The sequence below is a fragment of the Brachybacterium netajii (SeqCode) genome (assembly GCF_054114245.1).
Genome location: NZ_JBSYXB010000008.1, coordinates 56,325 through 153,448 on the forward strand (window position 1 = coordinate 56,325; position 97,124 = coordinate 153,448).

The 97,124-nt window shown below is 71.4% G+C and carries 92 protein-coding genes and 1 tRNA gene (1 of these 93 only partly in view); 74 read left to right on the forward strand and 19 right to left on the reverse strand.

The window, feature by feature from the left end:
* Together ACXET9_RS13410 and ACXET9_RS13415 are read right to left on the reverse strand one after the other, a co-directional pair.
* A protein-coding gene (locus tag ACXET9_RS13410) for a polysaccharide deacetylase family protein (protein WP_457887150.1) crosses the window boundary here: on the reverse strand, nt 1-1,417 show its 5' portion. The gene continues 305 nt to the left of window position 1, outside the view; 1,417 of the gene's 1,722 nt are visible here — the first part of the coding sequence; its start codon is at nt 1,415-1,417; its stop codon lies beyond the left edge, outside the window.
* 56 nt (nt 1,418-1,473) lie between these two features.
* The gene (locus tag ACXET9_RS13415; protein ID WP_457887151.1) at nt 1,474-2,994 is read right to left on the reverse strand and encodes an aspartate ammonia-lyase; all 1,521 of its coding nucleotides are present in this window, start codon (nt 2,992-2,994) and stop codon (nt 1,474-1,476) included.
* Nucleotides 2,995-3,083: 89 nt separating this feature from the next.
* On the opposite strand from ACXET9_RS13415, the gene ACXET9_RS13420 reads away from it, so the two are divergent.
* The 4 genes from ACXET9_RS13420 to galK all read left to right on the forward strand — a co-directional run bounded on the left by ACXET9_RS13420 (nt 3,084) and on the right by galK (nt 7,488).
* The gene (locus tag ACXET9_RS13420) at nt 3,084-3,374 is read left to right on the forward strand and encodes a DUF3017 domain-containing protein (RefSeq protein ID WP_457887152.1); all 291 of its coding nucleotides are present in this window, start codon (nt 3,084-3,086) and stop codon (nt 3,372-3,374) included.
* Between the two features lie 48 nt (nt 3,375-3,422).
* Complete coding sequence (locus tag ACXET9_RS13425; protein WP_457887153.1) at nt 3,423-4,880, forward strand: threonine/serine exporter family protein; 1,458 nt, start codon at nt 3,423-3,425, stop codon at nt 4,878-4,880.
* On the forward strand, nt 4,877-5,998 hold the full coding sequence (locus ACXET9_RS13430) for a lactonase family protein (RefSeq protein WP_457887154.1): 1,122 nt from the start codon (nt 4,877-4,879) through the stop codon (nt 5,996-5,998). Before ACXET9_RS13425 ends, ACXET9_RS13430 begins: the two co-directional genes overlap by 4 nt.
* Before the next feature lie 245 nt (nt 5,999-6,243).
* Nucleotides 6,244-7,488, forward strand: a complete 1,245-nt coding sequence (galK, locus tag ACXET9_RS13435) for a galactokinase (RefSeq protein WP_457887155.1) — start codon at nt 6,244-6,246, stop codon at nt 7,486-7,488.
* A gap of 135 nt (nt 7,489-7,623) precedes the next feature.
* Here galK and ACXET9_RS13440 read toward each other — a convergent pair whose 3' ends face one another.
* Together ACXET9_RS13440 and ACXET9_RS13445 are read right to left on the reverse strand one after the other, a co-directional pair.
* Entirely contained in the window at nt 7,624-8,628 is a 1,005-nt protein-coding gene (locus ACXET9_RS13440) for an adenosine deaminase (protein WP_457887263.1), read from the reverse strand.
* A gap of 112 nt (nt 8,629-8,740) precedes the next feature.
* Nucleotides 8,741-9,982 (reverse strand): pyridoxal phosphate-dependent aminotransferase, encoded by a 1,242-nt coding sequence (locus ACXET9_RS13445; protein ID WP_457887156.1) that lies wholly within the window; start codon nt 9,980-9,982, stop codon nt 8,741-8,743.
* Between the two features lie 214 nt (nt 9,983-10,196).
* Between ACXET9_RS13445 and ACXET9_RS13450 the strand changes: the two genes are divergently transcribed.
* The 6 genes from ACXET9_RS13450 (at nt 10,197) to ACXET9_RS13475 (ending at nt 13,427) form a co-directional block, all read left to right on the forward strand.
* Nucleotides 10,197-10,269 (forward strand) — tRNA-Trp (locus ACXET9_RS13450).
* 61 nt (nt 10,270-10,330) lie between these two features.
* On the forward strand, nt 10,331-10,594 hold the full coding sequence (secE, locus tag ACXET9_RS13455) for a preprotein translocase subunit SecE (protein ID WP_457887157.1): 264 nt from the start codon (nt 10,331-10,333) through the stop codon (nt 10,592-10,594).
* A gap of 127 nt (nt 10,595-10,721) precedes the next feature.
* Nucleotides 10,722-11,699, forward strand: a complete 978-nt coding sequence (gene nusG, locus ACXET9_RS13460) for a transcription termination/antitermination protein NusG (RefSeq protein ID WP_457887158.1) — start codon at nt 10,722-10,724, stop codon at nt 11,697-11,699.
* 322 nt (nt 11,700-12,021) lie between these two features.
* Entirely contained in the window at nt 12,022-12,453 is a 432-nt protein-coding gene (gene rplK, locus ACXET9_RS13465; protein WP_457887159.1) for a 50S ribosomal protein L11, read from the forward strand.
* A gap of 5 nt (nt 12,454-12,458) precedes the next feature.
* Nucleotides 12,459-13,178, forward strand: a complete 720-nt coding sequence (gene rplA, locus ACXET9_RS13470; protein ID WP_457887160.1) for a 50S ribosomal protein L1 — start codon at nt 12,459-12,461, stop codon at nt 13,176-13,178.
* 84 nt (nt 13,179-13,262) lie between these two features.
* Nucleotides 13,263-13,427, forward strand: a complete 165-nt coding sequence (locus tag ACXET9_RS13475) for a hypothetical protein (protein WP_457887161.1) — start codon at nt 13,263-13,265, stop codon at nt 13,425-13,427.
* A gap of 446 nt (nt 13,428-13,873) precedes the next feature.
* Here ACXET9_RS13475 and adhE read toward each other — a convergent pair whose 3' ends face one another.
* Entirely contained in the window at nt 13,874-16,597 is a 2,724-nt protein-coding gene (gene adhE, locus ACXET9_RS13480; protein WP_457887163.1) for a bifunctional acetaldehyde-CoA/alcohol dehydrogenase, read from the reverse strand.
* A gap of 842 nt (nt 16,598-17,439) precedes the next feature.
* Between adhE and rplJ the strand changes: the two genes are divergently transcribed.
* The 11 genes from rplJ to tuf all read left to right on the forward strand — a co-directional run bounded on the left by rplJ (nt 17,440) and on the right by tuf (nt 35,087).
* On the forward strand, nt 17,440-17,955 hold the full coding sequence (rplJ, locus tag ACXET9_RS13485; protein WP_457887164.1) for a 50S ribosomal protein L10: 516 nt from the start codon (nt 17,440-17,442) through the stop codon (nt 17,953-17,955).
* Between the two features lie 160 nt (nt 17,956-18,115).
* Nucleotides 18,116-18,502 carry a 50S ribosomal protein L7/L12 gene (gene rplL / locus ACXET9_RS13490; protein ID WP_457887165.1) on the forward strand — a complete coding sequence of 129 codons (387 nt, stop codon included), beginning with the start codon at nt 18,116-18,118 and terminating at the stop codon, nt 18,500-18,502.
* 569 nt (nt 18,503-19,071) lie between these two features.
* Nucleotides 19,072-22,560 (forward strand): DNA-directed RNA polymerase subunit beta, encoded by a 3,489-nt coding sequence (gene rpoB / locus ACXET9_RS13495; protein ID WP_457887166.1) that lies wholly within the window; start codon nt 19,072-19,074, stop codon nt 22,558-22,560.
* Between the two features lie 94 nt (nt 22,561-22,654).
* Nucleotides 22,655-26,539 carry a DNA-directed RNA polymerase subunit beta' gene (locus tag ACXET9_RS13500; protein ID WP_457887168.1) on the forward strand — a complete coding sequence of 1,295 codons (3,885 nt, stop codon included), beginning with the start codon at nt 22,655-22,657 and terminating at the stop codon, nt 26,537-26,539.
* Between the two features lie 231 nt (nt 26,540-26,770).
* On the forward strand, nt 26,771-28,108 hold the full coding sequence (locus ACXET9_RS13505; protein ID WP_457887169.1) for a hypothetical protein: 1,338 nt from the start codon (nt 26,771-26,773) through the stop codon (nt 28,106-28,108).
* A 17-nt stretch (nt 28,109-28,125) separates the two neighbouring features.
* Complete coding sequence (locus tag ACXET9_RS13510; RefSeq protein WP_457887170.1) at nt 28,126-28,380, forward strand: hypothetical protein; 255 nt, start codon at nt 28,126-28,128, stop codon at nt 28,378-28,380.
* Between the two features lie 473 nt (nt 28,381-28,853).
* Complete coding sequence (locus ACXET9_RS13515) at nt 28,854-30,086, forward strand: transglycosylase family protein (protein ID WP_457887264.1); 1,233 nt, start codon at nt 28,854-28,856, stop codon at nt 30,084-30,086.
* A 605-nt stretch (nt 30,087-30,691) separates the two neighbouring features.
* Nucleotides 30,692-31,066: a 30S ribosomal protein S12 gene (gene rpsL / locus ACXET9_RS13520; RefSeq protein ID WP_457887172.1), complete on the forward strand. Its 375-nt coding sequence runs from the start codon at nt 30,692-30,694 to the stop codon at nt 31,064-31,066.
* Nucleotides 31,066-31,536, forward strand: a complete 471-nt coding sequence (gene rpsG / locus ACXET9_RS13525; RefSeq protein WP_457887173.1) for a 30S ribosomal protein S7 — start codon at nt 31,066-31,068, stop codon at nt 31,534-31,536. The genes rpsL and rpsG overlap by 1 nt, the downstream gene beginning before the upstream one ends.
* Nucleotides 31,537-31,623: 87 nt before the next feature.
* Nucleotides 31,624-33,771, forward strand: a complete 2,148-nt coding sequence (fusA, locus tag ACXET9_RS13530; protein ID WP_457887175.1) for an elongation factor G — start codon at nt 31,624-31,626, stop codon at nt 33,769-33,771.
* A 128-nt stretch (nt 33,772-33,899) separates the two neighbouring features.
* Nucleotides 33,900-35,087: an elongation factor Tu gene (gene tuf / locus ACXET9_RS13535; protein WP_457887176.1), complete on the forward strand. Its 1,188-nt coding sequence runs from the start codon at nt 33,900-33,902 to the stop codon at nt 35,085-35,087.
* A gap of 370 nt (nt 35,088-35,457) precedes the next feature.
* Here tuf and ACXET9_RS13540 read toward each other — a convergent pair whose 3' ends face one another.
* A complete protein-coding gene (locus tag ACXET9_RS13540; protein ID WP_457887177.1) occupies nt 35,458-36,450 on the reverse strand; it encodes a general stress protein in 993 nt (330 codons plus the stop codon).
* A gap of 277 nt (nt 36,451-36,727) precedes the next feature.
* On the opposite strand from ACXET9_RS13540, the gene ngcE reads away from it, so the two are divergent.
* The 15 genes from ngcE (at nt 36,728) to ACXET9_RS13615 (ending at nt 48,490) form a co-directional block, all read left to right on the forward strand.
* On the forward strand, nt 36,728-38,239 hold the full coding sequence (gene ngcE / locus ACXET9_RS13545; protein ID WP_457887178.1) for an N-acetylglucosamine/diacetylchitobiose ABC transporter substrate-binding protein: 1,512 nt from the start codon (nt 36,728-36,730) through the stop codon (nt 38,237-38,239).
* The gene (locus ACXET9_RS13550; RefSeq protein WP_457887179.1) at nt 38,236-39,267 is read left to right on the forward strand and encodes a carbohydrate ABC transporter permease; all 1,032 of its coding nucleotides are present in this window, start codon (nt 38,236-38,238) and stop codon (nt 39,265-39,267) included. The genes ngcE and ACXET9_RS13550 overlap by 4 nt, the downstream gene beginning before the upstream one ends.
* Nucleotides 39,264-40,187 (forward strand): carbohydrate ABC transporter permease, encoded by a 924-nt coding sequence (locus ACXET9_RS13555; RefSeq protein ID WP_457887181.1) that lies wholly within the window; start codon nt 39,264-39,266, stop codon nt 40,185-40,187. The genes ACXET9_RS13550 and ACXET9_RS13555 overlap by 4 nt, the downstream gene beginning before the upstream one ends.
* Nucleotides 40,188-40,721: 534 nt before the next feature.
* The gene (gene rpsJ, locus ACXET9_RS13560) at nt 40,722-41,030 is read left to right on the forward strand and encodes a 30S ribosomal protein S10 (protein WP_015776378.1); all 309 of its coding nucleotides are present in this window, start codon (nt 40,722-40,724) and stop codon (nt 41,028-41,030) included.
* Nucleotides 41,031-41,041: 11 nt separating this feature from the next.
* On the forward strand, nt 41,042-41,722 hold the full coding sequence (rplC, locus tag ACXET9_RS13565; RefSeq protein ID WP_457887182.1) for a 50S ribosomal protein L3: 681 nt from the start codon (nt 41,042-41,044) through the stop codon (nt 41,720-41,722).
* A gap of 5 nt (nt 41,723-41,727) precedes the next feature.
* Nucleotides 41,728-42,666, forward strand: a complete 939-nt coding sequence (rplD, locus tag ACXET9_RS13570) for a 50S ribosomal protein L4, sunset domain variant (protein WP_457887183.1) — start codon at nt 41,728-41,730, stop codon at nt 42,664-42,666.
* Nucleotides 42,663-42,965, forward strand: a complete 303-nt coding sequence (rplW, locus tag ACXET9_RS13575; RefSeq protein ID WP_457887184.1) for a 50S ribosomal protein L23 — start codon at nt 42,663-42,665, stop codon at nt 42,963-42,965. Before rplD ends, rplW begins: the two co-directional genes overlap by 4 nt.
* 48 nt (nt 42,966-43,013) lie before the next feature.
* Nucleotides 43,014-43,850, forward strand: a complete 837-nt coding sequence (rplB, locus tag ACXET9_RS13580) for a 50S ribosomal protein L2 (protein WP_457887185.1) — start codon at nt 43,014-43,016, stop codon at nt 43,848-43,850.
* Nucleotides 43,851-43,865: 15 nt separating this feature from the next.
* Nucleotides 43,866-44,147 carry a 30S ribosomal protein S19 gene (gene rpsS / locus ACXET9_RS13585; RefSeq protein ID WP_010532528.1) on the forward strand — a complete coding sequence of 94 codons (282 nt, stop codon included), beginning with the start codon at nt 43,866-43,868 and terminating at the stop codon, nt 44,145-44,147.
* 52 nt (nt 44,148-44,199) lie between these two features.
* Entirely contained in the window at nt 44,200-44,553 is a 354-nt protein-coding gene (gene rplV / locus ACXET9_RS13590) for a 50S ribosomal protein L22 (RefSeq protein WP_457887186.1), read from the forward strand.
* A 10-nt stretch (nt 44,554-44,563) separates the two neighbouring features.
* A complete protein-coding gene (gene rpsC / locus ACXET9_RS13595; protein WP_457887187.1) occupies nt 44,564-45,400 on the forward strand; it encodes a 30S ribosomal protein S3 in 837 nt (278 codons plus the stop codon).
* Nucleotides 45,401-45,405: 5 nt separating this feature from the next.
* The gene (gene rplP / locus ACXET9_RS13600; RefSeq protein WP_457887188.1) at nt 45,406-45,825 is read left to right on the forward strand and encodes a 50S ribosomal protein L16; all 420 of its coding nucleotides are present in this window, start codon (nt 45,406-45,408) and stop codon (nt 45,823-45,825) included.
* Entirely contained in the window at nt 45,825-46,058 is a 234-nt protein-coding gene (gene rpmC, locus ACXET9_RS13605) for a 50S ribosomal protein L29 (RefSeq protein WP_114853752.1), read from the forward strand. Before rplP ends, rpmC begins: the two co-directional genes overlap by 1 nt.
* Before the next feature lie 22 nt (nt 46,059-46,080).
* Nucleotides 46,081-46,371 carry a 30S ribosomal protein S17 gene (gene rpsQ / locus ACXET9_RS13610; protein ID WP_457887189.1) on the forward strand — a complete coding sequence of 97 codons (291 nt, stop codon included), beginning with the start codon at nt 46,081-46,083 and terminating at the stop codon, nt 46,369-46,371.
* A 400-nt stretch (nt 46,372-46,771) separates the two neighbouring features.
* Nucleotides 46,772-48,490 carry an MFS transporter gene (locus tag ACXET9_RS13615; RefSeq protein WP_457887190.1) on the forward strand — a complete coding sequence of 573 codons (1,719 nt, stop codon included), beginning with the start codon at nt 46,772-46,774 and terminating at the stop codon, nt 48,488-48,490.
* A 93-nt stretch (nt 48,491-48,583) separates the two neighbouring features.
* Here ACXET9_RS13615 and ACXET9_RS13620 read toward each other — a convergent pair whose 3' ends face one another.
* A complete protein-coding gene (locus ACXET9_RS13620) occupies nt 48,584-49,069 on the reverse strand; it encodes a hypothetical protein (RefSeq protein ID WP_457887191.1) in 486 nt (161 codons plus the stop codon).
* A gap of 418 nt (nt 49,070-49,487) precedes the next feature.
* On the opposite strand from ACXET9_RS13620, the gene rplN reads away from it, so the two are divergent.
* The 19 genes from rplN to rplQ all read left to right on the forward strand — a co-directional run bounded on the left by rplN (nt 49,488) and on the right by rplQ (nt 60,142).
* Nucleotides 49,488-49,856, forward strand: a complete 369-nt coding sequence (gene rplN / locus ACXET9_RS13625) for a 50S ribosomal protein L14 (protein ID WP_457887193.1) — start codon at nt 49,488-49,490, stop codon at nt 49,854-49,856.
* A gap of 2 nt (nt 49,857-49,858) precedes the next feature.
* The gene (rplX, locus tag ACXET9_RS13630; RefSeq protein WP_457887195.1) at nt 49,859-50,245 is read left to right on the forward strand and encodes a 50S ribosomal protein L24; all 387 of its coding nucleotides are present in this window, start codon (nt 49,859-49,861) and stop codon (nt 50,243-50,245) included.
* Nucleotides 50,245-50,817 (forward strand): 50S ribosomal protein L5, encoded by a 573-nt coding sequence (rplE, locus tag ACXET9_RS13635; RefSeq protein ID WP_457887197.1) that lies wholly within the window; start codon nt 50,245-50,247, stop codon nt 50,815-50,817. Before rplX ends, rplE begins: the two co-directional genes overlap by 1 nt.
* 1 nt (nt 50,818) lies before the next feature.
* Nucleotides 50,819-51,004 carry a type Z 30S ribosomal protein S14 gene (locus ACXET9_RS13640; RefSeq protein WP_010550318.1) on the forward strand — a complete coding sequence of 62 codons (186 nt, stop codon included), beginning with the start codon at nt 50,819-50,821 and terminating at the stop codon, nt 51,002-51,004.
* A 71-nt stretch (nt 51,005-51,075) separates the two neighbouring features.
* Nucleotides 51,076-51,474 carry a 30S ribosomal protein S8 gene (rpsH, locus tag ACXET9_RS13645; protein WP_457887200.1) on the forward strand — a complete coding sequence of 133 codons (399 nt, stop codon included), beginning with the start codon at nt 51,076-51,078 and terminating at the stop codon, nt 51,472-51,474.
* A 19-nt stretch (nt 51,475-51,493) separates the two neighbouring features.
* Nucleotides 51,494-52,036: a 50S ribosomal protein L6 gene (gene rplF / locus ACXET9_RS13650; RefSeq protein WP_457887202.1), complete on the forward strand. Its 543-nt coding sequence runs from the start codon at nt 51,494-51,496 to the stop codon at nt 52,034-52,036.
* 2 nt (nt 52,037-52,038) lie between these two features.
* Nucleotides 52,039-52,425, forward strand: a complete 387-nt coding sequence (gene rplR / locus ACXET9_RS13655; protein ID WP_457887204.1) for a 50S ribosomal protein L18 — start codon at nt 52,039-52,041, stop codon at nt 52,423-52,425.
* A gap of 28 nt (nt 52,426-52,453) precedes the next feature.
* Nucleotides 52,454-53,140, forward strand: coding sequence for a 30S ribosomal protein S5 (rpsE, locus tag ACXET9_RS13660; RefSeq protein ID WP_457887206.1), 687 nt, complete (start codon nt 52,454-52,456; stop codon nt 53,138-53,140).
* Nucleotides 53,137-53,319, forward strand: a complete 183-nt coding sequence (gene rpmD / locus ACXET9_RS13665) for a 50S ribosomal protein L30 (protein ID WP_457887265.1) — start codon at nt 53,137-53,139, stop codon at nt 53,317-53,319. Before rpsE ends, rpmD begins: the two co-directional genes overlap by 4 nt.
* A 6-nt stretch (nt 53,320-53,325) precedes the next feature.
* Nucleotides 53,326-53,787 (forward strand): 50S ribosomal protein L15, encoded by a 462-nt coding sequence (rplO, locus tag ACXET9_RS13670; protein WP_457887208.1) that lies wholly within the window; start codon nt 53,326-53,328, stop codon nt 53,785-53,787.
* 155 nt (nt 53,788-53,942) lie between these two features.
* Complete coding sequence (gene secY / locus ACXET9_RS13675) at nt 53,943-55,247, forward strand: preprotein translocase subunit SecY (protein ID WP_457887210.1); 1,305 nt, start codon at nt 53,943-53,945, stop codon at nt 55,245-55,247.
* A complete protein-coding gene (locus ACXET9_RS13680) occupies nt 55,244-55,840 on the forward strand; it encodes an adenylate kinase (protein ID WP_457887212.1) in 597 nt (198 codons plus the stop codon). Before secY ends, ACXET9_RS13680 begins: the two co-directional genes overlap by 4 nt.
* Nucleotides 55,837-56,676 (forward strand): type I methionyl aminopeptidase, encoded by an 840-nt coding sequence (gene map / locus ACXET9_RS13685; protein ID WP_457887214.1) that lies wholly within the window; start codon nt 55,837-55,839, stop codon nt 56,674-56,676. Before ACXET9_RS13680 ends, map begins: the two co-directional genes overlap by 4 nt.
* A 320-nt stretch (nt 56,677-56,996) precedes the next feature.
* Nucleotides 56,997-57,218, forward strand: coding sequence for a translation initiation factor IF-1 (gene infA, locus ACXET9_RS13690; protein WP_457887216.1), 222 nt, complete (start codon nt 56,997-56,999; stop codon nt 57,216-57,218).
* Between the two features lie 21 nt (nt 57,219-57,239).
* On the forward strand, nt 57,240-57,353 hold the full coding sequence (gene rpmJ / locus ACXET9_RS13695) for a 50S ribosomal protein L36 (RefSeq protein WP_010532506.1): 114 nt from the start codon (nt 57,240-57,242) through the stop codon (nt 57,351-57,353).
* A 214-nt stretch (nt 57,354-57,567) separates the two neighbouring features.
* Nucleotides 57,568-57,942 (forward strand): 30S ribosomal protein S13, encoded by a 375-nt coding sequence (gene rpsM / locus ACXET9_RS13700; RefSeq protein ID WP_457887218.1) that lies wholly within the window; start codon nt 57,568-57,570, stop codon nt 57,940-57,942.
* A gap of 109 nt (nt 57,943-58,051) precedes the next feature.
* The gene (rpsK, locus tag ACXET9_RS13705; RefSeq protein ID WP_457887220.1) at nt 58,052-58,456 is read left to right on the forward strand and encodes a 30S ribosomal protein S11; all 405 of its coding nucleotides are present in this window, start codon (nt 58,052-58,054) and stop codon (nt 58,454-58,456) included.
* Between the two features lie 160 nt (nt 58,457-58,616).
* On the forward strand, nt 58,617-59,612 hold the full coding sequence (locus ACXET9_RS13710; RefSeq protein ID WP_457887222.1) for a DNA-directed RNA polymerase subunit alpha: 996 nt from the start codon (nt 58,617-58,619) through the stop codon (nt 59,610-59,612).
* A 26-nt stretch (nt 59,613-59,638) separates the two neighbouring features.
* Nucleotides 59,639-60,142: a 50S ribosomal protein L17 gene (rplQ, locus tag ACXET9_RS13715; RefSeq protein ID WP_457887224.1), complete on the forward strand. Its 504-nt coding sequence runs from the start codon at nt 59,639-59,641 to the stop codon at nt 60,140-60,142.
* 290 nt (nt 60,143-60,432) lie between these two features.
* Here rplQ and purL read toward each other — a convergent pair whose 3' ends face one another.
* The 3 genes from purL to ACXET9_RS13730 all read right to left on the reverse strand — a co-directional run bounded on the left by purL (nt 60,433) and on the right by ACXET9_RS13730 (nt 65,754).
* On the reverse strand, nt 60,433-62,763 hold the full coding sequence (purL, locus tag ACXET9_RS13720) for a phosphoribosylformylglycinamidine synthase subunit PurL (protein ID WP_457887226.1): 2,331 nt from the start codon (nt 62,761-62,763) through the stop codon (nt 60,433-60,435).
* A gap of 139 nt (nt 62,764-62,902) precedes the next feature.
* Nucleotides 62,903-65,074, reverse strand: coding sequence for an acyl-CoA dehydrogenase family protein (locus ACXET9_RS13725; RefSeq protein WP_457887228.1), 2,172 nt, complete (start codon nt 65,072-65,074; stop codon nt 62,903-62,905).
* Nucleotides 65,071-65,754 carry a TetR/AcrR family transcriptional regulator gene (locus ACXET9_RS13730; RefSeq protein WP_457887230.1) on the reverse strand — a complete coding sequence of 228 codons (684 nt, stop codon included), beginning with the start codon at nt 65,752-65,754 and terminating at the stop codon, nt 65,071-65,073. Before ACXET9_RS13730 ends, ACXET9_RS13725 begins: the two co-directional genes overlap by 4 nt.
* A gap of 243 nt (nt 65,755-65,997) precedes the next feature.
* Between ACXET9_RS13730 and ACXET9_RS13735 the strand changes: the two genes are divergently transcribed.
* From ACXET9_RS13735 to ACXET9_RS13745, 3 genes are read left to right on the forward strand one after another with little or no spacing between them, the layout of a single operon-like run.
* Nucleotides 65,998-67,302, forward strand: a complete 1,305-nt coding sequence (locus ACXET9_RS13735) for an acetyl-CoA C-acetyltransferase (protein WP_457887267.1) — start codon at nt 65,998-66,000, stop codon at nt 67,300-67,302.
* 24 nt (nt 67,303-67,326) lie between these two features.
* A complete protein-coding gene (locus tag ACXET9_RS13740) occupies nt 67,327-68,667 on the forward strand; it encodes a 3-oxoacyl-ACP reductase (protein ID WP_457887232.1) in 1,341 nt (446 codons plus the stop codon).
* 17 nt (nt 68,668-68,684) lie between these two features.
* A complete protein-coding gene (locus tag ACXET9_RS13745) occupies nt 68,685-69,695 on the forward strand; it encodes a MaoC family dehydratase (RefSeq protein WP_457887269.1) in 1,011 nt (336 codons plus the stop codon).
* Between the two features lie 60 nt (nt 69,696-69,755).
* Here the strand turns inward: ACXET9_RS13745 and ACXET9_RS13750 are convergent, their stop codons facing one another.
* Entirely contained in the window at nt 69,756-70,718 is a 963-nt protein-coding gene (locus ACXET9_RS13750) for a nucleoside hydrolase (protein WP_457887234.1), read from the reverse strand.
* A 67-nt stretch (nt 70,719-70,785) separates the two neighbouring features.
* Between ACXET9_RS13750 and ACXET9_RS13755 the strand changes: the two genes are divergently transcribed.
* A complete protein-coding gene (locus ACXET9_RS13755) occupies nt 70,786-71,844 on the forward strand; it encodes a pirin family protein (protein ID WP_457887235.1) in 1,059 nt (352 codons plus the stop codon).
* A gap of 4 nt (nt 71,845-71,848) precedes the next feature.
* Nucleotides 71,849-73,201 (forward strand): class I SAM-dependent methyltransferase, encoded by a 1,353-nt coding sequence (locus ACXET9_RS13760; RefSeq protein WP_457887237.1) that lies wholly within the window; start codon nt 71,849-71,851, stop codon nt 73,199-73,201.
* Between the two features lie 119 nt (nt 73,202-73,320).
* On the opposite strand, the gene purQ is transcribed toward ACXET9_RS13760, so the two are convergent.
* Nucleotides 73,321-74,046, reverse strand: a complete 726-nt coding sequence (purQ, locus tag ACXET9_RS13765; RefSeq protein WP_457887238.1) for a phosphoribosylformylglycinamidine synthase subunit PurQ — start codon at nt 74,044-74,046, stop codon at nt 73,321-73,323.
* Nucleotides 74,046-74,312, reverse strand: coding sequence for a phosphoribosylformylglycinamidine synthase subunit PurS (gene purS, locus ACXET9_RS13770; RefSeq protein WP_457887239.1), 267 nt, complete (start codon nt 74,310-74,312; stop codon nt 74,046-74,048). The genes purQ and purS overlap by 1 nt, the downstream gene beginning before the upstream one ends.
* 266 nt (nt 74,313-74,578) lie before the next feature.
* On the opposite strand from purS, the gene ACXET9_RS13775 reads away from it, so the two are divergent.
* Nucleotides 74,579-75,331, forward strand: a complete 753-nt coding sequence (locus tag ACXET9_RS13775; RefSeq protein ID WP_457887240.1) for an MBL fold metallo-hydrolase — start codon at nt 74,579-74,581, stop codon at nt 75,329-75,331.
* An 81-nt stretch (nt 75,332-75,412) separates the two neighbouring features.
* Here the strand turns inward: ACXET9_RS13775 and ACXET9_RS13780 are convergent, their stop codons facing one another.
* Together ACXET9_RS13780 and purD are read right to left on the reverse strand one after the other, a co-directional pair.
* Nucleotides 75,413-76,348, reverse strand: a complete 936-nt coding sequence (locus ACXET9_RS13780; protein WP_457887241.1) for a phosphoribosylaminoimidazolesuccinocarboxamide synthase — start codon at nt 76,346-76,348, stop codon at nt 75,413-75,415.
* Nucleotides 76,345-77,628 carry a phosphoribosylamine--glycine ligase gene (purD, locus tag ACXET9_RS13785; RefSeq protein WP_457887242.1) on the reverse strand — a complete coding sequence of 428 codons (1,284 nt, stop codon included), beginning with the start codon at nt 77,626-77,628 and terminating at the stop codon, nt 76,345-76,347. Before purD ends, ACXET9_RS13780 begins: the two co-directional genes overlap by 4 nt.
* Nucleotides 77,629-77,712: 84 nt before the next feature.
* Between purD and truA the strand changes: the two genes are divergently transcribed.
* The 4 genes from truA to ACXET9_RS13805 all read left to right on the forward strand — a co-directional run bounded on the left by truA (nt 77,713) and on the right by ACXET9_RS13805 (nt 81,412).
* The gene (gene truA, locus ACXET9_RS13790) at nt 77,713-78,636 is read left to right on the forward strand and encodes a tRNA pseudouridine(38-40) synthase TruA (protein WP_457887243.1); all 924 of its coding nucleotides are present in this window, start codon (nt 77,713-77,715) and stop codon (nt 78,634-78,636) included.
* A 355-nt stretch (nt 78,637-78,991) separates the two neighbouring features.
* Nucleotides 78,992-79,435: a 50S ribosomal protein L13 gene (rplM, locus tag ACXET9_RS13795; RefSeq protein ID WP_457887244.1), complete on the forward strand. Its 444-nt coding sequence runs from the start codon at nt 78,992-78,994 to the stop codon at nt 79,433-79,435.
* Between the two features lie 54 nt (nt 79,436-79,489).
* The gene (gene rpsI / locus ACXET9_RS13800) at nt 79,490-79,990 is read left to right on the forward strand and encodes a 30S ribosomal protein S9 (RefSeq protein WP_457887245.1); all 501 of its coding nucleotides are present in this window, start codon (nt 79,490-79,492) and stop codon (nt 79,988-79,990) included.
* A gap of 153 nt (nt 79,991-80,143) precedes the next feature.
* Nucleotides 80,144-81,412, forward strand: coding sequence for a CoA transferase (locus ACXET9_RS13805; protein ID WP_457887246.1), 1,269 nt, complete (start codon nt 80,144-80,146; stop codon nt 81,410-81,412).
* 109 nt (nt 81,413-81,521) lie between these two features.
* On the opposite strand, the gene ACXET9_RS13810 is transcribed toward ACXET9_RS13805, so the two are convergent.
* Nucleotides 81,522-84,896: a DEAD/DEAH box helicase gene (locus ACXET9_RS13810; protein WP_457887247.1), complete on the reverse strand. Its 3,375-nt coding sequence runs from the start codon at nt 84,894-84,896 to the stop codon at nt 81,522-81,524.
* 94 nt (nt 84,897-84,990) lie between these two features.
* On the opposite strand from ACXET9_RS13810, the gene glmM reads away from it, so the two are divergent.
* Complete coding sequence (glmM, locus tag ACXET9_RS13815) at nt 84,991-86,337, forward strand: phosphoglucosamine mutase (RefSeq protein ID WP_457887248.1); 1,347 nt, start codon at nt 84,991-84,993, stop codon at nt 86,335-86,337.
* 324 nt (nt 86,338-86,661) lie between these two features.
* Here the strand turns inward: glmM and coaA are convergent, their stop codons facing one another.
* Entirely contained in the window at nt 86,662-87,618 is a 957-nt protein-coding gene (gene coaA, locus ACXET9_RS13820; RefSeq protein WP_457887249.1) for a type I pantothenate kinase, read from the reverse strand.
* A gap of 279 nt (nt 87,619-87,897) precedes the next feature.
* Here coaA and glmS point away from each other — a divergent pair, with 279 nt between their 5' ends.
* The 7 genes from glmS (at nt 87,898) to ACXET9_RS13855 (ending at nt 95,263) form a co-directional block, all read left to right on the forward strand.
* On the forward strand, nt 87,898-89,769 hold the full coding sequence (gene glmS, locus ACXET9_RS13825; RefSeq protein WP_457887250.1) for a glutamine--fructose-6-phosphate transaminase (isomerizing): 1,872 nt from the start codon (nt 87,898-87,900) through the stop codon (nt 89,767-89,769).
* A gap of 188 nt (nt 89,770-89,957) precedes the next feature.
* Nucleotides 89,958-90,422 carry a holo-ACP synthase gene (locus ACXET9_RS13830; protein ID WP_457887251.1) on the forward strand — a complete coding sequence of 155 codons (465 nt, stop codon included), beginning with the start codon at nt 89,958-89,960 and terminating at the stop codon, nt 90,420-90,422.
* Nucleotides 90,419-92,188, forward strand: a complete 1,770-nt coding sequence (locus tag ACXET9_RS13835) for a bifunctional ADP-dependent NAD(P)H-hydrate dehydratase/NAD(P)H-hydrate epimerase (RefSeq protein WP_457887252.1) — start codon at nt 90,419-90,421, stop codon at nt 92,186-92,188. Before ACXET9_RS13830 ends, ACXET9_RS13835 begins: the two co-directional genes overlap by 4 nt.
* Nucleotides 92,189-92,201: 13 nt before the next feature.
* Nucleotides 92,202-93,377, forward strand: a complete 1,176-nt coding sequence (gene alr, locus ACXET9_RS13840) for an alanine racemase (protein WP_457887253.1) — start codon at nt 92,202-92,204, stop codon at nt 93,375-93,377.
* A complete protein-coding gene (gene tsaE, locus ACXET9_RS13845; RefSeq protein WP_457887254.1) occupies nt 93,374-94,036 on the forward strand; it encodes a tRNA (adenosine(37)-N6)-threonylcarbamoyltransferase complex ATPase subunit type 1 TsaE in 663 nt (220 codons plus the stop codon). The genes alr and tsaE overlap by 4 nt, the downstream gene beginning before the upstream one ends.
* Nucleotides 94,036-94,758: a tRNA (adenosine(37)-N6)-threonylcarbamoyltransferase complex dimerization subunit type 1 TsaB gene (gene tsaB, locus ACXET9_RS13850; RefSeq protein ID WP_457887255.1), complete on the forward strand. Its 723-nt coding sequence runs from the start codon at nt 94,036-94,038 to the stop codon at nt 94,756-94,758. The genes tsaE and tsaB overlap by 1 nt, the downstream gene beginning before the upstream one ends.
* Before the next feature lies 1 nt (nt 94,759).
* Nucleotides 94,760-95,263, forward strand: a complete 504-nt coding sequence (locus tag ACXET9_RS13855) for a GNAT family N-acetyltransferase (protein WP_457887256.1) — start codon at nt 94,760-94,762, stop codon at nt 95,261-95,263.
* Here ACXET9_RS13855 and folE read toward each other — a convergent pair.
* Together folE and ACXET9_RS13865 are read right to left on the reverse strand one after the other, a co-directional pair.
* A complete protein-coding gene (folE, locus tag ACXET9_RS13860) occupies nt 95,247-95,843 on the reverse strand; it encodes a GTP cyclohydrolase I FolE (RefSeq protein WP_457887257.1) in 597 nt (198 codons plus the stop codon). The two genes, ACXET9_RS13855 and folE, sit on opposite strands and share 17 nt — an antisense overlap.
* Complete coding sequence (locus ACXET9_RS13865) at nt 95,840-96,310, reverse strand: hypothetical protein (RefSeq protein WP_457887258.1); 471 nt, start codon at nt 96,308-96,310, stop codon at nt 95,840-95,842. The genes folE and ACXET9_RS13865 overlap by 4 nt, the downstream gene beginning before the upstream one ends.
* 103 nt (nt 96,311-96,413) lie before the next feature.
* Between ACXET9_RS13865 and ACXET9_RS13870 the strand changes: the two genes are divergently transcribed.
* Nucleotides 96,414-97,106, forward strand: coding sequence for a helix-turn-helix domain-containing protein (locus tag ACXET9_RS13870; RefSeq protein ID WP_457887260.1), 693 nt, complete (start codon nt 96,414-96,416; stop codon nt 97,104-97,106).
* The last annotated feature ends 18 nt before the right edge of the window (nt 97,107-97,124 follow it).

The following is a 97,124-nucleotide window of genomic DNA, read 5'->3' on the forward strand; positions in this document are numbered from 1 at the left end:
CCGCATGGTCGCTCGCCCCGTAGGGCGCACGCATCGCGAGCGGCCGACGACCGGTCGCCTCCGCGAGGGCGTCGGCCGTGCGGGAGATCTGCGCGTCCAGAGCATCGCCGGAGAGCGTCGTCAGATCGGCGTGGTCCCAGCTGTGGCCGGCGAGCTCATGCCCCTCGGCGCAGGTCGCCGCCGCGGCCGCAGGGGCGCCCTCGACGTTCTTCCCGATCATGAAGAAGGTGGCGGCGGCGCCCGCCTCCCGCAGATGCGTCCGCAGGGTCCCGTTGAGGTCCTCGCTGGGGCCGTCGTCGAAGGTCAATGCCACGGCGCTGAGACGCCCCAGATCAGGGCCGACCTCGACGTAGGGCCGTCGGCCGGGCTCCGCGGCGGGCGCGAGCTGCGTGCGGGGCCCGCGCGCGCCGTCGGCCGGGGTGCGCGGCGGCCGCGGATCCTCGACCGCGAGCGGCGGCTCGTCGGAGAGCGACGCCGGGATCGTCACGAGCGAGGGGTCGAAGGCGGTCCCGTCACCCTGCGCGATCGCCGCGGCGACGGCATCGCCCTCCGCGGACAGCAGCCCCGCGACGGCTTCAGGCGCGAGCGGCACCAGCAGCGGCGCGCCCTCCCCGCCGACGAGGACCGACGGGAAGATCGCATCGATCCCGCCGTCGGCGCGCGGCAGCAGCGCGGGCCCGTTGCCGTACGGCCGCGGCTGCTGCTGGAGCAGTGCGCGGAGCGACCCGGGAGAGCCGTCGGCGCCATCGTCGTCACGCGGGCTGTCGAGGTCGTCGATCTCGGCCGCGGCGGCGACGACGGCGTCCGCGAACGCGCCCCAGGACTCCTCGGCGATGAGCGCGGGGGAGAGGACGCCCCGGTCCGCCTCGGCGACGTACCAGATCAGCACCGGCGAGGGGCCCTCATCGTCGCTCGCGTCCAGCAGGATCCCGAGCATGCCGGAGCCGACGGCGACGACCCGCGGGACGATCGCGACCGCGGCGGTCCCGGGCGCGGCCGACGTCGGATCCTCGGGCGCGCCGCCGCGGAAGGCCGCCTCGCGCAGGATCTTCGCCGCGCACACGTCCACCGCGCTGTCGACGCCGCGCGCCCCCGGCACCGTCAGCAGGGACACGGCGACACCGGAGACGGCGAGATCCTCGACGGTGAGGTCCGGGACCCGGTCCGACAGGTCCGGGAGTGCGGCCAGGCGGTCGGAGACCGCCGCCGCGGCGCGCTCCGCCGGACTCTCCTGCGGTCCCGGCAGGGGCATGTCCACGACCCCTGCGCGGTCCAGGATCGCGACCCCGCCGACGAGCAGCGCTGCCGCGCCGACGCCGCCGGCGAGCAGGATCCTGCGGCGCGAGGGACGGGGTCCGCGCTCGGTGCGTCCCGGATGCGCTGGTCGTCCCGGCTGCGGACGGTCCTGATCGGGCACGGCGAGCTCCCCGCTGGTTCTCCGCGGCCCGGGCCGTCCGGACCGCGGAGTCGAGGCTACGCCTCGGGAGCGGCCCGATCGTCGGGCACCACGCGGACCGCTTCGCCCGAATCCGTCGCCGGATCGATCACCGGGATCGTGCCGGTCAGCGTCGGCCGATGTGGACGCGTCATCGAGGCGGGGGAGAGCAGCGCCCGCAGCCGGTCCTCGTCCAGGAGGCCGCGCTCGAGCACCAGCTCGGAGACGGGACGGCCGGTGGCCAGGGCCGTGCTGGCGATGTCCGTCGCCGCCGCATAGCCGATCACCGGGACCAGCGCCGTCACGACGCCGATCGACCGGTGCAGATACCCCTCGAGCACCTCCGTGTTGACCTCGATGCCGACGATGCAGCGCTCCGTCAGCGTGCGCATCGCCCGCGTCATGATGCGCGTGGACTCGAGGATGTTGAAGCAGATCACCGGCTCGAAGGCGTTCAGCTGCAGCTGCCCGCCCTCTGCGGCGAAGGTGACGGTCAGGTCGTTGCCGATGACCTCGTAGGCGACCTGGTTGACGACCTCGGGGATCACCGGGTTCACCTTCCCCGGCATGATCGAGCTGCCCGGCTGCACCGCCGGCAGCGAGATCTCCGCGAGACCCGCGCGGGGACCGGAGCTCAGCAGGCGCAGATCGTTGCAGATCTTCGAGATCTTCACGGCGATCCGCTTGAGCACCCCCGAGAAGGTCACGAACGCGCCCGTGTCGCTCGTCGCCTCCACCAGGTCCTCCGCGACCGCGAGCTCCTCGCCCGACAGCTCCGCCAGGGCCTGCGTGGCCAGCTGCGCATAGCGGGGATCGGTCGTGATGCCGGTGCCGATCGCCGTCGCGCCGAGGTTGATCTCCCGGAACAGGCGCGCCGTGCGCGTCAGCCGCTCCACATCCTCGGAGATCGTCGTCGCCCAGGCGTGGAACTCCTGGCCCACCGTCATCGGCACCGCGTCCTGCATCTGCGTGCGCCCCATCTTCAGGACCTCGGAGAACTCCTCGCCCTTCGCGCGCAGCGCCGCGATCAGCGCATCCATCGCCTCGGCGAGCCCCGGGAAGGACAGCAGGATCGCGAGCCGCACCGCCGTCGGATACACGTCGTTGGTGGACTGCGCGAGGTTCACATGGTTGTTGGGATGCAGGACGTCGTAGCGCCCCTTCTCCTCGCCCATCAGCTCGAGCGCCCGGTTCGCGATCACCTCGTTGGCGTTCATGTTCGTGCTCGTGCCCGCGCCGCCCTGGATCATGTCCACCACGAACTGGTCGTGCAGGGCGCCGTCGGCGATCTCCGCGCACGCCCGGTCGATCGCCTCCGCGCGCTCCGCATCGAGCGCCCCGAGCGCCCGGTTCGCCCGCGCCGCCGCACGCTTGACATGCGCGAGCGCCTCGATCAGCCGCGGGAAGTGATGCAGCGGCACCCCCGTGATGTGGAAGTTCTCCTGCGCGCGCAGGGTCTGGATGCCGTAGTAGGCCTCGGCCGGCACCTCGCGATCGCCGAGCAGGTCATGCTCCGTGCGGGTCGCAGGCAGGTTCTCGGTCGCTCCGGGAAGGGTCATGGGTCGTGTCCTCCAGATCGCTGCCGGCCTCGTCGCCGACGCCTCCCAGCGTATCCGTGCCGCCCCCTCCCGCGCCGTACGATGGGCGGATGCCCCGGCCCCTCTCGCCCTTCACCCGCCGCGCCGCCCTGCGCCGCCAGCGGGTCCTCACCCTCGGTCTGATCGCGCTCGGCGCGATCGTCGTGCTCGGTGCGGTCGGGCCCACGCCGCTCGCGGGCGCCGCCCTCGCCGGCCTGCTCGGGGCCCTCGCGCTGCTGCGCCTGGTGCTGCCCACCCGCAGCGTCGGCGCCCTCGCCGTCCGCTCGCGCGGCGTCGACGTCTGCGTCCTCGGACTGCTCGCCGTCGGCATCGCCGTGCTGTCCGGCGCACCGAACCTGTAGGCCGACGAGCGCATCGCGGCGCGCGGCGGCGTATGGCACGATCGGCGGGTGCCCACCGACTCGACCCGCCTGCACGCCGTCTTCGACCTCGCCATGAGCATCGGCGTGGGACTGCTGGGCAACGGCGCGGCGGCCAGCGAGGTCACCGCCACGGTGCTGCGGGTGACCAGCTCCTCGGGCCTGCGCAACGTCTCCGTCCAGGTCACCTTCGACGAGGTCACCATCTCCTACCTCGCCGACGAGACCTCGGCGCCCTTCACCCGCGTCCGCGGCGCCGCCGAGCGCGTCCAGGACTTCGCGCGCCTCGAGGCCTTCGAGGACGTCACCCACGGGTACATCACCGGCGAGATCAGCCTCGAGGAGGCCCGCCGCCGCGCCCACGCGATCCCCCAGGAGAAGCCGTTCTACCGGCTCGGCCTGGTCATCGCCGGGTTCGCCGTCATGGGCGGAGGGGCCGCCATGTCGCTCGGTGCGAAGCCGCTCGTGGTCGTCGCCGCGATGGCGGCCGCGGGCCTGCTCATCCTCACCGACACCCTCCTCGTGCGCCGCCAGATCCCGCGCTTCTACTCGCAGGCCGTCGGCGGCTTCGTCGGCGTGCTCGCCGCGATGCTCGTCAGCCTCATCGACCCCAGCCAGAACTCGTCGATCGTCGTGGTCGCCTGCATCATCGTCCTGCTCGCGGGGCTCACCTCGATCGGCGCCATGCAGGACGCCGTCACCGGCTGGTACGTCACCGCCGCCGGCCGCATCCTCGAGACCCTCATGCTCACCGTCGGCGTCGTCGCCGGGGTGCGCGGCGGACTGCTGATGGCCGACCTCATCGGCGTCGAGGTCTCCGTCAGCGCCTCGATCCCCGTCACCCTGACCACCGTCGTCATGCTCGCCGTCGCGGGCGTCGCCATGGGCCTCGGCTTCGGCGTCGGCACGCAGGTCAGACCCCGGCTGCTGATCTGGAGCGCGCTCATCGCCGCCGCCTCCAGCGTGATCTCCGAGCTGCTCACCGAGTTCGCCCTCGACCGCGTGTACGCGGTCGCCGTCGCCTCCTTCGTCGTCGGCGCCGTCGCCGTCGTCCTCGGCGACACCCTGCGCGCGCCCGCCCTCATCTTCGTGATGTGCGGGATCATCCCGCAGGTCCCCGGCTCCCGCATCTACCGCGGACTGCTGGGCCTCGGGGACGACATGTCCGTCGGCGCCACCGAGCTGTTCGGCGCCGCCGAGATCGCCATCGCGATCGCCGCCGGCGCCATCCTCGGCCAGCTCCTCGCCTCCCGCCTGCTCGGACGCCTGCGCCGCACGACCATCGCCTACACGCCGATGATCTCGATGCCGTTCACGACCCTCCGCCGTCGCCGCTCGAGCCTGGGCCTCGGACGCTCCGGCCGCCGCGACGCGATCGCGCTCGCCGAGCCGTCTACGATGACGGGCGAGATGACGGCGCTGTCTCCCTCCCTGCTCGACGACATCCCCGCGACGGAGGGACAGCCCGACGACCGGGAGGCCCCATGAGCACCACGTCCCTGATCGCCGTCGGCGGCTACAGCGCCGCCGGCACCGGACGGGGGCGCGGCGTCGCTCTGCTCGCCCTGACCGTCGGCGGCCAGGAGGAGGGGATCCGCGCCGAGCCCCGCGCCGTCATCGCGGCGGAGGACCCCTCGTTCGTGCTCTGGAGCCGCGACGGCTCCCTGCTCTACGCGGTGCTCGAGACGGCGCCGACGCGCCTGCTCGCGATCTCCGTCGACGCCGACGGGCACCGCGCCGAGATCGTCGCCGACCTCGCGCTGCACGGCGACGGCGGCTGCCATCTCGCGTTCGGCCTCCGCCCCGGCACCCTGATCGTCGCCGACTACGGCTCCGGCACGGTGGAGACCGTCCGCCTCGACGCCGCCGGCCGGCCCGTCGAGGTCCTCGCCGTCGACGACCACCGCGCGGGGGCCGACGACGACGCCGCGCCCCACCCCCACCAGATCGTCGCGCTCGACGGCACCGACCTGCTGGCCGTCCCGGACCTCGGCCTCGACCGGGTCCTGCTGTACCGCCAGGACGCGCGCGGCGAGCTCGACCTCGCCGACCAGATCTCCTTCCCGCCGGGCAGCGGCCCCCGGCATCTCGCCGCCGACGACGCCTCCGCGCGCCTCTGCATCGCATGCGAGCTCTCCGGCATGGTCGCCGTCGTCTCCCGGCAGGAGACGAGGACCGGCGTCGGGCCCCTCCCCGGTCGCCCGCCGACGCGCGTGTGGAGCCATGTCGCGGCGGTCCCCGCGAGCGGAGCGGGCGCGGTGCGCGGCGCGGCCGGCGCGGAGGCCGCGGCGGCGGAGCCCGCGGCGGCGGAGGTCGCCCTCTCCCACATCGAGCTCGCCGCCGACGGAGACCTCCTGCTGGTCGCGAGCCGCGGGCCCGACACCCTCTCGCTCCTGTCCCTCGCCGAGGCGCGACCGGTGCGGGTCGCCGAGATCGCCGTCGGCGCCCACCCCCGGCACTTCACGCAGCTCGGGGACCTGATCCTCGTCGCCGCGCAGGAGGCCGACCGCATCGACGTGCTGCGCCGCCGCGGCGAGCAGCTGGCCGCCGCGGGCGCTCCGATCCCGCTCCCGTCGCCGAGCTGCCTCGCGGTGCGCCCGGCCTGATCGCCGGCGCCGGAGGTCTCCTGCCGCCTCCTGCCTCCTCCGGCCGCCTCCCGCCCTTTCCGGCCGTCTCCCGCTTTCGCCTGCCTCCTCCGGCCTGCGCCGATGCCCGATCTGTCGCCGCCTGAACGCGTCGGGGCGGACGGCGGCTAGACTTCGAGGCCGTGCCCGGACCTGCCGGGGCGGCCGCGCGCGTGCCCGGTCGGCCCGCCCGCGCCCGGAACCCGGAAATCCATGGAAGGACGATCATGACCACTGCCGCTGCTGCCGGCACCACCGACGAGGCGACGGGAGCCGTCGTGCTCTCGTCCGCTCCCGAGCGATCCGCCGCCGCGGAGCGCGTCGAGGAGCTGTTCGTCGAGTCCTTCGGCTACCACCCCGACGGCGTGTGGTCGGCTCCGGGGCGCGTGAACATCATCGGCGAGCACGTCGACTACCAGGCCGGCTACTGCCTGCCGATGGCGATCTCGCACCGCTGCTTCGCGGCCGCGGCCCGCACGCCCACCGACCGGGTGCGGATCCGCTCGGCGCAGACCGACGCCGTCCTGGACGTCGACGCCAAGACCCTCGAGCCCGGAGCCGTCGAGGGCTGGCCCGCCTACGTCGCCGGCGTGCTGTGGGCGCTGCGCCCCTTCATCTCCGGCGCCGTCACCCAGGGCATGGACATCATGATCGACGGCCAGGTCCCGCTCGGCGCGGGGCTGTCCAGCTCCGCCGCCCTCGAGTGCGCGGCCGCCGAGGCCATCGAGTCGCTCCTGACCCTCGGCACGACGCCCCTGGATCGTGTGCGGGCCGCGATCACCGCCGAGACGGACTTCGCGGGCGCCTCCACCGGCGGCCTCGACCAGTCGGCGTCGGTGCTCTCGCGCGCCGGCCACGCCCTGTTCCTGGACTGCAAGGACTTCTCGACGCGCCCGGTGCCGTGGGACCTCGCCGGCCAGGGCCTCGCGCTGCTGATCACGGACACCCGCGCCGAGCACTCGCACGTCGACGGCGAGTACACCGCCCGCCGCGCCGACAGCGAGAAGGCCGCCGAGCTGCTCGGCGTCGAGACCCTCCGGGACATCGAGCCCGCGGACCTCGACGCCCAGCTCGCGCGCATCGACGACGAGGTGGTGCGCCGCCGCGCCCACCACGTCATCACCGAGATCCAGCGCGTCGTCGCGTTCGACGCCCTCCTCGCCGAGGGCACCGTCCGCGAGCAGGTCGCCGAGCTGGGCGCGCTGCTGAACGCCTCGCACGACTCCCTGCGCGACGACTACGAGGTGACGGTCCCGCAGCTCGACACCGCGGTCGACGCCGCTCGTGCGGCCGGCGCCCACGGCGCCCGCATGACCGGCGGCGGCTTCGGCGGCTCGACGATCGCCCTGGTCGAGGCCGACGAGGCGCAGGCCGTGGCGACCGCCATCGCCGCCGCCTTCGCGGAGAAGGGCTTCACCGCCCCGGAGTTCTTCCTCGCGCTCCCCGAGGAGGGCGCGGGTCAGGACCGCTGATCGCAGCTCGCTGATCGCAGTGGGTCGGCCCCCATCGCCACGCGGCGATGGGGGCCGACGCATGTTCCGGGGCGGCCCGTCCGCCGGCCGCGCTGCGAGACGGCTGCGGGGCATGCCCGTCCGCCGGCCGCGCTGTCAGGCGGCGGGCGGGGCGGCGAGCCAGGCGTCGACCCCGGCGAGGAGCCGGGCCCGGGTGGCCTCGTCGGCGGTGGAGACCCGGATCGACGAGGCGGCGAGGCCCGCGAGCTCGCGGTCGTCGAGCCCGACGGCCCGGGCGGTCCGGTACTGGTCCAGCAGGCGCGAGCCGAACAGCAGCGGATCGTCGGCGCCGAGAGCGACCTGCGCGCCGGAGGCGATCAGCCGTCGCAGCGGCACCTCCTCCGGCCGGCTGACGACGCCCAGCGAGGCGTTCGACGCCGGGCACACCTCGAGCCCGATCCCGGCCTCGGCGATCCGCTCGAGCAGATGCGGATCCTCGGCGGCCCGCACCCCGTGCCCCAGCCGGTCCGGATGCAGATGGTCGACCACGTCGCGGACGTGCTCGGGCCCCAGCAGCTCGCCGCCGTGGGGGACCGCCGCGAGCCCCGCCGCGCGGGCGATGCGGAACGCGCCCGCGAACTCCGCCGTGTCGCCGCGGCGCTCGTCGTTCGAGAGCCCGAAGCCGACGACCCTCCCGGCATGGAGCGCTGCGAGCCGTGCCAGGGTGCGCGCATCGAGAGGGTGCCGGGTGCGCGATGCGGCCACGACGATCCCGATGCTGACGCCCGTCGCGCGCTCGCTCGCCGCCGCCTCGTCGAGCACGATCTCGAGCGCCGGCGTGATGCCGCCGACGAACGGCGCATAGCTCGTCGGATCGACCTGCAGCTCGAGACGGCCCGAGCCCTCGGCCGCGTCGTCCTCGGCGGCCTCGCGGACGATGCGGCGCATCGCCGCCTCCGAGTCGACGACCGCCCGGGCCGTGTCGTACTGCCGCTGGAAGCGGAACCAGCCGCGACGGGTCGGCTCGACCTGCAGCGCCGTGCCGTCGGTCAGCGAGCGGGGCAGGCGCAGACGGCGCTCGGCGGCGAGGTCGATCAGCGTCGACGGACGCATCGACCCCGTGAAATGCAGGTGCAGATGCGCTTTGGGCAGGCTGCGCAGGTCGCGACGGCCCGGAGGGCGATCCGCGTCCCTGCCGGGTGCGTCCGTGCCGACGCGGTCCGCGCGCCCGTCGGCGCGGTCCGCGGTCCTGCTCACCGGAGCCGTCCCGCGATCACTCGGAGAGCAGGGCGATGACGCGGTCGATGCCCTCGGCGAGGTCCGCGTCGTTGAGCGCGTAGGAGAAGCGCAGGTGCCCCGGGGCGCCGAAGGCCTCGCCGGGCACGGCCGCGACCTCGGCGTGCTCGAGGATCGCCGCGGCGAGCTCGGAGGAGCTCTCCACGCGGGTCCCGCGGATCTCGCGGCCGAGCGCTCCGGAGACGTCGGGGAAGGCGTAGAAGGCGCCCGTCGGCGTCGGCACCGAGAAGCCGGGGACCTGCGAGAGCTTCTCGACGATCGTCCGACGACGGCGGTCGAAGGCCTGGCGCATCTCCTCGACGGGCTCCATCGGGCCGGTCAGCGCCGCGACGGCCGCGCGCTGGGCGATGTTGTTGACGTTCGAGGTCAGGTGCGACTGCAGGTTCGAGGCAGCCGTGATGACGTCCTGCGGGCCGACCATCCAGCCCACCCGCCAGCCGGTCATGGCGAAGGTCTTGGCGACGCCGCCGAGCAGCACCGTGGTCTCGGCGAGCTCGGGCACCTCGGCGAGGATCGAGGTGAAGGCGACGCCGTCGTAGGTGAGGTGCTGGTAGATCTCGTCGGAGATGACCCAGATGCCGTGCTCCAGGGCCCACTGCCCGAGGGCGCGGATCTGCTCGGCGCTCATGACGGAGCCGGTCGGGTTCGAGGGCGAGCACAGCAGCACGGCGCGGGTGGCGTCGGTGCGGGCGGCCTCGAGCTGCTCGATCGTCGGCAGGTAGTCCTGGTCGGCGCCGGCGAGGACCGGCACCTCGACCGCCCCGGCGAGGCGGATCGCCTCCGGGTAGGTGGTCCAGTAGGGCGCCGGGAGGATGACCTCGTCGCCCGGATCCAGCAGCGTCGCGAAGGTCTGGTAGACCGCCTGCTTGCCGCCGTTGGTGATGAGGGTCTGCGAGGGCGCGAACTCGAGGCCGGTCGACGCGGAGACGCTGTCGGCGACGGCCTGGCGCAGCGCGGGCAGCCCGGCGCCGGGGGAGTAGCGGTGGTTCGCGGGATCCTGGGCGGCGGCGACCGCGGCCTCGACGATGTGCGCGGGGGTCGGGAAGTCGGGCTCCCCGGCGCCGAAGCCGATCACCGGCCGGCCGGCGGCCTTCAGCGCCTTCGCGGTGGAGTCCACGGCGAGCGTCGCGGAGGGCGCGATCGCGGCGATGCGGCGCGAGACGCGGCCGTGGGGAGCGGGGGAGCTGGAGGCGGAGGCGGTGGCGTTGTCCTGGGTCACGCCCCTATCGTCGCAGAGCCCCGCGCCGCGTGCCAGGAAGCCCGACAGCTGGGCGTGGGAGGCCGACGGGGACCGCGCCCCGCGTCTCACGATGTGACGTGGTCCGAGTCGATTCGCGCTCGACCCGATCGGCTTGTATGCTGGTCGTCGGCCCGAACCGGACGCCCCTGAGGAAGGGGCGAGTCGCAGGGTCCACGGGGAGAGATCCTCGTGAAGGGTAGTGGCGCAATTGGTAGCGCAGCGGTCTCCAAAACCGCAGGTTGCAGGTTCGAGCCCTGTCTACCCTGCCCGTCCGGTCGGGATCGTCCGGCCGGTGCGGATGACCACGAGAGATCGGACAGGCCAGACGTGAATTCCAGCCAGAACGCTCCGACCGCCTCTCCGCGCGAGGACGGCCGGCCCCAGGGGTCGTCGAACCCGTTCGTGGCCATCGGCCTCTTCATCCGCCAGGTCATCGCCGAGCTTCGCAAGGTCGTCGTCCCGACCCGCAAGGAGCTGATCGTCTACTCGATCACCGTCCTCGCGTTCGTCGCTCTCATGATCTTCTTCATCTTCGGCCTCGATGCGGCCTTCTCCTGGCTGGCCCGGGTGACCTTCGTCGTCCCTCAGTGAGCTCGCCGCTAGACTGGGCCGCCCCTGTGGGATGCGCGGCCGAGGCGCCGCCGAGGATGCCCTGCCGCCCGCGCAGATCCCCCGCAACGATCCGACACACAGCCGTCAGGAAGGCAGGTTCACGCACGTGAACGAGCAGACCTCTAGCCCGGAGGACTCCTACGAGGACGTCGACGACTCCCTGTCGTTCTCCGCGTCCGCCGAGGCTCCCGCCGCGGAGCAGGCCGATGCCGATGCCGATGCGGCCGCCGAGGCCTTCGCCGCCGATGCGACCGACGAGCTGAGCGAGGACCTCGCGTCCGACGCCGCCGCCTCCGACGACGAGTCCGCCGCTGACGAGACCGACGACGCCGAGGCCCCTGCGGTCGCCGACGAGGCTCCCGCGGCCGATGATGAGGCCGACGCGGTCGACGCGGTCGAGTCCGACGACGCGAGCGAGTCCGCGGACGACGCCGACGCCCCTGCCGCCGAGGATGCCGCCGCTGCCGAGGACGAGGAGGAGGATCCCCTGCAGGTCCTCCGCCGCCACCTGCGCGCTGCCCCCGGCGACTGGTACGTCGTGCACTCCTACTCCGGTCACGAGAACCGCGTGCGCACGCAGCTGACCACGCGCATCGAGACCCAGGACATGGAGGAGTACATCTTCCAGGTCGAGGTCCCGATGGAGGACGCGACCGAGATCAAGAACGGTCAGAAGAAGATCGTCCGCCGCGTGCGCGTGCCCGGATACGTGCTCGTCCGCATGGACCTGACCAGCGAGTCCTGGCGAGTCGTCCGCGACACCCCCGGGGTCACCGGCTTCGTCGGCAACGCGACCGACCCGACGCCGCTCTCCTTCGACGAGATCTACTCGCTGCTCGAGCCGTCCGTCGGCCTGCCCGAGAAGAAGCGCTCCTCCGGCTCGGCTGCGAAGGCCGCCGCCGCGAAGAAGATCCCCGCCTTCGAGATCGGCGAGTCGGTCACCGTCATGGACGGCCCCTTCGAGACCATGCCGGCCTCGATCTCCGAGATCAACGCCGAGACCCAGAAGCTCCAGGTGCTGGTGTCGATCTTCGGCCGCGAGACCCCGGTCGAGCTCGGCTTCGACCAGGTCGCCAAGATCTGATCCGCCGCCGCGGCGAGTCCGCGGCGCACCGCTGCAGCGCCCGACGGCGAGGACGACCTCCTCGCCGTCGGGCGCTTCCGCGCTCGGTCGGCTGGGGGCAGATGGCTGACGGCAGACGAGCCCGGCCCGTCGGCCGGTGGCAGGGGTGCCCGGACCGTCGGCCGACGAATCGGACCAAGATCACCCTCCTCCCCGGTCGACGGGAGATGACGGGACGGGTAACGTCGACCAAGGCTGTCCGCGTCCCCTCGGGGACGAGGCGCCGTGTGGGAGGAGCTGTGATGAGCTCCGCCCGGACCACGACAAAGTGAGGATGAGCAATATGGCTCCCAAGAAGAAGATCGCGAGCATCATCAAGCTCCAGATCCAGGCCGGCCAGGCCACCCCTGCGCCGCCCGTGGGTCCCGCGCTCGGCGCTGCCGGCGTGAACATGATGGAGTTCGTCAAGGCCTACAACGATGCGACCGCCGATCAGCGCGGCAACATCATCCCGGTCGAGATCACGGTGTACGAGGATCGCTCGTTCACCTTCATCACCAAGACCCCGCCGGCCGCCGAGCTCATCAAGAAGGCCGCTGGCCTCCAGAAGGGCTCCGCCACGCCGCACACCGTCAAGGTGGGCAAGATCACCCAGGCGCAGGTCCGCGAGATCGCGGAGACCAAGATGCCTGATCTGAACGCGAACGACATCGAGGCCGCGGCGAAGATCGTCGCCGGCACCGCTCGTTCCATGGGCATCACGGTGGAGGGCTGAGAACGATGGCATTCCGTAGCAAGGCTTACAAGGACGGCGCCGCGAAGATCGAGGAGGGCCGCTTCTACACGCCCCTCGACGCGCTCCGTCTCGCGCAGAAGACCAACTCCGCGAAGTTCGACGCCTCCGTCGAGGTCGCGATGCGTCTCGGCGTCGACCCCCGCAAGGCGGACCAGATGGTGCGCGGCACCGTCAACCTGCCCAACGGCACCGGCAAGACCGCTCGCGTCATCGTGTTCGCGACCGGCCCGCAGGCCGAGGCCGCTCGTGAGGCCGGCGCCGACGAGGTCGGCGACGACGAGCTCATCGAGAAGGTCGCCGGCGGCTGGACCGACTTCGACGCGGCTGTCGCCACGCCGAACCTGATGGGCAAGGTCGGCAAGCTCGGCCGCGTCCTCGGCCCCCGCGGCCTCATGCCGAACCCGAAGACCGGCACGGTCACGATGGACACGGCCAAGGCCGTGAACGACATCAAGGGCGGCAAGATCGAGTTCCGCACCGACCGTGCGGCCAACCTGCACTACATCATCGGCAAGACCTCGTTCACCGATGCACAGCTGGTCGAGAACTACATCGCCGCGCTCGACGAGATCCTCCGGCTGAAGCCGTCCTCCGCGAAGGGCCGCTACATCTCGAAGATCACCGTGTCCACCACCATGGGCCCCGGCATCCCGGTCGACGTGAACCGCACCCGCAACCTCGCCGAGGAGACCGACGAGGCCTGATCCGCCCCGTCGTCCTCGCGGACGCTGCATCCGAGAAGGCCCCGCTCATCATCAGATGAGCGGGGCCTTCCGCATGCTGTGCTGGTGCTGGTGCTGGTGCTGGTGCTGGTGCTGGTGCTGGTGCTGGTGCTGGTGCTGGTGCTGGTGCTGGTGCTGGTGCTGGTGCTGGCACCGGCACCGGCACCGGCACTGGCGCTGGCACGGAGCCCTGCCACCTCGATCCAGTGGCCGGAAGCTGCCGGAAAGTGAGCGCTTCAGCTACTGCCCATGGACACTCGAGGGAGGTCACGGGCATAGCGCGCTCTCGAGACGTGGTGCGGCGTGATGAGGCATGGCGCGGTGTGGTGGGGGCATGATGCGGCAGAGCGCGGGGCAAGGCAGGACGGAGCGGGCCGTGACGCCGCGAAGCCCGGGGGCATGTTCGGCCCAGTGGCCGGAAACTGCTGGAAAGTGAGCGCTTCAGCTACTGCCCATGGACACTCGAGGGTGAATAGGTGCAAGGGAGGCCCTCACGAGCGGTCCGAGCGCGCTCGTGCCCGTACCTGCGGTGTCCGTGCTCGCCTCACCGGCACGCCAGCCCGCTCGGAGCGTCTTCGCAGGCCGCCCGACGCGACGTCGTCCCGTCCGCGGTGCACACGGACGGGACGACGCCGTCGCTCTGGGCAACTCAGCCCCGGGCTCTCAGCCTCCGACGCTCAACCCTTCGCGATGGAGGCCTCGACGTCGGCCTGCAGGCGGGCGCTGCGACCCACCTCGCCGGTGAAGGCGTCCTCGATCAGGCCCTTGAGCTCGGAGACCAGGGGCTGCTTCGGGTTCGCCGTGGTGCACTGGTCCTCGAAGGCCCGGTAGGCGAGCTCGTCGACCGATGCCTCCAGGTGCTCGCGGGTGACGCCGTTGCCCTCGAGGCTCATGGTGATCCCGAGGTCCTCGGCGAGCGAGGTGACCGCGTCGATGAGGGACTGGACGCCCTCCTCGGTCGTCGCGGCCGGCAGGCCCATCGCCCGGGCGAAGTCGGCGAGGTCCGTGTCCGCCCGGAAGGAGTCGTACTTCGGGAAGATCGCGTGCTTGACGGGCTTCTGGGCGTTGTAGGCGATCACGTGGGGCAGGAAGATCGCGTTCATGCGCCCGTGGGCCATGCCGAACTCGGCACCGCACTTGTGCGACAGCGAGTGGACGATGCCGAGGAAGGCGTTGGCGAAGGCCATGCCGGCCATCGCCGAGGCGTTGTGCACGGCCTCCTTGGCGGCCATGTCGTTCTCGAGCACCGCGGCGCGGAGGTTCGCGAGGATCAGCTGCGCGGCCCGGATCGACAGCCCGCGGGTGTAGTCGCTCGCCATGACCGATACGTAGGACTCGATCGCGTGGGTGAGCGCGTCCATGCCGGAGTCGGCGGCGGTGCGCGGGGGCACCGTGTCCACGAACTGCGAGTCGACGATGGCGACCGTGGGGGTCAGCGCGTAGTCGGCGAGCGGGTACTTCACGTGGGTCTCGGCGTCGGTGATGACCGCGAAGGGCGTGCACTCGGAGCCGGTGCCGGCGGTGGTCGGGATGGCCACGAACTGCGCCTTCCGTCCCATCTCGGGGAACTGGTAGGTGCGCTTGCGGATGTCCATGAACTTCTGCTTCATGCCGAAGTAGCTGGACTCGGGGTTCTCGTAGAACAGCCACATGCCCTTCGCGGCGTCCATGGCGGAGCCGCCGCCGAGGGCGATGATGCAGTCGGGGCGGAAGTCCGCCATCGCCTGCGCACCCTTGAAGACGGTCGTCGACGAGGGGTTGGGCTCGACGTCGGAGAAGATCGTCCACTGGGTGCCGTCGCCGCGGCGCCGGAGGTGGTCGATGATGATGTCGACGAAGCCGTGCTGCACCATGCCGGGGTCGGACACGATGAACACGCGCGACACCTTCGGCATCGCCTGCAGGTACTGCGTGGAGTACCGCTCGAAGTAGGTCTTCGGCGGGACCTTGAACCACTGCATGTTGGTGCGCCTCTCCGCGATCCGCTTGACGTTGATGAGGTCCCCGGCGCTGACGTTGTGGGAGACCGAGTTGTGGCCGTAGCTCCCGCAGCCGAGGGTGAGCGAGGGGATCAGGCCGTTGTAGATGTCGCCGATGCCGCCCTGGGCGCTCGGCGAGTTGGCGATGATGCGGCAGGCCTTCATCCGCAGGCCGAACTCGCGCTCGAGCGCGGCGTCGGCGGTGTGGATGACCGCGGTGTGGCCGAGGCCGCCGACGTCGAGCATCTGCTCGGCGCGCGCGAAGCCCTCGTCCTTCCCGGCCACCGGGCTGATCGCGAGCACGGGGCAGAGCTTCTCGAGCGAGAAGGGCTCGGCCAGGCCGACCTCGTCGATGCGCACGAGCAGCAGCTTGGTGCCGGCGGGGACCCTGATGCCGGCGTTCTCGGCGATGGTCGCGGCGCTCATGCCGACGACGCCGGGGGCGATCGTGCCCTTCGGGGTCACCATGTAGGCGCGCAGCGCCTTCTTCTGCTTCTCGTCGAGGAGGACGGCGCCGTACTCGGCGAACTCCGCGAGCAGCGGCTCCATGATCTCCTCATGGACGAAGACCGCCTGCTCGGAGGCGCAGATCATGCCGTTGTCGAAGGTCTTGGACAGCAGCAGGTCGTTGACGGTGCGGCGGATCGGGGCGGTCCGGTCGACGTACACGGGCACGTTGCCGGGGCCGACGCCGAGCGCCGGCTTGCCGGTCGAGTAGGCCGAGCGGACCATGCCGGCGCCGCCGGTGGCGAGGGTGAGCGCGATGCCGGGGTGGTTCAGCAGCGCGGTGGTGGCCTCGAGGGAGGGCTCGTCGATCCACTGGATGCAGTCCTCGGGGGAGCCTGCGGCGATGGCGGCGTCGCGCACGACGGTCGCCGCCTGCGCCGAGCACTGCTGGGCGCTCGGGTGGAAGGCGAAGACGATCGGGTTGCGGGTCTTCATCGCGATGATCGCCTTGAACATCACCGTCGAGGTCGGGTTGGTGACCGGGGTGACGCCCGCGACGACGCCGACGGGCTCCGCGATCTCGGTGATGCCGCGCTGGGTGTCCTCGGTCAGGACGCCGACGGTGCGGTCGTCCTTGATCGAGTTCCAGATGTACTCGGTCGCGAAGAGGTTCTTGACGCACTTGTCCTCGAAGAGGCCGCGGCCGGTCTCGTCGACGGCGAGCTTCGCGAGCTGCATGTGCTGGTCGACGCCGGCGAGGGCCATGGCGTGGACGATCGCGTCGATCTGCTCCTGGTCGTAGTCGGCGAAGGCTCGCAGCGCCGTCTGCCCGCGCTCGGCGAGGGCGTCGATCATCGTGTCGACGGAGGTGTCGGCGCCGGTGCTCGGTTCGGTGCTCGGGCCGGCACCGGTCTCGGGCGCCGGGGCGGTGGCGTCGGCCGGGGGCGTGGGGGTCGTGGTCTCCGTGGCAGTCATTCCCGTTGTCCTGTCTTCCGTGGATCTCTTGAATCCGTCAGTTCGACGATAAGAAACCCGTTCTATGAAGTCCATCGCGTGATCCGGGGCTCGGGAATGCCCCGACCAAAGTCCCGAAAACGTCTATCGACGCAGGTCAGAAGCATGAGTGGATGCAGAAGGGAAATGTGTGGACGGTGCGCCGTCCGCTGGAGGGCGCGGCACCGGAAGGGGATTCTCCGGGAAGTGCTCGACGGGAGCCGGAGACGTTCTTCGGACATCGCCGGCCGTCGTCGGCCGTTGTCGGGATCGGTGCACCGAGGACTCTCGTCCCGCTCCGACCTGCGCGTTGGAGGGCACCATGGATGCTGGGCGACGCGGTCGTCCGGCGGGGCGACGGCGATGCGGCCGGCGCCTCCGACGACGGCCGTCCGGGAGACGACGGGATGGCCCGGGGGAGGGGCGGCGATGCGGGGCGGGAGGCGCCGGGGGACCTGGGTCCCGATGGCCGCGACGGAATCCCGGAGCGGACCCGTCCGGACGCGGAGCGCATGATCTGGGCCACTGTCCGCCGATAGTCCTGGATCCGTGCCGTCGGACGCGGCTACAGTGGGCGTACCGAAGACCGCCGGTCGTCGTCCTCGATCCCGAGGAGGACCGAAGGATTCCCTCACGGGATGGCCTGCGCAGGTGAATGAAGCGACCTTGCGCGGTCGCGATCCATGGTCGGGGCTCTGCCCGTCGGCCGCGGATCGTGTGCGCACCGAGGCCTCGACACCTGCGTGTCGAGGCCTTTTCCGTTCCCCGCACCTGTGCGGGCGGGCTCCTTCAGCCGGAGGCGAGAGACCTCTGGAAGGAGGGCCATGGCGAACCCCGACAAGGTGACCGCCGTCGGCGAGATCACGGAGCTGTTCCGTGAGTCCGACGCCGCCGTCATCACCGAATACCGCGGTCTCAGCGTCGAGCAGCTCAAGCAGCTGCGTCGTGCGCTGGGTTCCGAGACGACCTACGCCGTGGTGAAGAACACGCTCACGGAGATTGCCGCCCGCGAGGCCGGCATCGACGCCTTCGAGGGCAAGCTCAGCGGTCCTACCGCTATCGCCTTCATCAAGGGTGAGCCTGTGGAGCCTGCGAAGGCTCTGCGTGACTTCGCCAAGGATCACGGCCAGCTCGTGATCAAGTCCGGCTACTTCGAGGGCAAGGCGCTCTCGGAGGAGGACGTCAAGAAGCTCGCGGACCTCGAGTCCCGCGAGGTCCTGCTGGCCAAGGCTGCGGGCGCCCTCAAGGGCTCGCTGTCCAAGGCCGCCGCCGTGTTCCAGGCGCCGCTGTCGAAGACGGCGCGCACCGTGGACGCGCTGCGGGCCAAGCAGGAGGCCTGAGCCGCACGGCTCGTGCCTCCGAGCACCATCGCAGCCTCAGCGCTGTCCACCGGTTGCCCCTCCTGAGGGGCGTCGGACCGCATGACCAGGCGCACGCGCGCCGCCCATAACGCAGGGATCGGGCGATGACCCGGTTCCACCGACAGGAAGGAACGCCACCATGGCGAAGCTCAGCAACGACGAGCTCATCGACGTCTTCAAGGAGATGTCCCTCATCGAGCTGTCCGAGTTCGTGAAGCAGTTCGAGGAGGTCTTCGACGTCACCGCCGCGGCCCCCGTGGCCGTCGCGGCCGCCGGTGCGCCGGCTGCCGGCGGCGAGGCCGCCGCCGAGGAGAAGACCGAGTTCGACGTCATCCTCGAGTCGGCCGGCTCGGCCAAGATCGGCGTCATCAAGGAGGTGCGCGCCCTCACCTCCCTCGGTCTGAAGGAGGCCAAGGAGCTCGTCGACGGCGCCCCCAAGGCCGTCCTCGAGGGCGTCAAGAAGGAGGACGCGGACGCGGCCAAGGAGAAGCTCGAGGCTGCCGGCGCGACCGTCTCCGTCAAGTGATCTCCGGCGCTCTCTGAGCGCCTCGCGCATCACGCGCCGAAGGGCCGTCCCGCATATGCGGGGCGGCCCTTCGCCATGCCCGGGTCCGGAACGACGGGGTGCGGCCGGGTGCGGCCGGGTGCCGCGCGGAGGATGCGTCGGAGTCCGACGGGCGGGAGGCGCTGGTCGCAGGCCCGGGGAGGGGGCTGCGACGGGATCCCGTGGGCGGCCGGGCGGGGCCCCTGCTTGACTCCGCCGCGTTTTTCTTCCATCCTGTCGTGGTCACAGCGCTGTTCCTGCCGTGCGATCCCCGGTGCTTCCGGTGCGGGTCGAGTCGAGAGAGACGGGCAGGAGGCTCCGTGGACAGCTTCCGCGCCAGGCATATGGCGGCCGTCGCGGATGGACCGGTCTTCTGACCCCCTTGTGTCCATCCGTGTACTTGTGTATGCTCGTCCTTCGCGCTGTGCGTCGTCCGCGGGGACTGCTGCCATCATGCTGCTGCTCCTGCTGTGCTGCCTGCTTCCGCCGTCGCCCCACGGGTCCACGCCGCGCCTGGGAACCCGTCATCGGCCTGTGGAAGGACCCCACCCTTGGCTGCCTCGAGCACCGATCGCACCACCGCCATCTCTCTGCGCACCGCTTCTCCGCGCGTCACCTTCGCCAAGCTGGGCGACCCCATCGACGTGCCGGACCTGCTGAGCCTGCAGACGACGTCCTTCGACTGGCTGCTCGGCAACGAGCGCTGGCAGGAGCGGGCCGCCGCCGCTGCCGCCATCGGTCAGGACGACGTCCCGCAGACCTCCGGTCTGGCCGACATCCTCGAGGAGATCTCTCCGATCGAGGACTTCGCCGGGAACATGTCGCTGTCCTTCCGCGACCACACCTTCGACGACCCGAAGTACACGGTCGACGAGTGCAAGGAGAAGGACCTCACCTACGCGGCTCCGCTGTACGTCATCGCGGAGTTCATGAACAACGAGACCGGTGAGATCAAGACCCAGACGGTCTTCATGGGCGAGTTCCCGCTCATGACCGACAAGGGCACCTTCATCATCAACGGCACCGAGCGCGTCGTCGTCTCCCAGCTGGTCCGCGCCCCCGGCGTGTACTTCGAGGAGAGCATCGACAAGACGAGCGACAAGCACGTCTTCTCGACCAAGATCATCCCCTCGCGCGGCGCGTGGCTCGAGTTCGAGGTGGACAAGCGCGACCAGGTCGCGGTCCGCATCGACCGCAAGCGCAAGCAGTCCGTGACGACGCTGCTGCAGGCCCTCGGCCTCTCGCACAGCGACATCCTCGAGGAGTTCGGCGAGTTCGAGTCGATGCGCTCGACGCTCGAGAAGGACCGCATCTCCTCGCAGGACGAGGCCCTCATGGACATCTACCGCAAGCAGCGTCCGGGCGAGCCCCCGACGCGCGATGCGGGCGAGGCCATGCTGAACAACCTCTACTTCAACGCCAAGCGCTACGACCTCGCGAAAGTCGGCCGCTACAAGATCGGCAAGAAGCTCGGCCTGGAGGCTCCGCTGTCGGAGTCGACCCTGCGCCTCGAGGACATCGTCGCCGCGGTCAAGTACATCGTCGCGCTGCACGACGGCGTCACGGAGTACACGAGCGCCGACGGCAAGCCGGTGCGCGTCGAGACCGACGACATCGATCACTTCGGCAACCGTCGCATCCGCGCCGTGGGCGAGCTGATCCAGAACCAGGTCCGCACGGGCCTGTCCCGCATGGAGCGCGTCGTCCGCGAGCGCATGACCACGCAGGACGTCGAGGCGATCACCCCGCTGACGCTGATCAACATCCGTCCGGTGACCGCGGCGATCAAGGAGTTCTTCGGAACCTCCCAGCTGTCGCAGTTCATGGATCAGAACAACCCGCTGTCGGGCCTGACCCACAAGCGCCGCCTCTCGGCGCTCGGCCCGGGCGGCCTCTCGCGCGACCGCGCCGGCATGGAGGTCCGCGACGTCCACCCGTCGCACTACGGCCGCATGTGCCCGATCGAGACCCCTGAGGGCCCGAACATCGGCCTGATCGGCTCGCTCGCGACCTTCGCGCGCATCAACCCCTTCGGCTTCATCGAGACCCCGTACCGCAAGGTCGAGGCCGGCAAGGTCACCGAGGAGATCGTCTACCTCACGGCCGACGACGAGGACCGCCACATCATCGCGCAGGCCAACGCGAAGATCGACGAGCACGGCACCTTCCTCGACGAGGCCGTCCTCTCGCGCACCCCGGGCGGCGAGCCCGAGCTGGTCCCGCCGACGGACGTCGACTACATGGACGTCTCGGCCCGCCAGATGGTGTCGGTCGCGACCGCGATGATCCCGTTCCTCGAGCACGACGACGCCAACCGCGCGCTCATGGGCTCGAACATGCAGCGCCAGGCCGTGCCGCTGCTCCGCGCCGAGATGCCGCTCGTCGGCACCGGCATGGAGCGACGTGCCGCGGTCGACGCGGGCGACGTGGTCGTGGCCAAGAAGGCCGGCGTCATCGAGGACCTCTCGGCGGACCTCATCTCCGTCATGGCCGACGACGGCACCCGTCAGACCTACCCGATCGGGAAGTTCCAGCGCTCCAACGCGGGCAACTGCTATAACCCGCGCGTGCTGTTCGACCAGGGCGATCGCGTCGAGGCCGGCTCGATCCTGGCCGACGGTCCCTCCACCGACCAGGGCGAGCTCTCCATGGGCAAGAACCTGCTGGTCGCGTTCATGTCGTGGAACGGCCACAACTACGAGGACGGCATCATCCTGTCCTCGCGCATGGTCCAGGACGACGTCCTCACCTCGATCCACATCGAGGAGCACGAGGTCGACGCCCGCGACACCAAGCTCGGCAAGGAGGAGATCACCCGCGACATCCCCAACGTCGGCGACGACGTGCTCGCGGATCTCGACGAGCGCGGCATCATCCGTGTCGGCGCCGAGGTGCAGCCCGGCGACATCCTCGTCGGCAAGGTGACCCCGAAGGGCGAGACCGAGCTGACCCCGGAGGAGCGTCTGCTCCGCGCGATCTTCGGCGAGAAGGCGCGCGAGGTGCGCGACACCTCCCTGCGCGTCCCCCACGGCGAGACCGGCACCGTCATCGCGGTCCAGGTCTTCAACGACGAGGAGGATGGCGACATCCTCCCCACGGGCGTCAACGAGATGGTGCGCGTGTACGTCGCGCAGAAGCGCAAGATCACCGACGGCGACAAGCTCGCGGGCCGCCACGGCAACAAGGGCGTCATCGCGAAGATCCTCCCCGTCGAGGACATGCCCTTCCTCGAGGACGGCACCCCCGTCGACATCATCCTCAACCCGATGGGCGTGCCCGGTCGCATGAACATCGGCCAGGTGATGGAGACGCACCTGGGCTGGGTCGCCAAGTCCGGCTGGGACCTCGATCCCAGCGATGCGACCGCCGCCGACCTGCCCGAGTCCGCCCTCCACGGCGAGCCCGGCACCCCGGTCGCGGTCCCGGTCTTCGACGGCCTCACCGCCGACGAGGTCACCGGCCTGATCGCGAACCACCGTCCGAACCGCGACGGCGTGCGCATGGTCAAGGAGAACGGCAAGGCGCAACTGTTCGACGGCCGCTCCGGCGAGCCCTTCCCCGAGCCCATCTCGGTCGGCTACATGTACATCCTGAAGCTGCACCACCTCGTGGACGACAAGCTGCACGCTCGTTCCACGGGCCCGTACTCGATGATCACGCAGCAGCCGCTGGGCGGTAAGGCCCAGTTCGGCGGCCAGCGCTTCGGCGAGATGGAGGTGTGGGCGCTCGAGGCGTACGGCGCCGCCTACGCCCTGCAGGAGCTGCTGACGATCAAGTCGGACGACATCCCCGGCCGCGTCAAGGTCTACGAGGCCATCGTCAAGGGCGAGAACATCCCCGAGCCCGGCATCCCGGAGTCGTTCCGCGTGCTCCTCAAGGAGATGCAGTCGCTCTGCCTGAACGTCGAGGTGTTGTCCAGCGACGGCACCGCGCAGGACGTCCGGGAGAACGACGAGGAGGTCTTCCGCGCGGCGGAGGAGCTCGGCATCGACCTGTCCCGCCGGCCCCACGAGGGCGTCGGCTCCATCGAAGAGGTCTGACGGATCGGGGGAGCGGCGCGCTCCGGCGCGCCGCCCCCTCCCTCAGCCCTGATCCCTCAGACCAGACGACTTCAGATTCGAGAGAAGGACACCTGTGCTCGACGTCAACACCTTCGACGAGCTGCGTATCGGCCTCGCGACCGCCGACGACATCCGTGCGTGGTCGCACGGCGAGGTCAAGAAGCCCGAGACCATCAACTACCGCACCCTGAAGCCCGAGATGGACGGCCTGTTCTGCGAGCGCATCTTCGGTCCCACGCGGGACTGGGAGTGCTACTGCGGCAAGTACAAGCGCGTCCGCTTCAAGGGCATCGTGTGCGAGCGCTGCGGCGTGGAGGTCACCAAGTCCTCCGTGCGCCGTGAGCGCATGGGCCACGTGGAGCTCGCCGCTCCCGTCACCCACATCTGGTACTTCAAGGGCGTGCCGAGCCGTCTCGGCTACCTGCTGGACCTCGCCCCCAAGGACCTCGAGAAGGTCATCTACTTCGCGGCCTACATGGTCACCGCGGTCGATGAGCAGGCCCGTCACGAGGATCTCCCGGACCTCCAGGCCCGTTTCGACCTGGAGACCAAGGAGCTGGCCTCCGAGCGCGACGCCGCGGTGAACGCCCGCGCGGTCGCCGCCGAGAAGGACCTCGCCGAGCTCGAGGCCGAGGGCGCCAAGGCCGATGCCAAGCGCAAGGTCCGCGACTCCGCCGAGCGCGAGCAGGCGCAGATCCGCAAGAAGTACGACGCGGAGATCGAGCGCGTCACCCGCGTGTGGGAGCGCTTCAAGGGCCTCAAGGTCGCCGACCTCGAGGGCGATGAGCAGCTCTACCGCGCCATGAAGCTACGCTACGGCACGTACTTCGAGGGCGGCATGGGCGCCGAGGCGATCCAGAAGCGCCTGCAGGACTTCGACCTGGACGCCGAGGCGGAGCTTCTGCGCGAGATCATCGCCACCGGCAAGGGCCAGAAGAAGGCCCGCGCCCTCAAGCGCCTGAAGGTCGTCTCGGCCTTCCGCACCACCACCAACTCGCCCGCGGGCATGGTGCTGGACTGCGTCCCGGTCATCCCGCCGGACCTGCGTCCGATGGTGCAGCTGGACGGCGGCCGCTTCGCGACCTCCGACCTCAACGACCTGTACCGTCGCGTGATCAACCGCAACAACCGCCTCAAGCGCCTCCTCGATCTCGGCGCCCCCGAGATCATCGTGAACAACGAGAAGCGCATGCTGCAGGAGTCGGTCGACTCGCTGTTCGACAACGGCCGTCGCGGCCGCCCGGTCACGGGCCCCGGCAACCGTCCGCTGAAGTCGCTCTCCGACATGCTCAAGGGCAAGCAGGGCCGCTTCCGCCAGAACCTGCTGGGCAAGCGCGTGGACTACTCGGGCCGCTCCGTCATCGTGAACGGTCCGCAGCTCCACCTGCACCAGTGCGGTCTGCCCAAGGGCATGGCGCTCGAGCTGTTCAAGCCCTTCGTCATGAAGCGCCTGGTCGAGCTGTCGCACGCGCAGAACGTGAAGGCCGCCAAGCGCATGGTCGAGCGCGCGCGCCCCGAGGTCTGGGACGTGCTCGAGGAGGTCATCACCGAGCACCCGGTGCTGCTGAACCGTGCGCCCACGCTGCACCGTCTCGGCATCCAGGCGTTCGAGCCGCAGCTCGTCGAGGGCAAGGCGATCCACCTGCACCCGCTCGTCTGCGCCGCCTTCAACGCGGACTTCGACGGCGACCAGATGGCCGTCCACCTGCCCCTGAGCGCGGAGGCGCAGGCCGAGGCCCGCATCCTCATGCTCTCGAGCAACAACATCCTCAAGCCGTCGGACGGCCGTCCGGTGACCATGCCCGCCCAGGACATGATCATCGGTCTGTACCACCTGACGACCGAGCGCGACGACGTCCCCGGCGCCGGGCGCATCTTCTCCTCCGTGGCGGAGGCGATCATGGCCCACGACTCCGGTGAGCTGCACCTGAACGCCCCGGTGAAGATCCGCTTCGACGACATCGTCCCGCCGCGCGGATGGGACGCTCCGGAGGGCTGGTCCGAGGGCGATCCGATCATCCTCAGCACCTCTCTCGGCGCGGTCTACTTCAACGAGACGCTGCCGGTCGACTTCCCGTACGTCGAGGGCCAGGTCGGCAAGAAGCGTCTGGGATCGATCGTCAACGAGCTCGCCGAGCGCTACGACAAGGGCCAGGTGGCCGCGTCCCTGGACGCGCTGAAGTCCTACGGCTTCTCCTGGTCGACCCGTTCGGGCGTGTCCTTCGCCCTGTCGGACGTCGTGACCCCGCCCTCCAAGGCGGAGATCATCGCGAAGTACGAGGCGAAGGCCGCTCAGGTCCAGGAGAACCGCGACCTGGGCCTGGTCTCCGAGGCCGAGCGCAACATCGAGCTCATCGACATCTGGTCGGAGGCGACCAACGAGGTCGACAACGCCATGCGTGAGAACTTCGAGTCCACCAACACCATCTTCCGGATGGTGCACTCGGGCGCTCGAGGCAACTGGATGCAGATCCGTCAGATCGCCGGCATGCGCGGTCTGGTGAACAACCCGAAGGGCGAGATCATCCCGCGCCCGATCCTCTCCAACTACAAGGAGGGGCTCTCGGTCCTGGAGTACTTCATCGCCTCGCACGGCTCCCGCAAGGGCCTCGCGGACACGGCGCTGAAGACCGCCCAGTCGGGCTACCTGACGCGTCGTCTGGTGGACGTCTCGCAGGACGTCATCATCCGCGAGCACGACTGCGGCACCTCCAAGGGCCTGGTCCTGCCGATCGCGGTCGAGGAGGCCGGCGCCCTGCGCGCCTACGAGCACGTGGAGTCGACCGTCTACGGTCGCGTGCTGGCCACCCCGGCGATCGGCGGCGAGGGCCAGGAGGCCGCCCCGGCGGGCTCCGAGGTCGGCGACGTGCTCATCGAGCAGCTCGTCGAGGCGGGCGTCCGCGAGGTCAAGATCCGTTCGGTCCTGACCTGCGAGTCCTCCTCGGGCACCTGCGCGCTGTGCTACGGCCGTTCGCTCGCGACCGGTCAGCTCGTGGACATCGGCGAGGCCGTCGGCATCATCGCCGCCCAGTCCATCGGCGAGCCCGGCACGCAGCTGACGATGCGTACCTTCCACACCGGTGGTGTGGCCAGCGCCGACGGCGACATCACGCACGGTCTGCCGCGTGTGCAGGAGCTGTTCGAGGCCCGCACCCCGGCCGGCTTCGCGCCGATCACCGAGGCCGCCGGCCGCCTGGAGATCGAGGAGAACGACAAGCAGCGTCGTCTCACGATCACCCCGGACGACGGCACCGACCCGGTCACCTACACGGTCTCCAAGCGCGTGTCGCTCCTGGTGGCCGACGGCGATCACGTCGAGGTCGGCCAGCAGCTCAGCCAGGGCTCCGTGGACCCGAAGCAGGTGCTGCGCATCCTCGGCCCCCGCGCCGTGCAGCAGCACCTCGTGGACGAGGTCCAGAAGGTCTACATCAGCCAGGGCGTGGACATCCACGCGAAGCACATCGAGGTCATCGTGCGCCAGATGCTCCGTCGCGTGACGGTCATCGAGTCCGGCGACACCGATCTGCTGCCCGGCGACTTCGCCGAGCGCCTCACCTTCGAGCGCGAGAACCGTCGCGTGCTCTCCGAGGGCGGACAGCCGGCCTCCGGCCGTCCGGAGCTCATGGGCATCACGAAGGCGTCGCTCGCGACGGACTCGTGGCTGTCGGCGGCCTCCTTCCAGGAGACCACCCGCGTGCTCACCGAGGCCGCCCTGAACCGCAAGAGCGACTCGCTCCTGGGGCTCAAGGAGAACGTCATCATCGGCAAGCTCATCCCCGCCGGCACGGGCCTGTCCCGGTTCCGCCGGATCGTGGTCGAGCCGACCGACGAGGCGAAGGCGCAGATGTACCAGGTGCCCGGCTACGACGAGCTGGACTTCTCCGGCTTCGGCCAGTCCGGCTCCGTCAACCTCGACGACATCGACTACGCGGACCCGTTCCGGACGGACTACCGCTGATGCGCTGAGCTGATCGACCGATCAGCAGATCCCGATCCCGCCACCCCTCCGGGGAGGCGGGCTCGGAGGCCGACGGGCGGTCCCACCGATGGTGGGGCCGCCCGTCGGCGTTCCCAGGTCCGGCCGTCGGCGTTCCCGGAGCCGGCAGTCGGAGAGCCGGGTTCCGCCGTCGGAGAGCCCGGTCGCCGCCGGCGGTCCCGCCCCGCGTCCCCGTCGGGGGATAATCGCCTCGTGGCGGACACGACGCGCGTCCCGATGGGGGAGCAGACATCACGGCCGCCGGCCCCGGCGACCCGGTGGAGCCGGCTGCAGGACGCCGTGCTCGGCCCGCGCGCCATCGATCCTCCGCTGCGGATGCTCATCCTCATCCTCGCGGCGATGAAGGTCCTGCCGCTCGGCACCGCCCCGACGACCGGGATCGGGCTCGCCGCAGGAGCTATCGCGAGCGTCCTCGTGGTCCTGGCGATCTGGTTCCCCAAGGCCATCACGGTGGTCTCGCTGCTCATCTGCCTGCCGTATGTCGCGGCCGTGCCCAGCGAGATCAACCCGTTCTTCGACCCGGTGGTGGTGGCGGCCGGAGTCTCCCTCAGCCATCGACGGTGGAAGGGCCTGCTGCTCTCCGTCGTCGTGATCGCCATGCTGGCCGTGGCGGTGACCGCGGGCGGCGCGAGCGACAGCGGCCTCGCCCTGATCGGATCGATCGGCTTCCTGCTGGTGCTCGCGCTCGTCCTCGGCTTCAGCGCCGCGGTCCTCGAGATGCGCAACGATGCGCGGATCGATCAGATGGTCCTCGCGGCGAGGGCCGACGAGCACCGACGGGTCGAGCACGAACTCCTCTCCGCGGGCTCGGCGGGCCGACAGGAGGATCCTGCGGCGACACCGGGAGTCGACGACCTGGAGGAGCTGCGGGCCCGACTGCTCGGAGCAGGGCAGGCCGCGCAGACCACGCGGACCGGGCAGCCAGGGCAGACCGCGGAGTCCGGACAGCCAGGGCAGGTGCTGGATCCCGACGACGTCGACACGTCGACGAGGCGGACGGCGGAGGGCCTGATCCGCCTCGTCCGGCAGCGCGGCCTCGAGGCGCATGCCGATGTCGGACCGCTTCCGATCCGGGCGGAGCCGGGCTTCACGGTCGCCGTCCAGGTGCTGCTGCTCGATCTCGCTGCGGCGCTGACGGCCGACGGCGCGTCGCGGACGCTGGACCTGGACGTCGGCCTCGGCACGGGCTCCCCGGCACCGACCTCGGTGGTGCCTCCCGCGGAGAGCGGTGCAGGCCGTGCATACCTCGTGCTCCGCGCCCGAGCCGGCGCGAGCGAGGAGCACGGCGGGAACGGACCTGCAGGATCCCTGGGCGCAGCGGCCGTTCCGCCGACCCCGCTGCTCGCGCGCGTGGCGCAGGGTGCTGCGTCGCTGGAGGGGAGCTGCCGGTGGACCCGGGATGCCGACGGGGACCGGGAGCTCGTCGTCTCGATCCCGCTGCGTCACGCGGAGCAGTCGCCGGAGGTCGCGAGCGCTTTCCCTCATGAACGGGGGAATCTCGGGCCGGATCGCTCGACAGACGAGCGGTGACGGTGTTCACTCTCCCTATGCGCAGAGCTCTGGTCCTCGCGACCGCATCCCTGACCCTGTCCTTCCTCGCCGTCCCCGCGGCATCGGCGGCGGAGCCCCTCGACGCGGCGAGCAGCGTCGTGGGAGCCGCGGTGTCGGATGTCGAGCTCTCCTCGGCGGCGGATCTTGTTGCCGGAGGGGTCGTCGTCCAGCCCGCCACCACCGTCTGGGACTGCCTCCGCTGGCACATCTACGACCACGTGCGGTACAAGCGCTACTGCCTCGGCCTCTGAGCCGTCGGGAACGACCCGCGCCGGCGTGCTCGACGTGCACCGTCGCTCGTGAAGCGCGCCGGCGCACTCGACGCATGTCGGCGGGATCGGGCGCTCGAGGGCGCCGCGGAGCATCATCAGGAGCGTCTCCCGCTGCGCCTCTGCTCCGCTCCGTTGCGCCGCGCGCTGAGGCCCGAGTCTCCTCAGCGCCCGTGCACTGTGCCGTGATATGCCGGTTTTGGTGATCTGCTCGACCCCGATGTTCACGAGCGGGTAAAGAGATTCCGGGCGGACTCCCAAAGTCTTCTCGTCGCCCTTCCCTGAAGCCGTGCCGGGCGAAAGCATGGACCTCGGCGGTGCCCTCGCGACCTTCCTCGCTGCGCCTCGACCTCGAGTGCGCGCTCTCGATCACCGCTGCAGCCCCGAACCAGGGGCACTCGTGCTCAGGGAACGACAGCGTCGGCGGATCGTCGGCGCCGGAACAGGTGGATGCAGTGAAGAAGACTCCGTGGATCATCGCGGCCGCGACCGTGTGCGTGCTCGCCGCAGGCGGCGGCGGCACCGCGTACGCGGTATCCAACGAGGCGGCCGTGACCGTCTACGGCCAGCAGACGTCGGTGCGCACCTTCAGCCCGACCGTCGCCGAGCTGCTCGACGCGCAGGGCATCGAGGTCAAGGACACCGACCTCGTCGTCCCCGCGCTCGACTCCAAGGTCACCGACGGCATCGACATCCAGGTCATCGAGCGTCGGCCCGTGACCGTCACGATCGACGGCACCGAGCAGGACCTGCTCACCACCGGCACCACGGTCGAGGACGCCCTCGCCGAGGTCGACTACAAGACCGAGGGCGCGGCGGTCACGCCCGATCCGTCGACGGAGCTGTCCGCCGACGGCACCGACGTCGACGTGGTCACCCGCAAGAGCGTCACCTTCGTGGGCCAGTACGGCCAGGACACCTTCGAGGTGAACGCGCTGACCGTCGGTGAGGCGATGGAGAAGGTCCTCGGCGACATCCAGGACGACGACACCGCCTCGGTCGACCGCGACGCGGTCCTCGAGGACGGCGCCACGATCACGGTCACGCGCACCCGCAGCGAGGAGCGCACCGAGACGGAGAAGGTCGACTACAAGACCGAGACCGTCGAGGACGACACCCTCGAGAAGGGCACCACCAAGGTCAAGACCGAGGGCGTCGAGGGCGAGATTCAGAAGGTCTACAAGGACACCATCGTCGACGGCGAGGTCACCGAGTCCGAGCTCCTCTCCGAGGAGACGGTCTCCGAGCCCGTCACCGAGGTCGTCCTCAAGGGCACCAAGGAGCCGGTCGTGGAAGAGACCACGACCTCCTCGCGCAGCTCCGAGCGCTCCTCGACCTCGAGCAGCTCCGACTCGAGCTCCAGCTCGTCGGACTCCTCCAGCTCGAGCTCCAGCTCGTCGGATTCCTCCAGCTCGAGCTCCTCGGCGGCGTCCACTCCGTCGGGCTCGGTCTGGGACAGCATCGCCCAGTGCGAGTCCGGCGGGAACTGGTCGATCAACACCGGCAACGGCTACTACGGCGGCCTGCAGTTCAACCAGGGCACGTGGGAGGCCTACGGCGGCACCTCGTACGCCGCTCGCGCCGACCTCGCGACCCGCGACCAGCAGATCGCGATCGCCACGAAGGTCCAGGCGAACCAGGGCTGGGGCGCCTGGCCGGCCTGCACCTCGAAGCTCGGCCTCCGCTGAGCCGCATCTGAGGGCCGCCGGTCAGCGGCGACCTGGGAGCAGGGGGAGCGCCCCGCGCATCGTGCGCGGGGCGCTCCGTCGTCTCCGGATGGTCTCTGACCAGGGGCGAGACAGGAGCTCGGAGCCGGGCGGGGAGAGTCGGGGACGAGGGCGTCGTCGGCCCCGTGCCGGCCCCTTCGCAGATCGGGAGCGGGATCGCATCCCCGAGGACATCCGGCGTCATGTGATCTGCGTCGGAACCGCAGAGAAGCTTTGACCGCGTCCCGGGGGCGTCACTAGACTGAGGTTGCGTCCGGAGTGCCCTCTGGTCGTGACTGGGACGAGTCCCGTGCCCCTTCGGGGAAGCGCGGGAGGGGTCCCCCGCGAGGAGCGGATCCTCGCGGTGTGCCCGATTTCGGATCGTGGGCCATGCCCGGCCACGATGCGACGGGCACCGATCACGGTCCTCGGGACGCCCGCGCGGTGCCATCGCCGCGTGGGCGGGTCGGACCGTCGAATCAGTCCCGGGCATGGGACCGACGAGCCGGGTCGCCGGCCGCGAGAGCGGTCGAAGAATGTGATCCCCCGGTGCCAACAGCAGCGGGGGCCAGATAGGAAGAGAAGCTGTGCCCACTATTCAGCAGCTGGTGCGCAAGGGGCGGAAGGACAAGTCCTCCGCCTCGAAGACGCCGGCGCTCAAGGGTTCGCCCCAGCGCCGCGGTGTCTGCACGCGCGTCTACACCCAGACCCCGAAGAAGCCGAACTCGGCGCTGCGCAAGATCGCTCGCGTGCGCCTGTCCACCGGCATCGAGGTCACCGCCTACATCCCCGGTGAGAACCACAACCTCCAGGAGCACTCCATCGTGCTCGTGCGCGGCGGTCGTGTGAAGGACCTCCCGGGCGTCCGCTACAAGATCGTGCGCGGCTCCCTCGACACCCAGGGCGTGAAGGGCCGTCAGCAGGCCCGTTCCCGCTACGGCGCGAAGAAGGAGAAGAAGTAATGCCTCGTAAGGGAGCAGCTCCCAAGCGCCAGCTCGTGGTCGACCCGGTCTACGGGTCCCCGCTGGTCACCCAGCTCATCAACAAGATCCTCCTCGACGGCAAGAAGACCGTCGCCGAGAGCATCGTCTACAGTGCGCTCGAGGGCGCCCGCGAGAAGAACGGCCAGGACCCGGTCGTCACCCTCAAGAAGGCCCTCGACAACATCCGTCCGACCCTCGAGGTCCGCTCCCGCCGCGTCGGCGGTGCGACCTACCAGGTGCCGGTCGAGGTCAAGCCCGGTCGCTCCACCACGCTGGCCCTGCGCTGGCTCGTGGGCTACTCTCGCGCTCGTCGCGAGCACACCATGACCGAGCGCCTCATGAACGAGATCCTGGACGCCTCCAACGGTCTCGGTGCCGCGGTCAAGCGCCGCGAGGACACCCACAAGATGGCCGAGTCCAACAAGGCCTTCGCGCACTACCGCTGGTGAGTCGATGCGGGGTCCGCGCCTGTGCGCGGACCCCGCTTCGCCCCTCCGAGCAGTCGCCCAGCTCAGTTCAAAGGAAAGGCACAGCCCGTGGCACTCGCAGTGCTCAGCGACCTCACGAAGGTCCGCAACATCGGCATCATGGCGCACATCGATGCCGGTAAGACCACCACGTCGGAGCGCATCCTCTACTACACCGGCGTCAACTACAAGATCGGCGAGACGCACGACGGTGCCGGCACGATGGACTGGATGGAGCAGGAGAAGGAGCGCGGCATCACCATCACGTCCGCCGCGACGACCTGCTACTGGAACGACAACCAGATCAACCTCATCGACACGCCCGGTCACGTGGACTTCACCGTCGAGGTGGAGCGCTCGCTGCGCGTCCTCGACGGCGCTGTCGCCGTGTTCGACGGCAAGGAGGGCGTCGAGCCCCAGTCGGAGACCGTGTGGCGCCAGGCCGACAAGTACGACGTGCCGCGCATCTGCTTCGTCAACAAGATGGACAAGCTCGGTGCGGACTTCTTCTTCACCGTGAAGACCATCATCGACCGCCTCGGCGCCAAGCCGCTGGTCATGCAGGTCCCGATCGGTGCGGAGAACGACTTCCGCGGCGTCGTCGACCTCGTGAAGCTGGTCGCCTACGAGTGGCCCGAGACGTTCCCCGAGGACGCTCCCGAGTTCGGCAAGAAGAAGGGCGACCCGACCCTGGGCCAGCTCCAGATCGAGGTCCCGATCCCCGCCGACCTGCAGGACACGGTCGACGAGTACCGCGCCAAGCTGGTCGAGGACGTCGCCGAGAGCTCCGAGGAGCTCATGGAGGCCTACCTGGAGGAGGGCGACCTCACCGTCGAGCAGCTCCAGGCCGGCATCCGCGACATCACCGTGAACTCGCAGGGCTACCCCGTCTTCTGCGGCTCCGCCTTCAAGAACAAGGGCGTGCAGCCCATGCTCGACGGCGTGGTCTCCTACCTCCCCTCGCCCCTGGACGTGCCCGCGATGATCGGTCACGACCCCAAGGACGAGTCGGTCGAGATCACCCGCAAGCCCTCGAGCGACGAGCCCTTCTCGGCCCTCGCGTTCAAGGTCGCCGCGCACCCGTTCTTCGGCGCGCTCACCTACGTGCGCGTGTACTCCGGTCACGTGTCGACCGGCGACCAGGTGCTCAACGCCACCTCGGGCAAGAAGGAGCGCATCGGAAAGCTGTTCCAGATGCACTCCAACCAGGAGAACCCCGTCGACGAGGCCTTCGCTGGCCACATCTACGCGTTCATCGGCCTGAAGGACACCAACACCGGTGACACCCTGACCGACGTCTCCAACCCCGTGCAGCTCGAGTCCATGACGTTCCCGGACCCGGTCATCTCCGTGGCCATCGAGCCCAAGACCAAGGGCGACCAGGAGAAGCTCGGCACCGCGATCCAGAAGCTCGCCAAGGAGGACCCGACCTTCCAGGTCGAGCTCGACGAGGAGACGGGCCAGACGGTCATCAAGGGCATGGGCGAGCTCCACCTCGACATCCTCGTGGACCGCATGCGCCGCGAGTTCAAGGTCGAGGCGAACATCGGCAAGCCGCAGGTCGCGTACCGCGAGACCATCCGCCGCACCGTCGAGAAGTTCGACTACACGCACAAGAAGCAGACCGGCGGCTCCGGCCAGTTCGCCAAGGTCCAGATCACCTTCGAGCCCCTCGAGGACGCGGAGGAGGGCGTGTTCTACGAGTTCGCCAACAAGGTGACCGGCGGCCGCATCCCGCGCGAGTACATCCCGAGCGTGGACGCCGGCATCCAGTCGGCCCTCGAGTCGGGCATCCTCGCCGGCTTCCCGGTCGTGAACGTCAAGGCGTCGCTCATCGACGGTGCTTACCATGACGTCGACTCCTCCGAGATGGCGTTCAAGATCGCCGGCTCGATGTCGACCAAGGAAGCCCTCAAGAAGGCGCAGCCCGTGCTCCTCGAGCCGGTCATGAGCGTCGAGGTCCGTACTCCTGAGGAGTACATGGGAGATGTCATCGGCGACCTGAACTCGCGTCGCGGTCAGGTCCAGTCGATGGAGGATGCGAGCGGGGTCAAGATCGTCCGCGCTCTCGTCCCGCTGTCGGAGATGTTCGGGTACGTCGGCGACCTGCGGTCCAAGACCCAGGGTCGTGCGATGTACACGATGCAGTTCGACAGCTACGCGGAGGTCCCGAAGAACATCTCGGACGAGATCATCGCGAAGACCCGGGGCGAGTGAGGCGGGGGAGGGAGCAGGTAGGATTCTTCTCCTGCTCCCTCCTCCTCCCGTCGGCCGCCACCCGCGGGCGGGGGCCGATCCCGTTGCAAGTAGTACCCAGAGATAAGAAGTCCTAGGAGGACACCACCATGGCCAAGGCCAAGTTCGAGCGGACCAAGCCGCACGTCAACATCGGCACCATCGGTCACGTCGACCACGGCAAGACCACGCTGACCGCTGCGATCTCGAAGGTCCTGTACGACCAGTACCCGGACCTGAACGAGAAGCGGGACTTCGATCAGATCGATAACGCGCCTGAGGAGAAGCAGCGCGGCATCACGATCAACATCTCGCACATCGAGTACCAGACCGAGAAGCGTCACTACGCCCACGTCGACGCCCCCGGCCACGCCGACTACATCAAGAACATGATCACCGGTGCGGCGCAGATGGACGGCGCCATCCTCGTGGTCGCCGCCACCGACGGCCCGATGGCCCAGACCCGCGAGCACGTTCTGCTCGCCCGCCAGGTGGGCGTCCCCTACCTGCTGGTCGCGCTGAACAAGTCCGACATGGTCGACGACGAGGAGATCCTCGAGCTCGTCGAGATGGAGGTCCGCGAGCTGCTGGGCTCCCAGGAGTTCGACGAGGACGCCCCCGTCGTCCGCGTCTCCGCCCTCAAGGCCCTCGAGGGCGAGGAGCAGTGGGTCAAGTCCGTGCAGGACCTCATGGCCGCTGTCGACGAGAACATCCCGGACCCGGTCCGCGACATGGACAAGCCCTTCCTCATGCCCGTCGAGGACGTCTTCACGATCACCGGTCGTGGCACCGTCGTCACCGGCAAGGTGGAGCGCGGCAAGCTCGCCATCAACTCCGAGGTCGAGATCGTCGGCATCCGCGAGCCGCAGAAGACCACGGTCACCGGCATCGAGATGTTCCACAAGCAGATGGACGAGGCCTGGGCCGGCGAGAACTGCGGTCTGCTGCTCCGCGGCACCAAGCGCGAGGACGTCGAGCGCGGCCAGGTCGTCGTGAAGCCGGGTTCCATCACCCCGCACACGAACTTCGAGGCGCAGGTCTACATCCTGTCCAAGGACGAGGGCGGCCGTCACAACCCGTTCTACTCGAACTACCGCCCGCAGTTCTACTTCCGCACCACGGACGTCACCGGCGTCATCACGCTGCCCGAGGGCACCGAGATGGTCATGCCCGGCGACAACACCGAGATGTCGGTGGAGCTCATCCAGCCCATCGCCATGGAGGAGGGCCTCGGCTTCGCCATCCGTGAGGGTGGCCGCACCGTCGGCTCCGGCCGCGTCGTCTCGATCTCCAAGTGATCGCTGCGGGGCTCGCCCCGCTGAGATGATGCGGCGCCCGCCTCGCGGACGCCAGCGCTACGAAGAGCCCCGGACCGGGTTTCCCGGTCCGGGGCTCTTCGCATGCCCGGAGGAAGCGGCCCGGCACGCCGGCCCGCTGGTACGCCGGCCCGCCAGCCTGCCAGCCTGCCAGCCCGCCAGCCCGCCGGCACGCCGGTGCCCTGGCACGCGGGCTGGAACGCGGGACGTCATCCCTGCGCGCCTGCTCGGTGATGGCGCGGGCAGCCGGCTCCCGTCGGGCGTGTGCATGACGAAGCCCCCTGACGGAAGTGCTCCGTCAGGGGGCTCGAACAGCTGTGCCGGTGCCGGGTTGCCGCGGCAGGACGCCGCGTCAGCTGCCGGGGCGCTGCGTCCCCGCATCGTCGGCGCTGGATGCCTCGGGGGAGGCGGGAGCGTCATCGGCCAGAGCCGGAGCCGGGGCCTGTGGAGTCTGCTGCACGGAACCGGCCTCGCTCGCGGGCGATGCCGCAGCGACCGGCTGCGCGGGCGCTCCGTACTGTCGGCTGTACTGCTCGCCGTACGACGGAGCGGCGGGGGCCGGCTCGCCGTATGCCGGGGCGGCGGTGGGAGCAGGCGCCTGCGGAGCGGGCTGGCCGTAGCTCGGGCGACGCGTCGGCTCTGCCGGCGGAGCGGCCGGGGCCGGAGGCTGGGCGGGCTGGCCGTACGACGGACGCGACGAGCTCGGTGCACCCGACGGCGTCCCCGCCCCCGCGGCGGGGTGCGACGGGGCGCCGACGACGGGGGGAGCACCCGCGGCGGGGAACCCGGCGGCCGTCGGGCCGGTCCCGGCACCGCCGTGCAGGACGGCCGGGCCGGAGGGGGCGCGGCCGAAGGACGCGCCGGTCTCGGTCAGGATCCGGCGGGCCTCCTGGGCATGCGTGTGCTCGACCATGAGCTCGTACTGCATCGGGATGGTCGCGGTCATCGAGGTGAAGTCGCGCTTGCCCCCGGTCATCGCGTAGCCGATCACGCTCCACACGGTGAAGAAGACGATGCCCATCAGGATGCTCGTGATCACGACGACGAAGCTGCCGGCGGGGTTGAGGAACATGAGGATCATGCCGATGAACAGGCCCATCCAGATGCCCGAGGCGACGCCCTGACCGATGACGCGGCCCCAGGTCTTGCGGCCGGTGACGCGTTCGATGAGCTTGAGGTCGGTCCCGACGATCATCGTGTTCTGGACGGGGAACTGGTTGTCCGCGAGCGCGTCGACCACGGCCTGCACCTCGGCGTAGGTGCTGTAGACGCCGAGGGAGCGGGGGTACTCCAGGTCGTACAGCCGCGCGGTGAGGGGTGAGTTCTGCTGGTGCGGTGCGGTCATGGAAGAAGACTAGGCCAGCGGGCCGCGATCCAGCAGGGAAGCGGCTGGGTCCGGGCCGAGTCCCGTCCGAGTGCCCGGCGAAGGCGGCGACCGCGGACGGGTGATGCGCGATCGTGCGCGGTCCAGGGGGTGTTCGGTCAGGTTCGTGCCCGAACTGTGATGCGCGTCCTCGGGCTCCGACGAGCGGCGGCGAGGGTGGGGTTCTAGAGTGTGCGCACGGGTCGACGTGACCCGGCGCACATCGCGCCTCGATCTTTCAACGGAGAAAGCGAAGACGATGAACAGCACTAGCAGCAGCACCGGCAGCGGCTCGTACGGCACCGACGGCAGCGAGCGCGCCACCAGCGCCAGCGCACCCGACGGGATGACGCCGCTCGAACGGATCGGTGCATCCCGTCGCACCTTCCTCGCCATCGCGGGCGCCGGCATCGGCGCCTCCGCGCTGACCGCCTGCGCCGGCGGCGGAGGTGGATCGGGGGATTCCTCCGACGAGGGCGGCTCGATCACCGGCGAGGATGTCAGCGACGACAACCCGCTGGGCGTGGATGGGAGCCTCCCGGTCGAGGCGGTCATCTTCGACGGCGGCTACGGGGACCAGTACGCGCTCGACGCGGGGGACGCGTACAAGGGGATCTACCCGGACGCGGAGCTGGACGTGCACTCCACCGTGAACATCCAGTCGGACCTGCAGCCCCGTTTCGCGGGCGGCACGCCGCCGGACGTGTTCGACAACTCCGGCGCCCAGAAGCTCGCGATCGACGGCCTGGTGCCGCAGCTCGCGGACCTGGGCGACCTCCTCGCCGCGCCGATGATCGACGCCGACGGCACCGTCGAGGACAACCTCCTGCCGGGAGTGACCTCGCCGGGCATCTTCAGCGGGACCTTCCTCGGGATGAACTACGTCTACACGGTCTTCGCCCTGTGGCACTCCGCCTCCGAGTTCGAGGAGAAGGGATGGAGCGTCCCCGAGACCTGGGACGATCTCATGGCGCTCGGCGAGACGGTGAAGGGGGAGGGGCGCTACCTCTTCTCCTACGGCGGTCAGAACGCCTCCAACTACTACCAGGAGATGGCGCTGTCGATGGCCGCGAAGCTCGGCGGCGCCGAGGTGCTCGCCGCGATCGACCGCCTCGAGGAGGACGCCTTCTCGCAGGACGCCGTCGTCGCCGCCTACGACGCGATGGGCGAGGCGGTCGCGGCCGGGTACTTCGAGCCCGGCGGCGAAGGCATCAAGCACACCGACGCGCAGACGAACTGGGTGCAGGGGAAGTCCGTGTTCTACCCCTCGGGCTCCTGGATCGAGAACGAACAGGCCGACGTCACGCCCGAGGGCTACGACATGACCGGCGCGCCCGTCCCCTCGCTGCCCGACGGGGCACTCCCGCACGAGGCCATCCACGGCACCGCCGCCGAGCAGTACTTCGTGCCCTCCGGCGGGACCAACCCCGCGGGCGGCGCCGAGTTCCTGCGGGTGATGCTCTCGAAGGAGCAGGCCGCGAACTTCGCCGAGCTCACGAAGGCGCCGTCGGTCGTCAAGGACACCGTTCCCGAGGACGGGTTCGGATCGACCGCGCTGGCCTCGGTGACGGCGATGATCAGCGCCGCGGGGGAGAACACCTTCACCTACAACTTCTCCGACTGGTACGGCCTGGGCTCGGACTCGATCACGAACTGGACGAGCTTCCTCAAGGGGGACATCGACGCGGCGACCCTGCGGGAGCAGGAGCAGGCCATGATCGACAAGGTCCGGGAGGATGACTCGATCACCAAGTTCGAGGTCGACTCGTGATCGATCCCGGTGCTCTCGGCGCCCGGGGAGCGTCGGTGCCCGCCGCGCAGCGCGGGCGCCGACGCCGCCGGCCGCCCTCCGTCGAGCGGATGCTCTTCCTCCTGCTGTTCCTGGGGCTCCCGCTCGCGGTCTACCTGATGTTCGTGGTGTCCCCGTTCCTGCAGTCCTTCTACTACTCGCTGACGAACTGGACCGGGCTGACCCCGTCGATGGACTTCATCGGCCTGGAGAACTACCGCAGGATCCTCGCCGACGACGTCTTCTGGATCGCGCTGCGCAACAACCTGGTGCTGCTGCTCGTCCTCCCGATCGTCACGATCGTCCTCGCCTTCGCCCTCGCCGTCATGGTCACCATCGGCGGCGATACCCGCGGGGGCGTGCGCGGCGTGCGCGGGGCGGGCTTCTACCGGGTCGTGAGCTTCTTCCCGTACGCCGTGCCCGCGGTCATCACCGGCATCCTGTTCAACTTCGTCTACCACCCCGGCGGCGGCCTGCTCAACGGCTTCCTGAACCTCGGGGTCGCCGCGATCAACGCCCCTGCGCGCCTGCTCGGCGCCGAGGATCTCCTCGTCCCGGTCGCCATCGCCTGGCTGGGGGATCAGCGCTTCGCGCTCGCGGCGATCATGTTCGCGATCGTCTGGACGTTCGTCGGCTTCTACATGGTGCTGTTCGTCGCCGCCATCAAGGCGATCCCGCAGGAGGTCCTCGAGGCCGCCCGCATCGACGGCGCCGGACGGCTGCGCACGGCCGTCCAGGTGGTCGCGCCCATGGTGCGCGACAGCGTCTCCACAGCCCTCGTCTACATGGGCATCTTCGCTCTCGACGCCTTCACCTTCGTCTCGGTGATGACGCCGAACGGCGGGACCGCGAACAGCACCAAGGTGGTCTCCCTGCATCTCTACCAGACCGCCTTCCGGGACGGCCGCTTCGGTGAGGCCACCGCGATGGGCGTGCTGATGGCGCTGGTGACGATGCTCGTCGCCGTCCTCGTCATCGGCGTCTCGCGCGCGGGACGGGGACGGCGATGAGCACGACGACGAGGACGCCCGGCACGCCGGTGCGCACCGAGCCCCGTCGGACGCGGCGAGGCCCGGGCCCGCGGCGCGGCGCGAGCCCGCGGGTCGGCGTCCAGTCCCTCCATCACGCGGTGCTCGTGGTCTGGGCGCTGATCGTGATCCTGCCGCTGCTGTGGACGGTGTACACGTCGCTGAAGACCTCGCAGGAGATCCTCACGGACCCGTTCGGCCTGCCCGCCGCCCCGCAGTGGGAGAACTACGAGCTGGCGTGGTCCGAGGCGAAGATCGGCCAGTACTTCCTCAACACGGTGCTGGTCGTCGGGGTCGCGCTGGTCGTCGTGATGCTGCTGGGGGCTATGTGCGCCTACGTCCTCGCGCGCTTCCCGTTCCCCGGCAACCGCATCGTCTACTACGGGATGGTCGCGGGACTGACCTTCCCGATCTTCCTCGCGGTCGTGCCGCTGTTCTTCGTGCTGAAGAACATGGGCCTGCTCGACGGCCGCCTGGGCCTCGTGGGCGTGATCCTCGCCTACGTCGCCTTCGCCCTCCCGTTCACCGTGTTCTTCCTCCACGCCTTCTTCGCCGGCCTCCCGGACGAGATCGCCGAGGCGGCGGCGATCGACGGGGCGGGGGACTTCCGCACCTTCTTCCGGATCATGCTGCCGATGGCGAAGCCGGGCCTGGTGTCCGTCGCGATCTTCAACTTCCTGGGGCTGTGGAACCAGTACATGCTCCCGCTGGTGCTGAACACCGACCGGCGCAACTACGTGCTGGCGCAGGGGCTGGTGAACCTCCAGGCGCAGCAGGGGTACAAGGTCGAATGGGGCGCGATGTTCGCATCGGTCGTGATCACCGTCATCCCGGTGCTGATCGTGTACGTGATCTTCCAGCGCCAGCTGCAGGGAGGCGTCGGCCCGAGCACGGACAAGTAGCGGGCGGCGGCGCCGGCGGGGCCCGTCGGACCTGCCGGGCCCGTCGGACCTGACGGACCCGCCGGACCTGACGGACCTGGCGGACCCGCCGGAGAGGCGCGCCCGCGCCGGACGGGGTAGTATCGGACGGTTCGTCCCGGGAGGTCCCGGGCGGACCGTCCGATCTGCTGACGGAGCATCGCGCCTGCGACGGCCGCCGCGGTCATCCCTGTGACGGGGTGCACCCGCGGCTTCCCTTGTGGGCGCACTGCCACGTCTGGCAGACTGTTCGAGTTGTCTGCACGGGCCGACATGCCCGGTTCCGTTCTCCGCGGGTTCTCCTGCGGCGAATGATCACCGGATGAGGTCCATCCCCAGGATGCGAACGGCGCCATCGCGCCGATCGCGCATCGAGAAGAGGGAACAGGTGCAGACGCAGCCGATCCTCGGCGGCCGCAGGCTGAGCTTTTTCAGCCTCACAAGGCCGACACGCCCGACCTCGGGTACCGGAGAACGGCTGCATCCATGACAGACGAAGAAGAGAGACAGGACGCCATGGCGGGACAGAAGATCCGCATCCGGCTCAAGTCGTACGACCACGAGGTGATCGACAGCTCGGCGCGCAAGATCGTCGACACGGTCACCTCCGCTGGTGCGACGGTCGTGGGCCCGGTGCCGCTGCCGACGGAGAAGAACGTGTTCTGCGTTATCCGTTCGCCCCACAAGTACAAGGACTCTCGCGAGCACTTCGAGATGCGCACGCACAAGCGCCTGATCGACATCGTCGATCCCACGCCCAAGGCCGTGGATTCGCTCATGCGTCTCGACCTGCCGGCGGACGTCAACATCGAGATCAAGCTCTGAGGCAGGTCGACATGAGCAACGAACTGACGGGTCAGCGTGCCCGCGCCGTGTCCGGCGTGCTCGGCACCAAGCTCGGCATGACCCAGGTCTGGGACGAGAACGGAAAGCTCGTCCCCGTGACCGTGGTCCAGGCCGGTCCGAACGTCGTCACCCAGATCCGGTCCGTGGAGGCCGACGGGTACGACGCGATCCAGATCGCCTACGGGCAGATCGACCCCCGCAAGGTGTCCAAGCCCCTCAAGGGCCACTTCGAGAAGGCCGGCGTCACCCCGCGCCGCCACCTCGTCGAGCTGCGCACCATCAACGCTGCGGACTTCACCCTCGGCCAGGAGATCGACGCGTCGATCTTCGAGGCCGGCCAGAAGGTCGACGTCGTCGGCACTTCCAAGGGCAAGGGCACCGCGGGTGTCATGAAGCGCCACAACTTCGCCGGTGTCAGCGCCTCGCACGGTGCGCACCGCAACCACCGCAAGCCGGGCTCCATCGGCGGCGCCTCGACCCCTGGACGCGTGTTCAAGGGTATGCGCATGGCCGGTCGCATGGGCAACGCTCGCACCAGTGTCCAGAACCTGACCGTTCACGCGGTCGACGTCGAGAAGGGCCTCGTGCTCGTCAAGGGTGCCGTCCCCGGCCCCAAGGGCGGTCTCGTGCTGGTCCGCTCGGCCGTCAAGAGCCCCGCGAAGGAGGCCTGAGCCCGATGGCAGAGAACCTGACCGTCGACGTGCTCGATCCGGCCGGTAAGAAGGCCGGCACCGTCGAGCTTCCCGCGTCGATCTTCGACGTCCAGACGAACGTGCCCCTGATCCACCAGGTGGTCGTGGCCCAGCAGGCCGCTGCTCGTCAGGGCACGCACAAGGCCAAGAACCGCGGCGAGGTCCGCGGCGGCGGCAAGAAGCCCTACAAGCAGAAGGGCACCGGCCGCGCCCGCCAGGGCTCGCTGCGCGCTCCGCAGTTCGCCGGCGGCGGCGTCGTCCACGGCCCGGTGCCGCGCGACTACAGCCAGCGCACGCCCAAGAAGATGAAGGCCGCCGCTCTCCGCGGTGCGCTCTCCGACCGCGCCCGCAACGGCCGCGTGCACGTCGTCTCCGCCCTGCTCGCAGGCGAGGCCGCGTCCACCAAGGCCGCCAAGGCCACCCTGGCTCTGGTCTCGGACCGTCGCCACGTCCTCGTGGTGCTGCACCGCGACGACGACCTGGGTGCGCTGAGCACGCGCAACCTGGCCACCACGCACGTCCTGTACGCGGACCAGCTGAACACCTACGACGTCATGCTGTCCGACGACGTGGTCTTCACCTCGGCCGCCCTCGAGGACTTCGTGGCGACCGCGACCCTGTCGCTCCCCACCTCCGGCTTCGCCAAGGCGAAGGCCGCTGCCGCCGCTCCGGCCGCCGCGGTCGAGGAGGGCGCCTTCGGCGCTGGCTCCGCGGCCCCCCTGGCCGACGGCTCCGCTCCTGAGGGCTTCACCATCAAGGGCAACCAGGGCTCGATGAAGTTCCACACGGAGGACTCCCCGTGGTACGGCCGCACCAAGGCCGAGGTCTGGTTCGCGACCGAGGAGGCCGCCAAGGCCGCCGGGTTCGTGAACGCGGTCAAGGAGTCCGCCGACAAGGCTGACGACGAGGAGAAGTCGAAGTGACCGCTCTGAACAAGGATCCCCGCGACGTCCTGCTGGCCCCGGTCGTCTCCGAGAAGAGCTACGGGCTGATGGACGAGGGCAAGTACACCTTCGTGGTGGCTGCCGACGCCAACAAGACCGAGATCAAGATCGCCGTCGAGAAGATCTTCGACGTCAAGGTCTCCTCGGTCAACACGATCAACCGACAGGGCAAGACGCGTCGCACGCGCTTCGGCACCGGCAAGCGCAAGGACACCAAGCGCGCCATCGTCACCCTGACCGACGGAGCCATCGACATCTTCGGAGGGTCGGTCGCCTGACGGCGATCGATCTCCGAGGAGCCGAAGAGAGTCTGAGGGAAACCCACCATGGGAATTCGCAAGCACAAGCCGACCACGCCGGGCCGTCGCGGCTCGAGCGTCGCCGACTTCGTCGAGATCACCCGCGACACGCCTGAGAAGTCGCTGGTCCGTCCGCTGTCCAAGTCCGGCGGTCGCAACAACAACGGTCGCATCACGTCCCGTCACCGGGGCGGCGGCCACAAGCGCGCCTACCGCGTGATCGACTTCCGTCGTCACGACAAGGACGGCGTGAACGCCAAGGTCGCTCACATCGAGTACGACCCCAACCGCACCGCGCGCATCGCGCTGCTGCACTACGCGGACGGCGAGAAGCGGTACATCCTCGCCCCCGCCAAGCTGCGTCAGGGCGACTGGGTCGAGAACGGCCCGAACGCGGACATCAAGCCCGGCAACAACCTGCCCCTGCGGAACATCCCGCTGGGTACGGTCGTCCACGCGATCGAGCTCCGCCCCGGTGGCGGCGCGAAGATCGCGCGCTCTGCCGGCGCCTCCGTCCAGCTGGTCGCGAAGGAAGGGCCCTACGCGCAGCTGCGCATGCCCTCCGGCGAGATCCGCAACGTCGATGCGCGCTGCCGCGCGACCATCGGCGAGGTCGGCAACGCCGAGCAGTCGAACATCAACTGGGGCAAGGCCGGCCGCATGCGCTGGAAGGGCAAGCGCCCCCACGTCCGCGGCGTGGTCATGAACCCGGTCGATCACCCCCATGGCGGTGGCGAGGGCAAGACCTCCGGCGGCCGTCACCCGGTCTCGCCCTGGGGCAAGCCCGAGGGCCGTACCCGTCGTCCGGGCAAGGAGAGCGACAAGCTCATCGTGCGCCGTCGTCGGACCGGCAAGAAGCGCTGATAGGGAGAATCGGAAATGCCTCGCAGTATCGCCAAGGGCCCGTTCGTCGACGACCACCTGCAGAAGAAGGTGGATGCTCAGAACGAGAAGGGCACCAAGAACCTGATCAAGACCTGGTCGCGTCGTTCGGTCATCACCCCGGACTTCCTCGGCCACACCTTCGCAGTGCACGACGGTCGCAAGCACGTCACGGTGTTCGTCACCGAGTCGATGGTCGGCCACAAGCTCGGCGAGTTCGCCCCGACGCGGACTTTCAAGGGCCACGAGAAGGACGACAAGAAGGGCCGTCGCCGCTGACCCCGGTCAGCAGCGCAGCACTTCTCGAACTCAAAGAGAAAGCAGGACAACAATGGAAGCCAAGGCGCAGGTGCGGTACCTCCGCATGACGCCCATGAAGGCTCGCCGCGTTGTGGACCTGATTCGTGGCAAGAGCACGGCCGAGGCCCTGGAAATCCTGCGGTTCGCCCCGCAGGCCGCCAGCGAGCCCGTCCTCAAGCTCGTCCAGTCCGCGATCGCCAACGCGCGTGTCAAGGCCGATCAGGCGGGGGAGCGCTTCGATGAGCGCGAGCTCGTCGTCTCCGCCGCATTCGTCGACGAGGGTCCGACCATGAAGCGGTTCCAGCCGCGTGCTCAGGGTCGAGCCTTCCAGATCAAGAAGCGCACCAGCCACGTCACCGTGGTGGTCGCTCCCGTGAACAAGTAAGGAGTCCCGAATGGGCCAGAAGGTCAATCCGAACGGGTTCCGCCTCGGGATCACCACGGAGCACAGCAGCCGGTGGTTCGCCGACTCCACCAAGGAGGGGCAGCGGTACCGCGACTATGTGAAGGAAGACGTCGCGATCCGCAAGCTCATGTCCGAGGGCATGGAGCGGGCCGGTATCTCCAAGGTCGAGATCGAGCGCACCCGTGATCGCGTCCGCGTCGATCTCCACACCGCCCGCCCGGGCATCGTCATCGGGCGTCGCGGCGCGGAGGCCGAGCGTCTGCGCGGTGAGCTGGAGAAGCTCACCGGCAAGCAGATCCAGCTGAACATCCTCGAGGTCAAGAACCCCGAGGCCGATGCTCAGCTGGTCGCTCAGGGCATCGCCGAGCAGCTCGCCGCCCGTGTCTCCTTCCGTCGTGCGATGCGCAAGGGCATGCAGTCCGCGCAGCGCGCCGGCGCGAAGGGCATCCGAGTGGCCGTCTCCGGCCGCCTCGGCGGCGCCGAGATGAGCCGCAGCGAGTTCTACCGCGAGGGTCGTGTGCCGCTGCACACGCTCCGTGCGAACATCGACTACGGCTTCTACGAGGCCCGCACCGCCTTCGGCCGCATCGGCGTGAAGGTGTGGATCTACAAGGGCGACGTCACCGCCAAGGAGCTCGCGGCCCAGCAGGCCGCCTCGCAGGGTCCCCGCTCCGGCGGACGCGGCCCGCGTGCCGAGCGTCCCCGCGGCCGTCGCAACGAGCGCAACGCCAACGCCCGTCGTGATGCCGGCCAGGAGCAGACCGCTCCTGCGGCGGCTCCCGCCGAGCAGGCAGCGCCCGCACAGCAGTCCGGAACGGAGGCCTGAGCGACATGCTGATCCCCCGCAGGACCAAGCACCGCAAGCAGCACCACCCGACCCGCAGCGGCATGGCCAAGGGCGGCACCGATCTCGCGTTCGGCGACTACGGCATCCAGGCGCTCGCGCCGGCCTACGTCACCAACCGCCAGATCGAGGCGGCTCGTATCGCCATGACGCGCTACATGAAGCGCGGCGGCAAGGTGTACATCAACATCTACCCCGACCGACCGCTCACGAAGAAGCCTGCCGAGGTCCGCATGGGCTCCGGCAAGGGTTCCGTGGAGTGGTGGGTCGCCAACATCAAGCCGGGACGGGTCATGTTCGAGATCGCCGGTGTCGAAGAGGGGGTTGCTCGCGAGGCTCTGCGTCTCGCGATGCACAAGCTCCCCATGAAGTGCCGCATTCTGAGCCGAGAGGGTGGTGACATCTGATGGCAGCGACCAAGCTCACCGCCGATGAACTCGACAAGCTGGACGACGTCAAGCTTGCCGAGGAGCTGGCGAAGGCCAAGGACGAGCTGTTCAAGCTCCGTTTCCAGTCCGCTACCGGTCAGCTCGAGAGCTCCGGCCGCCTGCGGTCCGTCAAGAAGGACATCGCACGGATCTACACGATCCTGCGCGAGCGCGAGCTGGGCATCCGTCAGGCCCCCGGCTCCGCCGAGTGACCGCGAAGCGAGGAACTGAGAGATGAACGAGAACACCCCCGAGGTCAAGGGCGGCGCCGAGGAGCGTCCGTACCGCAAGACCCTCCGCGGTTACGTGGTGTCCGACAAGATGGACAAGACCATCGTGGTCGAGGTCGAGGAGCGCGTGAAGCACGCTCTCTACGGCAAGGTCCTCACGAAGACCCACAAGTTCAAGGCCCACGACGAGGAGAACACCGCCGGCATCGGCGACCAGGTCCTCCTCATGGAGACCCGTCCGCTGTCCGCGACCAAGCGGTGGCGTCTGGTCGAGGTCATCGAGCGCGCCAAGTGATCCCCCTGCGGTCCCTGTGACCGTATGAGGCATCTGAGCAAGGGCCGTCCCACCCCCGCACGGGGGAGGGGCGGCCCTTCTCGTGCGTCCGGTGCGCGGCGTCGGCGCCGAGCAGCTCCTCCTGCTGAGCAGGCCTCCCCGTCGAGCGCTGGCGGCCGCGATGATCGGTTTGTCGGACAATCTGTGTGATATTTGCAGAAGCCCAGGTCAGATCGCGTGTTGCAGGGTCTCTGCGGGGAGCGGGAGCTGACAGCGGGACCGGATCGTGGAAGGGTGGACGGCCGCGTCCAGGAACCGGGCGCCTCGGCGGACGCCCGGACGGGTCCCCGGCGACCGGTTCGCGAGGCAGGAAGCGCCGTTCGTCGGCCCCTCGTGCGCGCCGCCTCACGAAGGCAGGTCCATGTCCACTCCCGAACCCCCCACCATGCCCGCAGCGCGCCGACCCCGTCGGGCCAAGCGCGCGCCGAAGCAGCCCCGCCTCGAGGTCGACGACGTCCTCGTGGTCAAGGGCAGACGGATGAGGACCGCGATCGGCGGCACCGTCGTCGGCAACGTCATGGAGTGGTTCGACTTCGGCGTCTACGGCTACATGGCCGTCATGCTCTCGCAGCTGTTCTTCCAGACCGGCAGCGAGAGCCTCGATCTGATCCTCAGCCTGCTGGCCTTCGCGGTGAGCTTCCTGGTGCGCCCGCTCGGCGGCCTCGTGCTCGGCCCGCTGGGCGATCGCATCGGACGTCAGAAGGTCCTGTTCTTCACGATGGCGATGATGGCGATCGCGACCGCGCTCATCGGCGTGCTCCCGACCTACGCCGACATCGGCGTCTGGGCCGCCTTCCTGCTCTACGCGCTGAAGATGCTCCAGGGCTTCTCCACGGGCGGCGAGTACGCGGGCGCGACGACCTACGTCTCGGAGTTCTCGCCGGACCGCAAGCGCGGCTTCTACTCGTCGCTGCTGGACGTCGGCTCCTACTTCGGCTTCGCGATGGGTGCGGGCGCCGTCGCGCTGACCCACCTCATCACCTCGCAGGTGTGGGGCCCCGACGCGATGATGGACTGGGGCTGGCGCGTGCCGTTCCTGCTCGCCATCCCGCTCGGCGCCGTCGCGATCTGGTTCCGCGCCCGCATCCCCGAGACTCCCGCCTACGAGGCCACCGAGGCCGAGCAGGAGGCCGTGCGGGCCGCCGGTCAGTCCGGCACCGCGAACGGCTCCGCGGCCGACGGCGCCGCTTCCGACAGCTCGGCGAGCGCTCCCGCGCTCGCGCAGGATCCGGACTCGCTGCACGCGCGCAAGGGCCCCCGTGCGATCGTCACGCACCATTGGCGCGAGCTCCTGATCGCGATCGCGATCGTCGCGGCGACCAACACCGCCGGCTACGCGCTGACGAGCTACATGCCGACCTACCTCGCGAGCGAGTTCGGCTACGACGAGATGGCGAGCGCCGCGGCGACGATCCCCTCGCTGCTGATCCTCTGCCTCATGATCCCCGTCGTCGGCCTCCTCTCCGACAAGGTCGGCCGACGGGCGATGTACTGGGCGGGCTCGCTGTCCGGCGTGCTCCTGCTGCTGCCCGCCTTCTGGCTCATGCACCAGGGCTCGTTCACGGCGATCCAGGTCGCGATGGTCATCGTCGCGGTCCCGGTGGCGCTGTTCATCGGCCCGTCGGCCTCGGCGCTGCCGGCGCTGTTCCCGACGGCCGCCCGCTACGGCGCCATGGGCATCGCCTACAACGTCTCCGTCTCGCTGTTCGGCGGCACCACGCCGCTGATCTCGCAGACGCTCATCGAGATCACCGGCAACAGCTATGCGCCGGCGCTGTGGATCATGTCGTTCGCGGTCCTCGCGGGCATCGCGGTGATCTTCATGCGCGAGAGCGCCCAGCGTCCGCTGCTGGGCTCCTTCCCCGCGGTCGAGAGCGTCGAGGAGGCCGAGGAGCTCGTCGCGACCCAGGACTCGAACCCGCTGCTGAACACCTCCGAGATGCCGATCATCGTGCCGGAGCAGCTCGCCCAGGAGATCGAGGACGCCCTCGACATCCCCGGCGGCGGGCTCCCGTCGGACGCGGATGACCCCGCGGATGCGGGCGATCTCGCGCACGACGGCGGGCGCTCCGCGCGCTGAGACGCTCGACGTCCGCGGGAGCACCGACCCGTCGGACGACGAGGACCCCGGGACCCGTGCAGGGTCCCGGGGTCCTCGCGCTCCCGGCCGGAGTCAGGCGGTGCGCGATCCCGCGGGCTCGCGCAGGGCGGTCAGCACGACCACCAGGGCGCCGGCGAGGGCGTCCTCGGCATGCGGTGCGCGGATCTCGCGCACCGCGGCGTCCTCCCGCGCTCCGCCGTCCGGCGCCTGCGCATCGGGGCCGACGACGGGGCGGGGGAGCGCGACCTCGACGACGTAGCCGTGCTCCTCGCGGCGCAGGGCGCGGAAGGCCTCGCCGAGCGCATCCAGCAGCTGGTCCGCGCGGGGGAGCCAGACGGCCTCGTGCTGCTCGACGGAGTCCAGCGCCCATTCGGTCGTCCCGTTGAAGCGGAAGATCGCGCCGCCGGTGCGGCTGATGCCCCGCTCGACGACCATCGAGGAGAGCATGAAGGCCTCGTCGCGGAGCTGATCGTTGTCGATGGCGAAGCGGTCGCCGTCGGCGGGCTCCCAGACGAGGCCGAGGAGCTGGAGGCGGAGGGCGACGTCGATGTCGATCATGCGCTCGAGTGTAGGCCGTCCGCGGCCGGCCGGGAGAGCAAGCTAACACCGATCAGCGGGCCCCCGCGGGGTGACAGCCGCCCCGGGCTCGGCGTAGTCTGTAGCGGTTGCCGGGCTCCTGTCCCGCGTGCGTCGCATGGCGCGAGCGGGCGCAGTGGTCCGCGACAGGATCCGGACCACCAGATCCGTCCTCGCCGGAGACCCCGCACGAAACAGCGAACGCCACGCGTTCTCCATGCTAGTGCCTGAGTCCGGCCGAGGGTTTTTTGGTGCCCGGCGCCCGTCGGCGGTGATGTCCGAAGCCCTCGCGAGAGGGAACGCCGGATGGATCCGGGCATGGTCCACATTCTGTTCCGCCAGGCTCGGCCGGTTCGCTCACGCGATCGGGAAGAGAACCGGCGAGACGATAGGAGAACGAGTGATTCAGCAGGAGTCGCGACTGAAGGTCGCCGACAACACGGGTGCCAAGGAGATTCTCTGCATCCGTGTTCTCGGTGGCTCCGGTCGCCGTTACGCCAGCATCGGGGACACCATCGTGGCGACCGTCAAGGACGCCATCCCCGGTGGCAACGTGAAGAAGGGTGACGTCGTCAAGGCCGTCGTCGTCCGCGCAACCAAGGAGAACCGTCGCACCGACGGTTCCTACATCCGCTTCGACGAGAACGCGGCGGTGATCCTCAAGAACGACGGGGAGCCCCGTGGCACTCGCATCTTCGGTCCCGTCGGTCGCGAGCTGCGCGACAAGCGGTTCATGAAGATCGTGTCGCTGGCGCCGGAGGTGCTGTGAACATGGCAAAGATGAAGATCAAGAAGGGCGATCTCGTCCAGGTCATCACGGGCCGCACGAGCGACACCGACAAGGCCGCCGCGCGCGGCCTCGAGGCGGGCGACAAGGGGAAGCAGGGCCGCGTGCTCGAGGTCTTCCCCGAGTCCGATCGCGTCCTCGTCGAGGGCGTCAACCGTCGCACCCACCACCTCAAGCCGAACCAGGCCGGTGCGGCCGGCGGCATCGAGCAGCGCGAGGCCCCGATCCACGTCTCGAACGTGGCTCTGGTCGACCCGGAGGACAACAAGCCCACCAAGGTCGGCTTCCGCGTCGAGACCGTCGAGCTCGAGAACGGCCGCAGCAAGCAGGTTCGCGTGCGGTACGCCAAGCGTTCCGGGAAGGACATCTGATGTCGGAGACCACCGCCACCCAGGCGCCCAGCCCGCGTCTGAAGAGCACCTACCGCGAGACCATCAAGGGTCAGCTCACCGAGCAGTTCGGCTACGAGAACGTCATGCTCATCCCGGGCCTGACCAAGATCGTCGTGAACATGGGTGTCGGCGACGCCGCCCGCGACTCGAAGGTCATCGACGGTGCGATCCGCGACCTCGAGGCCATCACCGGCCAGAAGCCGCAGGTCACCAAGGCTCGCAAGTCCATCGCGCAGTTCAAGCTGCGTGAGGGCATGCCGATCGGCGCGCACGTCACGCTGCGCGGCGACCGCATGTGGGAGTTCCTGGACCGTCTGCTGTCCACCGCGCTCCCGCGCATCCGCGACTTCCGCGGTCTCTCGCCGAAGCACTTCGACGGCAACGGCAACTACACCTTCGGTCTCACGGAGCAGGTCATGTTCCACGAGATCGACCAGGACAAGATCGATCGCGTCCGCGGTATGGACATCACGGTCGTCACCACCGCGAAGACCGACGACGAGGGACGCGCGCTGCTCAAGCTGCTCGGCTTCCCCTTCAAGGAGAACTGATATGGCGAAGACAGCCCTGATCAAGAAGTCGGAGCGCAAGCCCAAGTTCGCTGTGCGCGCCTACACCCGTTGCCAGCGGTGCGGTCGTCCGCACTCGGTGTACCGGAAGTTCGGGCTCTGCCGAGTGTGCCTGCGGGAGATGGCCCACCGCGGCGAGCTCCCCGGCGTCACCAAGAGCAGCTGGTAAGGACTACCGCCAGAGGTCCTGAGGCACCCTGATGGTGCCGAGGGAAACCAGGTGAGGAAGAAGCAACAGACATGACCATGACCGACCCGATCGCGGACATGCTGACGCGGATCCGGAACGCCTCCGGGGCGTACCACGAGACCGCGTCCATGCCGTATTCGAAGCTGAAGGCCCGCATCGCGGACATCCTGAAGGCAGAGGGCTACATCCTCGGCTGGCACGAGGAGGAGGCCGAGGTGGGCAGCAAGCTCGTCGTCGAGCTGAAGTACTCCGACGGCCGCGAGCGCGCCATCTCCGGGATCCGCCGCATCTCGAAGCCCGGCCTTCGCGTGTACGCCAAGTCCACCAACCTGCCCAAGGTCCTCGGCGGCCTGGGCGTGGCGATCCTGTCCACGTCCTCCGGCCTTCTGACCGACAAGCAGGCTGCCAAGAAGGGTGTGGGTGGGGAAGTCCTCGCCTACATCTGGTGAGCGGGAGAGGAGCACCGATATGTCCCGCATCGGACGCCTGCCGGTTGCAGTTCCGGCCGCTGTCAAGAACGTCACCATCGAGGGCGACACCGTCACGGTGAACGGCCCCAAGGGCGAGCTCACGCATGTCGTGCCGTCGCCCATCACCGTCGAGCGCGGTGAGGACGGCTCCATCGTCGTGAACCGTCCCGACGACGAGCGCGAGTCGAAGGCCCTCCACGGCCTGACCCGCACGCTCATCCACAACATGGTCCTCGGCGTCACCGAGGGCTACACCAAGAAGCTGGAGATCGTGGGCACGGGCTACCGTGTGACCGCGAAGGGCTCGGACCTCGAGTTCGCCCTCGGCTTCTCCCACCCCGTCATCGTGAAGGCGCCCGAGGGCATCTCCTTCGCGGTCGAGGCCCCGACCAAGTTCTCGGTCAACGGCATCGACAAGCAGCAGGTGGGCGAGGTCGCGGCGAACATCCGCAAGCTGCGCAAGCCGGAGCCCTACAAGGGCAAGGGCGTGCGCTACGCGGACGAGACCGTGCTGCGCAAGGCCGGAAAGGCTGGTAAGTGACCATGGGTTACGCACTCAAGCACACCAAGGGCAAGGCCGGCAGCAAGCTGCGCTCGCGCGGCCGTCGTCACCTCCGCGTGCGTCGCCGCGTCGTCGGCACCGCGCAGCGGCCCCGTCTGGTCGTCACCCGTTCGCAGCGCCATGTGTTCGTCCAGGTCGTCGATGACGCCCTCGGCCGGACCCTGGCCTCCGCCTCGACCATGGAGGCGGACCTGCGCGCAGCGTCCGCCACCAAGTCGGACAAGGCCCGCACGGTCGGAACCCTGGTCGCCGAGCGCGCCAAGGCCGCCGGCATCGAGGCCGTCGTGTTCGACCGCGGCGGCAACAAGTACCACGGCCGCGTGGCCGCTGTCGCAGACGGCGCCCGCGAAGCCGGCCTGGCACTGTGATCGCCCAGGACGAGAAGAGGATCTGAACATGGCTGCACAGCAGCGGAACAACGGTCCCGCGGCCTCCGGCCGTCGGGGCGAGAACAGCAACAGCACCCAGGAGCGCGGCGGCGAGCGTCGCGGCGGCGGGCGTCGTGGCGAGGGTCGCGGCGGTCGTAACCAGGAGCCGGAGAAGTCCGCGTTCCTCGAGCGCGTCGTGAGCATCAACCGCGTCTCCAAGGTCGTCAAGGGCGGCCGTCGGTTCTCCTTCACCGCCCTCGTGGTGGTGGGTGACGGCGACGGCACCGTCGGCGTCGGCTACGGCAAGGCCAAGGAGGTCCCTGCGGCGATCTCCAAGGGCGTCGAGGAGGCGAAGAAGAACTTCTTCCGCGTCCCGCGCGTCCAGGGCACCGTCGTGCACCCGGTCCAGGGCGAGGACGCGGCGGGCATCGTCCTGCTCCGTCCGGCGGCTCCCGGCACCGGTGTGATCGCGGGCGGTCCCGTCCGCGCCGTGCTCGAGTGCGCAGGCGTCCACGACGTCCTGTCGAAGTCGCTCGGGTCGACGAACCAGATCAACATCGTGCGGGCCACCATCGCGGCTCTGAAGCAGCTCGAGGAGCCGGAGGCCGTCGCGGCCCGTCGCGGTCTCCCCGTCGAGGATGTCGCTCCGGCGGCTCTGCTCCGCGCCCAGGCCGAGGGCCGCGCCGCGGCTCGCGCCGAGAAGGTGGGTGCCTGATGCAGCTCAAGGTGACCCAGGTCCGTTCCGAAATCGGCGGCACCCAGTCCCAGCGTGCGACCCTGCGCGGCCTCGGCCTCAAGCGCATCGGTCACACGGTGGTGAAGGACGACCGCCCTGAGATCCGCGGCATGATCCGCGCCGTCACCCACCTGGTGACGGTCGAAGAGGTGGACTGATCCCTCATGACTGAGAAGAACAACGAGAGCCCGCTGAAGCTCCATGACCTGCGCCCCGCGCCCGGTGCCAAGACCGCGCGCACCCGCGTCGGCCGTGGTGAGGGCAGCAAGGGCAAGACCGCGGGACGCGGCACCAAGGGCACGAAGGCCCGCTACCAGGTGCCCGTCGGCTTCGAGGGCGGCCAGGTGCCGATCCACATGCGCCTCCCGAAGCTCCGCGGCTTCACCAACCCCTTCCGCGTCGAGTACCAGGTCGTGAACCTGTCGGCCCTGCAGGAGCTGTTCCCCGAGGGCGGCACTGTCACGGTCGAGGATCTCGTCGCCAAGGGCGCCGTCCGCAAGAACCAGCCCGTCAAGGTGCTGGGCAGCGGCGAGGTCAGCGTCAAGCTCGACATCACCGCGCAGAAGTTCTCCGCCTCGGCGGAGCAGAAGATCACCGCGGCCGGCGGGTCCGTCACCGTCGCGTGAGTGTCTTTTGACGGGGCACCGCGGCACAGAATATTCTGTGCCGCGGTGCCCCGTCTCTGTGCATCGGGGCCGGTCCGATGTCCGTGCACATGGCGCGGCGCCGGGACGGACCGCGACGTCCACGGCCTGTCCCCGGACCCCCAGGAGGGAATCTCGTGAACTCGTTCGTGCGCGCTCTGCGCACACCTGAACTGCGCTCGAAGATCATCTTCACGCTCGGTCTGCTCGCGATCTACCGGCTGGGCGTGTTCGTCCCGACCCCGGGCTTCGAGTACACCAACGTCATGATCTGCGCAGACCAGGCCGCCAGCGCCGGAAGCTCGAGCATCCTCGGGATGGTCAGCCTCTTCTCCGGCGGAGCGCTGCTGCAGCTGTCGATCTTCTCGCTCGGCGTGATGCCCTACATCACCGCCTCGATCATCATCCAGCTGCTGCGCGTGGTGATCCCGCGCTTCGAGGCCCTCCACAAGGAGGGCCAGTCCGGCACCGCGAAGCTCACCCAGTACACGCGCTACCTGACCATCGGTCTGGCCGTCCTGCAGTCGACGACGATCATCACGCTCGTCCGCTCCGGCCAGTTCTTCACCAACTGCAGCCTGGAGCTGGTGCCCGACCAGTCGATCCCCACCCTGCTGCTCATGGTCCTCACCATGACCGTCGGCTGCGTGCTGATCATGTGGATGGGCGAGGTCATCACCGAGCGCGGCATCGGCAACGGCATGTCGCTGCTGATCTTCACCTCGATCGCCGCCTCGTTCCCGGCCTCGCTGGGCCAGATCTACCAGCTGCAGGGCTGGATGACCTTCGCGCTGATCATCCTGGTCGCGCTCGTGGTGATGGTCGGCGTCGTCTTCGTCGAGCAGTCGCAGCGCCGCATCCCGGTCCAGTACGCCAAGCGCATGGTCGGCCGACGGATGTACGGCGGCACCTCGACCTACATCCCGATCAAGGTCAACCAGTCCGGCGTCATCCCCGTCATCTTCGCCTCGTCGATCCTGGCGCTGCCGCAGATGGCCTCGTCGTTCGGCGATCCGAACGCCGCCTGGGTGCAGTGGGTCAACACGCACCTGGTCATGGGCTTCACGTTCTCCTGGATCTACGCGCTGGTGTACGTCGCGCTGATCATCTTCTTCGCGTTCTTCTACACGTCGATCACCTTCAACGCGGAGGAGATCGCCGACAACATGAAGAAGTACGGCGGTTTCGTGCCGAACGTGCGCGCGGGCAAGCCCACCGAGCGCTACCTGCAGTACGTGATCAACCGGATCCAGACGCCCGGCGCCCTCTACCTCGCGGTGATCTCGCTGATCCCGCTGTTCGCCCTGGTCTACCTCGGGGCCTCCCAGAACTTCCCGCTCGGCGGAGCGTCGCTCCTCATCATCATCGGCGTCGGCCTCGACACCGTGAAGCAGATCGACGCGAAGCTGCAGCAGCACCACTACGAAGGGATCCTCCGGTGACCACCTCCACCGACACCACCGCCTCCGCCCGCCGCCTCCTGATCGTCGGCCCGCCCGGGGCCGGCAAGGGCACGCAGGCCGTGCGCATCGCCGAGGCCGCCGGGATCCCCGCGATCTCCACCGGCGACATCTTCCGTGCGAACGTCTCGCAGGAGACCGAGCTCGGGGTGCTGGCGAAGTCCTACATGGACAAGGGCGAGTACGTTCCGGACTCCGTCACCAACGACATGGTCCGCGACCGCCTCGGCGAGGACGATGCGAAGGACGGCTTCCTGCTGGACGGCTACCCGCGCACGCTCGCGCAGGTCGAGGCCCTCGACGGCGTCCTCGCCGCGCTGGGCACCCCGCTGGACCGCGTCCTGCTGCTGGACGTCGAGCCCGAGATCGTCATCGAGCGCCTCATCGCGCGCGGTGCGGAGCAGGGTCGCAGCGACGACAACGAGGAGACCATCCGTCGGCGCATCGAGGTCTACACCGAGCAGACCTCGCCGCTGATCGACGTCTACGAGGAGCGCGGCATCCTCCGTCGCGTCGACGGCACCGCCTCGATCGACGAGGTCGCCGTCGCCCTCCAGGAGGCGCTGTCCCTGTGAAGGGCCTCCGGGAGCGCGTGGAGCTGAAGACTCCCGAGCAGATCGCCGTCATGCGACGCAGCGGCGCGCTGCTCGCGCGCGTGCACGACATGCTCGCCGCCGAGCTGCGGCCGGGGATCACCACGGCGCAGCTCGACGCGCTGGCGGAGACGATGATCCGCGACGAGGGCGCGCTCCCGAACTTCCTGGGGTACCACGGCTTCCCGGCCACGCTGTGCATCAGCGTGAACGAGGTCGTGGTCCACGGGATCCCCGGCGAGCTCGTCATCGAGGAGGGCGACGTCGTCTCGATCGACGGCGGCTGCATCGTCGAGGGCTGGCATTCGGACTCCGCGCGCACCCATATCGTCGGCGCGCCGCGGCGCCAGGCCGACGTCGACCTCGTGCGCATCACCGAGGAGGCCCTCTGGGAGGGCATCGCCGCCCTCGCCTCCGCGCAGCGCGTGGGCGAGATCGGGGCCGCGATCGAGGACTTCGTCGCCAAGGAGGCGGGGGATGCCCTCGCGCACCTCGAGGACTTCGGAGGGCACGGCATCGGCACCGCCATGCACCAGCCCCCGGACGTCATGAACTACCGGACCCGCTCGAAGGGCCCGAAGGTCCGCCCGGGCATGTGCCTCGCGATCGAGCCGATGCTGATCCAGGGCTCCGGCGACTGGGCCATGGACGACGACGAGTGGACGATCCGCGCCACCGGCGGCGGCCGCGCCGCCCACGCCGAGCACTCGGTCGCGGTCACGGAGCAGGGACTGATCGTCCTCACCGCGGCCGACGGCGGCATCGCCTGCCTCGCCGAGCGCGGCATCGCCGCCGCGCCGGATCCGCTCTCCGCGTGAGGGCCTGCGCGGGATGCTCGGCGCGACGCGCGGAGCGGCCCGCGGAGTGAGCGGCGTCATCCGCTGATCCTCTCGCCGTCCCCGAGGATGGCGTGTACGCTGGATGATCGGGTGTGCTCCGCGCGCTGGCACGGACTCCGGTCCCTGCTCGTCCCGTCCCGCTTCATCGTCGTCCGCCGTCCCGGCGTCGACGGCGACGTCGGTCGGTGCTTCGGAGCCTCGCCCCCGGTGCCCGTGATCCGTCAGCCGACGGTGCGCGGGCACGGACAACGATTGCGGAACTCAGCCGGCGGGCGCCGTCGGCGAGAGATTGGGGAGGCATGGCCAAGAAGGACGGAGTGATCGAGGTCGAGGGCACGGTCATGGAGGCGCTGGCGAACGCACGCTTCCGTGTCGAGCTCGACAACGGCCACAAGGTGCTCGCACACATCTCCGGGAAGATGCGCCAGCACTACATCCGCATCCTTCCCGAGGACCGCGTGGTCGTCGAGCTGAGCCCCTACGACCTCGACCGGGGCCGCATCGTCTACCGCTACAAGTGATAGTCCCGGGAGAAGGAAGAGATGAAGGTCAAGCCGAGCGTCAAGCCGATCTGTGACAACTGCAAGGTGATCCGTCGCCACTCGCGCGTCATGGTGATCTGCTCGAACCCGCGTCACAAGCAGCGCCAGGGCTGAACGGACCCGTTCCGTCGGCCGCGGCCCTGCCGTGACATCGCCGCAGGATGCGGCAGCCCCTGAGGGGGCACCGCCCGCACAGCGGGCACCACAACAGAAGAGACGACATCGCCGGCCCAGGCCGGATACCCGCAGTCGGAGGCTGCGGCGTCGACGGGAGCAGCCCGCGACGGGATGTCGGCTCAGGCCTCCGAGACATGTAGGAGAACTGCACATGGCACGTCTGGTGGGAGTCGATCTTCCGCGCGAGAAGCGCCTCGAAATCGCCCTGACGTACATCTTCGGCATCGGCCGCACCCGCGCCCTCGAGACCCTGGCTGCGACCGGGGTCGACGGCGACAAGCGCGTCCGCGACCTCGACGACGAGGAGCTGGTCAAGCTCCGCGACCACATCGAGGCGAACTACCAGCACGAGGGCGACCTGCGTCGCGAGGTGGCTGCGAACATCCGCCGCAAGGTCGAGATCGGCAGCTACGAGGGCCTGCGTCACCGCCGCGGCCTGCCGGTGCGCGGTCAGCGCACCAAGACCAACGCGCGCACCCGCAAGGGCCCGAAGCGCACCGTGGCGGGCAAGAAGAAGGCTCGCTGACCTTCCCCGTCGTTCGTCAGCGTCGGCCATGACGGCCCGCTGACCAGCACTCGCAGAGCGCCGACGAGGGATACGGCGCACCAGACCCCCCATCAAGGAGTTCGCCAGCATGGCATCCAAGACCCGCCAGGCCGCAGCGCGCAAGCCGCGCCGCAAGGACAAGAAGAACGTCGTCAACGGCCAGGCTCACATCAAGAGCACCTTCAACAACACCATCGTGTCGATCACCGATCCGACCGGTGCTGTCATCTCCTGGGCCTCCGCCGGCCAGGTCGGCTTCAAGGGCTCGCGCAAGTCCACCCCGTACGCCGCGCAGATGGCCGCCGAGGCCGCCGCTCGTCGCGCGCAGGAGCACGGCCTGAAGAAGGTCGACGTCTTCGTGAAGGGCCCGGGCTCCGGCCGCGAGACCGCGATCCGCTCGCTCACCGCGACCGGCCTCGAGGTCGGCTCCATCCAGGACGTCACCCCGCAGGCGCACAACGGCACCCGTCCGGCCAAGCGCCGCCGCGTCTGAGTCGTCGACGGCCGATGCGCGGCTCTGCCGCGCCCGTCGGCCGTCCCCGGTGACCGAGCGCGTCGTCGCGCGCTCGGTCGCCCTCTGGACACCCATCACCCTCAGGCCCATCGCCCCCTTCTGAGCGTCATATGGCGGACGCTCACGGAAAGGACTCACAGTGCTCATTGCACAGCGCCCCACGCTGACCGAAGAGGTCGTGTCCGAGTACCGCTCCCGGTTCGTGATCGAGCCGCTCGAGCCGGGCTTCGGCTACACGCTCGGGAACTCCCTGCGTCGGACTCTGCTGTCCTCCATCCCCGGTGCCGCGGTCACCTCGATCCGCATCGACGGCGTGCTGCACGAGTTCAGCACCGTCCCCGGGGTCAAGGAGGATGTCACCGAGATCATCCTGAACATCAAGAACCTCGTCGTCTCCTCGGAGAACGACGAGCCCGTCGTGATGTACCTCCGCAAGGATGAGGAGGGCAAGGTCACCGCTGGTGACATCACGCCCCCCGCGGGCGTGGAGATCCACAACCCCGACCTGCACATCGCGACCCTGAACGACAAGGGCCGCCTGGAGATCGAGCTGATCGTCGAGCGCGGTCGCGGCTACGTCTCCGCTGCGCAGAACAAGGGCGTGGACGGCGAGATCGGCCGTGTGCCGGTCGACTCGATCTACTCGCCGGTCCTCAAGGTCACCTACAAGGTCGAGGCCACCCGTGTCGAGCAGCGCACCGACTTCGACAAGCTGATCGTCGACGTCGAGACGAAGCCCGCCATCTCCCCGCGCGACGCCGTCGCCTCCGCCGGCAAGACCCTGGTCGAGCTGTTCGGTCTGGCGCACGAGCTGAACCAGGAGGCCGAGGGCATCGAGATCGGTCCGTCCCCGACGGACCAGGCCCTGGCCGCCGACCTGGCGCTGCCGATCAACGACCTGAACCTCACGGTCCGGTCGTACAACTGCCTGATGCGCGAGGGCGTCCACACCGTCGGAGAGCTGACCGCCCGTTCCGAGGCCGATCTGCTCGACATCCGCAACTTCGGTCAGAAGTCCATCGACGAGGTCAAGGCGAAGCTCGCCGAGCTCGGCCTGTCGCTGAAGGACTCCCCGGCCGGCTTCGACCCGTCGGCACTGGAGTCCTACTCCGACGACTTCGGCGACCAGTACTGACCTATATCTGAACTAGGAGAACGACCATGCCTGCTCCCACCAAGGGCGCGCGCCTCGGCGGATCCCCCGCGCACGAGCGGATGATCATCGCCAACCTCGCCACCGAGCTGTTCCGCCACAAGGCGATCACCACCACCGAGACCAAGGCGAAGCGACTGCGTCCCTACGCCGAGCGCCTCATCACCCAGGCCAAGAAGGGCGACCTCGCGTCGCGCCGTCAGGTCATGCGCACCATCCGTGACAAGGGCGTCGTCTACTCGCTCTTCGAGGAGATCGCGCCGACCTTCTCGGAGCGTCCCGGCGGCTACACCCGCATCACCAAGATCGGCCCCCGCAAGGGCGACAACGCCCCCATGGCGGTCATCGAGCTGGTCCAGGAGGCCTACTCGCCGAAGCAGGCCGTGGTGAAGGAGGCCGAGGGCGCCGCGAAGAACGCCGCCAAGGCCGACGACGCCGTCGAGGCTGTCGAGGAGACCACCGAGGCGACCGAGGCTCCGGCCGAGGAGACCACCGAGGAGGAGAAGGCCTGATCCTCTGATCAGCGCCTGACCCCGGCGGCGTCCTCGCGGACGCGGCCGCTCGCCACGAGGGCGGGACGACGGATCATCCGATCCGACGTCCCGCCCTCGTGGCATTCCGGCTGCGGTCCTCGCGTTCAGCGCGCGCCGGAGCGCGGCGGCGGGGTGCCAGGGCCCGGCGGAGGCGTTCCGCAGCGGCGCAGCGCGCCGGAGCCGGACAGCACGAGGGCCCGATGATCGTCCGATCATCGGGCCCTCGGTGCGTGCAGGCGATCGTGCCTGCGGGCGCTCCCGCCTCGATCTCAGCCGAAGTAGCGGGGGAGGGTGCCCTCGCGCAGCTCGCGCAGCTCGGCGGACTCGAACGCCTCGAGGCCGTCGATCGCGAGGGCGGTGCCGCCGGTGGTGCCGATCCGCAGGGCCGGGACGCCGTGCTCGGCGGCGGAGGCCAGCAGCGCCTCCTCCTGGTCCGCGGGGACCGCGACGATCGCGCGGGCCTGGGACTCGGAGAACAGGGCGGTGAAGAGGTCCACGCCGTCGCGCTCGAGGACCGGGGCGAGGTCCGCGGAGACGCCGACGCCGAAGCGGGTGACGGCCTCGACGAGGGCCTGGCCGAGGCCGCCCTCGGAGAGGTCGTGCGCGGCGGAGACGGTGCCGGCGGTGGCCGCACCGATCAGCACCTCCGCGAGCGCCGCCTCGGCGGCGAGGTCGACCTGCGGGGGCAGGCCGCCCAGATGATCGTGGGCGACCTGCGCCCAGGCCGAGCCCGAGAGCTCCTCGCGGGTGGTGCCGAGCAGGATCACGCTCTCGCCCTCGGCGGTCCAGCCGGAGGAGGTGCGGCGGGCGACGTCGTCGAAGACGCCGAGCACGCCGACGACGGGCGTCGGGTGGATCGCCGAGTCGATCAGGCCGGGCTCGCCGGTCGAGTTGTAGAGGGAGACGTTGCCGCCGGTGACGGGCACGCCGAGGGTCTCGCAGGCCTCGGCGAGGCCGCCGATCGCCTCGACGAGCTGCCACATGGGCCCCGGATCCTCGGGGGAGCCGAAGTTGAGGCAGTCGGTGATCGCGAGCGGCCGGGCGCCGGAGGTGGCGACGTTGCGGTAGGCCTCCGCGAGGGCGAGCTGGGCGCCCGTGCGGGGGTCGAGCTTGGTGTAGCGGCCGTTGGCGTCGGTCGCGATGGCGATTCCTCGCCCGGTCTCCTCGTCGATGCGCAGCACGCCGGCGTCGTCGGGCATGGCGAGCGCCGTGTTGCCGCCGACGTAGCGGTCGTACTGGTCGGTGATCCAGCCCGTGGAGGCGAGGTTGGGGGAGGCGATCAGCGTGCGCAGGGTCGCGGCGATCTCGGCGGGGGCCGAGGGGCGGGGGAGCGCCTCGGCGCGGTCGGCCTGGAGGGCGTCCTGCCAGTCGGGCCGCGCGTAGGGGCGGTCGTAGACGGGGCTGTCGATCGCGACGGTCGCCGGGTCCACGTCGACGATCCGCTGGCCGTGGTGGTCGATCGTGAGGCGGCCGTCGCCGGTGACCTCGCCGATCACGGCGGCCTCGACGTCCCACTTCGCGGCGATCGCCTGGAACTCCTCGAGCTTCTCCGGCGGGACGATCGCCATCATGCGCTCCTGCGACTCGCTCATGAGGATCTCCCCGGCGGTGAGGGTCGGGTCGCGCAGCAGCACCTCCTCGAGGTGGATGTGCATGCCGGAGCCGCCGTTGGCGGCGAGCTCGCTGGTCGCGCAGGAGATGCCCGCGGCGCCGAGGTCCTGGATGGCCGCGACGGTGCCGGCCGCGTACAGCTCGAGGCAGGCCTCGATGAGGACCTTCTCCATGAAGGGGTCGCCCACCTGGACGCTGGGGCGCTTCAGCGGCCCGTCCTCCTCGAAGGTCTCCGAGGCGAGGATGGAGGCGCCGCCGATGCCGTCGCCGCCGGTGCGGGCGCCGAAGAGGATCACCTTGTTGCCGGCCCCGGTCGCGGCGCCGGATCGGATGTCCTCGTGACGCATCATCCCGACGGCGAGGGCGTTGACCAGCGGGTTGGTCTGGTAGGAGGCGTCGAAGACGGTCTCGCCGCCGATGTTCGGCAGGCCCAGGGAGTTGCCGTAGCCGCCCACGCCGGAGACGACGCCGTGGACGACGCGCGCGGTGTCGGGGTGGTCGATCGCGCCGAAGCGCAGCTGGTCCATGACCGCGACGGGACGGGCGCCCATCGAGATGATGTCGCGGACGATGCCGCCGACGCCGGTCGCGGCGCCCTGGTACGGCTCGACGTAGGAGGGGTGGTTGTGGGACTCGACCTTGAAGGTCACGGCCCAGCCGTCGCCGATGTCGACGACGCCGGCATCCTCGCCCATGCCCACCAGGAGCTTCTCCCGCATGGCGTCGGTGGTGTGCTTCCCGAAGGTGCGCAGGTGGTTCTTCGAGGACTTGTAGGAGCAGTGCTCGGACCACATGACCGAGTACATGGCGAGCTCGGCGTTCGTCGGGCGGCGTCCGAGGATCTCGCGGATCTTCGCGTACTCGTCGTCCTTCAGGCCGAGCTCGGCGAAGGGCTGGGTCTGATCCGGCGTCGCCGCCGCGTCCTCGACGGTGTCGATGTCAGCGCCGCCCTGCGGGGCGGTGGGGGTGGGGGCGGAAGAAGCGGTCATGCGCGGTCGTCATCCGTTTCTCGACGGCGGAGGTGGGGGCGAGCCGGGACGTGCCCGGCCCGCCCATCCTACGTGGCCTCGCGCCGGCGCGAGCGCCCGGCCGGGGGCCGGGACGCCAGGGCCGGGACGGCGGGTCCGCTCACGACCGTCCGGCGCGAGCCCGCTTCTCCTCCTGCTTCCGACGGTCGCGCAGGACCTTCTCGCTGACGGGGGCGTCGGAGCTCGCGCGCTGGGTGCGGAAGTAGGCGGCGGCCTCGTCCTGGCGGCGCTGCTCGGCGCCCGTCGCGATCGGTGCGCGCACGTGGCCGGGACGGATGTCGAAGGCCGCGACCAGGTCGAGGACGTGCGGGCGCAGGCGCCACAGCAGACGCTTCACGTCGGTGGCGATCTGGCGGCCTCGCTGGGCGGAGACGAGGCCGTTGAGGAGGAACCAGGCGAGGTCGTCCTGGATGAGGGTCAGCCCGAAGAGGTCCCGCACGTCGGTGAGGACGGCGCGGGAGCCCTCGGCGCCGGGGCCCTCGAGCGCCTCGATCCCGGCGGTGAAGGCGCGCCAGCGCACGAGGTCCGCATGGGCGCGGGCGGCGTCGAGCATCTCCACCTGGTGCTTGTTCACGTGGGCGGCGGCGTCCTGCGGGCTCATCTTCGCGGTGGGGCGCAGCGCGAGGGCGACCTCCTCGACCTTCACGCGGGCGCGATCGGCCAGGAGGGCCTCCTGGAACTCCGCCTGGCGCATCGAGTCGGAGGCGCGGCGGGAGCTGGCCCGGTCGCCGATGCCCTGGGCGAGCTCGGTCCAGGGGGTGTGGCGGCGGGCGAGGGTCTCCGCGCGCTGCGCGATGAAGCGGCCGATGCCGGCCCGGTCCACGCTGCGCAGCTCGGAGGTGTAGTCGCTGAGCAGGCGCTTGGCGACGAGCTGCAGCAGGATCGTGTTGTCGCCCTCGAAGGTCGCGTACACGTCGAGGTCCTGGTGCAGGCCGACGAGCTGGTTCTCGGCCATGAAGCCGGAGCCGCCGCAGGCCTCGCGGCATTCCTGGATGGTGTCCAGGGCGAGCCGGGTGGAGGTGGGCTTGAGGGCGGCGGCGAGGGTCTCGAGGTCCTCGCGGCCCTCGGGGGTGTCGCCGCGGCCGGAGAAGACGTCGTCGAAGGCGTGCAGCAGCTGCTCGTGGGCGAAGGCGCCGGCGTAGGTCGCGGCGAGCTTCGGCAGCAGGCGGTGCAGGTGCGCCTGGTAGTCCAGCAGCACGGTCTCCTCGGTGGGGGAGGCGGCGGTGAACTGGCGGCGCTGGGACGCGTAGGTCAGCGCGATGTGCAGCGCGAGCTGGCAGGCGCGGTTGGCGGAGCCGTCGAGGGAGACGCGGCCCTGGACGAGGGTGCCGATCATCGTGAAGAAGCGGCGTCCGGGGGACTCGATGGGGGAGGAGTAGACGCCGTCGGCATCGACCGCGCCGTAGCGGTTCAGGAGGTTCGTGCGGGGGATCCGCACGTGGTCGAAGGCGAGGCGGCCGTTGTCGATGCCGTTCAGGCCGCCCTTCTCGCCGTCGTCCTCGCTCGAGACGCCGGGCAGGAGCTCGCCCTGCGCATCGCGCACGGGCACGTAGAAGCAGTGCACGCCGTGGTCGACGCCCTGCGTGATGAGGCGCGCGAAGACGGTCGCGGCGCGTGCGTGGATCGCGGCGTTGCCGAGGAAGTCCTTCCAGGCGGCGCGGAAGGGCGTGTGGATCACCCATTCGTCGGTCGCGGGATCGTAGGTCGCGGTGGTCGCGAGCGACTGGACGTCGGAGCCGTGGCCGATCTCCGTCATGGCGAAGGCGCCGGGGATCGCGAGGGACATGGCGTCGGGGACCCAGCGCTTCTGCTGCTCCTCGTCGCCGAGCTGGACGATCGCGGAGGTGAACAGGCCCCACTGGACGCCGGCCTTGATCTGGAGCGAGGGATCGGCGACGACGAGCTCCTCGAAGCCCGCGACGTTGGCGCCGTTGTCGTTGGGGCCGCCGAGATGCTCGGGCAGCATCGGCAGCGAGACCTGCTCGTCGGCGAGGGTCTGCAGCTGCGTGAAGACGTGCTCGCGGTGCTGGGCGACGGTGACGTCGAGCGGCCGGTGCAGGGCGGGGCGGCGGGCGCGCTCGCGGGCCTCGTCGCGGGTCGCCGCCCACGAGCCCTTGAGCGCCTGCGCGACGAGGTCGACGGCGAGGCGCGGCGACCCTTCCGGCGGGACCGGGATCGGTCCGGTGGGGGTGGTGCTGCGGCGGCCGACGGCGCTGTCGGCCTCGGGAGCCGGGTCGGATGCCGGCTGGTGGTCCTCGATGATCGTGTTCACGAGTGCAGTCCCTTCATGAGCCAGGTGACGAGATGGATGACGAGCTGGTCGGAGGTGAGGCGGTCGGAGGTGAGCTGGTCGGAGGCGAGCGGGCCCGCCCCGCCCGCCCCGCCCGCCGCGCCCGGCTCCTCGGCGGGGGGCGCGGGCGCGCGCGGGGCCATCCAGGCGTCGACCGACCCCTGGACGAACCCGACGGCGCCGTGGGCCCACACCTGGGGTGCGGGCGTGCCCTCGGGGAGGAAGGTGGTGACCAGGCGGGCGACGGAGTCCAGGAAGTGGTTCAGGCCGTCGCTGGGGCGGGTCACGAAGCGGTAGACGTTCGGGGAGCGCTCGGCGGTGCCGACGTAGGCGCGGATCATCGCGCGGATGCGCTCGTCGGTCGAGGGCTCGCGTCCGGCGTCGGCTTCGAGGGCGCGCAGCTCCTCGACCAGCCGGCGGTGCATGGACGAGAGGATGCGCAGGCCGAGGGCGCGCTGGAGCTGCGCCTTGTCGGAGAAGTACCGGTAGACGATGGACTTCGAGGTGCCGGAGGCGGCGGCGATGTCCTCCATCGTCACGTCGGGGCCCTGCTCATGGATGAGGTGCCGGGCCACGTCCAGGAGCTCGGCGCGCCGCTGCTCGCGGTGCTGCGCCCAGCGGGCGGACCGTCCATCGACAGGGGCTTGCGTCGTCGCATTCACGGAACCTAGGGTATCAAGTACTCTCGGTCCTATGTAAAGGGTCACCCCCGATCCGGGCCGAGGACCCCCGCAGTGAACACGAAGAGGTGCACAGTGAGCCAGACCGACGTCCCGTCCGCGACCGACGGCGCCACCCCGACGACGACCGCGACAGCCTCCGGGTCCGACGCAGCGGCTGAGACCTCCGCGGCCTCCGCGGTCTCCGCCCCGGCGCGCCGGGCGGGCGATCCCCGCGACGGCGCCCTGCGCGACGCCTACGTCCTCGGCGGCAACCGGATCCCCTTCGCCCGCGCGGGCGGCCCCTACGCCGGGATCTCCAACCAGGATCTGCTGACCGCGGCCCTGGACGGGCTCGTGGCGCGCTTCGGCCTGCAGGGCGAGAAGCTCGGCGAGATCGCCGGCGGCGCCGTGCTCAAGCTCGCCGGGGACCTCAACCTCACCCGCGAGAGCGCCCTGAGCACGCCGCTGGATCCCCGCACCCCGGCGATCGACCTCTCGAAGGCCTGCGGGACCGGCCTCGAGACCGTCGCCCACGTGTCCAACCGGATCCGTCTGGGTCAGATCGACTCGGCGATCGCCTGCGGCGTCGACTCCACCTCCGACTCGCCGATCGAGGTGACCCCGCAGCTGCGCCGCATCCTGCATCGGGCCTCCTCCGCGAAGACGGCGATGCAGCGGATCCGGATCCTCTCCGCGATCCGTCCCGCGCATCTCGCCCCGGTGCCGCCGCGCAACGGTGAGCCCCGCACCGGGCTCTCCATGGGCGAGCACATGGCGCAGACCGCCGCCGCCTGGGGCATCGGGCGCGAGGAGCAGGACGAGCTCGCGCTCTCCTCCCATCGCAAGCTCGCGGCCGCCTACGACGACGGCTTCCTCGACGACCTCGTCACCGGCTACCGCGGACTCGGACGCGACCAGAACCTGCGCCCGGACTCGACCCTCGAGAAGCTCGCCTCCCTCAAGCCCGTCTTCGGCGTGCGCTCCCCGCAGGTCGCCGAGCCGACGATGACCGCGGGCAACTCGACCCCGCTGTCCGACGGCGCCTCCGCCGTGCTCCTGGGCACCCGCGAGTACGCCGCCGCCAAGGGCCTGCGCCCGCTCGCCCGCGTCGTCGACTCCCGCTCCGCCGCGGTCGACTTCGTCCACGGCGACGAGGGCCTGCTGATGGCCCCGGCGTACGCCGTGCCCGAGCTGCTCGACGCCAACGGCCTGACCCTCCAGGACATCGACCTCTACGAGATCCACGAGGCCTTCGCCGCGACCGTGCTCGCGACCCTCAAGGCATGGGAGTCGGAGGAGTTCTGCAGCGAGCGCCTCGGCCGGAGCGCACCGCTCGGGCCGATCGATCGCGAGCGCCTCAACGTCACGGGCTCGTCCCTCGCCGCCGGGCACCCCTTCGCCGCCACCGGCGGGCGGATCGTGGCGACCCTCGCGAAGCTGCTGGACCGGCGCGCCCGTGAGACCGGCCGCACCCAGCGCGGCCTGATCTCCATCTGCGCGGCCGCCGGACAGGGCACCGTCGCCCTGCTCGCGTCCGATCCCGCCTGACCCGCCGACCTCCCGGAGGCTCCCATGACCGACGCCTACACCCGCTTCGTCCGCTCCGCGCCCGGCGCCCTGATCGCCCGCCGCACCGGCCTGCCCCGCCCCGCCCGCCTGCTGCGGCGCGGGGACCGCCCCGACCCGGTCCTCGGACCCGTCGTCGTCCTCGGCACCTCCGCGGGCGCCGACGCGATCGCCGCCCTGCTGCTGCGCTGGGGCGCCGACGTCCGACGCCGCTTCGAGGAGCTGCGGCAGGTCGGCTCCGTCGTCGTCGTCCTCGACGAGGTCGCCGCCCCTGCGGAGCTCGGCGAGATCGTCCTCCCGCTCGCCCCGGCGATGCGCTCGCTGCTGCCCGGCGCCCGCGTCGTGACGATCTCCCGTCCCGCGACCGGCACCGATCCCGCCCGCGACGCAGCCCGCGGCGGCATCGAGGGACTCGTGCGATCCCTCGCCCACGAGATGCGCGCGGGCGGCACCGCCGGCGGCATCCAGGTCGCCGACGGCGTGGACCTGCTGGCCCCGGGCGTCGTCGGCGCCCTGCGGTTCCTGCTGTCCACCCGCAGCGCCTTCGTCACCGGGCAGATCCTGCGCGTGGACACCGCCGACGGCTCCGCCACCGCCGACGCCGAGCACCCGCTCGCCGGGCGCACCGCCCTCGTCACCGGCGCCGCCCGCGGGATCGGCGCGGCCATCGCCCGCGTCCTCGCCGCCGACGGCGCCCGCCTGGTGCTGCTGGACGTGCCCGCCGCCGGCACCGAGCTCGCCCGCCTCGCCAACGAGCTGAAGGCCGTCCCGATCCAGCTCGACGTCACCTCCGCGGGCGCGGGGGAGCGGCTGATCGCGTTCCTGAGGGAGCGCTCGCTCGTCCTCGATGCGGTCGTCCTGAACGCCGGGATCACCCGCGACAAGCTGTTCGCCAACATGGACGCGAGCCGCTGGGACCCGGTGATCGCCGTGAACATCACCAGCCAGATCACCCTCTCCGAGGACCTCCTCGCCGCGGGCGACGTGCTCGGCGACCATCCCCGCTTCGTCTCCCTCGCCTCGACCAGCGGCATCGCCGGCAACCGCGGGCAGACGAACTACGCGGCCTCCAAGGCCGGCGTGATCGCCTTCGTCGACGCCCTCGCCGCCCGCCTCGAGGGCACCGGCGGCACCGCGAACGCCGTCGCCCCCGGCTTCATCGAGACCGAGATGACCGCGAAGATGCCGCCGCTGACCCGCGAGATCGCCCGGCGCGTGAACTCCCTCCAGCAGGGCGGCCTGCCCGAGGACGTCGCCGAGGCGATCTCCTTCCTGGTCTCCGACGAGGCCGGCGGGATCCGCGGCGAGACCCTGCGCGTGTGCGGGCAGAACGTGGTGGGACGGTGAGCACCCCGATGACCCCGATGACCCCGTCGACCGGGGCGGCGGAGCGGGTCAAGGACCTCGCCGACGTGCCCTCCTTCCCCGCCGTCTACGCCGCGGCGCTGACCCCGCGGCGGCGCCGACCCGGGGGCGCGGGCGGATCGCGCCCGCAGCTGCCCGCGATCGTCCACCGGGTGCGCGCGGTCCGGATCGACGCCGAGCGGGCCCGCGACTTCGACCACCTCATGGGCGGCCCGGCCACGGACCTCGTCCATCCGGGCGTGCTGCACGTCCTCGCATTCCCGATCTCGCTGTCGCTCATGGCCCGCTCCGACTTCCCCTTCCCGCTGCTGGGCCTCGTGCACCTGCACAACCGGATCCTCCAGCACCGTCCGGTGACGGTCGGGGAGCAGGTGGACGTGGAGTGCCGGGTGCGGGCGCTCGCCGAGCACCGCCGGGGATGGACCTTCGAGGCGGTCTCGACGATCCACGGGGCCGACGGCGACATCATCGCCACCGACGTCTCCACCTACCTCGCCAAGGGCCGCTCCGGGGCATCCGCTCCGTCGGACGCCTCGTCGGACGCCTCGTCGGACGCCTCGTCAGACGCACCGCGTCCCGCGGACGCTCCGTCGGACGCCTCCGCGGGGGAGCGCAGCGAGCGCCGCGCCTTCGAGGCGCCGCGCGCGACGGGCCGCTGGACCCTTGACGCGGGCACCGGCCGTCGCTACGCGGAGGTCTCGGGCGATGCGAACCCGATCCACATGTCGGCGCTGAGCGCCCGCGCCTTCGGGTTCCCGCGCGCGATCGCCCACGGCATGTACACGGCCTCGCGCGCGTTCACCGAGGCCCGCATCGACCTCTCGCGGCCGCTGCGCTGGGACGTCTCCTTCGACGCCCCGGTGACGCTGCCGGGCACGGTCCTCGTCCGCTACGACGAGGACCGGGCCGACGACGGCTCCGGCGGCGTGCGCTGCGTGGGCTGGCGCCCGGCGCGGGACGGGCGGCCCGCCCGACGCTGCTTCGAGGTCGAGGTGACCGTGCTCGGCTGACCCGGCTGACCCGGCTGACCCGGCTGACCCGGCTGGCCGATCGGTCAGCCGGCCGGCGGGTCAGCCGGCGAGGCCGCGGCGCAGGGTCGCGAGCAGGTGCGCGACCAGCGCATCGGCCCGCACGTCCCGCAGCACGTCGACGTTGGGCCGGCGGCGCCAGCGGCCGAGGACGTCGCCGACGGTCTGCCCGCGGGTGAGCTCCCCGCGCAGCTCGACGTCCACGGCGAGGGGGAGCGTGTCGGCGAACTCGCCGGTCACGGCGTGCACGGCGATGATCGGGTCGTGCACGTGCGCCATGTATCCGAAGCCGTCGGACTCGTGGAACTCGTAGTAGAAGCGCAGCGCGTCCACGAGGATCCCGGCGACCGGGTGCCCCGTCTCCGCGGCGATCGCCCGCACCTCCTCGAGCGTCCCGGGGGTGAAGCGCACGGCCTCGGTCGCCTCGAGCGAGCCCAGCACGGGGCGTCGCTCGGCGGCGGAGAAGGCGGCGAGGACGCGCTGCGCGGCCTCGGGATCCACGGCGATGTTCCATTCGGAGGTGGGGCCGGTGTTCCCGCGATGGTTGATCGCCCCGCCCATGATGTGCAGGCGTCGGAGGAGGCGGGGGAGGGCGGGCTCGATCTCGAGGGCGAGCGCGAGGTTCGTGTGCGGGCCGAGGACCAGGCCGACGAGCTCGCCTGGATGCGCGCGGGCGAGGTCGACCCACAGCTGCGCCCCGCTGCGAGGATCCGCCGACCGCGCAGGATCGGGGACGCTCCCATGGCCGAGCCCGGTGGGGCCGTGGGTGTCCTCCGCCGTCATCAGCGGCTGCGCGAGCGGCTCGGCGGCGCCGCGGGCGACGGGAGCGTCGATCCCGAGCAGCTCCGTCAGCGCGAGGTTGTTGCGCAGGACCGTCTCGAGCCCCACGTTCCCGGGGGTGGAGACGATGCCGACGACCTCGACGTCGTCGCGGCAGGCGAGATAGGTCAGGGCGATGGCGTCGTCGATGCCGGTGTCGCAGTCGACCAGGAGGGGGAGCGTCATCCCTACAGCGTAGGGGCGATGCGCGGCGGGGACGGACGGCCCGAGGCCCGCCGCCTAGACTCGGCCCATGAGCGAGTTCGAGGACTTCCTGGCCCTGGAGCCGCGCGAGGTGCCGCTCGGAGGGCCCCGCGGGATGACGGTGCACCGGACCCTGCCCGCCCGCAGCACCTCCCTCATCGGCGCGTGGTGCTTCGTGGACCACTTCGGGCCCGACGACGTCGCCGCGTCCGACGGGATGCGCGTGGCCCGCCACCCCCATACCGGTCTCGCGACCGTGTCCTGGCTGTTCGAGGGGGCGATCACCCACCGCGATTCGATCGGCAGCCACGCCCTGGTGCGCCCCGGCGACGTGGACCTCATGGTCGCCGGCTCCGGGATCACGCATTCGGAGTTCTCCGCGGCCGACACCACCGTGCTCCACGGGGTCCAGCTCTGGTACGCGCTGCCGGACCGCGCCCGCTTCCGGGGCCAGGAGTTCGTCGTGCACACCCCGCGCGAGATCGCGACCGCGAGCGCCCGGGCGCGCGTCGGCCTCGGCGCGCTGCGCGCCGTCGACGCCGACGGGACCGTGCTCGAGGACGCGAGCCCCGTCACGACCGACACCGCCCTGACGATGGCGCAGCTCGACCTGCGCGCCGGCTCCTCCCTGCGGATCGACCTCGACCCGGGGCATGAGCACGGGGTCCTCGTCGACCGCGGCGAGGCGCACCTCACGACCGCCCGCGCCGGATCCGGGCTCCGCACCGCCGTCGCGCCGCGCGAGCTCATGGTGCTGCCCGACGGCGTCGACCATCTCGAGATCGCCGCGAGGGGCGACGAGGACCTGCGGGTGATGCTGCTGGGCGGGGAGCCCCTCGGCGAGGAGATCGTCATGTGGTGGAACCTCATCGGCCGCAGCCACGAGGAGATCGCCGCCTACCGGGCCCGCTACCAGGCGGAGATCGGCGCGGAGGGTACCCTCGCGGAGGCGCCGATCCATCCGACGGCCCGCGACAGGGGCGGCCTCGCGCCCGACGCCGAGCAGTTCGGCCCCTTCGCCCCGCACACTCCGGCGGCGCTCCCCGCCCCCGAGCTCCCCCACGGCCGGCTGCGCCCCCGCGGCCGCATCGGCATCCCGAAGGACTGATCACGTGTCCCAGCCCCCGCACGACCCGACCCGCGACGCCGACGAGCGAGCCGCCGCCGAGCGAGCCGCCGACGAGCCGGCCCTCGACGAGCGGGTCGTCCCGCAGCCCGACCAGACCGACCGCGCGATCATCGCCGCGGCGGCGGAGGAGGGCCTCGGCTGCCCCTGCGACGTGGTCGTCGTCGACGACGCGACGGGCGCCCTGACCGCCTATGCCCTCGAGACGGTCGCCGATCATCCGGAGGCGATCGTGCTGAGCTGGACGCCCTCCCGTCGGCGGGCCGCGGAGCTGACCGCCCTCTTCGCCGACGAGATCGCCCGGGGCCGGCTCATGATCCCGGCCGATGCTCAGCCCGTCCCGCTCGGTGCCGCGGCCTTCGAGGCCGACGCGCATCTGGTGCTGATGCGGCTGCCCAAGGCCCTGCACACCCTCCGCGATCGGGCGCGGGCGCTCGCCGTGGGCGCCGGCATGGACGGTCGCTCCGATCTGGTGCTCATCGCCGGAGGACGGGTCAAGCACATGACCCGCAGCCAGAACGACGCCCTCGCCGACGTCTTCGAGGAGGTCCGGGCGGCCCGCGGCGTCGGGAAGTCCCGTGCGCTCGTCGGCAGCGGCGTCCTGCCCGCGCTCGTCGCCGCCGAGTCCGGGGACGCGGCCGCGAGCCCGGCCGTGACCGGCCCGCAGACGGGGTCCGTCCGGCTCCCGGTGCGCGGGCGCGAGACCGCGCTCCCGCTGTGCCGGATCGGCGGCGTGTTCGGCGGGGCCTCGGCCGACGCCGGCAGCCTGCTGCTGCTCGACGCCCTCGACCGTGCACTCATGACGGGAGACGCCGGCCCGCGCGGGTCGTTCGACGACGATCCGCGCGGCGCGGACGACGACCGGCCCTTCTCGGCCGTGGACCTCGGCTGCGGCAACGGGCTGATGGTCGCCTATCTGGCGGCCGCGCTGCCGGGTGCGAGCATCCTCGGCAGCGACGACGACGCCGACGCGGTCGCCTCGACCGCCGCGACGCTCGCGGCCGCGCGCCGTGCCGCCGGTCCCGAGGCCGCCGACGCCGCCCGCGCGGCCGGGACCGAAGTGCGTGTGACCTGGGACGACGCTCTTGCAGCCGAGTCCTCGGGGAGCGCAGACCTGGTGCTGCTGAACCCGCCCTTCCACGACGGCGCCGGGGTCGACGCGACCATGGTCCAGACCCTCCTCGACGCCGCCGCCCGCGTCCTGCGCCCCGGCGGCGAGCTGTGGATGGTGCACAACTCGCATCTGCGCTACCGCGGCGAGGTCGAGCACCGGGTCGGTCCGGTCCGCCAGCGCGCTCGCGATCGTCGCTTCACCGTCCTCTCCGCCGTCCGCCGCTGACGCCGCCGTCGGCCCCGGAATGCAGGAGCGCCGCCCCGCCGTGAGGCGGAGCGGCGCTCATGAGCGTCGGGCTCCCGGAGAGCCGGGGCGCGAACGGGCGGCGCGAACGGGCGGGCTGATCAGCCGACGAGGGTGCGCAGCACCGAGGTGAAGATGCCGAGGCCGTCGACGCCCGTGCGGGTGCCCTCGCCGGGCATGTCGGGGCCGAAGCCGGCCTCGACGGCGTGCTCGGGATGCGGCATGAGGCCGACGACGTTCCCGCGCTCGTTGGTGATGCCGGCGATGTCGTGGCGCGAGCCGTTGGGGTTCGCCTCGAAGCCGGCGGGGCCGTGGGTGGCGCCCTCGACGTAGCGGAAGACGACGCGGTTCTCGGCCTCGAGCTGCTCGAGGGTGCGCTCGTCGGCCACGTACTGGCCGTCCTGGTTCTTCAGCGGGACGCGGATGACCTGGCCCTGCTCGTAGTCCGTCGTCCAGGCGGTGCGGTTGTTCTCGATCGCGAGCGGCTGGTCGCGGCAGATGAACGAGCGGTGCGCGTTCTTGATCATCGCGCCCGGCAGCAGATGCGTCTCGCAGAGGACCTGGAAGCCGTTGCAGATGCCCAGCACGGGCATGCCGCCGTTCGCGGCGTCGACGACCTTCTCCATGACCGGCGCGAAGCGGCTGATGGCGCCGGCCCGCAGGTAGTCGCCGTAGGAGAAGCCGCCGGGCAGGACCACGGCGTCGACGTCGAGGAGATCGTCCTCGCCGTGCCACAGGGCGACGGCCTCGGCCCCGCCCAGGCGGACGGCGCGCAGAGCATCCCGGTCGTCGAGCGTCCCGGGGAAGGTGACCACGCCGATGCGCATCAGGCGTCGGCCTTCTGCGCGGACTCGACCTCGATCGCGACGACGTCCTCGATCACCGGGTTGGAGAGCAGCGTGGTGGCGGCCTCGCGGAGGGTCGCGAGCACCTCGTCGGTGACCTCGCCCTCGACCTCGAGCTCGAACCGCTTGCCCTGGCGCACCGAGGCGATGCCCTCGAAGCCGAGGCGGGGCAGCGCCGCCGCGACGGCCTTCCCCTGGGGGTCGAGGATCTCCGGCTTGGGCATGACGTGGACCACGACGCGTGGCATGGGCGCTCTCCTGACGGCGTCTGCCCGGAACGTCGCAGGTGCGGACCGGGCAAGGGGTGGGGCTGACGGTGCGGAGCCCTCCGGGCCTCACCTGGTCTCCTGCAGGCAGCAGGGCCGATGGGGCCGGACGGACGGCGCCGACGCAGGACATGCTACCGAGAGCGGGCCCCTGTCCGCGCCCGTGCCCGCGATGGCGGACCGGAGGGCTACATTCGAGAGCGTGCGCCGGGCCGCGGCGCCCTCGCTCCCGTCGCTCGGAGGCCGCGATGAAGATCCATCACCTCGTCCATTCCTGCCTGCTGGTGGAGATCGCCGGCCGGCGGCTGCTCATCGATCCCGGCGCCTTCAGCGGCGAGGCCGTGCGCGCCCTGGGCCCGGAGGTCCTCGGGTCGATCGACGCCGTCGCGATCACGCATCAGCATCCCGATCATCTCGACCGCGCGCTGCTCGCCGAGGTGCTCGCCGCGGCGGAGGGGGCCGTGGTGATCGCGGAGCCGGAGACCGCCGCGCAGCTCAGCGCGGCCGACGCCTCCGCAGGATCGGCCGACGCCGCGGCCGGGACGGATGCGATCGCCCCGGTGCCGGCGGACCGGCTGCGGGCGCTGCCCGCGGGGGAGCACCACGAGCTCCCGGCGGCGCAGGGCGAGCCCGCGGTGCGGATCTCCGCCGTCGGCGGACGCCATGCGGTCATCCACCCCGACATCCCGCGCGTGGGCAACACGGGCCTGGTCATTGCCGCGGGCGAGGGGCCCCGGCTCGGCGTCACCGGCGACTCGCTCGAGCCGGTCGACGAGTTCCGGGGGATCGACGTGCTCGCCTTCGCCGTCGTCGCGCCCTGGTCGAAGATGTCCGAGACCATCGACTTCCTGCGGGAGGTGCGCCCCGTCCTCGCCCTGCCGGTGCACGACGCGGTCGCGAGCGCCGTCGGCCGGCCGATCTTCCTGCGCCAGTCCACGAACCTGGCGCCGGAGGGCACCGAGGTGCGGGACTGGGAGGCCGGGCGCCCCGTCGAGGTCTGAGCCGGAGACGCGTGGCAGGAGACGCACGACGCCGCCCTGCCGTGATCGGCGGGGCGGCGTCGTGCGACAGGCGGCCTGCGGTCAGAAGGCCTTGCCGGTGAGGCGCTCGAAGGCCTCGATGTAGCGGGCGCGGGTCTGCGCGACGACGTCGGCCGGGAGGGCCGGCGGCTCCTCGCCCGCGCCGCGGTGCCAGCCCGAGGCGGGGGAGATCAGCCAGTCGCGCAGGTACTGCTTGTCCAGGCTCGGCTGCGCCACGCCCGTGCGGTACGTGTCGGCGTCCCAGAAGCGGCTCGAGTCCGGGGTGAGGACCTCGTCGCCCAGCAGGAGCCGGCCGTCGGTGCGGGAGCGTCCGAACTCGAGCTTGGTGTCGGCCAGGATGATCCCGCGCTCGGCGGCGACGCGGCGGGCGCGCTCGTAGACGGCGAGGGTGAGCTCCTCGAGGTCGTCGACGAGATCGTCGCCGAGGGTCTCGCGGGCCTGCGCGACGGTGATGTTCTCGTCGTGCTCGCCCTGCTCCGCCTTCGTCGACGGCGTGAACACCGCGGGGTCCAGGCGCGAGGCCTCGACCAGGCCGGCGGGCAGCACATGGCCGCCGACGGCGCCGCCGGCGCGGTAGTCCTTCAGACCGGAGCCGGTGAGATAGCCGCGCACGACGCACTCGAGGGGCACCATGTCCAGGCCGCGGCACAGCAGCGCCCGGCCGGCGACGGCGGCGGGGACGTCGGTCGCCGAGAGCACGTGGTGGGGGACGATGTCCTCCAGCTGCTCGAACCAGAACACGCTGATCGCGGTCAGCACCCGGCCCTTGTCGGGGATGCCCGTGCTCAGCACGTGGTCGTAGGCGCTGATGCGGTCGGTCGCGACGACGAGCACCTCCTCGGCGGTCGCCGGATCGGTGCCCGCGGGGACGTACAGCTCGCGGACCTTGCCGCTGAAGACGTGGTCCCAGCCCTCGAGCTCGGGGACGCCGACGAGCGCGCCGTCGACGACGGCCTCGTGGGGAGCGGAGGAGGTCATGCGCGCACCGCCTCGTCGTCGGCCGCCTGCTGGGCGATGTCGCGGCGGTGGTAGGAGCCCTCGAGCGCGATCGCGTCGACGCCGGCGAGCGCCTGCGCGCGGGCGGCGGCGAGGTTGCGGCCGGTGCCCACGACGGACAGCACGCGACCGCCCGCGGAGACCAGCGCGCCGGCCTCGTCCTGCGCCGTGCCGGCGTGGATGACGTGCGCGCCCGTCGCCTCGGCGGCGTCGAGCCCGGTGATCGGGTCGCCCGTGCGGGAGGCGGCCGGGTAGCCGGCGGAGGCGATGACGACGGTGACCGCGGCGTCCTCGTTCCAGGCGAGCTCGCCGGCGGCCGTCAGGTCGCCCTGCGCGGCCGCGAGCAGCAGCGGGGCGAAGGGGGAGGCCAGGCGCTCGAGCACGACCTGCGTCTCGGGATCGCCGAAGCGGGCGTTGAACTCGACCACGCGGGTGCCGCGCGAGGTCAGCGCGAGGCCGCAGTAGAGGACCCCGACGAAGGGGATGCCGCGGGCGGCGAGCTCGTCGATCGTCGGCTGGGCGACGTCGCGGACGACCTCCTCGGCCAGTCCGGCCGGGGCCCAGGGCAGCGGCGAGTAGGCGCCCATGCCGCCGGTGTTCGGGCCCTGGTCGCCCTCGAGGGCGCGCTTGAAGTCCTGGGCGGGGGCCAGCGGGACCACGCGGCTGCCGTCGGAGAGGCAGAACAGGGAGACCTCGGGGCCGTCGAGGTACTCCTCGACGACGACCTGGCCGCCGGCGCCGATCACGGCGCGGCCGTGGGCGATCGCATGCTCGATGTCGTCGGTGACGACGACGCCCTTGCCGGCGGCGAGGCCGTCGGCCTTGACCACGAAGGGGACGTCGCGCAGCGGGTTCACGCGGTCCAGGGCAGGGAGGACCTCGTCGCCGTCGGTGACGGTGACCGAGGCGGCCGTGGGCACGCCCGCGGCCTCCATGATCTCCTTGGCCCAGGACTTCGAGCCCTCGAGGTTCGCGGCAGCCTTCGTCGGCCCGAAGACCGTGAAGCCGGCCTCGCGCAGGCGGTCGACGCTGCCGGCCACGAGCGGGGCCTCGGGGCCGACGACCACGAGGTCGGGCTCGAGGGAGCGCGCCAGGGCGACCTGGCCGTCGAGATCGTCGACGGGCACGGCGTGGCAGGCGGCGAGGTCCGCGATGCCGGGGTTGCCGGGCGCGGCGTGCAGTTCAGGGGAGGGCGAGTCGGACGCGAGGCGACGCACGATGGCGTGCTCGCGGCCTCCGGAGCCGATGACGAGGATTCTCACGCGCCCCACACTAACCGCGCGCGAACGGGCGGTGTCGAGAGCTCCAGCACGTGGGCGCCCGCCCGCGGCGCCTACCATCGGGCCATGCCCGATCCCGCTGATCCGACCGACCCGGCCGACCTGACCGGTCCTGCCGACCCGACCGTCCCGACCCGTCGGCTGCGGCTCGACCTCTCCTACGACGGGTCGGGGTTCCACGGCTGGGCGACGCAGCCGGGCCTGCGCACCGTCCAGGGCGAGCTCGAGCAGGCGCTCGCCCGGGTCGCGCGGACGCCCCTGTCGGTGACCGTCGCGGGGCGCACGGACACGGGCGTGCATGCGCGCGGCCAGGTCTGCCATCTCGACGTGCCCGAGGCCGTGCTCGCGGCGCTCCCGGGACGCTCCGACCGCGACCCGGCGCAGGCGCTCGTCGATCGCCTGGCCGGGGTGCTGCCCGAGGATGTCGTCGTGCACGCCGCGCGGGTCGTCCCCGACGCCTTCGACGCCCGCTTCGGGGCCCTGCGCCGGCGCTACCGCTACCGCATCTCCGACGCCCCCGAGCATCACGACCCGCTGCGCCGCGACGTCCTGCGCCATCGTCGGGCGCTCGACGCGGAGGCCATGGACCGCGCCGCCGCGCCCCTGCTCGGCGAGCACGACTTCCTCTCCTTCTGCAAGCCCCGCGAGGGCGCCACGACGATCCGCACCCTCGAGTCCCTGCGCGTGGAGCGCCCGGGCGCGGGGCGGGCCGACGAGGGGCTCGTGGTCCTGACCGTCGTCGCCGACGCCTTCTGCCATCACATGGTGCGCTCGCTCGTCGGCACCCTGCTGCCGGTCGGGGAGGGGCGGCAGGACGAGGGCTGGCCGGCCCGTGTCCTCGCGGCGCGCACCCGGGACTCCGCCCCTCGCGGCGGCGTCGGCGCGGCGACCCTGGGCCCGCCGCAGGGGCTCACCCTCGACGCCGTGGAGTATCCGGCCGACGACGAGCTCGCCGCCCAGGCCCGGCGCGCCCGCACCGTCCGGGGGTGAACAGGCGGCGTGCGATCGGACACACGGCGCCGACGCAGCGGCGTCGTCGCAGGTCGCGGCGGGAGCCGACGTCGTGGGTCGGCGCATGGCCGCGTTGACCGGGGGCCTCGTCGGCGACTATCCTGGGTCGCTGTCGTGCCTTGATGCGCGCCCGGATCCGCTGCCGAGTTCTCACTGCAGGCGCGAGACGGGCTCCTCACACGCATCCAGGACCGTGGCCGCAGCGTAGGCGGTACGGGACGGGCTCGACGAGAGGGTCATGCTTTATCCGAAGGAAGCGTGTCCACGGTCCAATCGAACCGTGCCCTGCCGGCGATCCGCCCCAGGGCACTTCCGACGAGAGAAGAAGGCACGAGTGCGTACGTTCACCCCGAAGCCCGGCGATGTCGAGCGTTCCTGGTACGTCATCGACGCAACGGATGTCGTCCTCGGCCGGCTCGCTTCCCAGGCTGCTCAGCTGCTGCGGGGCAAGCACAAGCCGGTCTTCGCACCCCACGTGGATGCAGGCGACTTCGTGATCATCATCAACGCTGACAAGGTCGCGCTGACCGGGAACAAGCGGGAGGCCAAGCTGGCCTACCGCCACTCCGGTTACCCGGGCGGCCTCCGCGGCATCCCCTACTCCGAGCTGCTCGAGAAGCGCCCGGAGCGTGCGGTGGAGAAGGCCATCCGTGGCATGCTCCCCAAGAACAAGCTGGCCGAGGCTCAGCTCAAGAAGCTCAAGGTCTACGCGGGCTCCGAGCACCCCCACGCTGCTCAGCAGCCCGTCCCCTTCACCATCGACCAGGTGGCGCAGTAAGCGGGGGCATTCCCTGCCACTCCGCCCTGCCGCACGGAAAGACCAAGGAGAACCGTGACTGAGACCACCCCCGAGTCCCTCGAGGCCGTGACCGACGAGTCCGCCCCGGAGAGCTACACCACCGAGTCGACCGGCGAGGCCGCCGTCGGCGCCGGTCAGTCGATCACCGCGCCGGGCTACGGCACCGGTCGTCGCAAGCAGGCTGTCGCCCGCGTCCGTCTGGTCCCCGGCTCCGGCCAGTGGACCGTCAACGGCCGCGCCCTCGACGCCTACTTCCCGAACAAGGTCCACCAGCAGGAGGTCAACGAGCCGTTCAAGGTTCTCGACCTCCAGGGCCGTTTCGACGTCATCGCCCGCATCGACGGCGGCGGCGTGTCCGGCCAGGCCGGCGCCCTGCGCCTCGGCGTGGCCCGTGCCCTCAACCAGATCGATGAGGAGCACAACCGCCCGACGCTGAAGAAGGCCGGCTTCCTGACGCGCGACGCGCGCATCATCGAGCGCAAGAAGGCCGGACTCAAGAAGGCCCGCAAGGCGCCGCAGTACTCCAAGCGCTGATCCGGCGCGGGGCATCGCCCCGCCACGATCACGCTGTGCGCACGATGCCCTCGACCTCCGGGTCGGGGGCATCGTCGCGTTCTGGGTGGTTCCGGGCGGTTCTGGGTGGTTCTGTGTGGTTCCGATCCGGTCCGCTCGCACTATCCTCAGGGCGTGCACCCCGTCCCCCGCCGCTGGTGGAGCGGCCCCCTCGACGTCGAGGCTCTCGCCTGGGACGCCGTCTCCCATGTCCGGGAGGCCGCGACGGCGCTCGTCCGCGCCCGCGGGGACGAGCGGAGCATCGGGACCGACCCGGCGCTCGTCGCCGCGTCTTTCGCCTCCTACGAGCACCTGCGCATCGACGGCGCGGCCCCCACGAGCTGGGCGGAGCTCTCCGGCTTCGTGCGCGCCGACGACGGATGGGTGCGCCTGCACGGCAACTATCCCCACCACGCCGACGCGCTGCGGGAGCTGTACGGGATCCGCGACCGGGCCGGGCTCGAGCGCGCCCTCGCCCGTCGGTCCGCGGCCGAGATCGAGGAGGAGGTCACCGCGGCGGGCGGGATCGCGGTGCGGGTGCGGGAGCCCGGCGAGTGGGCCGCGCACCCGCAGGCCCTCGCACGGGCGGGCCGGGCCTGGGCCGAGAGCGAGGACCGCGGCGCGCGGGACCCGCTCCCGCTGCTCCGCCCGGACGAGGAGCCGCTTGCCGGCGTGCGGGTCCTGGACCTCACGCGCGTGATCGCCGGGCCCACCGCGACCCAGCTGCTCGCCTGCCTCGGAGCCGACGTGCTGCGCGTGGACCCGCCGCACCGCCCCGAGATCCTCGCCCAGCACCTCTCCACCGGGATGGGCAAGCGCTCGACGGTGCTGGACCTGCGCGATCCCGCGGGACACGAGCGGGCGATCGCCCTGGTGGCCTCGGCCGACGTGGTCCTCACGGGCTATCGGCCGGGTGCGCTCGAACGCCACGGGCTCGGTCCCGAGGATCTCGCGCTCCTCGCGCCGCAGGCCGTGATCGGTGTGCTCTCCGCCTGGGGCGAGACCGGTCCCTGGGGCCGACGGGCCGGCTTCGACTCGATCGTGCAGGCGGCGAGCGGGATCGCCGTGACGTGCGGCGACGGGGAGCGGCCGGGTGCCCTTCCCGTCCAGGCCCTCGACCATGCGAGCGGTCATCTGTTCGCCGCGCATGTGCTCGAGGCCCTCGCCGCAGGGCGTGCGCGCACGATCCGGGTGAGCCTGCTCGGTGCCGCGGACGCGCTGCGCTCCCTGCCCCGGCCCCCGGACGGTGCCCCCGCCGAGCTCCCGGGGCCGAGGGTCCGCGTGCGCTCCGGTGCCCGGGAGCTGCTCGTCGTCCCGCCCCCGCTGCTGGTCGACGGCCGCACGATCGCACGGGACGTGCCCGAGTACGGGGCGGCAGCCCCCGCCTGGCGGGCCTCCTCCTGACGGGTCCCGTCCGGCCGGACTCCTCCTGACGGGTTCCGCCCGACGGGGCCCGCCCGACGGGTCTCCTCCGCGCGCGGCCGACCGGCCGGTGGGAGGTCCGCGATGCTCGTCAGCCGAGCAGCTCCCGGATGTCGTCGGCCGTGATGGCGGAGCGGAACGCGGCGCCGCCGTCGGTGAGGGCGTCGAAGAGCTCGGCCTTGCGCTGCTGCAGGGCGAGCACCTTCTCCTCGATGGTGTCCTCGGCGATCATCCGGTAGACCATCACGGTGCGGTCCTGGCCGATGCGGTGGGCGCGGTCCACGGCCTGGTTCTCCGCGGCCGGGTTCCACCACGGGTCCAGCAGGAACACGTAGTCGGCCTCGGTGAGGGTGAGGCCGAAGCCGCCGGCCTTGAGCGAGATCAGGAAGACCGGCGCCTCGCCCTCGCGGAACTCCCGGACCACGGCGTCGCGATCGCGCGTGGAGCCGTCGAGATACGCATAGGGGACGCCCCGGCGGTCGAGCTCCTCCGCGACCCGCTGCAGGTACGAGGTGAACTGGCTGAACAGCAGCACCCGATGCTGATCGCCGATGACCTCGTCGAGGCGGTCGAAGAGCGCCTCCTGCTTGGAGCTGGGGACGTCCGCATAGCCCTCCTCGTCGACGATCGCCGGATGCAGCGCCATCATCCGCAGCAGCGTGAGGGAGCGGAAGACGGTGAAGCGGTGGCGGTCGAGGTCCTCGTCGATCAGCCCCAGCACCTTCTTGCGCTCGCGCTGCAGGACCGAGTCGTACAGGGCCCGGTGCTCGGGGCTGAGGGTGACGGTGAGGACCTGCTCGCGCTTCTCGGGCAGCTCCCGGGCGACGAGCTCCTTGGTGCGGCGCAGCATGAAGGGACGGATCCGCGAGCGCAGCAGCTCGATCCGCTCGGGATGCTCGCCCGTCTCGACGGGCATGGTGTACCGCTGGCGGAAGCCCGAGGAGGCGCCCAGCAGACCCGGCGCGACCAGGTCGAAGAGCGACCACAGGTCATCCAGCGAGTTCTCCATCGGGGTGCCGGTGATGGCGAGGCGGAAGCTCGCGTCGACGCCCTTGGCGGCCTGGTGGGTGCGGGAGCGGCGGTTCTTGACGAACTGGGCCTCGTCCAGCACGAGGCCCTGGAAGGACTCGCGGGCAAAGTCCTCCTCGTCCATCCGCAGCACCGTGTAGCTGGTGACGACGATGTCGGCTCCGCGGATCGCCCCGGACAGCGCCCGCCCGCGGGAGCGCGAGGTGCGATCCAGCACCCGCACGTCGAGACCGGGGGTGAAGCGCTCGGCCTCCTGCCGCCACACGCCGAGGACCGACGCCGGGGCGACCACGAGGAACGGGCGCGAGGGGCGCTCGTCGGCCGCGTCGTCGGCGCGCGCCGACGTGTCGGCCTGCGTCCGGGTGCCGGCCTGCGCCTGCGCGTCGGCATGCGCCCGCTCGCGGGCGTGGGCGATGAGGGCGAGGGTCTGCACGGTCTTGCCGAGGCCCATGTCGTCGGCGAGGATCCCGCCGAGCCCGTGGGCGAAGAGGAACGCGAGCCAGGCGAAGCCCTCCTGCTGGTAGGGGCGCAGCTCGGCGGTGAGGCCGACGGGCGCCTCGGGCGCGGGGATCGCGACGATCTCGCGCAGCGGTCCGACGCTCCGCTCCCAGGCCGCCGCGGTCTCGGCGGACTCGGCGATCTCCTCGAGGTCCTCCCACATGTCGACCTGGTAGCGGCTGATGGGCTGATGCTCGGGATCCCATTCGCCGAGGGCCTCGCCCTCGCGGATCAGCTCGCGCAGCGCGTCGAACGCCGGATGCTGCAGCGAGAAGTAGGTGCGGTCGGGCATGAGCAGCTTGTCCTGGCCCTTCGCGAGGGCGACGAACAGCGTCGGGAAGGGGATCTCGCGGCCCTCGACGGTGACCTGGAAGCCGAGGTCGAACCAGTCGCGCTTGCCGGGGGACTGCTGCTGGGAGACGCGCACCTGCGGGGCCCCGTCGAGCTCGCGGTAGGCGTGGCGGGTGCCGACGATCTCGACCTCGACGTCGGCGAGAGCCTGCAGGCCGTCGAGCACATGCTCGGAGAAGCGGGCGGTCTCGGTGCCGTCGAGCCGCTCGGGGGCGTCGGATCCGGCCGTCGGCCAGAGCGCCCGGGCGCGGTCCAGGACCTCGTCCTCATGGTCGAGGTCGCGGCGCTCCCCGCGGCTGCGGTCGATCGGGAGGGTCCGCGTCGGCTCGTGGTAGCGCCAGGACCATTCGAGGGTGAGCCGGTCCCCGTCGGTGTAGCGGGCGGCGAGGCGGAGTGTCGCCGGTCGCGGCGCCGGCAGCTCGACGCTGCCGTCGTGGCTGGTCACCGGTGAGATCGCGCGCAGCTGGGGGAAGGCCTGGGCGAGGAAGTCCTCGCGATCGGCGGCCGGCACCTCGAGCGGCGCGGGACGCTGCAGGAGCTTGCGCAGCGTCATCGGCAGGAGAGCGCCGACGGGGGCGATGCGGGCGGCGAAGCCTCCGCCCGGCGCCTCCTCGAGGTCGATCACGCCGGCCGCGCCGAGGGCTCGGCCGTGCGCCGTCGGCTCCCCGGCGATCGACACCCGCGGCCGCAGCGCGAGGTCCTTCGAGCCCTCGGGGGAGGTGAGGTCCAGCACGACGTCGGCGTCGTCGAGCAGCTCGATCGAGGCGAGGCCCTCGCCCGCGAGGAGCTCGACGCCCGTGTCGCGGGCATGCGCGAGGGACTGCCAGATCAGCGGGGAGCCGATCGAGTTCAGCCACAGGTTCTCGATCGCGCCGCTCGCATAGGAGCGCTCGGCCGAGGCCGAGGCGAAGACGCGGGTGAGGGCCTCCGACTGCGCGCGACGGTACTCGCCGCCGGGCATGCGGTACTCGAAGGTCCGCCACGACAGCGAGCCCTTGATCCATCCGCGGCCGCGCCCGCGGGTCATCGGCCGCATGCCGAGCCACAGGTCCGCGCCGGCCTCGAGATGAGCGGGACCGGCGGTCTCGCGGCGGTTCCGGGGCGCCCCCGGCTCGAGCGAGCTCGCCTCGAGCGCGAAGCGGATCGCGAGGGGCTTGGGCGCGGTCTCCTCCTCGTCGGCCCCGCCCAGCAGCGGCCGCAGCACGCTGCGCCATTCGGCGGCGGGGTTCTCCTCCTGCCGCGTCCGCTCGAGCTCGCCGAGGCGGTGCAGCAGCGCGGCGACGTGCTTGCACTCGCGGCCGACGGGGCAGCTGCAGCGCGAGGACACCGGCCGCCAGAGCCCGCCGGGCGCCGGGGCCTGGAAGCGGCGGGAGACGGCGTGCTCGTCGTACTCGGCGAGCTCGACGCGCGTGCGGTACGGGCTCGCCCCGCGGCCGGCGACCGTGCCGCTCAGCGTCGACGTCGACGGCTCCCAGCGCAGGTCGGAGACCCGCTCCTCGCGCTCGTAGGCCAGGCCCCGGGCCGCGGCGCGCTCGCCCACATGCTGGGCGATGGTCGAGGGCAGCAGACGGGGGAGGGGCTCGGGCATGCGGACAACGCTAGCGGCGGGCGGCCCCCGACGGGGAACCGCCGTGCGGGTACTCTCACTGCGTACCCCCGTAACATCCCGTGAGGAGAACCCTGTGTCCCGACTCTTCGGCACAGACGGCGTGCGCGGACGCGCCAACGTTGACATCACCGCCGAGCTCGCGGTCGATCTGTCGGTGGGCGCGGCCCACGTGCTGGGCACCTTCGGCGCCTTCGACGGCACCCGCCCGCGGGCGATCATCGCCCGCGACACGCGCCCGTCCGGCGACTTCCTCGGCGCCGCGGTGAGCGCGGGGCTCGCCTCCTCGGGCGTCGACGTGCTCGACGCCGGCATCCTGCCCACCCCCGGCCTCGCCTACCTGGTCCAGTCCACGGGAGCGGACCTCGGCGTGATGATCTCGGCCTCGCACAACCCGGCGCCCGACAACGGCATCAAGTTCTTCGCCCGCGGCGGCACCAAGCTGCCCGACGAGGTCGAGGACGCCATCGAGAAGCGCATCGGCGAGCAGTGGGACCGCCCCCAGGGCACCGACGTCGGCACGATCACCCCCTTCGAGGGCGCGATCGAGGCCTACGTCGCGCACCTCGCGAGCACCCTCGACACCTCCCTCGAGGGCCTCACCGTCGTCGCGGACTGCGCCAACGGCGCCGCCGCCATCACCGGCCCGGAGGTGCTGCGCCGCGCCGGCGCGACCGTCCACGTGATCGGCGACCGCAGCGACGGCCGCCTCATCAACGAGGGCTGCGGATCCACGCACCTCGAGCCGCTGCAGGCGGCGGTCCGCGAGCACGGCGCCGACCTCGGTGTCGCCTTCGACGGCGACGCCGACCGCTGCCTCGCGGTCGACGCCGACGGCGAGATCATCGACGGCGACCAGATCATGGCGATCCTCGCCCTGGACCTCAAGGAGCGCGGCAAGCTCCACGACGACACCCTCGTGGTGACGGTCATGAGCAACCTCGGCCTCAAGCTCGCGATGAAGGACCACGGCATCACCCTCGGCCAGACCTCCGTGGGCGACCGCTACGTCCTCGAGGAGATGAACCTCGGCGGCTACTCCATCGGCGGCGAGCAGTCCGGCCACGTCATCCTCGCCGAGCACGCCACCACCGGCGACGGCGAGCTGACGGCCCTGCACCTGCTGCAGCGCGTCGCCACCACCGGCCGCACCGCCCGCGAGCTCGCCGACGTGATGACCCGCCTCCCGCAGGCCCTCATCAACGTCAAGGGCGTCGACAAGGCCCGCGCCGGCATCGACCGCGGCGTCGGCGACGCCGTGGCCGCCGCCGAGGCGGAGCTCGGCGAGAGCGGCCGCGTGCTGCTGCGCCCCTCCGGCACGGAGCCCGTCGTGCGCGTCATGGTGGAGGCGCCCGACGACGCCACCGCCACCGCCATCGCCGAGCGCCTCGCCGCCGTCGTCAGCGAGCGCCTCGCCCTCTGACGACGCGGAGTCCCGTCGCCTGACGGCGAGGAGCCTCGTCGCCTGAGGGCGGCGCGCCCCATCGCCTGACGGCCGGGATCCGCATCACGCATCAGCGCCGGTTACTAGCCGGTACATGCCAGAGAACTGGCATGTACCGGCTAGTAACCGTTTCGGGCGGAGTGTCGTGGTGGTGGGGCAGACGGGGAGGGCAGCAGACGGGGAGGGCAGGCGAGGGCGAAGGGGCCGGCGAGGGGAGGTGGGGCGGCCGCCGGCGTCCGCTCACGCCGTCCGCTCACCCCATCCGCTCGGGGCGTCCTGCGTCGGCCCGGATGAGCGCGCCGCTCACACCTTCCGCAGGAGGACGGTCTGCACCCGGTGCCGGCCGTCCTTGCGGAGGACCAGGTCGGCCCGGCCGCGCGTCGGCAGCACGTTCTCGGAGAGGTTCGGGCCGTTGATGCGATGCCAGATGTCGAGCGCGGTCGCGCGCGCCTCGTCGTCCGAGAGGTCGGCGTAGCGGCGGAAGTAGGAGCGCGGATCGGTGAAGGCGGTGCGGCGCAGGGCGAGGAAGCGGTCGACGTACCAGCGCTGGACGTCCTCCATGCGGGCGTCGACGTAGACAGAGAAGTCGAAGAAGTCGGAGACGGCCATGCCGAGCTTGCCGTCGGGCCGCGGACGGGCGGGCTGGAGGACGTTGAGGCCCTCGAGGATCAGCACGTCGGGGCTCTCCACCACGACCCGCTCCTCGGGGACGATGTCGTAGGTCAGATGCGAGTAGACCGGGGCCTCGACCCGCTCGACACCGGCCTTCACATCGGAGACGAAGCGCAGCAGGCGACGACGGTCGTAGCTCTCGGGGAAGCCCTTGCGGTGCAGGATCCCGCGCGCCTCGAGCTCGGCGTTGGGGTGCAGGAAGCCGTCGGTCGTCACGAGCTGCACGCGCGGGGTGTCGGGCCAGCGGGCCAGGAGCTCGCGCAGGACGCGCGCGGTGGTCGACTTCCCGACGGCCACGGAGCCGGCGACCGCGATCACATAAGGGGTGCGGTGCTGCTGCTGGGAGAGGAAGTCCCCCCGGGCGCGGCGCAGGGACTGGGCGGCGCCGACCTGGATGTTCAGCAGCCGCGAGATGGGGCGGTAGACGGCGTCGACCTCGCGCAGATCCAGACGGTCGCCCAGGCCCTGCAGGTGGGCGATGTCCGCCTCCTCGAGGGGGAGGGGGGTCTGCTGCGACAGCCTCGCCCATTCCTCGCGCGGGATCTCGGCGAAGGGGGAGACGGGGGTCGACACGGCAGCGGGTCTCATGCGTCCGATTGTTCCAGCCCGGATGCGGCCCGCCGTGCATTCCGGGCCGGGTGAGACCGGCGCCGCATCGCCGACGACTCCGTGTCGTCGATCCCGTCAGGCCCGTCGGGTCCGCGCGCCCGGTGTCGTCGGAGCCGCCGACGGGCCCTGCGCGAAGATGACCGCTCGTGCGCACGTTGCGGCAGCTGCGCGCAGAGGGCTCCCGGATCGTGAGGAAGACCTCGTGCGAGCGGCCCGCGGAGGACGATCGGAGGGCCTCGGATCGTTAGCGTGGACGGCATGTGCGGAATCGTCGGATACGTGGGCCAGCGCCCCTCCACCCCCTCCTCCCGTCCCATCGACGTGGCCCTCCAGGGCCTCGCCCGTCTCGAGTACCGCGGATACGACTCCGCGGGCGTGGCCGTCCTCGACGAGGACGGCGTGCGCGTCTCCAAGCGCGCCGGCAAGCTCGCCAACCTGCGCTCGGCGGTCGAGGGCAGCGAGGCGACGTCGTCGGCCGTGGCCATCGGCCACACCCGCTGGGCGACCCACGGCGCGCCCACGGACGACAACGCCCACCCGCATGTCGGCGGCAAGGACGACGAGCTCGCCCTGGTCCACAACGGCATCATCGAGAACTTCGCGGCGCTGCGCGCCGACCTCGAGGCCGACGGCTACTCCTTCCGCTCCGAGACCGACTCCGAGGTCGCCGCGCACCTGGTCGCTCGCGAGGTCGAGCGCGCCGGCGGCGACCTGACCGCCGCGATGCGCGCCGCCGTCGCGCACCTCGAGGGCGCCTTCACGCTCCTCGCCGTCCACCGCGACACCCCCGACCAGGTCGTCGCCGCCCGCCGCAACTCCCCGCTCGTCGTCGGCCTCGGCGACGGCGAGAACTTCCTCGGCTCCGACGTCGCCGCCTTCGTCGACGTCACCCGCGACGCCCTCGAGATCGGCCAGGACCAGGTCGTCACCGTCACCGCCGACGACGTCGTCGTCACCGGCTTCGACGGCGCCGAGGTCGCCGAGCCGAAGCGCTACTCCATCGAGTGGGACGTGACCGCCGCGCAGAAGGGCGGCTTCGACTCCTTCATGGCCAAGGAGATCCACGAGCAGGCCACCGCCGTCGCCGACACCCTCCGCGGCCGCATCGACTCCGGCGCCCTGCACCTCGACGAGATGAGCATCGACGAGTCCGTGCTGCGCACCGTCGACAAGATCATCGTGGTCGCCTGCGGCACCGCGGCGAACGCCGGCAACGTCGCGAAGTACGCGATCGAGCACTGGTGCCGCATCCCCACCGAGGTCGAGCTCGCCCACGAGTTCCGCTACCGCGACCCGATCGTCACCGAGAAGACCCTGGTCGTCGCGATCTCGCAGTCCGGCGAGACCATGGACACCCTCATGGCCATGCGCCACGCGCAGGAGCAGGGCGCGAAGGTCGTCGCGATCTGCAACACCTACGGCTCCACCATCCCGCGCGAGGCCGATGCGGCGCTGTACCTGCACGTCGGCCCCGAGATCGCGGTCGCCTCGACGAAGGCGTACCTGGGCCAGATCACCGCCTGCTACCTGCTGGGCCTGTACCTCGCGCAGGTCCGCGGGAACCTCTTCCCCGACGAGATCGCCGCCCTCATGGAGGACCTCGAGCAGCTGCCCGCGCACGTGCAGACCGTGCTCGACGCCGCCGGCGAGGTCGAGGATCTCGCGGTCGCGATGAAGGACGCCACGAGCGTGCTGTTCCTGGGTCGCCACGTCGGCTATCCGACGGCCCTCGAGGGCGCGCTCAAGCTCAAGGAGATCGCCTACATCCACGCCGAGGGCTTCGCCGCCGGCGAGCTCAAGCACGGGCCGATCGCGCTGGTCGAGGAGGGGCAGCCGGTGTTCGTCATCGTCCCCTCGCCGCACGGCCGCGACTCCCTGCATGCGAAGGTCGTCTCCAACATCCAGGAGGTGCGCGCCCGCGGCGCCCGCACCCTGGTGATCGCCGAGGAGGGCGACGAGGCGGTCCTGCCGTACTCGGACGTCGTCTTCCGCGTGCCCCGCACCCGCACGCTGTTCGCGCCCCTGCTCACGGTGATCCCGCTGCAGATCTTCTCCTGCGCCCTCGCCGCCGCGAAGGGCCTGGACGTCGACCAGCCGCGCAACCTGGCGAAGTCCGTCACCGTCGAGTGACCGTGGGCGGCGCGAGCCGCCGCAGCAGGACGAGCACGACCGGCAGGACGAGCACGGCCAGCACGACCAGCAGGGCGTCGGGAGCGATCCCGGCGCCCTGCCGGCGTCTCCGCCGGCATCCCCGCCGCCGGCGTGCGGCCCGCCGCAGTCCCGCCGCGACCCCCTGGTCGGAGTGTGATACTTCGATGGTGAGCATTCCAGCTGATCCCGACGGCACCGACGGCACCGACGGTCCTGGTGCCCGCGCCTTCCCGCCGCGCGACGACGGGGTCGTCGCGGGCGTCGGCATCGACGTCGCCGACATCTCCCGCCTCGCGGGGCTGATCGAGCGCACCCCGGCGCTCGCCGAGCGGCTCTTCGCCCCCGAGGAGCGCGGCCTCTCGGACGCCTCCAGGGCCGCCCGCGTCGCCGCGAAGGAGGCCGTCGGCAAGGCCCTCGGCAACCCGGGCGACTATTCCTGGCAGGACGTCACCGTCCACCGCACCGAGGCCCACCGCCCCTATCTCGTGCTCCGCGGTGCGGCCCTGGTCGCGGCCGAGCGCCTCGGCGTGGAGCACCTGCATCTCTCGCTCTCCCATGACGGCGACATCGCCACGGCGATCGTGATCGCCGAACGCGGGCCGTCGTCGGCCGACGACGGGAGCACCCCGTGAGCGGCTCGTCTCCGTCGAGCCGCTCGGGCCGCTCGGGCGAGGAGCCCGGCGGGATCCCGGGGTTCACGGCCGACGCCGTCCGCGCGGCGGAGGCGCCCCTGCTGGCGGCCGGCGAGCCGCTCATGCTGCGGGCCGCGGCGGCGCTCGCCGCGCATGTCCGCCGCGAGCTCGCCGATCGCGGACGGCCCGGTCCGTCCGACGGGCTCTCCGTCGACGGTCTCTCCGCCGACGGTCTCTCCGCCACCGGTTCCGCCGCCGGGGATCGCCCGACGGGCGCCGGGCCGCACGTGCTCGTGCTCGCGGGGGCGGGGGCGAACGGCGGGGACGGCCTGCACGCCGCGGCGATGCTCCGCGCCGACGGGATCGCGGCCGACGCGCTCGCCGTCTCCACCCGCCTGCACGAGGAGGGAGCGCAGACGCTCCGCGCGGCCGGCGGCACCATCCGCCGGCTCGGTGATCTCGCCGCCGCCGACGATCCTGTCGCGCTCTCCCGCCTCCTCGCTTCCGCCGAGCTCGTGCTCGACGCGATCCTCGGCCTCGGCGGGCGTCCCGAGGTCCCGGCGGAGCTGACGCCGCTGCTCGCCGCGGTCCGCGCCTCCGGCGTCCCGGTGATCGCCGTGGACCTGCCCAGCTTCGTCGACGCCAGCACCGGTCGGGCGGCGCCCGAGGCCCTCGCCGCGCGCAGCACCGTCACCTTCGGGGCGGTGAAGGCGGGGACGCTGCTGCCCGGCGGCAGCGGCCTCGTCGGCGTGCAGCATCTCGTGGACATCGGCCTGTCCGCGGAGCTGCTGGGGGAGCCCGCCGTGCGGCGCCTCGACGACGCGGCGGCCGCCCGGCTCTGGCCGCGCCCGCGCCGCGATGACTCGAAGTACACGCGCGGGGTCGTGGCGCTGCTGGCCGGCAGCGCGCGCTATCCGGGCGCCGCCGTCCTCGCGGCCTCCGGGGCCGCCCGGGCCGGCGCCGGGATGGTGCGCCTCCTCGCCCCGCAGCCGGTGCTGGACCTCGCCCTCCGCGCCCGGCCGGAGCTCGTCGGGCATCCGGTCGCGGTCGAGCACGAGGGGGCCCCGGGATCCGTCGTCGGCCTCGACGATCTCGGCCGCACCGATGCGCTCGTCGTCGGCCCCGGTCTCGACCCGGAGGACCCGCGGGTCCGGGCCGGGATCGCGGCGCTCGCCCGCGGGGACGATGGCCGCGCGGCGGGGATCCGGCGCGGGGCGATCGACGCGGGGGCGCTCGGCGGGCTCCGCCCCGGCGACCGCTTCACCGCCGACGTGGTGCTGACCCCGCACCGCGGGGAGGCGGCCCGGCTCGCCGACCGGCTCGGCCTCGCCGTCGACGCACGGGCGTCGACGCCCGCGGCCCCGCTCGCCCGGGCGCTCGCCGCGGCGACCGGCGCGACGGTCCTGCTCAAGGGCGCGGTCACCGTGATCGCACCGGGATCGGCCGACGCAGAGCCCGCGGGCCGAGCCCTGCCCGTCGATCGAGCCCTGCCCGTCGGCCTGGCGGAGGCCTCGGCGCCGCTGCTCGCGCAGGACGACGCCGTGCCGCAGCTCGCGACCGCCGGGACCGGCGACGTGCTCGCGGGGATCCTCGGCACGCTGCTCGCCGCGGGACTCCCCGGCCCCGAGGCGGCGGCGCTGGCAGCCCTCGTGCACGGCCGCGCGGGGGCGCTCGCCTCGCGCGGCGGGATCGTGCCGATCGTCGCCCTGGACGTCGCCGATCACCTGCCGGACGCCGTCGGGACTATCCTGGCGTGCGTCCCGTGAGCGAAGGAGCACGATGACCATCCCGATCCCCGCTGAGGATCCCCGACACCTGCCCACCCGGGCGGTGATCGACCCGTCCGCCATCACGGAGAACACCCGTGCGCTGACGGGCCTGCTCTCCGAGCACACCGCCCTGATGGCGGTGGTCAAGGCCGACGGTTACGGCCACGGCATGCTCACGGCCGCGCGCGCGGCCCTCGAGGGCGGGGCCACCTGGCTCGGCGTCGCGCATCCCGCGAGCGCGCTCGCGCTGTCCCGGGCGGGGCTGGACGTCCCGATCCTGTGCTGGCTGTACGAGCCGGAGACCGCCCGCACCGTGCTGCCCGAGGCGCTGCGCGCGGGCATCCACGTGTCCGTCGGCTCCGTGGAGATGCTCGAGCTGGTCTCGCAGGCCGCCCGCGAGGGCGACCGCCGGGCGCGCGTGCACCTGAAGATCGACACCGGCATGGGCCGCAACGGCGTCCTCCCGCAGGACGTGCGCGAGATCGGCGCGGCCCTGCAGGCCGACGAGTTCGTGAGCGTCGGCGCCGCCTGGACGCATCTGACCAGCGCCGACGATCTCTCCGACCCGGGGTCGACCGACCGCCAGGTCGAGATCTTCGACTCCGCCTGCGAGGTGCTCGCCGAGGAGGTGGGGCCGATCCCGCTGCAGCACCTGGCGAACTCCGCGGCCCTCCTGACCCGGCCCGACCTGCATCGGGACATCGTCCGCCCGGGCATCGCCCTGTACGGCTACCCGCCGGCGCCGACGGACCTGCCGCTGCGGCCCGCGATGACCGTCACCAGCCGGCTCTCGCTCGTCAAGGACGTCGAGGTCGGGCAGACGGTCGGCTACGGCCGTCGGCACACGGTCGGCGAACCCACCCGGCTGGGTCTCGTCCCCGCGGGATACGCCGACGGGCTCCACCGCGCGGCGAGCGGGCGCGCCGAGGTGCTCGTGCGCACCGGCTCGGGCGATCACCGCGTCCCGCAGGTCGGGCGCATCAGCATGGACCAGATCGTCGTGGACCTCGGGCCCGACAGTGACGCCCGCGCCGGCGACCCCGTGGTGATCTTCGGCGACGCCGGCGGCGATCCCACCCAGCCGGTCGCGCCGACGGCCGACGACTGGGCGCGTGCCGCCGACACGATCCCCTACGAGGTCCTCACCTCGGTCTCCGGGCGCATCGCCCGCGAGGTCCTGGCATGAGCCCCGCCACCGATCCGGCGGCCGGCTCCGATCCGGCGACCGGCTCCGATCGGGCGACCGGCTCCGCGACCGGCGCGGCGCTCGTGCTGCGCACGCGGGACGCCGACGCCACCCGCACCGTCGCGCGCGCCCTCGCCGGCGTCCTGCGCGCCGGCGACCTGCTCGTCCTCGACGGGCCCCTCGGCGCCGGGAAGACGACGTTCACGCAGGGCATCGGCGAGGGCCTCGGCGTCCGCGGACCCGTCGCCTCGCCGACCTTCGTCATCGAGCGCGTCCATCCGAGCCTCGTCGGCGGTCCCGAGCTCGTGCACGTGGACGCCTACCGCCTCGGCGGGGGAGGGGAGATCGACGACCTCGACCTCGAGGCCGATCTCGACCGCGCCGTCACCGTCATCGAATGGGGCCGCGACCTCGTCGAGCACCTCGCCGCGTCCTGGCTGCTGGTCGAGCTCGAGCGCCCCGACCGGGTCGACGACCCCGACGACCCCGACGAGCCGCGCGCGCTGCGCCTGCACCCCGTCGGCCCCCGCTGGGACGAGGCCGCCGTCGCCGCCCTCCGGGCCGCCCTCAGCGAGGTCGGGCTCGAGCCCGCCGCCGCTGGTCCCGACACCGCGGCCGATCCCGCCGCCCCTGCCCTCGACCCGGAGGAGACGCTCTGATGCTGCTCGGACTGGACACCTCCGGCGCGGTCAGCGTCGCCGTCGCCCGCGGAAGCCTCGCCGGAGCCGACGGCGCGGACGGCTCCGCCCCGGAGATCCTCGCGGTGCGCGCGGACAGTCGCTCCCGGCACCATGACGAGGTCCTCCTCGGCCTCGTCGACGAGGTCCTCGCGGAGGCCGGCGGGACGCGCGCCGAGATCACCGGCGTCGTCGTCGGCCGCGGCCCGGGCCCCTTCACCGGGCTGAGGGTCGGCCTCGTCGTCGCCCGCTCGATCGCCGCGGTGCTCGGCGTGCCGATCGTCGGCGTGAGCTCCCTGGACGCGCTCGCGCACCAGGCGCTCGCCGAGGACGCCGCCGCCGGCGGGACCGCGCGCACCGTCGCGGTCGCGCTCGACGCCCGCCGCCGCGAGGTCTACCACGCGCGCTACCGGCGGGAGGACGACGGGATGCTCGTGCGCACCGCGGAGCCCGCGGTCGACGCCCCCGCGGCCGTCGCCGAGGAACTGCGCGCAGCGGACCTGCTGGTCGGCTCCGGCACCGCGCTCTACCCGGAGCTGCTGCCGGGCGGCTCCGCCCTCTCGCACGCCGACGCCGGGCATCTGCTGCTCGTCGCCGCCGAGCTCGCGGCCCGCGGCGAGGACCTCACGAGCACGGAGCCGATGTACCTGCGCGCGCCCGACGCCGCCAAGCCGACCGCGCGCAAGAGCGCCCTGGGACGCTGAGATGGCCGTCGGCCCGCAGCCGGACCCGCCATCGGGCGGCCCCTGGGCGCTGCGTCCGGCGACCCTCGCGGACGTCGAGGAGATCGCCTTCGCCGAGCTCGAGCTCTTCCCCGACGAGGCGTGGACGGTCTTCCAGCTCGCCGAGGAGATCGAGCATCCCTCGCGCCGCTACGTCCTCGCCTGCGAGGGGACGGACGCGAGCGGCGAGCTGCTGGGATACGCCGGCATCATGATCGTCGGCGACGCCGCCGACCTGCACACGATCGGCACCCGGCGTCCCGGCGAGGGCATCGGCCGGGCGCTGCTCGCCTGGTGCGAGGAGCAGGCCCGCACAGGCGGCGCCGAGCGGATGCTGCTGGAGGTCCGCGAGGACAACGCCCGCGCCCGCGCGGTCTACGCGCGGGCGGGCTACCGGGAGATCGCGCGACGCCGCGGCTACTACGCGATCCGCGGCCGCCGCATCGACGCCCTGGTCATGGAGCGATCGCTCACCTCGGACTGCTGACGGCACCCGCGAGGGCGAGGAACTCCGCCCGGGAGCGGGGATCCTCGCGCAGACCGCCCAGCAGCGAGGACGTCACGGTGCTGGAGCCGGTGGACTGGACCCCGCGCAGGGTCATGCACGAGTGCTCGGCGCGCAGCACCACGCCCACCGCCTTCGGCTCGAGCTGCTCCTGCAGCCACAGCGCCACCTGACGGGTCAGGCGCTCCTGGGTCTGCGGCCTGCACGCGTAGTGCTCGACGATGCGGGCGAGCTTCGACAGGCCCAGGATCCGCTCGCCGGGGAGATAGGCGACGCAGGCGGTGCCCACGAAGGGCAGCAGATGGTGCTCGCACACCGAGCGGAAAGGGATGTCGCGGGCGAGGACGAGCTCGTCGTAGCCCTCGTCGTTGGGGAACGTGGTGGCGGTGAAGTCCCGCGGCGTGAGCATCTCCGCCCATGCCCGGGCCATGCGGCCCGGGGTGGCGCGGAGATGCTCGCCGCCCAGATCCACGCCGAGCGCGCGGAGGAAGTCGCCGGCCGCCGCTTCGGCGGCCGTCGTGTCCCGCACGGTCTCGTCGATGAGGTGGACGTCGGTGCTCATCGGGCGGCGACCGTCCGCTCGCGGCCGGTGTACGCCCGGGAGAGCAGGCCGAGCGCGACGGCGGCGACCAGCAGGCCCACGTCGCGCAGCGCCACGTCGTAGAACCCGGAGTAGGTGAGGAGGTTCAGGATGATGCCGGCGAGCCAGGCCGCGACGACCCAGGCGGCCAGGCGCGGCCGGATCGCGACGGCGAGACCGGCGACGATCTCGACGACGCCGACGACGTGCATCGCGGCCTGCGCGGAGACGGGCACGAGGACGACGACCCAGGGGGCCAGGTAGCCGGGCCAGTCGGTGAGCAGGTTCGTGAACTTGTCCAGGCCCATCAGCAGCGGCAGGACCACGAACCCGACGCGCAGCACCCAGAAGGCGGCGAAGCCGGGGTCGCGGCGGAGCCGCTCGGAGAACGGGGGAGGGGCGACGGGGGAGGCGTGCGAGGAGGCGGGGACGGGGGCCGGGGCGACCATGGGAGAGCTCCTTCTAGAACCAATGGGATGCTCTTTTAGAATCCGCCTCGGATCCTCGGCTGTCAATCCTTTTGTCAAGAATCGTTGGTGTTACAGTTCGGGCATGAGCTCACGCGCAGCGTCGGAGGACGATGGCCTGCAGGGCCTCAGCGCCCTCGCCGATCCTGCGCGCCGTCGGCTGTACGACCTGGTCGCGGCGCGCGACAACCCCATGACGCGGGACGAGGCGGCGACCGCGGCGGGGATGACCCGCACCCTGGCGGCCTACCACCTCGACCGCCTTGTCGACGCGGGACTGCTCGCGACGACCTATGCGCGCCCGCCCGGCGTCGGCGGCCCCGGCGCGGGCCGGCCCGCCAAGCGCTACCAGCGGGTCCTCGAGGAGCGGACGGTCTCCGTCCCGCCCCGCGACTACGCACTGCTCGCCGAGCTGCTCGCCACCGCGATCGACGACGACGGCGGGGGCGTGCTGCGGCGCGCGCTGGAGCGCGCGGCGACCGCGGCCGGGCAGGCGATGGGGGAGGAGCGCGGAGAGCTGCTGTCCCTGCTCGTCGAGCGCGGCTACGAGCCCGCGGTCGACGAGGCGGGCGACATCGTGCTGCGCAACTGCCCCTTCCATCGCCTCAGTCGCACCCACACCGAGCTCGTGTGCACGCTGAACCAGAACCTGCTCGGCAGCGCGCTGTCCGGCCGCGGCGAGGACCCCGCCCGGGCCGAGCTGTGCCCCCACGAGGGACGCTGCTGCGTCGTGATCCGCGCCGACGGCGGCCCTGCCTCGTCTGCGGAGGGTGCCTGACGCGGAGTGCGCCGGCCG

Excerpts from the sequence above, each read along its gene's own strand:
- ACXET9_RS13780 (WP_457887241.1), bottom strand. The coding sequence starts at position 76,348 with ATGACCTCCTCCGCTCCCCACGAGGCCGTCGTCGACGGCGCGCTCGTC.
- ACXET9_RS13750 (WP_457887234.1), bottom strand. The coding sequence starts at position 70,718 with ATGACGCTCCCCCTCCTGGTCGACTGCGACACCGGCATCGACGACGCC.
- infA (WP_457887216.1), top strand. The coding sequence starts at position 56,997 with ATGGCCAAGAAGGACGGAGTGATCGAGGTCGAGGGCACGGTCATGGAG.
- rplV (WP_457887186.1), top strand. The coding sequence starts at position 44,200 with ATGGAAGCCAAGGCGCAGGTGCGGTACCTCCGCATGACGCCCATGAAG.
- ACXET9_RS13510 (WP_457887170.1), top strand. The coding sequence starts at position 28,126 with ATGCGCAGAGCTCTGGTCCTCGCGACCGCATCCCTGACCCTGTCCTTC.
- rpsH (WP_457887200.1), top strand. The coding sequence starts at position 51,076 with ATGACCATGACCGACCCGATCGCGGACATGCTGACGCGGATCCGGAAC.
- rpsQ (WP_457887189.1), top strand. The coding sequence starts at position 46,081 with ATGAACGAGAACACCCCCGAGGTCAAGGGCGGCGCCGAGGAGCGTCCG.
- ACXET9_RS13740 (WP_457887232.1), top strand. The coding sequence starts at position 67,327 with ATGACCGACGCCTACACCCGCTTCGTCCGCTCCGCGCCCGGCGCCCTG.
- rpsC (WP_457887187.1), top strand. The coding sequence starts at position 44,564 with ATGGGCCAGAAGGTCAATCCGAACGGGTTCCGCCTCGGGATCACCACG.
- folE (WP_457887257.1), bottom strand. The coding sequence starts at position 95,843 with ATGAGCACCGACGTCCACCTCATCGACGAGACCGTGCGGGACACGACG.
- ACXET9_RS13430 (WP_457887154.1), top strand. The coding sequence starts at position 4,877 with ATGAGCACCACGTCCCTGATCGCCGTCGGCGGCTACAGCGCCGCCGGC.
- ACXET9_RS13420 (WP_457887152.1), top strand. The coding sequence starts at position 3,084 with ATGCCCCGGCCCCTCTCGCCCTTCACCCGCCGCGCCGCCCTGCGCCGC.
- ACXET9_RS13540 (WP_457887177.1), bottom strand. The coding sequence starts at position 36,450 with ATGACCGCACCGCACCAGCAGAACTCACCCCTCACCGCGCGGCTGTAC.
- rpmJ (WP_010532506.1), top strand. The coding sequence starts at position 57,240 with ATGAAGGTCAAGCCGAGCGTCAAGCCGATCTGTGACAACTGCAAGGTG.
- tsaB (WP_457887255.1), top strand. The coding sequence starts at position 94,036 with ATGCTGCTCGGACTGGACACCTCCGGCGCGGTCAGCGTCGCCGTCGCC.
- adhE (WP_457887163.1), bottom strand. The coding sequence starts at position 16,597 with ATGACTGCCACGGAGACCACGACCCCCACGCCCCCGGCCGACGCCACC.
- rpsE (WP_457887206.1), top strand. The coding sequence starts at position 52,454 with ATGGCTGCACAGCAGCGGAACAACGGTCCCGCGGCCTCCGGCCGTCGG.
- ACXET9_RS13745 (WP_457887269.1), top strand. The coding sequence starts at position 68,685 with ATGACCCCGTCGACCGGGGCGGCGGAGCGGGTCAAGGACCTCGCCGAC.
- rpsM (WP_457887218.1), top strand. The coding sequence starts at position 57,568 with ATGGCACGTCTGGTGGGAGTCGATCTTCCGCGCGAGAAGCGCCTCGAA.
- ngcE (WP_457887178.1), top strand. The coding sequence starts at position 36,728 with ATGAACAGCACTAGCAGCAGCACCGGCAGCGGCTCGTACGGCACCGAC.
- galK (WP_457887155.1), top strand. The coding sequence starts at position 6,244 with ATGACCACTGCCGCTGCTGCCGGCACCACCGACGAGGCGACGGGAGCC.
- rplE (WP_457887197.1), top strand. The coding sequence starts at position 50,245 with ATGTCGGAGACCACCGCCACCCAGGCGCCCAGCCCGCGTCTGAAGAGC.
- rplQ (WP_457887224.1), top strand. The coding sequence starts at position 59,639 with ATGCCTGCTCCCACCAAGGGCGCGCGCCTCGGCGGATCCCCCGCGCAC.
- tuf (WP_457887176.1), top strand. The coding sequence starts at position 33,900 with ATGGCCAAGGCCAAGTTCGAGCGGACCAAGCCGCACGTCAACATCGGC.
- ACXET9_RS13855 (WP_457887256.1), top strand. The coding sequence starts at position 94,760 with ATGGCCGTCGGCCCGCAGCCGGACCCGCCATCGGGCGGCCCCTGGGCG.
- tsaE (WP_457887254.1), top strand. The coding sequence starts at position 93,374 with ATGAGCCCCGCCACCGATCCGGCGGCCGGCTCCGATCCGGCGACCGGC.
- purL (WP_457887226.1), bottom strand. The coding sequence starts at position 62,763 with ATGACCGCTTCTTCCGCCCCCACCCCCACCGCCCCGCAGGGCGGCGCT.
- rplR (WP_457887204.1), top strand. The coding sequence starts at position 52,039 with ATGGGTTACGCACTCAAGCACACCAAGGGCAAGGCCGGCAGCAAGCTG.
- ACXET9_RS13615 (WP_457887190.1), top strand. The coding sequence starts at position 46,772 with ATGTCCACTCCCGAACCCCCCACCATGCCCGCAGCGCGCCGACCCCGT.
- alr (WP_457887253.1), top strand. The coding sequence starts at position 92,202 with ATGACCATCCCGATCCCCGCTGAGGATCCCCGACACCTGCCCACCCGG.
- rpmC (WP_114853752.1), top strand. The coding sequence starts at position 45,825 with ATGGCAGCGACCAAGCTCACCGCCGATGAACTCGACAAGCTGGACGAC.
- purQ (WP_457887238.1), bottom strand. The coding sequence starts at position 74,046 with ATGCGCATCGGCGTGGTCACCTTCCCCGGGACGCTCGACGACCGGGAT.
- rplB (WP_457887185.1), top strand. The coding sequence starts at position 43,014 with ATGGGAATTCGCAAGCACAAGCCGACCACGCCGGGCCGTCGCGGCTCG.
- ACXET9_RS13415 (WP_457887151.1), bottom strand. The coding sequence starts at position 2,994 with ATGACCCTTCCCGGAGCGACCGAGAACCTGCCTGCGACCCGCACGGAG.
- rplF (WP_457887202.1), top strand. The coding sequence starts at position 51,494 with ATGTCCCGCATCGGACGCCTGCCGGTTGCAGTTCCGGCCGCTGTCAAG.
- ACXET9_RS13810 (WP_457887247.1), bottom strand. The coding sequence starts at position 84,896 with ATGCCCGAGCCCCTCCCCCGTCTGCTGCCCTCGACCATCGCCCAGCAT.
- rpsJ (WP_015776378.1), top strand. The coding sequence starts at position 40,722 with ATGGCGGGACAGAAGATCCGCATCCGGCTCAAGTCGTACGACCACGAG.
- ACXET9_RS13640 (WP_010550318.1), top strand. The coding sequence starts at position 50,819 with ATGGCGAAGACAGCCCTGATCAAGAAGTCGGAGCGCAAGCCCAAGTTC.
- rpsG (WP_457887173.1), top strand. The coding sequence starts at position 31,066 with ATGCCTCGTAAGGGAGCAGCTCCCAAGCGCCAGCTCGTGGTCGACCCG.
- ACXET9_RS13555 (WP_457887181.1), top strand. The coding sequence starts at position 39,264 with ATGAGCACGACGACGAGGACGCCCGGCACGCCGGTGCGCACCGAGCCC.
- rplP (WP_457887188.1), top strand. The coding sequence starts at position 45,406 with ATGCTGATCCCCCGCAGGACCAAGCACCGCAAGCAGCACCACCCGACC.
- truA (WP_457887243.1), top strand. The coding sequence starts at position 77,713 with ATGCCCGATCCCGCTGATCCGACCGACCCGGCCGACCTGACCGGTCCT.
- rplO (WP_457887208.1), top strand. The coding sequence starts at position 53,326 with ATGACTGAGAAGAACAACGAGAGCCCGCTGAAGCTCCATGACCTGCGC.
- ACXET9_RS13620 (WP_457887191.1), bottom strand. The coding sequence starts at position 49,069 with ATGATCGACATCGACGTCGCCCTCCGCCTCCAGCTCCTCGGCCTCGTC.
- rplD (WP_457887183.1), top strand. The coding sequence starts at position 41,728 with ATGGCAGAGAACCTGACCGTCGACGTGCTCGATCCGGCCGGTAAGAAG.
- rplC (WP_457887182.1), top strand. The coding sequence starts at position 41,042 with ATGAGCAACGAACTGACGGGTCAGCGTGCCCGCGCCGTGTCCGGCGTG.
- rplL (WP_457887165.1), top strand. The coding sequence starts at position 18,116 with ATGGCGAAGCTCAGCAACGACGAGCTCATCGACGTCTTCAAGGAGATG.
- ACXET9_RS13865 (WP_457887258.1), bottom strand. The coding sequence starts at position 96,310 with ATGGTCGCCCCGGCCCCCGTCCCCGCCTCCTCGCACGCCTCCCCCGTC.
- rplA (WP_457887160.1), top strand. The coding sequence starts at position 12,459 with ATGGCATTCCGTAGCAAGGCTTACAAGGACGGCGCCGCGAAGATCGAG.
- ACXET9_RS13755 (WP_457887235.1), top strand. The coding sequence starts at position 70,786 with ATGAGCGAGTTCGAGGACTTCCTGGCCCTGGAGCCGCGCGAGGTGCCG.
- purS (WP_457887239.1), bottom strand. The coding sequence starts at position 74,312 with ATGCCACGCGTCGTGGTCCACGTCATGCCCAAGCCGGAGATCCTCGAC.
- coaA (WP_457887249.1), bottom strand. The coding sequence starts at position 87,618 with ATGAGACCCGCTGCCGTGTCGACCCCCGTCTCCCCCTTCGCCGAGATC.
- ACXET9_RS13870 (WP_457887260.1), top strand. The coding sequence starts at position 96,414 with ATGAGCTCACGCGCAGCGTCGGAGGACGATGGCCTGCAGGGCCTCAGC.
- rplX (WP_457887195.1), top strand. The coding sequence starts at position 49,859 with ATGGCAAAGATGAAGATCAAGAAGGGCGATCTCGTCCAGGTCATCACG.
- ACXET9_RS13775 (WP_457887240.1), top strand. The coding sequence starts at position 74,579 with ATGAAGATCCATCACCTCGTCCATTCCTGCCTGCTGGTGGAGATCGCC.
- rpsK (WP_457887220.1), top strand. The coding sequence starts at position 58,052 with ATGGCATCCAAGACCCGCCAGGCCGCAGCGCGCAAGCCGCGCCGCAAG.
- rpsS (WP_010532528.1), top strand. The coding sequence starts at position 43,866 with ATGCCTCGCAGTATCGCCAAGGGCCCGTTCGTCGACGACCACCTGCAG.
- rplJ (WP_457887164.1), top strand. The coding sequence starts at position 17,440 with ATGGCGAACCCCGACAAGGTGACCGCCGTCGGCGAGATCACGGAGCTG.
- glmS (WP_457887250.1), top strand. The coding sequence starts at position 87,898 with ATGTGCGGAATCGTCGGATACGTGGGCCAGCGCCCCTCCACCCCCTCC.
- rplK (WP_457887159.1), top strand. The coding sequence starts at position 12,022 with ATGGCTCCCAAGAAGAAGATCGCGAGCATCATCAAGCTCCAGATCCAG.